Genomic DNA, 115,343 nt, shown 5'->3' with positions numbered 1-115,343 from the left:
AAATCACTTTTATTAGTTAATGTTGCATCTGATACCCAAACATTATTTTCAAAATCATCAACATTTACATCGTTTTCAAAATTAGATTTTGTGCCTTTTACACCAGCTTCAATTTTTATTTTGTCATTAACCTTATTGCTATAATCTAACTTACTAACCCAAGTTTTTATAGGTGTTTTTTTACCACTTCTTAAAAGCTCTGTTCTTTCTAAATTATTGTTTTCATCATAAAAAGAATTTTCGTAGTTGGTAGGATTATCAAATTTATATTTGAGATAATCAATATCGAAACTTAAAAACTTATTTTCTGTAAAATTGTGCTTCACATTATAGTTTATTCCAAAATGCTTGAGGTGGTTTATTTCGTTATTATCTAAAATAACATAAGAAGTTGGTGTTCCATTTTCTGTATCAATACTATTGTTTATGGCATCCATAGACCATCTGTTATCAAAGGCACTAACCAACACACCCATAATGGTTTTATCAGAAGTATTTACATCCAATCCTAATCGTAAATTGTGATTTCGCTGTCTTGGGTCTCTGTCTGTAATTGTGCTTGAGGTCAATAAATCACCATTGTCTTCATATTGTCTGCTGGTTTTAAAGATTTGGTCTCTGTTGTCAATCGAATAACCATAGCTTCCATAGAGGTTGACACTTTTTTTTCTGAAGTTAAAATTTAAATTATTGTTGTTGGTTACACCCTGCCCATAGCCACCAGAAATAGAATATGAGCCATTTAAACCTAAATCGGTACGTTTTTTCAAAACAATATTTATGTATCCTGCATTCCCTTCGGCATCAAAATTAGATGGAGGTGTTGTTATCAATTCTATTGAAGAAATATTATCGGCACTCATCCCTTCCAACATTTGCACTAAAGATGATGCCGGCATGTAACTTATTTTATCATTTATCATAACAACAACACCTTCTTTACCAACTATAGAGATACTGTTACTTTGCCTATTCACATTAACACCTGGAGAACGTTCAAGCACTTCCAAAGCTGTTCCGCCAGCCGAAACTATACTGTTTTCTACATTAATAACCATTCTATCTACTTTTTGCTGATATAAGGGCTTTCTAGCTTCAACAAAAACTTCATTTAGTTGTTCTCCTTCACTTAGCATAAGTGTTTCAACTTTATAGTCTGAATCTAAGTAAAATGAATTGGAGTAAGTTGTTTTATAACCCACATAACTGCTCATAATGAGATAGTTATCACTTGGTATATTTTCAATTTTATAAGTGCCTTTATCTGTAGAAATGGTGCCTTTAATCAAGGTGGAATCACTAGCCTTTATTAATAATACGTTCACGTAAGGGATGCCTTTGCTATTATCGTCTGAAATTAATCCAGTTACTGTGTATTTAGATTGTGAAATTCCTCCTACTGATATCAAAAACACGAAAAATTTAAGAATAAATTTAAAATTCATTTTAATTGAATTTGAAAGTGAATATTTATAAGATCAGTACAGTAAATGTAATTCTAATCTTAATAAGTTGCTAGAATAGCTTTAAGGAAGAAAATGTTAACTAACTCAAATATAGTATATTAATTAATTCAATGGTAATTAAAAACTATTTATTTTACCGCTACCTTTTTGTTTTTTACCTTTAAATCTTAAATGAATAACTAATGAAAAAACTTATCGTATTAATTTGTATATCGACTTTTTTATTAAGTTGCAAGACTCCAGAGGTCATTATAAACAGCAATGGTTCTAGTGCAAGTACTAATTCATATCCATCAAAAGAACAGGTAACACCGTCAACTTCAACTAAAATCGATGCCAATAATCAAGCATCACGATTAAGTATTGAAGGGTCGCTAAACTACTTAGCTTCAGATGCGCTGGAAGGCAGGAAAACTGGTACACCGGGTATTGAAAAAGCTGCCATTTATATTGAAAACGTATTCAAAGAAAATAATGTAAAACCTTATTTTGAAACCTATCGAGATAGCTTTAATATAAAAGATATTGTTGGCTACAACATTGTTGGATGTTTAGAAGGTACCGATCCAAACTTAAAAAACGAATTTGTGATTTTAGGTGCGCATTACGATCATATCGGAACATCTAAGGAAGTAAATGGCGATTCCATTGCCAATGGAGCAAACGATGATGCTTCGGGCACTGTTGCGGTTTTAGAATGGGCAAAATATTTTGCGAAAACCAAAAGTAATAAGCGTAGTGTTTTGTTTACCTTATATGCCGCAGAAGAAATGGGTTTGAAAGGTTCTGAACATCTTGCAGCACGATTAAAATCTGAAAACATAGACTTACATACCATGATTAATTTTGAAATGATAGGTGTGCCTAGAGCTGAAACTGAAATTTTGGCTTATATGACGGGTTACGAAAAATCGAATTTGGCTAAAACTCTAAATGAATATGCGGGTTCAGAAATCATAGGGTTTTTTCCTAAAGCAAAAGAATTTCGTCTCTTTATGCGTTCGGATAATTATCCGTTTTATGAACAATTTAAAGTGCCAGCACATGCTATTTCTACCTTCGATTTTACTAATTTTGAGTATTACCATCATGTAGATGACGAAACCGAAAAAATAGATTTTAATCACATGACCAATTTTATAAATAAAATGATTCCAGCACTAGAAGGTATGATTAATGCACCTTCGAAAGAAATAAAAATGAACAATGAGTAAAAAACACGTTATAATAACAGGCACAAGTAGAGGAATAGGTTTTGAGTTGGTTCAATTATTTGCAAAAGCAGGCTGTAAAGTTTTAGCGCTTTCGCGGAATGAGAAGCCCATTCAAAGTTTAAACTTAGAAAATGTGACTTCGATTTCGTTCGATTTGGGTGATTCTAAAGCATATAAAAAAGTTGAAAATTTTATTAAAGATGAATGGAAACATGTTGATATTTTAATAAATAATGCAGGTACACTTTTAAACAAACCATTTGCTCAAACGTTAATTGAAGATTTTGAGCAAGTGTATAAAACCAACGTTTTTGGGGTTGCCGAATTAACAAGAGTTGTATTGCCTTTCATGAAAAATGAGAGCCATGTGGTAACTATTAGCTCAATGGGAGGTGTTCAAGGCAGTATGAAATTTCCCGGGTTAGCGGCGTATAGCTCAAGTAAAGCTGCGGTAATTACGCTTACTGAATTATGGGCTGAAGAGTACAAAGACACAGGAATTTCCTTTAACGTGTTGGCTTTAGGGGCAGTACAAACCGAAATGCTAGAAGAAGCTTTTCCAGGGTATCAGGCGCCTACAACAGCCTTAGATATGGCTAAATATATTTTTGACTTTTCATTAAATGGCAATACCTATTACAACGGAAAATTGATGCAAGTTTCCAATTCTACGCCATAGTATATGAGTAAATACAAATGCATAATTTTCGATTGCGATGGTGTTTTAGTAGATAGCGAAGCTATTTCTGCTGGCGTATTAGTTGAAATGGGTAACCAATTGGGAGCCAATATGACTTTTGAAAACACCTTGCGAGAATTAAAAGGAACCTCCTATCAATATTGTGCTGAATATATATCTAACCGAATTAAAGTTCCACTTCCTGTTAATTTTGAAACGGATTATCGTATTAATTCATTTGAAGCCTTTCGCCAAAAGCTACAGCCAATAAATGGGGTGAAAGAGGTAGTTGAAAACTTAAAAATGCCTTTCTGTGTTGCCTCTAGCGGACCAGAAAATAAAATACGATTAAACTTAGATGTTACTGGTTTACTGCCATACTTTGAAGACCGTATATTTAGTTGTTTCGCAATTCAGAAATGGAAACCAGAACCCGATATTTTTCTTTGGGCGGCAGAAACAATGGGTTTCAATCCTGAGGAATGTTTGGTTATTGAAGATAGTCTTATTGGAATCAGAGCTGCTAAAGCGGGTGGGTTTGATGTTTACGGATTTGCTGAGCACGATTTTAACAACGAATTACAGACTGAAGCTTCCGTAACGTTTAAGAGAATGTCTGAACTATTAGATATGTTGTGATTTTTTGAAGTCTCTTTTAACTAATGCGGATATGAATTCACTTTAATGTTTTATATCCATAGTTAAAATATATTCTATTTTTTTTCTCACAAAGTCAATTAAATTAATATGGTCTTTTCAATAAATCTAGTATTTTAGCGCTAATGCAAAATCAGCTTCAAGATTATGTGCCTGCCCATGCGCTTCCGTTAGTTTTAAATCTTTTAGAACAGGAGCATGTAATGGTTAAAATTAAGAAAGAACGAAAAACACGCCATGGCGATTATAGGTTTTTATCTAACGGAAAACATCAAATTACTGTAAATTCGAATTTAAATGAATACCGTTTTTTGATTACCTTAATTCATGAAATTGCACATTTTGAAGCCTATAAATTGTACGGAAGATTTATAAAACCACATGGCATCGAATGGAAACGCACGTTTCAGCATTTAATGTTACCGTTTTTAAATCCAGAAATTTTCCCGAATGAGTTGCTGCCTTTATTGGCTAAACATTTTAAAAACCCAAAAGCGTCTAGCGATACAGATGCACCATTGGCCTTAGCTTTAAAGCAATTCGACGAACCCAATAATAAAACATACATTTTCCAAGTACCTTTGGGGCATGCTTTTCTATCAAATAACGGAAAAGTGTTTAAAATGAATAAGAAACGAGTAAAACGCTTTGAGTGTGTTGAAGTTAAAACAGGTAGATTATATTTGTTTAATCCAAACGCTGAAGTGGAACTGATAAATTAATTAGCATGAATAAAAATTATTACGCCATATTAATGGCAGGAGGAGTAGGATCGAGATTTTGGCCTATTAGCACACAAGATTTTCCTAAACAATTTCACGATATGTTAGGAACCGGCGATACCTTAATTCAAAAAACATTTCATCGTTTAGCAGATTTAATTCCAAAGGAAAATATTTTTATTTTAACCAACGAGCGTTACAACGACTTGGTTTTAGAACAACTACCAGAAGTAGAGCAACGTCAAGTGGTTTTAGAACCTGCAATGAGAAATACGGCGCCATGTATTTTATATGCATCATTAAAAATTCAAAAAGAAAACCCGGATGCTGTTATGATAGTAGCTCCCAGCGATCATTGGATTGAAGATGAAAAAACGTTTTCGAAAAATGTGCAACAAGCTTTTGATTATTGCGAAAATAATGATGCGTTAATGACATTAGGCATTCAACCAACATTTCCTAATACAGGATATGGTTACATTGAATTTGATAAGTCTTCCGCGGAAGCGATAAAAACTGTAAATCAATTTAGAGAAAAACCAGATTACGAAACGGCAAAATCATTTATTTCTCAAGGAAATTTCCTTTGGAATGCAGGTATTTTTATGTGGAGCGCTAAAAGTGTCATAAAGGCTTTTCAAAATAATCAACCCGAATTATTTAAATTATTCGAGAGTGGAATTCCTTTGTACAATACCGAATTTGAAAATGAGTTTATTAAGGAGAACTATCCGAATGCTGAAAATGTATCAGTAGATTATGCCATTATGGAAAAATCGGCAAACGTTCATGTAATTGCTGCCGAATTTGATTGGAACGATTTAGGAACTTGGGGTAGTTTGTACGACAAGTTGGATAAAGATGAATCTGGTAATGCCGTTGTGAATGCGAGGACATTAGCTGAAGATGCATCGGGTAATATGATAAGAACAAAAAAGGATAAAATTGTTGTTATTGACGGTCTTCAAGATTATATTGTTGTTGATAAAGAAGAAGTTTTGCTTATCTTTCCTAAATCAAAAGAACAAGATATAAAAATGACACTCCAACAAGTTAAAGATAAATTTGGAGAGCAATATGGTTAAATCATGAGCGAAGAGAGTAAGTTTAATTTTTCGGATGAAGCCCCTAAAGATGAGGCTTTAACAAACGAACAAAACGTTGAGCAATCAAAAGAAAACATAAAAAAAGATGCTCAAGGTCTTATGGCCAGTATCAAAAAGTTTCTTAGTGAACTATTAGATTTTAGAGATGATACTGATAGGGATGCTACTATTCTAGCCATAAAGGGAGACATCCCTTTTAAAGGTGCTACGGCGTGGATATTGGTGTGTTCTATATTTGTGGCTTCCGTTGGATTAAATGCTAACTCTACTGCAGTTGTTATCGGTGCGATGTTAATCTCTCCTCTTATGGGGCCTATCTTAGGTGTAGGACTTTCTATTGCCATAAATGATATTGATACTTTAAAGCGCTCGTTAATAAACTTAGCCACTATGATTGTGTTGAGTTTATTAACTGCTTTCTTGTTTTTTAAATTTTTCCCGCTTAGTGAAGATACCAACGAACTTTTAGGACGTGTAAAACCAGATATTAGGGATGTGCTAATTGCCTTTTTTGGTGGGTTAGCCTTAATAATTGCTAGAACTAAAAAAGGAACTATTGCTTCAGTTATTTTTGGTGTTGCAATTGCCACTGCTTTAATGCCGCCGCTTTGTACGGCAGGATATGGTTTAGCAAAAGCGAACTTCGTTTACTTTGGTGGTGCTATGTATCTCTTTACCATTAATACCATATTTATTGCCTTGGCTACTTTTTTAGTGTTAAAACTACTAAGGTTTCCTATGCTTAAATATGCCAATTCTAAGAAGAGACTCTTTATTTCAAGAATGGCAACCTTGTTGGCTATTGTAGTAATGATTCCTGCAGGTTTTACTTTTATAGATGTTTATAGAGAGAGTAATTTTAAACGTGATGCTGGTTTGTTTGTTGAAAACGAATTAAGCGCTTTACCACATGCAGAATACATTAAAAGTAATGCCATTTATAAATACGGCGGAAATGAGGAAAGTAAAATAGAACTAAATACTTTTGGTTTGGATGAAATTCCAGAATCTTCAATCATGCTATTACAAAGTAGAATGAAAGATTACAGTGCCTTATCTGATAGTAAATTAGTTGTGAATCAAAATAGGTCTAAAAATTTAGATAATTTTAAATATATGGAAGAACTAAGAACTAGAGATTCCTTAGACTTATTATCGCAAACTCAGAAAATAAATTACTTAGAAAATAAGGTGCAGCAGCTTTCAAAATTAGAGCGAAATCATGTGGCTTTAGATGAATTGTTAGCTGAAATAAAAATAAATTACGAAACCATCGAGCAGTTTTCTTATGCGAGTGTTATCAATTCTAATTTTACTAAAATGGACACTTTATCTGTGTTTTCAGTTAAATGGGTAGATTCTTTAGCGAAAGAAGATCAGCGCAAAAAAGATAAAGATAAACTTGAAAAATGGTTGAAATTAAAACTAAGTTTAGATACGCTGGTTGTTCGTAGAATAAATTAATAATATTAGGTCTTTCAGAAATTTATTGATTAACTGGTGTTCTATCTCTCCACCAAGATGCTAACGCAGAACCAGAGATATTCATCCATGGCCCAAAAATAGCTGGGGCCAAACCTACTGTTGAAACTTTTCCTAATTCTAAAGCAATACCCGAAGCTAACCCGCCATTTTGCATTCCAACTTCTAAGGCAATCGTTCTGCAATCATTTTCCTTTAATTTAAATAGCCTGCAACCCCAGTATCCAAAAAAGTAACCTGTAGTATTATGAATAATAGCAGCGGCAACTAACAAAAGACCTATATCTAATAAATTATCTCTGCCCGCGGCAACAATAATAACAATAATTAAAGCAATGGCACCCATTGATATTTTTGGTAATAAAATATCTAACCAAGGAAATTTACCATGAAATAAACGATTAAAAATTAATCCAGCAATTATTGGAATAATCACCATTTTAACTATACTAAGCATCATTTGATAAATATCAATGGGGATAAACTCACCAGCTAAAAGTTCCATGAGTAAGGGGGTTATAAAAGGAGCCAATAATGTAGATATGGCCGTTAAAGTTATTGATAGGGCTAAATTGGCTTTTGCTAAAAACACCATAACATTTGATGCTAAACCGCTTGGTGAACAGCCTATTAAAACAATACCTGCGGCAATTTCGCTTGAAAAACCAAATAATTGCGCAATTGAAAATCCCAAAACAGGCATTATAGTAAACTGACAAATTAATCCTATAAGCACGCCTTTTGGCATTTTTATAACACCTTTAAAATCTTGAATACTCATAGAAGTACCCATGCCAAACATAATAATTTGTAATAATGGAACAATTAAAAGTTTTAACTTAAAATCCCCTATTTGAATAAAGAGTTGTGGGTAAAACATGGCTAAAGCCACGGCTGCAAATATTAAAATGGTGAAAGAAAGACTCTTATAAAGCTGACTGCATCTTGCGGTGATACTCAAAAAAGTTAAAAGTAAAATAATGGGTATGCCTATAAATTGTTTATAGCCAATTAGTAAAAAAATTAGTGTGATTAAAAAACATATTGCAGCAGATATTAAGGAAATTTTAAATGCTTTTATCATAAGAATAATTCTTAACTATTTTACTCGTTTTCCTCTATGTACATTTTACGTACTTTTTTAAACAAATTTGAAGAGTAAACAAAATCGGTAACCGATTCATTATCCGTTTTAAAAATGGTTTCATTGGAGCCTTCCCATGCTTTTAATCCATTTTTTAAGAAGACGATTTTTTCACCTATTTCCATTACCGAATTCATATCATGAGAATTAATTACGGTGGTAATTTGATATTCATCGGTAATCTCTTGAATAAGGTTGTCTATAACAATAGCTGTTTTAGGGTCTAATCCAGAGTTTGGTTCATCGCAAAATAAATACATAGGGTTGTTTACAATAGCGCGAGCAATAGCCACACGTTTTTGCATACCACCAGAGGCTTCACTTGGCATTTTTTTATGAGCATCGTCTAAATTAACACGTTTTAAAACAAAATCAACACGATCTTCCATTTCGCTTTTGCTTTGTTTGGTAAACATCTGCAACGGAAACATTACGTTTTGTGCAATAGTCATGGAATCGAACAATGCACTCCCTTGAAAAACCATACCAATTTTGGCTCTTAAGTTACGTTTTTCATCTTCAGAAAGTAATGAAAATATTTTACCGTCGTAAGATATGGTACCCTCTTCATAATCAAATAGGCCTAATAAGCATTTTAAAAACACCGTTTTTCCCGAACCACTTTGCCCGATAATAAGATTGGTTTTTCCTTTATCAAAAGTGGTGCTAATTCCTTTTAAAATTTCAACATCGCCAAACGATTTATGTAAATTATTAACTTCTATCATTAGCTTAATAACATTTGGGTTAGTAAATAATTTAAAAGAATGATAAGCACACTGGTCCATACAAACGACGTTGTACTAGCCTTACCAACTTCTAGTGCACCACCTTTCATGTAATAACCATGAAACGAAGGAACCGTAGCCAGTATAAACGCAAATACAAAGGTTTTTATAAATGCATAGGTAACATGAAACGAAATAAAATCGGTTTGAATTCCTACTATATAATCTTCGAGTGTGCTAAAACCACCATAGACGCATGCCGCCATACCACCAAGAATGCCTAAAAACATGGCAATTGAAATAACAAATGGGTATAATAATAACGCTATGAATTTTGGAAAAACCAGATAATTAAGCGAGTTTATTCCCATAACCTCTAAGGCATCAATCTGTTCGGTAACGCGCATCGTACCAATACTAGAGGTGATAAACGAACCTACTTTACCAGCCATTATAATAGACATAAATGTAGGAGCAAATTCTAGAACAATAGATTGCCTTGTTGCGAAACCAACAAGGTATTTCGGAATTAAAGGGTTATCAATATTTAATGCCGTTTGAATGGTTACAACGCCTCCCACAAAAAATGATATAAATGCCACAATACCTAACGAGCCAATTATTAAATCATCAACATCTTTAAGTATCAATTGTTTCATTACAGTCCACTTTGTGGGTTTACGAAACATTTCTACAATCATTAGAAAATAAGCGCCTATATTATGGAGGTATGTCATATATATATTTGTAAGTGCTAATGTAAAAAAAACTTAGGGGTATTTAACTTTAATTTTAAATAATGATGCTTTAATATTTGTATTTTTGAGCCAATTAAACTCTTTTTATTGATGAAATATCTTTTCACATTTTTTATTGTTTTTTTTCTATCGTTATCAGTTTTTACCCAGAATGAAAGACCAAAGTTGGTTGTTGGAGTTGTTGTAGACCAAATGCGATATGATTATTTAACTCGTTATTATGATAAATATGGTGATGGTGGATTTAAACGTTTAATTAACGAGGGCTATAATTGTAAAAACAACCATTTTAACTATATACCTACCAAAACGGGTCCGGGACATGCTTCAATATTTACTGGTACTACCCCTAAATACCATGGTATTATTGGTAATGATTGGTTTGATAAAGATCAAAAAAAGAATGTGTATTGTGCCAGAGATAGTAATTTAGAGTCTATAGGCACAGAAAATGAAGCAGGAAAAATGTCTCCACATAGAATGCTTGCATCAACATTTGCAGATGAAAATCGATTGTTTACTCAAATGCGAGGTAAATCTATCGGGATTTCACTAAAGGATAGAGGTGCTGTTTTTCCGGCGGGTCATGCTGCCAATGCTGCTTATTGGTTTGATTTTGAAAACAATGGTTCAGGTAATTGGGTGACTAGTTCATTTTATATGAAGGCGCTTCCTAAATGGGTAACAGATTTTAACGCATCGGATGTGACTGAAAATTATTTTAAAGAATGGAATACTTTGTATGATATAAATACTTATGCAGAGAGTGGAAGTGATTTAAATAATTTCGAACGTATTTTTGAAGGTAAAACTACAGCGACATTTCCTTACGATTTACAAAATCTAAAACGCGATAATGGTAACTTTGAAATAATTGTTGAAAGCCCTTATGGAAATAGTTTAACGACAGATTTTGTAATAAAGGCTATTGATGCTGAAGGTTTAGGAAAAGATGATATAACAGACGTTTTAACAATAAGCTACTCTAGTACAGATAAAGTTGGTCATGATTTTGGTCCAAATTCTATAGAAATTGAAGATACTTATTTGCGCCTTGATTTAGATTTAGAACGCTTACTAAAAGCTCTGGATGACAAAGTTGGTGAGGGTGAATATACCGTGTTTTTAACCGCAGATCATGGAGCATCACATGTACCTAATTATTTAAAGTCAAATCATATTCCTTCAGGGCTTTTTGATGAGAGCAAAATGTTTGATGAAATGAATGCCTTTTTAGAAGAACAATTTAAAGTTTCGGGTTTAATTTTAAGTAGAATTAATAGCCAAATTTTTCTCAATCAAAAGAAAATTATTTCGAATAACTTAGATTTAAAAGAAATAAAAGAAATTTTAGCGCTTGAATTATTAAAGTATAAGCTAATTGATAAAGTATATGTAACCTCTGATATAAATCAGTTTATTGGTTCTCATGGTTATGTTGAAACCCTTTTGGAGAATGGGCATAATCAGAAACGCTCAGGCGACCTCATGTTTGTTTACACCCCCGAAGTTTTTAAAGACACAAAATGGAACAGAACAGGAACCGATCATCATTCAGGATTTATGTATGATACTCATGTGCCATTGTTATTCTTTGGAAAAGGCATTAAAAAAGGTCAAACATTTAAGAAAACAGAAATTACAGATATTGCACCAACCATGTCAGCACTTTTAGGTATAAGTTTTCCAAATGCCGCAATTGGTCAACCTTTAGATTTTGTTTTTGATGAGTAAAAAATCAATCTTTTCATTACTTGCAATTCTAATTGTTTTAGGTGTTTATACATACGAACATTTTCTAAAGGAAGAAGAACAAGTTGAGATTATTACTGAAGGAAAAGCAGTTAAAAATAATACAAACGAATACTTTTTGCCTACATCTACAACAGGGCAAATTGTGCATCATGAAGGTTTCTCCTTATCGTATAGCGAGCCTCACGAACAAGCGGAATGGGTGGCTTACGAATTGAAAAAAGGGCACCTTACTAATACGAATTTTAAACGTCCTTATTTTGAAATTGATAAAGCGGTGAAAACAGGGGCTGCAAGTTGGAGAAACTACAAGAATTCAGGTTTCGATCGCGGGCATCTTTGTCCTGCTGGCGATAGAAAGTATAGCCAGAATGCGCACGACGAAACATTTTTAACAAGTAATATAAGCCCTCAGGTACACGATTTTAATTCTGGTATTTGGAATACTTTAGAACAGAAAGTGCGTTATTGGGCTAGTAAATACGATGGTGTTTTTGTGGTTACTGGTGGTGTTTTAAAAGGACAAATGAAGACCATAGGAAATGAAAAGGTGTCAGTGCCAAATCAATTTTACAAAGTGTTGATTGATAATAATACGGGAAAAACAAAAATGATTGCATTTCTAATGCCACATGAAAATTCCAGTAAACCATTATACGAATTTGTAGTTTCGGTTGATGAAGTTGAAGCTTTAACTGGCATTGACTTTTTTCCAGAGTTAGACGATACTATCGAAAATAAGTTGGAAGCGTCAAGTAGTTACAAAGATTGGAGTTTTAACTAGCCGAATGAGTTTTAAGATGCGGAGCGTTGTTGCAGCATCTATAATTTAAACTTGCCAAGAATCCCTTTCCATCGTAATTTCCTAATAAAGTGTCCTTCTTCTTCCGAAACTAAAAAAGGTAATTTTTCTTTTTTAGCTTTAAAATACCCTGCCATATAATCTTTAAACAAAGAAAAATTTCCTTTTCTGTACGCTAATTTTAATGCAGAAATGCTTGTAATTATAAAACCGTAGCGCATTTTATACATTGCTTCACCTTGCAAATATTTTGAGCCCTTGTTGTAGCTTATTCCGGTTGGTTTTAGGTGTTTTACCTGTAACGATTCATCAGTTAAAATATACCAGTTGTAATATTTTGCCAATAGTTCATCAATGGTATCCCAACCCATGGATGGTTTTAATTTTCCAATTTCCAAAAAACAATCTTTTTTATAAGCTTTTAGGGCACCTCGAATATGGTCTTTTCGGGTAAGATTTTCTAAAACCCATTGATTGTCTTTTTCTATGTAACAAAAGCCAGATACCATACCTAGTCTGTTGTTTTTTTTAAAATGATTTGAAATCACTTCTAAGTAATTAGACGGAAAAATTAAGTCGGCATCAAACTTACAAATCACATCATAATGGTCGTCTAAAGTATCAAACCCTTTATAAAAGGCATTTATTATTTTTGAACCTGGTAAATGCTGATTGGAAGATTTATTGTTAACTAAAGAAATAAAAGAATGTTTTTTAACATAGCTATCAACGATAGATTCAGTATTATCGGTAGAATTGTCATTAACTACAACAATTTGTTTTGGTTTCAAAGTTTGATTAACCAAAGAGTGAATTGTGAGTCCTATAGAATCTGCTTCGTTATGTGCAGGAATGACAATGTAAAAGTCCATGTTGTAAATTTCAATATATAAATATCAAAACCCAATTTTTAAAGCATTAATTTTTAAAACTTGATTTAAATGTTATGCCTTTTCAGCATACACAATATAATATCGAGGAGTGAACCATCTTAAAATTGGTCGGATACCAATTTTTTTTGTTGGGTTTGTCCATTTTTGGCGGTCTATTATTCTCCATCCAGCTTTTTCAAGTAACCAGTCAAATTGCCAATCTTCAAACTCATGATAATGTCTGTCTAGCATATCGGTTTTACTTCTATAAGCCGAAGAAAACCATAATTTAAGAGGTACACTAGCCACCAATTTATTCGATTTTATAGATTTTAAAACTGTAAAAGGGGAAAGCAGGTGTTCAAATATTTCAAATGCAGTAACTACATCGGCGTTAGAGTTTTCAATTGTAGAAGTGTCTAAATCTAAATCTTCACCTTTAGTATTTTCAACGGTATAACCATGATCTAACATGATTTTAGAAAATGGATTAGTAACTCCTAAATCTAAAATTGAAGATGAATTAGTAACGTGTTTTTCTAGAAACTCAATAGTATGTTTGTATCGCTTATTAGGAAAGGTTTTCTCGTACATTCAACATTTATTTTTTATTTCCGTGAAAACAGAATCCTTAAAATCATTAACTACTTATTGCTTGTAAATGATAGCATTTATGTTCATGCCTGCTCCAACACTAGCAAAAATAACGACATCACCTTTATTTATTTCTTGATTGTCAAGTTCACCATTTAAAATCAAATCATATAAAGTAGGAACCGTAGCAACACTTGAGTTTCCTAGTTTTCCGATACTCATGGGCATAATATTTTCTGGCATCTGCATATTATAAAGCTCGTAAAAACGTTTTACAATGGCTTCGTCCATTTTTTCGTTGGCTTGATGAATGAGTATTTTTTTGACATCAGAAATAGATACTCCACTTTTGTCAAGACAAGATTTCATAGCCAAAGGCACATTGGTTAATGCAAATTCATAAATTTTTCTACCATACATCTTTATGTAACGTCGATTGTCAACAGAATTTTGATTGTTTGTTTGACCGAAGAATATAAAATGAGCTTCATCTAATGCAAAAGTTGCCGAATCGTGCGTAATAATGCCACCTTCATCATCAGTAGCTTCAATAATTACTGCCCCAGCACCATCACTATAAATCATAGAATCTCTATCATGTGGATCTAAAATTCGCGATAAAGTTTCAGCACCAATCACCAAACATTTTTTGGCTATCCCAGATTTAATAAAAGCATTGGCTTGTATTACGCCTTCAACCCAACCTGGGCATCCGAAAAGTAAATCGTATCCAACACATTTAGGGTTTTTAATTCTTAGCAAATGTTTTACCCTTGAAGCGATACTTGGAACCGTATCACTTTGTATACTACCAGATCTAACATCACCGTAGTTATGCGCAACAATAATATAATCTAATTCTTCACGATTAATTTTAGCTTTTTCTATGGCTTTCTCAGCTGCAAAAGTAGCAAGATCGGAAGTGTTTAAATGACTTTTAGCATAACGCCGCTCTTCAATTCCAGTTATAGCTTTAAACTTTTTAACAATCACTTCGTTAGGCGCATTAATTGTTGAGCCATCACTATTTAAAAATTCGTGACTGTGAAAATTTTCGTTCTTTTCTATATTGGCTGGTATATAGCTACCAGTACCTGTAATTTTAATATTCATAAATATGAAAATTGCTTATAATTTTGTTCTTATTAGCAAATTAAATTATTTCAAAATAATGACGTTATTATTTTATAAAATTTTACGATGTTCAAGACCTATTTTAGGCTTCGATAAAAGCTTCTATTGGCGTACAAGAGCATATTAAATTTCTATCGCCATAGGCATCATCAACACGTCTTACACTCGGCCAAAATTTATTTTCTCTTACATAGTCTAGTGGAAAAGCAGCTTCTTCTCTAGTATAAGGAAAATCCCAAGTATTGGCAGTAATCATATCAAGCGTATGGGGTGCATTCTTTAAAATATTATTTTCGTCTTCTTTTGTTACACCGTCTATTTCTTTTTTTATTGAAAGCATAGCATCACAAAAACGATCAATTTCATCTTTACTCTCGCTTTCAGTTGGTTCAATCATTAAAGTTCCTGCAACAGGAAATGATACTGTTGGCGCATGAAAACCATAATCCATTAAACGCTTAGCAATATCAGTAACTTCAATGCCATTTGCTTTAAAAGGTCGGCAATCCACAATCATTTCATGAGCTGCACGCCCACGTTCACCAGAGTATAATGTTTCAAAACTACCGTGTAGACGGTGCTTAATATAGTTAGCATTTAATATGGCTATTCTAGTGGATTCTGTTAATCCTTTAGAACCTAACATCTTAATATAACCATACGAAATCAAGCAAGCCAATGCAGAACCATAAGGTGCAGCAGAAATTGCCGTTATGGCTTTTTCGCCTCCCGTTTTAACCAAAGGGTTGCCTGGTAAAAAAGGAACAAGTTGTTTTGCTACACAGATTGGGCCAACTCCAGGACCACCGCCGCCATGAGGAATAGCAAAAGTTTTGTGTAGGTTTAAATGGCATACATCGGCTCCAATATTCCCTGGATTGGTTAATCCTACTTGGGCGTTCATGTTTGCACCATCCATATATACTTGTCCGCCATTATCATGAATAATTTTGGTAATTTCTTTGATTGCAGACTCGTAAACACCATGTGTTGATGGATAGGTAACCATTAAACAAGATAAGTTGTCTTTATGTAATTCGGCTTTTTCCCGTAAATCATCGACGTCTATATTACCTTCTTCAGTCGATTTTGTAACTACTACTTTCATTCCTGCCATAACCGCACTTGCAGGATTTGTTCCGTGTGCAGATGATGGAATTAAGCAAATATTTCTATGGTGGTCTCCACGAGATTCATGGTAGGCTTTTATAACCATAAGTCCAGCAAATTCACCTTGCGCGCCAGAATTTGGTTGCAATGAAGTTGCTGAGAAACCTGTTATTTCAGTGAGTTGGTCTTCCAGTTCTTTTAAAACAGTAAGATAGCCGTGAGCTTGTTTTTTAGGAACAAAAGGATGAATATTTGCCCATTTATAAATACTTAAAGGTAACATTTCGGCAGCTGCATTTAATTTCATCGTACATGATCCCAAAGAAATCATGGAGTGATTTAAGGCTAAATCTTTACGTTCTAATGATTTGATGTAACGCATCAACTCGGTCTCAGAATGGTAAGTATTAAACACAGCATCTGTTAAGAATTCCGACTGCCTTTTTAAATTTTCAGAAATATTATTGGCATGTTCAACTTCAGAAATCACAATCGTTTCTTTGTCTTTAGCTTCAGCAAATACAGAAATTAAATAATTAATATCCCGTATAGAAGTTGTCTCGTTTATTGATATCGTTACAGTTTCTTTATCAGGATAAAATAAATTAACCTTCTTTTGAGTCGCAACTTTTTTTATAGATTTTGCATTTGTTTTTATTTGAAGCGTATCAAAATATGAAGTATTTGTTTGTTGATAACCAAGTTTTTCTAAAGCATTTGCTAACGCTACGGCTTTATTGTGAACTTCACTTGCAATGAATTCTAAACCTTGCGGACCATGATAAACGGCATACATACTGGCCATAACCGCTAACAATACTTGAGCGGTACAAATGTTGGAAGTAGCCTTGTCTCTTTTTATGTGTTGCTCACGGGTTTGTAACGCCATACGTAACGCGCGGTTACCATTGGCGTCTTTAGTTACGCCAATAATACGCCCGGGTATATCACGTTTGTATTGTTCTTTCGTGGCAAAATAAGCTGCGTGCGGGCCACCGTAACCCATTGGGATTCCGAAACGTTGCGTGGTTCCAACAACAACATCTGCTCCAAATGTCCCTGGGCCCTCGAGTTTGACTAAGCTTAAAATATCGGCAGCAACTGCTACTTTAATTCTATTCTTCTCAGCTTGATTAATAAATGATTTGATGTCGGTAATTTGACCATCTTTCCCTGGATATTGAAGTATGGCTCCAAAAAATTCTTCTGAAAAATTAAAGCTTTCTTCTGCGCCTATAACAAGTTCAATGCCTATTGGAATGGCTCTAGTTTGAAGTAATGATAATGTTTGAGGTAAAATATTTTCAGAAACAAAAAACTTATTAATACCCGCTTTTTTCTGATCTCGTTCTCTTACTGCGAATAATAAACTCATGGCCTCGGCAGCAGCAGTACTTTCGTCCAATAATGAGGCGTTAGCAATTTCCATACCTGTGAGTTCAATCACCATAGTTTGGTAATTTAATAAGGCTTCAAGTCTTCCTTGTGCTATTTCTGCTTGGTAAGGTGTGTATGCCGTGTACCAACCTGGATTTTCAAGAATATTTCTTTGAATTACAGCTGGTAAAATGGTAGGATGATAACCTAAACCTATGTAAGTTTTATAGACTTTGTTTTTTTTAGATAATTCATGAATATGTAATAAATACTCATGCTCCGACATCGGTTCATCTAAATCTAAATCTTTTTTCAAACGAATATCATCAGGAATAGTTTCGTAAATAAGTTGGTTTAAAGAGTCTAATCCTAACGTGTTTAACATGAGTTTTTGGTCGTCTATTCTAGGACCTATATGACGCAAAGCGAAAGCATTTGTATTCATTAATGCGGAATTTTATTATATAATTCGCAAAAATACGTAATATTTAATGTGTTTTATTGAGTGAAATGGAAAGTTTTTAACTATTCACAAACGTTATCAACACTTTAGTTACTTTTGTTTTATGACACTCCTTAAACAGATTCTTAATTTTTACATCAATAGCAGTATTCATGTGGCTTTGTCGGTGTTCTCATTGACTTGGATTACCTTGTTGGAACTTGATTTAAATTACAGTGAATCCGTACTATATTTTGTGTTTTATGCTACAATTACAGGGTACAATTTTGTAAAGTATTTTGGGGTTGCCAAATTCAGACACCGAAAGTTGGCTAATTGGCTTAAGTTAATTCAAATTTTATCATTTATTTGCTTTGTATTGATGTGTTTCTATGCGCTTCAATTATTGATCAAAACACATGTTTTTATTGGCTGCTTCACCTTGCTTACTATATTATATGCCATTCCCTTGTATCCTAAACACAAGCAAACATTACGGAATATTTGCGGGTTAAAAGTTTATGTGATTGCTTTGGTTTGGACAGGAGTAACGGTGTTTATCCCAGTAATTAATTCTAATATTGAGGTGAGTATAGATATAGCCATAATCGGGATTCAGCGGTTTTTATACGTTTTAGTATTAATGTTGCCTTTTGAAATTAGAGACTTAAAATTCGATAATTTAAAATTATTCACCATCCCTCAAATACTTGGTGTGAAAAAAACTAAAGCTTTAGGTGTGTTACTTTTATTGATAATTTTCTTGTTGGAATTTTTCAAGGACGAAATAAGCCAAACTTCTATTTTGGTTTTATCAATCACAGCTATAATAACTGGGTTGTTTGTAGTTTTTAGTAAAGTTGAACAGCAGAATTATTACAGTTCGTTTTGGGTAGAAGGATTGCCAATTTTTTGGCTTGTTTTGATACTGATGTTTAGTTAGAAACTTCTCTTATAGCTTTATCAAGATCTTTTTTCATAGCATCTTTGCAGCTCTTTTCTAAACACACAATTTCTGATTTTGCAATGGTTTCAGTAAGTGTAGCATTATTTTTTGAGTATTTTCTACAAGCCCTACAGTAAATTAAATGCAAGCTTAGAATTATTTTTTCCCAAAGGGAAGCATCTTCGTACTGTGTTTTGTCGCAAACATGATTTGCTTCGTCACACTTAATTTTAAATTTAAATTTACTCATAATTAAAACCAATTTTCTTTTAGGCAATCGGCCATAGCAGTACGAGCTCTATGTATAATTACCCAAAGGTTAGACGCTGTAATATTTAATTCATTACATATAACTTCCGTTTCATAACCAAGTATGGTTTTCATTTTAAAAACTTCAGCTTGTTTTGGTGGTAGTTTTTCAAGACAATTATAAATGGCATCACCAAGCTCAGTATTTTGCATCGTGTCTTCAGCCGTTTTATCAAAAGGGTCGGCAACACGTTCTTCCAACCAATCGCCTTCACTTTCCGAATCGCTGTAATTAATTCTAACTTCGGCTTTGCCTTTATTAGAATTTATTTTCCGATAATAATCAATAATTTTTCTTTTTAATATAGAAATTAACCATGTGCGTTCACTGGCTTCTCCTTTGAAGTTTTTCATTGATTTTAAGCCTGCAAAAAAGGTGTCTTGCACTAAATCTTGAGCAATATTACTATCATTTACACGCGATATGGTGTAGTTATAGAGATAATCAGAATAGCGATCAATCCATTGGTTTGGATCTATGACATGGTTAGGCATCTGCAATGCAATTTTTTTGAATTTCAAAAATAAGCTAAAAAAGTGAATATTATCAACATTAGACTAAATCTCTCAAGGCTGTTTCAATAGCTGTTAGTCTAAATATAAAACTATTAATTAGAAACCGTTTTGGGTTTACATTTCTGATTTTTAAAGTATGGTTAATCTATATTGCCAACTTCAAATATGTTAAGCTTTAATCAACCCAGCACGTTTCAATAACGCTTCAGGTTTAGGTTCTTGACCTCTGAAACGTTTATAGAGCGTCATGGGGTTGTCCGTTCCACCTTGGCTTAATACATGTTTTTTAAATTTATTGGCAACGGTTTTGTTGAAAATGCCTTTTTCCTTGAAATATTCAAAAGCATCAGCATCTAGTACTTCTGCCCACTTATAACTGTAATATCCTGATGAATAACCACCTTGAAAAATATGAGAAAATGACGTACTCATACAAGTTTCTTTAGTTTCAGGATATAAAGTTGTTCGTTTAAAAGTTTCTGTTTCAAAAGCTTTTACATCCTTAATCTTTGATGGGTCTTGCCCGTGCCAACTCATATCTAACAATCCAAAGCTCAATTGGCGTAAGATTTGCATCCCTTCATGAAATGTTGCTGATTCTTTGATTTTTTCAACTAATTCCATCGGAATGACTTCTCCCGTTTCATAATGTGTCGCAAACAATTCTAAGGCTTCTTTTTCATAACACCAGTTTTCTAGAATCTGACTTGGTAATTCTACAAAATCCCAATATACGCTCGTTCCTGATAAACTAGGGTAAGTAGTGTTCGCAAGCATGCCATGAAGGGCGTGACCAAATTCATGAAATAAAGTAGTGACCTCATTAAACGTAAGTAAAGACGGTTTCGTTTTTGTGGGCTTGGTAAAATTGCAAACTATTGAAATGTGTGGTCTACTATTTTCACCATCTTTAATGTATTGCGGCTTGTAAGATGTCATCCACGCGCCATTACGTTTTCCTGGTCTTGGAAAAAAATCGGCGTAAAAAAGAGAAATATAATTCCCTTTAGAGTCGGTAACTTTATAGGTTAAAACGTCTTCGTGGTATTTATCAATATCATTGATTTCTTCAAAGTGTAAATCGAAAAGTTTATTAGCAACGGTAAAAGCACCATTGATGACATTTTCTAATTTAAAATATGGCTTTAGCAATTCGTCATCAAGACTAAAAAGTTTTTGCTTTAGTTTTTCAGAATAATAAGAACCATCCCATTTTTCTAAATGATGGATATTATCTAATTTTTTAGCAAAATTTTCAAGTTGTTTAAACTCGCGTTTTGCCGCTGGTTGTGCTTTTTCCAACAAATCATTCGAGAACTTTAATACGGTTTCAGGAGTTTCGGCCATACGTTCTTCAAGTACAAAATGAGCATGTGTTTTATAGCCTAAAAGATTAGCGCGTTCGTGTCTTAGATTAACAATTTGTAACACAATTTTTTGATTGTCTAATGCGTCGTTTTTAAACGATTTACTTCCAGCAGCAAGTGTTATTTTTTTACGCAATTCTCTATTATCGGCATAAGTTACAAAAGGAATGTAGCTTGGGTAGTCAAGTGTAAATAACCAACCGGCTTTATTTTTTGACTCTGCCATTTGTTTCGCTGCTTCTTTAGCCCCTTCAGGAAGTCCAGCTAAATCGGTTTCATCGGTAATTAGCATCTCAAATTTATTGGTCTCAGCTAACACGTTTTCGCCAAATTTTAATTTTAACTGACTTAATTTTTTATCGATTTCTCGAAGTTTCGTCTTTTTGTCTTCAGGAAGATTGGCGCCATTTCTGGAGAAACTTTTATATTTTTTATCTAGCAATGTCTCTTGTTCCGTGGTTAATTTTAAATCTTCTTTTGCCTCGTAAACCGTTTTAACACGCTTGAACAACTCTTCATTTAAAGTAATGTCATTACTAAACTCTGAAAGTAAAGGTGAAGCTTCTTGAGCTATTTTTTGAATTTCTTCATTGGTTTCAGCAGAATTTAAATTGAAAAAGATACTTGAAATTCTATCTAATTGCTCTCCAGAAAACTCTAAAGCTTCAATGGTGTTTTTAAAAGTTGGCTCTTCAGTAGTATTAATTATGGCGTCAATCTCGGCTTTGGCTTCCTTTATACCCAATTTAAAAGCTGGCAAAAAGTCCTTAGTTTTAATTTTCGAAAACGGAGCGGTTTTAAATGGACTATCAAATGGTTTTAAAAGTATATTCATCAAAAAATATTTGTAAAAAGAAATTATTGATTTTTTATAATTTACAAAACTATGAAAAGACGACTACATTTCGTTTAGAAATTTTCTTAATTAACCAAGTGTTTAAGACTACTTGAAACGTTTTGTTTTTAAAGGTGTATCGTCCATTTATCATAAATGCTTAAAAAATAATAGATATCGAGGAAAACAGTGTGCATTTTAAAAAAGATGTTATTTCTTTAAGTCGCTCCAATAGACCAGAATTAATGAAACGATTAAATTTGTTATAATCGTTCAACTCTGTAAAATTTCCATTGGTCTGCGTTAAAAGGTTATCCAACGAAAATTCCATTTTAAGGCTTCTTTGTAATATATGTTTATGCTATAATTTAATTATAACTTTATAATATTATATACGTAATTCTGAATAAAACCATTTTAAAATATAATTATTTGGAATTCCGTGTGGTGAAAATTCATAATGTAATTTAAAGAATATATCAACGTATGATATTGTGAAAAAAAGTAATAAAAAATTATTTATTGACAAGAACGCAATTCATCGTAGGTTTTTACATGTTAAAAAATACACTTCATCGAATATATTTGAATTATAACGAATTAATATTTATTTGTTGATTATTTTTAAGAGAAAATTCCTATCGAAATTATTAAACAACATTTAAAATAAAATATGATTTATAAACCAACCAAATCCCTAACACATGAAAATTTTTACTTTTTTAAAGGGGCTGCTTTTTTTAACAATAACAGGTGCGCTTGCCCAAGCACCAAACAATGGCTTTTATGTTAATAGTATAGAAAAGGATGTTTTTAAAATTCCTGATTCTGATGTTATAAACAAAACGCAAATTAACAATCGAACTTACGAAACCTATTTTTATGCCAACTCTACCGTTGCCAGACAATTCATATTTATGGAAGGTGAAGAAAAACGAGGTGTTTTAGCCTATATTGAAGGTGGTTATATAATAGCAGGTGCCTATTGCGTCGATAACGACTATGCCAATTTATGGACTGGGACTTATTTTAGAAAAGCTATATCTGCTAATACTTGGTATCATATAGCATTGGTTTTTGACAATCTATCAGTTCCAAATCCAACTCCAGCTGTAACAGCCATGGATAATACGAACTTTAAATGGTATTTAGATGGTGTGTTACATGACCAGAAGGCAGGCTTTCAAATTGGAGGTAATGGAGATCATAATAACTTAAATATTGGATTAAAAGACGACAAGTTGCAGATTCCTACAGCTTTAGCCAGTTGGATACCATCAGGTCTTTCGGAATATTCGTTTGGAGAGCAAATAGAAGAAGGTGGTGGAGATGAAAATTATTTTGATGGCTATTTATGGGGTTTTAGAGTTTGGAATAGCGCTCGAACTGCGGCTGAAATAAATGATAATAAATCTAAACTAATTTTACAGTCAGAAAATGCTAATCTATTAGCGGTTCTTGATGGTGATACTGTTACTTATCTGGATAATAATAGCTTACCAGATGTAAGAGATAGCGAAGGCGGACTAACGGTTAAAGAATGGGAAGGAAACACAGATACAAATTGGACAACCGCAACAAACTGGAAAAATGATCTGATACCGGATAATACAAAGCAAGAACCCGTGCTTATTAAAAAAGGAAGCACATACTTTCCTGAAATTAACACGACGGTTGTTGTAGGTGATATTGAACTTGAAGCTGACGGGACCAACCCAGGCGAAATAACAATTCAAGATGGAGGTACATTAGCCATTGCATACGATTTGCTAAATGACGGTATATTAATTGTTGAAGATAATGGCTCCTTAGAAGTAAGAGAAAGTAGTCCAATTTCTGGAGTTGGATCTTTGAATATAAATAGAGATACATCTGATTATCCTTCAGATTTTTATACGATATGGTCAACACCTGTATCTTCTCCAGACTCTCAATTTAGTTCTATATTCACTAATGACGTTATAATTTATGAATACGATGCTTCGCAGAACCCTTCAGCCTACGTTCAACTACCTAAAAGTGCTAATATGGAAGTGGGTAAAGGTTATTTTATTCGGTCAGACCATGATTCGGGAGTAATTACAAGAAGTTTTTCTGGAGTTTTGAATAATGGTAATATCGATATTCCAATTTATTATAATAGTCCAACAGATATGGATAATTTAATAGGCAATCCATATGCCTCAGCAATTGATTGGAGAAAGTTTTATGAAGATAACAGCGATGTTTTAGAGGGTACCATGCACTATTGGGTTCAAAGTTACGCTGGAGTAAATAACTCAGTCAATGATTTTAAAAGTTATAATTATGGTACTGGCCCTTCTGAACCCGGAATTTCAGAATTTATACCTGCTGGATTAGGAGTTTTTGTTAATGCCACTCAAGCGGGTACGGCAACTTTTAGAAACGCTCATAAAGTAGTAGGGAATAACGATCAGTTTTTTAAAAGCAATAACGAAAAAAGCAACAAGGATGATGGTAAATCTTGGATAAAACTCTCAGGTTCTATGGGGTATAGTCCTATTTTAATAGGTTTTATTCCGGGAGCAACCAATGATTACGAAAGCCAATATGATGGTGTTTTTATTAACCATGAGGCGTCTATAAAATTATATAGCCTTATTAATAACAATAAATATGTTATACAAGGACGTTCTGTTTTAAATGAAAATAATGATAATGAAATACCTCTAGGTTTTCAAGTAAACAGTGCTGGAAATTATTCAATTTCAATAATGTTAGAGTATATTGATACTAATTTTGATATAATACTTGAAGATAAATTATTGGGTATAAATTCAGATTTAAGAAACGCAGATTACAATTTTAATGTATCTAGTGCAGTTGAAGATAATAACAGATTTGTACTTCATTTTGTAAGTAAAATGATTTTAAGTACAACTGATTTTGAAGACATTAATTCAATTCGATCATTTTTCGTAAACAATCAATTAATTACAACGACTACAGATAATGAAAACCCTATAACAATTCAATTATGGGATGTTTTAGGGCAACAGATATTGGATACTCCATATAACAATAGTATTCGAACTCAAAATATCAATCCTGGCGTATATATCTTGAAGTATACTTATAATAACACCAATGCAATTATGAAAAAAATAGTAAAAAAATAATAGCAATTTAGGTTGTGTACTTTTGAATTTAATTAAAAATGGAATTGGTTGATAAACCAATTAATTAAATTATTCTGAATGTAGTTGGGTTATTACTCACTTTAAATGATGTAACACGTAATATTGTTATCATTTTTTCAATAAATATGTTAAAAATAAAATTTACTATGTATGCATAGTAAATTTTTATTTATTTTTGCAGCCAATAATACACAGAGTGACTAACTCTTGAGAATTATTTGTTAATAGCTGAAAACCCTGAAGTAATTCGGGGTTTTTTTATTTTAAATCTTTAGCAGATTCGTTGACTTTAATTTTTAAACCTTCTTTATAAGCTATGATTTTGTCTAGCACACATGTATCACTAGAGCCTATAATTTGAGCAGCTAAGATACCCGCGTTTTTGGCACCATTTAAAGCTACAGTAGCAACCGGTACACCACCAGGCATTTGTAAAATAGAGAGTACAGAATCCCATCCATCAATTGAGTTACTGCTTTTTACAGGAACGCCAATTACGGGAAGGGGTGATAAGGAAGCTATCATTCCTGGTAAGTGCGCTGCTCCACCAGCACCTGCTATTACGACAGAAAACCCTCTGGTGTGTGCATGCTTTCCATAATCAAATAATTTCTCTGGGGTACGATGCGCAGAAACAATATCCACTTCAACTTCAATATCAAATCCTTTTAAGATGTCTATGGCATCTTGCATTACTGGTAGGTCGCTTTTGCTTCCCATAATAACTCCTACTTTGCTCATATTTATTCGCTTATAACTTTAATACTTTTCTTAACTTCTTCTGCAACGCGTCGGGCTTCATTTAAATCTTCGTTTACAATGGTTACATGCCCCATTTTTCTAAACGGGCGTGTTTGTTTTTTGCCATAAATATGAGGCGTAACACCTTCCATATTCATAATGTTTTCAATGTTTTTATAAACTACATTGCCGCTGTAGCCTTCTGCGCCAACAAGATTTACCATAACGCCTCCAACCTTACCATCTGTTCTTCCTAATGGTAAATTTAAAATAGCTCTAATATGTTGTTCAAATTGCGAGGTATAGCTAGCTTCAATGGTTTGATGACCAGAATTGTGAGGTCTTGGTGCCACTTCATTAACTAGAATTTGATCGTCTTTAGTTTGAAACATTTCAACTGCTAAAAGGCCAACATGGTTAAAAGCTTTTGAGACTTTTAAAGCAACGGCCTCAGCTTTTTTCGCGACCTCATTAGAAATTCGTGCCGGACAAATAACATACTCAACTTGGTTCGCTTCAGGATGAAACTCCATTTCAACCACCGGATACGTTTTAGTTTCACCAGATACACTTCTTGCTACAATAACAGCCAATTCATTTTTAAATGGGATTAACTCCTCTGCAATACACTCGCCTTTAGGCAAACCTTCTAAATCTGATAAATTTCTAACCACTTTAACACCATTGCCATCATACCCAAATTGTGCTGCCTTCCAAACAAAAGGGAATTCTAATCCACCATTTTCGAGAGAGTCTTCAATTTCAGAAATATAGGCAAAACGCGTAAAATCGGATGTTGGAATATTATGGTCTCTATAAAACAGTTTCTGTTTGGCCTTATTTTGTATGGTTCGTAAGGTTTTGGCCGATGGATATACTTTAACGCCTTCTTTTTCAAGTTTTTCTAGTGCATCAACATTAACATTTTCGATTTCTATGGTTAAAACATCTACTTGTTTTCCAAAATTATAAACCGCATCATAATCCATGAGGTCGCCCAAATGGAATTCATTACTCGCAATTTTACACGGCGCTTCTTCACTCGCGTCCAAAACAGATGTGTAAATATCAAATTTTCTGGTGTTGTAAAGCAGCATTTTACCTAATTGACCACCGCCAAGTATTCCGAGTTTAAATTTTGAAGAAAAATAGTTTGTCATTGTTTTAAAGCTAATAACTTATTTAAGTTAGGCAAAAATACACTTAAATCTTAAAATACTTCCTAAATCGTAAATCAAAAAATGGGTATTACTTAATCTATTGATTATCTTTGCAACTTTAAAATTTAACACCCGTGATAAAGCTACACGATAAATATTTCAAACCTTTTGTTTCTGCTAAAGAAATTGATGATGCCTTACAGCGCTTGGTTGATGAAATTGCTGAAGACGTTGGTGACGAAATACCTGTATTTGTTGGTATTTTAAACGGGTCGTTTATGTTAACTAGCGATTTTGTAAAGAAGTATCCAAAAACCTGCGAGGTCACTTTTATAAAATTAGCGTCTTATGAAGGCGTGAAATCTAGCGAAGATATCCAACGATTAATTGGTCTAACACAAGATTTAACCGGAAGAACAGTAATTATACTGGAAGATATTATTGATACCGGAAACACGTTACACGAGGTTCATAGGATTTTCAGGAACGAAAAAGTAAAATCGTTAAAAATTGCAACACTTTTTTACAAACCTGAAGCCTATAAAAAAGATTTTAAATTACATTATGTAGGTATAGAGATTCCGAATAAATTTATTGTAGGCTATGGTTTAGATTATGATGGATTAGGAAGAAATTTACCAGAAGTATATCAAATAAAAGAAACACAACACATGACAAACTTAGTACTATTTGGCCCTCCAGGAGCAGGAAAAGGAACTCAAGCAGAATTCTTAAAAGAGAAGTATAATTTAGTGCACATTTCAACCGGCGATGTTTTTAGATACAACATTAAAAACGAAACCGCTTTAGGCATGTTGGCCAAGTCATACATGGATAAGGGCGCACTTGTACCAGACCAAGTTACTATAGATATGTTGAATGCAGAGGTAGAAAAAAATGCTGATGCAAAAGGTTTTATTTTTGATGGTTTCCCTAGAACTAATGCGCAGGCTGAAGCTCTAGATAAATTAATGGACAGCAAAGATTCTCAAATTAATGCGATGATTGCTTTAGAAGTTGATGATGAAGTTTTAGTAAAACGTTTACTTGAACGTGGAAAAACAAGCGGTCGTGCAGATGATGCCGACGAAGAAGTCATAAGAAACAGAATTAAAGTTTATTACAACGAAACTGCAATTTTAAAAGACTATTTCACTGCGCAAGAAAAATATTTTGGTGTTGATGGTGTTGGTAGTGTTGAAGAAATTACCAAGCGATTAAGCGCTGTAATAGACAAACTATAAATTCCTGTAAAAAGCAGGAATCTCATACTTGAAAACTATAACTTTAATATTGAAGTTATAGTTTTTGTATTTTTAATAACAATAAATAACTATGACTGAAGGTAACTTTGTAGATTACGTAAAAATGTATGTTTGTTCCGGAAACGGAGGCAAAGGATCTGTGCATTTACATCGTGAAAAGTATATTACAAAAGGCGGTCCAGATGGTGGTGATGGTGGTCGTGGTGGTCATGTTATTGTGCGCGGTAAAGCGAATCTATGGACTTTACTTCACTTAAAATTTAAGCGTCATACCAGAGCGGGACATGGAGAACATGGAAGTAGCGGTAGAAGTTCTGGTGCCGATGGTGAAGATGTATACATCGATGTGCCATTAGGAACTGTAATTCGAGATACCGAAACCAATCAAATACTGTTTGAAATAACCGAAGATGGCGAAGAACGAATATTGGCAGAAGGTGGTAAAGGTGGTTTAGGAAACTGGCACTTTAAGTCCTCAACCAATCAAACACCTCGCTACGCACAACCTGGTATTCCATTGGAAGAAAAGTACGTTACCATGGAGTTAAAAGTACTTGCCGATGTTGGTTTGGTAGGTTTTCCTAATGCTGGAAAATCAACCTTATTATCAGTAATAACTTCGGCAAAACCTAAAATTGCCGATTATGAATTTACAACTCTAAAACCCAATTTAGGCATAGTTAAATATCGCGATTTTCAAACCTTCGTTATGGCAGATATTCCTGGAATTATTGAGGGCGCTGCAGAAGGTAAAGGGCTTGGTCATTATTTTTTACGTCATATAGAACGTAATTCTATTCTCCTGTTTTTAATTCCTGCAGATGCCAAGGATATTAAAAAACAATATGATATTTTGTTAGATGAACTCCGAAGATACAATCCAGAAATGCTTGACAAGGAGCGTATCATCGCCATTTCTAAAAGCGATTTACTAGACGACGAGCTTCAAGCGGAACTTAAAAAGGAACTAGATAACGAGTTGCCAATTCCATATTTGTTCATTTCATCAGTAGCGCAAAAAGGCATTAAAGAACTCAAAGATTTACTCTGGAAAATGTTAAATAATTAGGGCGTTACCGTAAGGGTCGGGCTTTACAATACAATCTTTTTGCTCGTGCCTCACAAAAAGGATTTCCTTTACAATCCCTAACGCAGCTTAAAAACTAAACTTAAACTTTTGGAATAATTTTTGATTAACTTTAACTAAAATTAAAGCCTCATGCGATTTCTAAAAGCTACTATTCTTGCCTTACTCATCGTTTCTTGCGCACCCATTCGTGTAGATTATGATTATGACAAAGCAACCAATTTCAATAACTATAAAACGTATCAATATTACTCGAATTTAGACACGGGTTTAAGCGACTTAGACACCAAGCGCTTATTGAATGTTATCGATGCACAAATGGAAGCCAAGGGCTATTATCTTTCCGAAGACCCAGATTTTTTTATCGATATTAAAAGTTCTGAAATTCAAAATCTGCAAAGACAATCTGTTGGAATTGGAATAGGAGGGACAGGAAGAAATGTTGGTGGCGGTATTTCTGTAGGTTTGCCTATTGGGCAAGCGAACGTAAACCGACAAATAATCATAGATTTTGTAGACGAAAATAAAAAACAACTCTTTTGGCAAGCCATTAGCGAATCTTCATTCAAACCAAACGCAACACCAGAAAAACGCGAAGAACAATTCAATGCTATAGTTGCTAAGATTTTAACTGGTTATCCGCCAGATAAAAAGAATTAATTCTTAACCAATCTTTTACTCGCAATTAAAATATTTCCAGAATAGAAATTAGAAACATAAACACCTTCACTAAAATGACTAATATCAATTGGTGTATTTTCATAATTTGAAATACTTGTAGACTTTACTTTTTTTCCATCCAAACTCATAATTTCAATTTTTAAATTAGAAGAAGAGTTACTTTCCAACGTCACAATTAAAATGTTATTTGTTGGATTCGGATACATGGAAATCGTATAGTTGTTTAGTTCACTTTCAATATCATTTATTCCTAATGATGAATAATTTATAGTCCAGGTTACGGTATGAATATGCACACTTTCATGATTATCTACTCTTAAAAATGGGGTGTTATCATGTATTACAGCTGTTAGCGTATTAGCGCCTTCTACCAAATCGGTTTCAAGTACAGATACTTCATCTACATTACTAGCAAAACTTACTGTATTTAAGGTCCATTCGCTTTCTAAGGTATTTGGAATAGGTTTAATCAAATCTAATTGAAAATCTAATGGAAAGGTTGGTTCATCAACCGTTGTATTATTTGGTGTGTAGGCATCAATGGGTGATATTAAACTATGAATTTTTTCAACAATCCCTTCCTTACATACAGAGCAAAACGGAACGCCTAAATAGCGCATTTTACAGTTTTGGTGAGGTCTGTTCCAAGTTGCTGCGTTTCCTGAAGTGCCATACGGATAAATGCCAACACCACTAGTTCCTATCCAGTTTTTCCATTTAACCAAGCTCGTATTGGTTTCTTGAGTCATATTTATGGCTTCTCCTGCTAAAGCATCTCCAGGATAATACTCATCTTTCAAATCAAAAAGTGAGTGTCCTAACTCATGTATTACAATTTCATCAGCGCTTGTGCCTGTCGATGAGGTTGCATATGGTCCGCCAGCGCCACCATATTCGGAGGTATTCACCAATATAACAGGCTGGTCGTATTCTGGAAAATTATCTGCTAACACATCATAAACGGTTGCAGAATCATAAGTATAAAGTAATCTGTGAATATTTGCTGTATCAAAAGACGTATTAAAATAATTATCTACAAATTTTACGTCAATTACGGGTTCCGTAACGTCTGTTGCAGTTCCTGGATGGTCGGTTCCACTTTCGTTAGAAATCACTTTTATTGCATAGACATTAAAGTATGCTGCGTATTCGGTAAACGGACTTTGGCCAAATAAACTACTAGAGAAATTAGTTGCATCGGTTATAAACTGGTCTAATTCGAAAGCCGTATAGCCATCGCCCATAAAAACAAGATTGATGCGCTTGTCGTTAGCGCCTTCAAGTTTTATTGCTTCAACATCAAATGTTTGTGCAGGAATTTGTAGGGTAATTGCGAGTAATAAAAAGCATAAAACCAATTTCATACTAGTTAATTTTAGTTTTGATAAGGGGCTCGTTTTCAGCAAAGTTACTAATTGTAATGTATTTAGTAGCGTTTTTTAGTTGTAACCTTATAGAAAATTGGGATTTATCTAGGTCTAGTGTTTTTGTTTGAAATTGTTTTGCATCGTCAACATATTCAATGGTTTGCACCAAAGGATTCTTAATTAGAATTTTATTTATGGTTTTTAGCTTGCTATCTAATTCCGAAAAAATAAGATCCCCATCAACCGCATTTCCAATAGGTTCGAAGGCTATATTTTTTAATTTACCATCTACTATTTTCTTATTGATAAACTCAATTTTCCTTTTATTATCAAGAGTTTTTTCAATAACATAATTTAGAAATAAAATTTTTGGTGTGCTTTCTATTTCAGTCTGATTCTCGAAGCTTTGCTTGCTATTCTTGCATCCTAAAAACACAGGTAGTAATACCAATAACAGTATGGTGATTTTATATTTCGTTATATTTTTCAATAATGACAAAGTGTGTAATTTTGTTTATAGTAATGCAGTAATTATTCAACAAGTATTCGTGTACCTTCACTATGACTGCTAAATTCTGGCGCATACATGCTTTGTATTGTTGTGATACCGTTACTCATATTTCCTGCATTATTCACTCGTAAATCGTATTCAAAAACATAAACACCTTTTGGTAAATTGTCAAAAAAGAAATTGGTGGAAGCATCTTTAGTACTTTCATAATACCCTAAACCATCTTGCCATTTGTATGTGCTTAATACATTTACAGGTTCTAAACCTGAGGCGCGCATATCTTTCATATGGATAAATTCCATATTTCTATCGCTTCTCAATTCAATTCTAACCCTAACCAAATCGCCAACCTGAAGTGGTGTTTCTTCGTTAATTTCTGAAATTTCTTCACCAGTATCCGAATTTGTTTTAAGAAATAGTTTCTTCTTTAATTTAAGCGGTGTTTCAGCAGAAGTAATTTGGTCTAGATCTTCAAAATATTGCCAGTATAAACTTCCCCAAGCAATACCCTTTCCAGTTTTAGAAATAGTTACTTCAGCCATATTAGGTTTAATTTCTGAAGCACTCCAAGCTGTTTTATAATATCCTGTTCCGGCCTCAACTTTTACAGCTTCTAATTTTGAAGGCTCTATTTTTTGTCCGCCTAAAACGACATCAACCATATCGGTTACAGACAACCATTCGCTACCTTGAAGTAATAACGCATAAACGGCTTCGGTGGTTGCTTTAGTCGTTTTCCATCTATTAGTTTGTTTGTTTTTAAGCAACCAAATTTTTAAGTTATCAATATCTGTTAGATTCTTAGTTTCGTTATGAATAACATGTCCAGTTTCAGAGAATGCTTCAATTAAAAGAGCTTGTGTTTCAATTGGGGCTTGGTACCAATACCATGAATTTGTGTTGGCTTTCCAGTACATGCCTAGTTCATCAGAAGTTATACTCGTTTCTTTTAGCGATTTTAATATTTTAGAAACCGTTTTTGTTTCGTTATTTCTATATGAAACTAAGGTCATTAATCCTTTAGAATATAACGGTCGCGATAACCAATACTTGTTAATTTGAGTTTGGTAATAATCGCTAATTTTTTCAACTTCTTTCGATTTTTTAATCTCTGGAAAGAAGCTTCGCATATATAAATAATGCAATTGCGTATGGCTTAAATGGTCTTTATCCATATCAACATCATTATTATACTTTCTGATGTTTTTATACGCTTTGATAAATTCATCATCTAAATAATTGATGGCTTTTTGAATAATAGATTCTGCGTTATCATTCTGAAGAACATCGAGCTGTTTCAAGTGTCCAAATCCAGCAATAATGTGTTGGGTAATGTATCGGTTTTCGTAACCACCGTTAAACCACGCCCAAGCACCAGAAGGCATTTGATTTGCTTTTAATTTATTGAGTGCAGACTGTAACTCATTATTCATTTTATTCAAATCGAATAAGAGAGCTATACGCTTTTTTTGTTCAGTTTCACTTTGCGCATCACGTAACCACGGAGTTTCTTGAATTAAAATAGACTTTAATTCTTGGTTCTTTTCTAAGTTAGAAAGTAATGCATCGGTATTTCGCCATTGATTAAAAACCTCTTGAATTCGCGGGTTTGAGTTTGCAATGTGGCTCGCCAAAGCATTGGAGTAATATCTAGAAAAAGTTTGCTCATTACAGTCGTAAGGATATTCCATTAAATAGGGAAGGGCCTGAACTGCATACCACGCCGGATTTGAAGTTATTTCTAAAGTTAACTTATGATTTTTGAGTGTGGTTGAGGTATTTGTTCTCAATTTATCTAAAACGAAAGTTCTAGTTTCGTTGCTTCTAACCCACATAGGTAGCGTTTCGGTAACCAACATACGGTTACTTAAAACAGGTAAAGCATTTTGCTCACCATCACTAAAACTTTCAGATTTTGCTACTATTTTATATTGAATAGCATCCACATTATTTGGAATAGACAAGCGCCACGACACTTGTGTATTTCCTTTAGCGTCAACGGTAAAAGAAGCCTTGTCTTGATTCTCCGAGAGGGAAGTATTGATTAACTTATCTGTAATATCATTTCCTGATATGGCATCTGTTAAAATGAGTTTTGCTAGACCAGAAAGTGTTTTATCAGTAAGGTTTGCAATTTTTGTACTGATGGTTATGTTATCGCCTTCACGTAAAAAACGCGGTGCATTTGGTATTACCATCAATTCTTTTTGCGTGACCGTAGTTAAGGTTTTGGTGGCACATTCTAAATTTTTAGTGTGGGCTAAAAGTTGTAATTTCCATTGTGTTAAAGCCTCAGGTGTTGTAAAACTAAAACTTACATTGCCATCTTTATCCGTTTGTAATTTCGGAAAGAAAAAAGCTGTTTCTTGCAGGTTTTTGCGAATACCAATGTTTTCGAAGCTTTCTTGTTCTAAGTTTTGTTTATCTGTACTTTCCATTTTTGGAGCGAATCCTGTTACTACCACTTCTTCTAAATCGGCATCGTCGCTAACTTTCATGAATGCAACAGATTCTTCAACTTCCATATCATTTTCAACAACTTGAACACCCGCAACTCGACCTTCTAGCGCCCTGGAAACACTCTTATTCCCTCTGATTCTTAAGTCATTGTTGTACCCAAAACTAAACCCAAACCAATTCAATTGGTCGTATGTTTGATGGGAATAATTCGGAATAAAACGGTCTTGATAGACTCTAAAATTTTGTGTACCAAAACTGTTGTTTGCTCGTCTGTTGCTTATGCCATAATAATTAGGCATTTGGACAGGGTTAAAATTCCAAGCATGCGGTTTGAACTGATCTAAGGAAGCATCGTACATACTTGCTAATAACTCAGCACTTACTTTATCACCTTTCGGACCTTTAATTTTGAAGCTCCAAGTTTCATCGATTCCTGGTTGTAATTTATCTCTGAAGGTATTAATTTCAATATCCAGTTCTGTGGAAGGATAAGGCACTGAAATGTTTTCTGACCCTGATAAAAAACTATTAAATGCTGCCAAACTATAATGCACTACAAATCCGCCTAAATCATTTTGTGATACAGGAATAGAAATGGTTTTTTTATTTGCATTTAGCGAAATCACTTCGGTTTTTATAATTTGTTTATCTTTTTCAATGGTAAGGGTAACCTTCACATTTTTAGCTGCAGAACCTACAGTAACTTTTGCCATATCCCCAGCCTGATAAGCGGTTTTGTTAGTGGTTATGGTAAACAGCTGCTTGTCTGCCGGCGTTTCATCTTTATGACTAAACAAGGTGGTTTTTATTTCATCTTTTACCAATTGCCCAAATTTATCTTTACTCTCTAATGTGATGAGATATTGTCCCGATTTCCATTTCTTCAATTTGCCAAGTTCAAGTGTTTTTGAGTCTTTCGTGTTAAACGATTTTTCTAGAACTAGTTTGCCTTTCTCCCAGTTATTAGATAGGTGTTCGTTGGTATAGGCATCATGCGGAAACAATGTCTTAAACTCCTCTTTAGAGAATGTTTGATAATCAGGTGCAGCCCAAGGACGAGCTCTTAAAACGGCATTTGGGGCTTTAAGCTTATATATTTTAATGCTGCCTTTTGATGGTACGAATTCGCCATTTAAGTTTTTTGTATTTATAGTTAAAGCAACATCTTTTTTGGTTTTGTCTATTGGACTCTCGATACTCATGTTCGCAATTAATGCATGATATCCGACATTAACAATGGTAGTTGCGCTTCGTGTTTCACCGTTTAAATCGGTAACATCTGCTGTAATTTCATAATTAAAAACTGGTAAGCTAGTTTTATTAATGCTTTGGTCTGGAATGGCATTGAAAGTGATTTCAAATTCGCCTTTTTCATTGGTGATACTCTCACCATGCGTGATTTCTTGTGGCTCACTATAAAAACTTGGGCGATACCAAAAATACCAACGCGGATACTCTACTTTGCGATGCACACGATACACCACTTTGGCATCAGTAATATTACTCCCTGCATACGCTAGGGCTTGTCCTTTAATGGTAACCGAGTCGTTAACTTTAAAAGTTTCGGTTACTGGGTAAAACTTTGTTTCAAATTTAGGACGCTTGTATTCTTCAACTGAAAAATAATGCTCTGAAAAGAAATCTTCAACATCACCATCAAATTCAATATAATATTCACCATTCAATCCATTATTTGGTAAAATAAATTCACCTGAAACAGATCCGATTTCATTTGTTTTAAATTTAAGCTCTTTAACCTCCTCGTCATTAGTATTAAATAGTGTTACATAAACAGGCTCATTTGCTGCAACCTCTGTTTTACCATTAATAGTTTTCATTGCAATAGCTTTGAAATGAACAGTTTGCCCAGGCCTATAAATACTTCTATCGGTAAACAAGAAGGAATTATAACTATCTTGTTCTTTCGATTGAATATCAGATTGATTGATATAATAATTGCCGAAATAAGCAGTATCGTTGGCACTTTCCACTTTTAACTTGACATTTCTATACCAATTTTTGTCTTTTTCAATTTCAATTTCACCTAACTGATTTGTGGTGTAATTTTTATTTATTGTATTTCTGTTATTTCTAGATTGGTATGAAACTTTAACTTTGGTTTTGACTTTAGGTGTACCATTATTTCTATCAATTATTTGAAATAACTTATGTGCTGAAGCTTCGGTTTCTACCAAGGCCAAATGTGTTACTTGTATATTCGCGAAAGCAAAATTATTTTTATCTTCATCTATAAATGCGGCAATAATATATCGGCCATTGTCCAATTTCGGGATTAAAACCTCAGTAGTGTGCGTTTGGTAATCATTTTCATTTTTTAATTTGCTATACCAAGATTTTGAGGCATTCAAATTTTTTATAAAACGCAGTTGTTCATCTTTTCTGTAAGTATTTATAAATTTCTCAAATTGCTGCTGAGTAATTCGGTATGCATTAAAATTTAGTTCTTTTAAATTCTTATAACGCAGTAATAATCTTCCATCTTGCTGAATCGGTAAAAAATCTTCGGTGGTAATTTGAATAGAAGCATGTTTAATCTGAGACTTTAATATTTCACATTGCTCCGCGCCTTTACTATTCGGAAATTTTGAAATGACAGCGTCACAAAGGATTAGGGCATCTTTAGCTTTCCAGCGAAATTGCTCGTTATTAGCAGCTTGATATTGCGTGCTTTCTTGATAGTAAATAGCAGCAATTTCATAATCGTATAATCCAGAAACCTCATGAGTTTTATTTCGCTCACTTTCTGTTTTTAAGGCGCTCATTAAGAGGGTTTTTTTATCGACGAATGTGGCATGCTGATTGACAAATTTTAAACGTTCAATATTAACATCAGTTAATGCTAAAGGCGACTTATCTTTCAAATGAAATCGAATCAAATCTTGATAGATTTTTAATGCATGTAGTTGTAAAGAAGTGGAGTCTTTTGATTCTATATTTAATATTGAAAATCGTTCGGCAGGAGCCAAAAGATCAGGGTTTTCTACTTCAAATTTATAAGCGGGTTTGATTATTTGAGTTTCGTTGGTTTTGTAAAATTGTAGTGCATTATGATTTAAAAAATCGAATAACGTAGGTCGATAAATTTTCGATCCTTTTTGCTCATGTAACAAAGCACTGTACTTATTTAAAGGCTCTTGTTGAAGCATCAATCCACTCTGTAAAGAGTTTTGGAAATGAATATGTGTTTCATCAAAAAGTGTTTGTAAATCCCAAGTTCTAAAGTCTTCAGTATCTGCTTTCTCCGCGGTCTTAGTTCGGTTATAGAATTGCCATCTGTGTTGGTTAAAATATTGCCAGTACAAATTTGCTAGAATATTTTCAAGAATATTTTTTGTTGGAAAATCACTTTTAGCAATTTTGGTTTTAAAATCGTTGATGATACTCAATTGCGCATCTTCCTCTAAAATCAATGCATACTTACTTTTAAAAAGCATGGTTTTAATGAGCTGCGGATTATTATTATCTATAATTGCCTGTTTCTCAATATTTTCAACAGCTTTCAAAGCAGATTTAGGTAACCCGTCGACTTCAAATTGTTCAACTTTAGTCCATAGATTGGTGTAATTAGAATCTTGACCTTGAGCAATGTTTGAAAAAAGTATAATCATAAATAATAATAGAGGACGCATCATGTGTTTATATTTATTATCAATGTAACTTCAAAAGCCATTCCAAACTATAATAAAAAAGTTAATTATCACGTTGATTGAGTGAAGTTAATCATTTTAATGATAAAATACCCTGAGGTAATAGTGCCATAGCAACAAAATCTTAAGATTTTTATAAAGTAATTTATCACCAATCTAATAAAGTGTATTTTTGTGATTTCGATTTCAAATCTATGAAAAAAATAATTTTGTTTTTATTGCTTCCTGCGCTTGCTTTTTCGCAAGATAAACTTAGTGAGATAACATTGCTTATAAATCAGAAAGCCTATAAAAAAGCCGAAGTTCAATCCATTAATTATTTAAAAACTCACCCAAATAATTTAGTAGCTATAGAGCTTTTAGGTGATGCTTTAGGTTACCAAAAAAAGTGGGATAGTGCTACTGTTCAATATAAAAAGTTAGTAGATACTAAGCCAGAAATCGCAAATTATCAATACAAATATGGAGGTGTTTTAGGTATGAAAGCACTACAAAATAAATTTAAAGCTATTGGTTTAATAGGTGATATAAAAGAAGCCTTCACCAAAGCAGCCGAACTCGATAAAACCCATATTGATGCAAGGTGGGCACTCGTAGAATTGTACATGCAACTCCCAGGTATTTTCGGTGGTAGTAAAAGCAAATCGTTGCAATATGCTCAAGAATTAGAAAATCTATCAAAAGTAGATGGTTACCTTGCTAAAGGCTATGTTTACGAGTACGATGACGAACCAGAACTTGCCGAAAAATATTATAAAATGGCTATTCAAGAAGGTGGGTCGCTTACATGTTTCAACAAGCTAACTCATTTTTATGAAAACGAAAAGCAACCTAAAAAAGCCATTGAAAATCTCGAAGAAACTCATAAAAAACATCATCGCAATGCCCTACATTATCAGATTGGTAAAGTAGCAGCAGAGTACAAAATACAACTGGACAAAGGCGAGCAATGTTTGCAAACCTATCTAAAAAATTATTCGGCACAAGATGGCATTCCAATTGCTTGGGCACATTACCGTTTAGCACAAATTCACGCCCATCAAAAAGACAAGGAAAAGGCCCTAAAACACATTAATATTGCCATTGCAGAACTTCCTAAAATCAAACCGTTTTTGGCTCAAAAATCGAAAATCTTAAATCTTTAGTATTTGGTTGCCTGCCTGCCGGCAGGCAGGTTATCACAAGAGTCGAGCTTTTCATTGCAATCTTTTTGCTTGTGCTCACAAAAAGGATTTTCACTACAATCCCTAACGCAAAACTTCATAACAAATAATTTGGAAATTGTAGTTTGTAGTTTGATATTTGTTTTATGAACGTACATTTTATAGCTATTGGAGGAGCAGCTATGCATAATTTAGCCTTAGCACTGCACAACAAAGGGTATCAAGTAACAGGTAGCGATGATACTATTTTCGAACCCTCAAAATCAAGGCTAGAAGTAAAAGGCCTTTTGCCGGAAACTTTTGGTTGGTTTCCCGAAAAAATTACCAACAATTTGGATGCCATTGTTCTAGGGATGCATGCCAAGGCGGATAATCCAGAGTTGCTAAAAGCTCAAGAATTAGGACTTAAAATATACAGTTATCCTGAGTTCTTGTACGAACAATCCAAGAATAAAACCCGTGTCGTTATTGGCGGAAGCCACGGAAAAACGACTATAACCTCTATGATTTTACACGTGATGCATTATCACGATAGAGATGTTGATTATATGGTTGGTGCGCAATTAGAAGGATTTGATGTGATGGTAAAACTCACTGAAACCAATGATTTCATTGTGCTTGAAGGCGATGAATATTTGAGTTCACCTATAGACAGACGTCCAAAATTTCACTTATACAAACCTAATATAGCCTTATTAAGTGGCATAGCGTGGGATCATATCAATGTATTTCCAACCTACGAAAACTATGTAGAGCAGTTCAGTATTTTTGTTGATAGCATTGTAAAAGGGGGAAGTATTAATTACAATGAAGAAGATCCAGAAGTAAAAAGGGTAGTAGAGGCTAGCGAAAATACCATCAGAAGAATACCTTATACAACTCCAGAATATACTGTGGAAAACGGACAAACGTTATTAGAAACTCCAGAAGGTCCACTGCCAATAGAAGTTTTTGGGAAACATAACTTGAATAATTTGGCTGGAGCTAAATGGATTTGTCAGCATATGGGCATCGATGAAGACGATTTTTACGAAGCCATTGCAACCTTTAAAGGCGCAAGTAAAAGACTAGAAAAAATAGCAGAAGGAAAAACAAGTGTGGCCTACAAAGATTTTGCGCATTCGCCTAGTAAAGTTGAAGCTACAACTCAGGCAGTTAAAGAGCAATATGCAAACAGAACTTTAGTGGCTTGTTTAGAATTGCATACATATAGCAGTTTAAACGCTGAATTTTTAAAAGAGTATAAAGGAGCTCTGGATGCTGCCGATGTTGCTGTTGTGTTTTATTCGCCACACGCCGTCGAGATTAAAAAATTAAAAGAAGTAACGCACGAGCAGATTGCTACAGCTTTTGAACGCGATGATTTAGTGATATATACTAACCCAGATGATTTTAAAAATTTCTTATTCTCCCAAAATTTTGATAATAAAGCGTTGCTTTTAATGAGTTCAGGAAATTACGGTGGTCTGGATTTTGACGAGGTTAAAGGGTTAATAGCATAGGCTTTATAGGTTTTAAAACATCCAAATCTTATTACTTAAATAACAGTATAATGCTGAACAGATTAACATAAAGCTGAATTTTACTTTCATGAAGTCAGATGTTTTTTAAAGAAAGCTATTGTGCGTTCCCAAGCTAAATTGGCAGCTTTTTCATCATAACGAGGCGTTGTATTGTTATGAAATCCATGGTTTACACCTTCATAAAAGTGTGCTTTATACTCCACATTATTAGCTTTCAGAGCCGTTTCATAATCTGGCCAACCGGCATTAACGCGCGTATCTAATTCGGCAAATTGCAGTAACAAAGGTGCTTTTATGTTTGCAGTTTCTTCAGCTGATGGCTGCCCGCCATAAAAAGGTACAGCAGCTTTCAAATTAGGTAATCTCACAGCCATCATATTTGATATCCATCCGCCAAAACAAAAGCCTACAACCCCAATATGACCATTGCAATTTTCATGATAATTCAAATACTCAAAAGCTGCAATAAAATCTTCAAGCATGTCATTTTTGTCTCTTTGGCGCTGTAAAACACGACCTTCATCATCGTTCCCAGGATAACCACCTAGAGGCGTCAAGGCATCAGGAGCTAAAGTTATAAAACCGTCAAGAGCTGCACGTCTTCCAACATCTTCAATATAAGGGTTCAATCCACGATTTTCGTGCACTACCACAATTCCAGGGAGCTTGCCCGTTGTTCCGTCGGGCATCGATATTAAACCTTTTATCGTACCACCACCTTTTGGCGATTTATACTCTATATATTCAGATTTTAAGCGTGTATCATTAGGCTTAACCATCAAGGTGTTTATATAATCGGGGGTTATAAAACTCAATAATGAAGATACGGTAACTCCACCAACCGCATACACAGATAATTTTTCTACAAATTGGCGTCTGTCTATTTTATTATGAGCGTAATAATCGTATAAATCAAAAACCTCTTGACTTATATCTTCTTTTTTAAGTGGTTTCATGATGAAAGTTTTTATTGCTTCTCTAATTTACAATATTTATCTTTAACCAATGCAAGAAAAACCATCGTCATTTTCGATAAAAAACTGGAGTCAAGACGATCAACCACGTGAAAAATTACTCTATAAAGGAAAGGCCGCTTTAAGCGATGCAGAATTGGTTGCAATTTTAATTGGATCAGGCAATAGAGAGGAAAGCGCTGTAGATTTATGTAAGCGCATTTTGGCGAGTTCCAACAATAACTTGAGCCAATTAGGAAAGCTTTCCATTAAACAACTCATGGAATTTAAAGGTATTGGAGAAGCCAAAGCCATAACTATTATTGCTGCTTTAGAACTTGGTAGACGACGTAGGGGTGAAGAAGCACTTGAGAAAAAGAAAATAACCTCAAGCTCAGCAGTTTTTGAACTCATGCAACCTGTTATTGGAGAACTTGAACATGAAGAGTTTTGGATTATTTATGTGAATAATTCCAATAAAGTGATTCAAAAAAGTCAATTAAGTAAAGGTGGTATAACTGGGACTTTAGTAGACGTGCGTTTGGTGTTAAAAACAGCGCTGGAAGTAGGGGCTACGGGTTTAATTTTAACACATAACCATCCATCGGGAACATTAAAACCAAGTGAAGCCGATAAACAAATCACACAAAAATTAAAACAAGCAGCACAAAGTTTGGATATAAAAGTGCTTGACCATTTAATTATCACAGAAAAAGCATACTTTAGTTTTGCAGATGAAACCATACTTTAATGCTTTTAGTTTACACCCATAAAATATCACCGAGATTAAAATATGTTTTTAAGCATATTTGTGCCAGAGTTTTAGGTGTAAAAGTTGGTTTTACAACCAAAATAGAAGAGTTTATAGCGCACGATAGTTTAAAAATGTCTTATACCAAACAGCAGTTAGGTAATGAGTTTTTTATTAAAAGTAATGACATTTTATTCGAACAAGGTTTAAGCGATATTGATATCCATATTCATACTTGGGAAAATACGAAATGCTTTTTTTCTATTGGCGATAAATGCGCTTTGCCTTACGATATTTTTTCGGCATCGTTTTACCTTTTATCAAGATATGAAGAGTATTTACCACATGTAAAGGATGAATACGGTCGTTTTGTGGCAACCGAAAGTATCGCTTACAAAGAAGGGTTTTTACATCAACCCGTTGTAGATATTTGGGCATATAAATTTAGAAAAGCTTTACAGAAACAATTTCCCGATTTTAAATTTCCTGAAAGAACGTATCAACTAAAACCGATTATAGATGTACCGAGTGCTTATACCTATAAACTTAAAGGTATTATGCGAACTTTAGGAGGTACATTTAAAGATTTGTTTAAGTTTAGGTTAAAAAGTTTGTATACTCGATTTGGTGTGTTACTTGGGTTTAGACACGATCCGTACGATACATTTAAATATTTAATAAATAGACAGAAAACTTCGCATTTTAAGTTTCTTTTCTTTTTTTTAATTGGCGATTATTCAACTTACGATAAAGGTATAAACCCTAATAAAAAGAAATTTGTATCACTTATAAAACATGTGAATGATTATAGCCACGTAGGACTCAAAATTTCCTTTTTTGCTTTAGAAGATGACGTATTGCTTAAGAAAGAAAAAGTAAGAATGGAAGAAATTTTAAACACCAATTTAAAAGCTTCAAGACAATCCTTTTCCAAACTAAACCTACCTGAAACCTATAGAAATTTAATAGCTTTAGAAATTAAAGAAGATTATACCATGGGTTATGTTAACCACATTGGTTTTAGGGCAGGGTCGTGTACACCATTTTTATTTTATGATTTGGATTACGAAGTACAAACACCTCTTAAAATTGTACCTTATCATCTTATGGATTATGCGTTGTTAAAACATAAATCGTTACTGGATAAAAAGAAAGTTTTAAACGAAATAATGCATCAAGTAAAACAAGTAAATGGTGAATTTGTGCCGGTGTTTCACAACTATACCTTTAGTGATGATACTAGGTGGGATGGTTTTAAAGAATTGTTTAATTTAGTTTTAAATTCTCCAGATGAAGTTTGAAGGAATCACAGACGTTTTTTTTGATTTAGACCATACTCTATGGGATTTTGATAAGAACTCAGCATTAACGTTTAAGAAAATTTTTAAGATAAATAATGTAAAAGCTGATGTAGACCATTTTTTGACACATTACGAACCTATTAATTTAAAATATTGGAGACTTTACAGAAATAACGAAATTAATAAAACAGACTTACGCTATGAGAGGTTAAGCGAAACATTTAAACTAATAAACTTTAAAGCTGAAGACGAGTTGATTCATAAACTTTCTGAAGATTACATTACACATCTATCTACTTTTAATCATTTATTCGAGAATACCTTTGAAATTTTAGATTATTTAAGTCTTAATTACAACTTACATATTATCACCAATGGTTTTAATGAAGTACAGTATAAAAAAATGAGTCATTCAAAAATTGATCATTATTTTAAAACCATTACCAATTCTGAAATCGCGGGTGTAAAAAAACCAAACCCTGAAATTTTTAATTTTGCTTTGAACCTTGCTAATACTACTGTAAATAAAAGTGTAATGATTGGCGATAGTTATGAAGCCGATATTTTGGGGGCAAAAAATATTGGGATGGACGTGGTGTTTTTCGATTTAAGAAATATGACCGTTGATGCAAATATTAGACAAATAAATAATTTAATACAATTAAAAAACTTCCTGTAAGTTTAGAATAAAAGAAGTCCGATTTTTAATAGTTGGATGGTATATTTACAAAAACATAAATAATTAATTTAAGTATATGAAGACACCGTTTTTATCCATTATAGTTGCCAGCTTTATTACCTTATCTGCATTCTCGCAAATAAGCATCAATAATTATAAATACGTTATTGTTCCTGAAAAATTTGATTTTTTAAAAACACAAGATGAATTTCAACTTAATTCGTTAACTAAGTTTTTATTTAATAAATATGGTTTTGAAGCAGTAATGGAAGGCTCTGAATATCCTGCAGACTTAGCATTAAACCGTTGTTTGGCTTTAGATGCTGATGTTTTAAATGAATCGAATTTATTTAAAACTAAACTTAAAATAGAGCTTAAAGATTGTAATGATAAGCTTGTGCATGAAACTGGCCTAGGAGAAAGTAGAGAGAAAGAATATAAAAAAGCATACAATTTTGCATTGCGCGAAGCCTTTAAAAAATTGGAGCCGTTAAATTATAACTATGTGCCTAATGAAAGTATTACTTCTATAACCACAGCAACACAGTCACCCGCCAAAAAAGAAGTGACTCAAGAAATTGCTGAACTCAAAAAAGAAATTCAAAATTTAAAAAAGGAAAAGCAAGCTGAGGTTACTGCAGTTGAAAAACCAAAGGTTGAAACACCTGAAGTAAAAGTACAAGAACCAAAGCCAGTAAAACAACCAGAAGTTAAAGAAACTTCTGTTATTGAAGGTGTATCAAATGTGCTTTACGCTCAAGAAATTGAAAACGGCTTTCAGTTGGTTGACAGTTCGCCAAAAGTGGTTTACCGCATAAAAAAAACAAACTTAAACGATGTATTTTTAGTAGAAGGTTCTAGTGCTATTATTTATAAAAAAGGTAACGATTGGGTTATTGAGTATTATACTGGAGCCACTTTAGAGCAAGAAGCTTTGAATATTAAATTTTAAGTTTTAAAAGAATTTTAGAATTGCGTTAGGGATAGCAACGGAAAGCCCACAGCGAGGTACGAGCGAGGACTTGCAGTGTATAGCCCGACCCTAGTGGTAACCTGCCTGCCGGCAGGCAGGCGCCCAAAAACTAATAACCGTATTTATCTTTCCAGCGCTGCTTTAAAAACTCCCGATGCGCATTTTCGCGAGCGTTGTTTCCGGGGTCGTATAATTTCTGGTTTTTAATTTCGTCTGGTAAAAACTCTTGGTTGGTAAAGTTGCCTTCGTAATTATGTGCGTACTTGTAATTATCACCATAACCAAGCTCTTTCATGAGTTTTGTGGGGGCGTTTCTAATTTCTAACGGTACACTTAAGTCGCCCGTTTCCTTAACCAATTGTTGCGCATTCCCAATCGCCATATATGCGGCATTGCTTTTGGGAGAGCAGGCTAAATATGTGGCGCACTGACTTAAAATAATGCGCGATTCTGGGTAGCCAATAGTAGCAACTGCTTGAAAAGTGTTGTTAGCTATAACCAGGGCCGTGGGGTTAGCATTTCCTATATCTTCACTTGCGGCAATTAATAGGCGGCGGGCAATAAATTTTACATCTTCGCCACCTTCTATCATTCTAGCCAACCAATATACCGCGCCGTTAGGATCGCTACCACGAATGGATTTAATAAATGCCGAAATGATATCATAGTGTTGCTCTCCGGTTTTGTCGTACCTAACCGTATTGTTTTGGATGTTTTCTAAAACAGTCTCGTCTGTAATAACAACATCATCGGTATCAAAAGCATTTACTAAAAGCTCGAACACATTGAGCAGTTTTCTGGCATCGCCACCAGATAGCCTAAGTAACGCATTGGTTTCCTTAAGTGTAATATTTTTTTTGGAAAGTTGCTCATCGGTTTCAATGGCGCGTTTTAAAAGTGTTTCTAAATCGGTTTTATCAAACGCATTTAAAATATAAACCTGACAACGTGATAAAAGTGCCGAAATTACCTCAAAACTCGGATTTTCGGTAGTCGCACCAATAAGTGTAATCCATCCTTTCTCAACAGCTTGTAGTAGTGAATCTTGCTGAGATTTACTAAACCGGTGTATCTCATCTATAAACAAAATAGGGTTTTTAGTAGTAAACAAACCACCACTTTGTTTAGCCTTATCAATAACCTCCCGAATATCTTTAACGCCAGAATTTATAGCACTTAAGGTGTAAAATGGTCTGCCAGATTCGTTCGCAATAATATTTGCCAATGTGGTTTTACCTGTTCCTGGAGGTCCCCAAAAAATCATCGATGGTATTAAACCCTGTTTAATGTGCTGCGTTAAAGCACCGCCTTTGCCAACCAAGTGTGTTTGGCTAACGTAGTCTTCCAGGGTTTTGGGCCTTAACCGTTCCGCTAAAGGGGCATTGTTGTTCATAGTTACAAAATTACACGAAATAATTCAAGTTTTGGGCGTGCCCCCCGAAGAAAAATCGGGGGTCGGGCTTTCAGCAGTCGCTCCCTCCTGCGTCGGTAGCTTCAACAAATGCTTCAATCCCTCACGCGGGCGTACCTGCCAATTTAGCACAAATTACAAAGTTGGTTAACTATTTGCTACTTTTATGTTAATGAAAAATAAAGATCATTTTAAATTCTCTACAGGTGTTATTGCATACCCCATATTTTTTGTGCTCACTATTTGGTTGGTATTTTGGTTCGAGGTGCGTTTTGGGTACAACTTTAGTAAGTATGGTGTCTTTCCGCAAACGCTTAAGGGTTTAAGAGGTGTTGTGTTGAGTCCGTTTATTCATGGCGACATCAAACACATTTATCACAATACTGTACCGTTATTCGTTTTATCTACAGCATTGTTTTATTTCTACAGGCATATCGCTTGGAAAGTACTTATTTTAGGCATCTTAGTTTCTGGATTTCTTACCTGGTGCATTGGCAGACCGTCTTACCATATTGGGATAAGCGGACTTATTTATGTGCTGGTAAGTTTTACTTTCTTTAAGGGAGTTATCGCAAAACACTATAGACTTATAGCCTTATCATTAGGCGTTATTTTCCTGTATGGCAGTATGATTTGGTATACTATGCCTATAGAAAAAGGTATTTCTTGGGAAGGGCATTTAGCAGGTTTAATAACAGGTTTACTGTTTGCGCTTATCTTCAGAAAAGAAATAGCAAAGCCTAAAAAATACGTTTGGGAACAAGAAAATTATAACGAAGATGATGATCCGTTTTTAAAACACTTCGATGAAAATGGAAATTTTATTGAAACCAAAACACCCGAAATAGAGGCGGAGCAACAACAAGTAAACTATACCTACCGAGAAAACAAAGACTAATTCTATAATCTAAAAAGTCTAAAATAAATTCTAAGCAGTCTAAAAATCTAAGCAAGTCTAATAACCTAAGAAAGCCTCTGTCTCACTACTTCATATAAAAAAGCACCACAAGCTACGGATACATTTAAAGATTCAATATCACCAAGCAAAGGTAGTTTAGCTTTAGCATCTACAACTTTTAAAGTCGATGGATTGATACCTTTACCTTCAGATCCCATAATAATGGCACAAGGTTCAACAAAAGAAACATCGTACAAGGTATCATTCGTTTTTTCGGTGGCAGCAATCACCTTTATGCCAGAAGCTTGCATGTAGAATACAGCATCTTTAATATGGTCTACTTTGCAAATAGGAATTTTAAAAACTGCTCCAGCACTTGTTTTTATCGTGTCGCCATTTACAGGAGCCCCACCTTTCTTTTGGATGATGATTCCATCAACACCAGTACATTCAGCGGTTCTAATAATGGCGCCAAAGTTTCGAACGTCACTTAATTGATCAAGCAATAGAAAAAGCGGTGTTTTCCCAGATTCAATAACATTTAAAACTAAGGTTTCCATGTCATGAAACGCAATCGGTGAAATTTGAGCAACTGCACCTTGGTGGTTTTTATTGGTTAATCTATTTAGTTTTTCAACAGGTACATATGATGAATTAATACTGTTTTTCCTTAAAACAGATTCTAATTCGCCAAATAATTCCCCTTTTAAACCTTTTTGAAGAAATACTTTATCAATTGTCTCGCCAGCATTTACAGCTTCTATAATAGCTCTAATACCGAATATTTGTGTTTGGTTTTCCATTGGTGTAAAGGTATAAAAAAAGAGACTGAACTTTCAGTCTCTTTTTTAAGTTATAGTTGCTCTTTTTTATTTTATTGAACAATCAATTTTTTAGTAATAGCACCTTCGCCAGAATATAATTTAAAGAAATAAATCCCTTTTGAATAATTGCTTAAATCAACTTTAAAAGAATTATCGTTTATATTCATTCTACTCATAATAGATTTACCTGTAATGTCTAAAACATCATAGCGGAAATCAGAGATACTCTTCATTTTGATATTAAATATACCAGAGGATGGGTTAGGGTAAATACTTATGTTATTGCCTAAGAAGTCGAAATCGTTGATTGATAATGCTTCAGCACAGTTAAAAATGACAATTTCATCTAAATACCAACCAATTTTTCCATTACAACCATCACTTCCAAACTCGAATCTTAATTTTAACGTCGAATTAGCAGTAACGCCTATAGCAGATAAGTCGATGGTACTTTGGCCCCATACACTATCAAAAGAACCTGTATCAGATCCAGAGAAGGCTTCTTCACCGCTCATTGGGCTGTCATTGTTCGTATTGTTAAGAGTTAAGTTATACGCATTTTCTGTAAAAGCAGATGCTGGTAAAATAGCCCAAGTAGCACCATTATCTAAACTGAATTTAATGTTACCACCATCATAATTTAGCTCAGTAGAAACATTATGGTTAAATGCTAAACTAAATGTGCCATTCGTATAATTAGGGATTGTAATTGTTGGGCTTTCTAATCGAAGGATACCGTTCTGTAAATCTGTATCACAATCGCCGTTTATTGGATTTGGTGCAAATATACCTTGACCTGCTCTATCTGGTAACGACGTTTCAATGGTCCAATCTCTAGACTCCCAAGTTCCAGCATTTACAGGAATTTGAGATACCGTCCAAGACCCTAATCCACTTTCCCAATCTTCAATGAAAATAGGATTCGATGTTGCAGCGCCACATAATTCAGAAGACGGTGCAAGAATAGTTGCGTAAGGACATCCATTTTCTGTCTTCATTTCAACAGCAATTAAAGCCTTTGTTACTTCTTGACAATCAGCAAGTGTAATGATCTCACCAGAAAGTCCTGCAGGCGTATCTGTTGTAGATAATCCTTGAAGATTAATTCCAACCAAATCAGCACATGCCGCTTCTAATGCGTCAGAAAGAACTTCAAAATCACTCGTTGCAGTTAAATATTCACTTTGTGCACGCCAAAAGATATGTGCAGCCTTTACAAAGCCCAAACTCCCTATGGTTTGACCGTTATAAGTTCCACCGTCCACTAATAAGGCATAAGCATGATTTGGAATCCCTGAATTTGTATGTACCCCACCATTATCATTTTCATCTACGTCGCATGCGTATTGATTATCGCTCATTTTTCCTGGGTCTCCATTTAAATTTGGCGCCCATAAATCTCTAATAGCTCCTCCAAAAGCTGATGCATCTTCACCCATTTTCCAACGTTCATTTATTGTAGAACCGGTACGTACAGTAACATCTTCACCGTCATCATTATATCCATTTAATAAATCTATGGTTTCACCCCAGATATCGGATAAAGACTCATTAATTGCACCGGATTCGTAAGCATATACTAAATTACAAGTATAGTCTGTGTAAGCATGACCCCACTCGTGTGCAACAACATCATCAGAAGCTGTACCGTCGCAATAATTGGCAGAAACACCATTCCAAGTTGCATTCGGGCAGTTTATATTGGGATTATTATTTATGGTCACCATTTGTGCATCTTGCCCATCGTAAGATGTAAACCCAAATGCGTTATTAAAAAAATGATAGGTATGTCCTGCAGCAGCTACTTCAGCCTGTTGCCATACATTTAAAAACCCAGGAAAGGAAAGACCCTCTTGCCATGTTTTATTACTTGTATCGCCTTCATATAATATTCTATCTAGTGCATGAGCAATACCAGTAAATTGCTCTACAAGTTTACCTGAGTGCGCATCTATAAATAGAAATTCTCTAACATCTAAATCGTTACGAACTTCAATGCGATAAACCAAATGTTTTGAGGTCACATTGCCTTCAACTAGCCCTTTTGGAAATACCATTAGTTCGTTAGAAATTATTTTTAAAGGTTCTCCAGAATTATTTAAGTCTTTTACTAATTCTAAAGCTTTTGTATTAGCTAAAGTTTTAGCTAGTCTTGGAGTAACATCTAGTTTAATATCAGATATGATATTACCATTAACAGATGTTATATTGTCATATTTATTAAAATGAAATTTTAAACCTGAATCATAAACCGGAACACCTTTGTAAAACTGTTTTGTTTCGTAATGTTTTAATCCATAATTATCAATTTTGATTTCGCCGTTAGGAGGAAGAGTCTCGTCTAAGTTGGAAATCCCATAAACTGTTTTGTTTTCTAATAAAAAATTATGAGCTTTTTCTTTTACTGTCTTACCAGCTACATACAATTCTTTATTAAGAGGAAATTTTATAAAACCAGGAGCCTCTAAATTTTTATTAAATGTAATAGTGGCTTGTGTTTTACTTTGAAAATCGTTTAAGGCTTTGTTAAGATTTTGGGAATGTGAAAATAGGCTACAGAAAATTAAGCCTATTGAGAAAAGTGTAAATTTTTTCATATTGCAAGTTTTTATCTAAAAATAAGAATAATAATTAGATATCTTATTTTATTAGAAAAAAAAACCACCTCATTCGAGGTGGTTTTTTAATAAATAAGTTTTTTATAACTTAGTAAAAGTTAATACTATCTCTGATGCAGGTGCATCACAGCTATTTCCAGCGTTTGAAGCATCCTGGAAATTAACTATTAAAGTCATATCATCATCGACTGAATAACTTGCATCACTTCCAGATGGTCCTAGGAACATAGCTTCTGCCCCGGCAACACAACCAACACCTGTGTCATACTCAGGTACAGTAGTTAGACCACATGCATCAACAAATTCAAATGTAAAATCAATCGCAAATCCACCAAAAGCAGGTAAATAAGATAAATCTTCAATAGTTCTAGAATTACCGTTTGCTACTAATGTAACAGTTTGGTCATCAAAAGAAGGAACACCAAAAGCATTTGTTCCAGAAACAGTCATACTATAGTCTCCAACATACATATCAGAAGCTGGTACTCCAACTGAATTTGCAAGCCCAACAGACTCAATAGTATAGTTGGTCCCAGATTTGGTTAATTTTGCTATAACAGATGTTTGACAACTTGCGAATGCAGTATTTAATGCATTAGGTACCGTTACAACTCGATTATTAATAACTCCTGGTTGATTAAATGTAAGCGAAATATCTAAAGCAGCATCGTTACCACCAAAGTCTCCAGCTGAATAGAATCCAGCAACTAAATAATATTCACCATCTGGATAAGCTTCTTCAAAAACGAAAGATTCGAAACCAAATGCATTATCCACGGTAAGATAGTTTATGGAAGTTGGAATATTAGCATCTGAAACATAAAGTATTAAATCGCCTATCTCTTCATCATCAATAGCATTACCAAAATTATCGGTAAAATCTTGTGGTGAAGTCCAAGTCATATCAATTGCAATATCACCTTCAGTATAGTTCATAATATTAAAAGATACGACTTGCGAATTTGTTGCAGAAACGTTAGCTTCTTTACCAGTTCCTATTCTAATTACAGCTGTTTCAGTATCTTCTGCCAAGTCATCACCATGAATTGTAATGACATCTGAAACAGATGTACTTCCTGCAGGAATTCTTATATGATGAGGAAAAGATAAATCAGAACCTTCTGAAGCCGTACTGTTAGGAAGTAATTCTAAATATACTTCTACTGCAACGACCTGAGGTTGACTTAGAGATACTGTAAATCCATAATCTGCTTCAGTTTCAATTAGAGATTCGGTTGGACCAAAATCTAAAGAAACCGATAAAGCTGGATTTGATGGACTTACTACACTGTCACCAGTGAGATCGTCTGTGTTTTCACAAGCAATAGCAAAGACGAAAGCACTTAATACTAAAGCTATTTTATATATTTTATTTTTCATGTGTTTGTATTTAATTTAAACTGAATTAGTCTACTTGTTTTTCTAGGCGCTCAAAGAACTCTCTAGTCGCACCTACACCTCTAAAGTACCCTACTGTAAATTCTAAAACGTCTTTACCAGTAACATCGTCAGGAATTGCACGAGACGTAGTTCCGTCACAAGTTAAAACTTCAAATGAACCAGTACCTCCAGTACAAGTCATTACAGGCGAACCATTTAATAACAAGTCACCATCTTCTAAATCTTTATCAAGTACTGTGATAACATTTGTATCATTATCTACAGTAAAGAAGAATTCATTATCATCCCAATAAGCTAAACCTGCATGTCTGTAAATAGTTGCATCAACAGATTCAATTACTCTGTCACCACCAGTCCAGTTTCCTAATAGACTTCCTGAGTTCCAATAAGCACTTGCTACTACTGTGTAAATACCAGCATAACGTGTACCTACAGCAACTTTAGTAACACTAGAGTTGTTGTGAGTTTTTCCTTCGCTTGTTACAGCTTCATATTCTAAAGTCCAGAAATCACCAATATTTAGGCCTCCATCACTATCAGGTAATGGGCTACCGTTTAAAGTTAATCCAGCAATTAGTTCTTCATAAGTAAAGGTTACTGTAAAATTTGCAGTAGTCCCTACAGCTGTGTTCGAAATTGGAATTGTTTTTAGTAATACTCTGTTACTTGAACTTCCGCTCATGTTATCTGTAAAAGTGTTATAAACTTTCACTTCAGTAGTTTGAATATTGGCCTGAAATACGGCTCCTGCTGCTGAATACGTGTTACCACTTCCTACAACATAGCTAATCAAAGGATTACCAACGTCTACTAGACCGCCTAGTGCGGCATTTCCAGTCAATTCATCGTTGTCATCGTCAATACATGAAAATATCATGGTTGAAACGAATAACGTTAAAATTAATTTCTTTAAAGTTTTCATATTATTTTTTTTTTAGTTATTGCCAAAACAATGACGATGTTAATAAATCGCCACCAATACTAGAAGCTGCTGCATCATAATTTTCTTTATTTAATGAAGGCTCTAGTGTTGGGTAATAAAGTCTTGAAGGTATTTCATTTAAAGCAGCTTCTGCTGCAGGTAGAAGTGCAGGAATTTTTGTTCTTCTCCACTCTGTCCATGCTTCAAACCCTTGGCTGAAAAGCGAAATCCATACTTGAGTTGCAATTTTGTCACGACCATCTGATTGTGATGCAAAGTTTAGATTTTCTTGTGCTAAGTATGAAGTTGGATCCATTCCATTCCATTGGAAGTTTGCAGCAATTCCTTTATAATAGTATTCTTTAGCTGCAGCAATTCCTCCAGAAATATAACCTTCGTTTGCAGCTTCTGCCATTAAAAAGTTTAATTGCGAGTAAGACATAATTACTGCAGGTAATTCTGGTCTTAAGTAAAATGCACCTAATCCTGAAATATTGGCGTAAGTATATCCTAAGGCATCATTAGGAAGTGGTGTTTGATTACCAAATCCTGCAGGCTTACCTACGATGTCTCCACTAGCGTTTGGTGATGCATAAACTTCTAATCTAGGGTCTCCTAAACCTTCTAAAATATCAGTTAAAGCAAGACCAATTTTGTATTCTGGTCTGTTACCATCAACTACTGTTTCCCAAATAGGATTCGCATCTGGTGCAACTGATAAATAAGTAATTTCAGCACTATCATCATTACTAGCGAACATGTTTCCGCCATTTACTAATGCTTGTAATTCAGAAGAAACACTTCTAGTTCCTGAAATTCTCATTAAAGCTCTAAACTTTAATGAATTAGCTAATTTTAGCCATTTTGAAGTATCACCTCCGTAATATAAATCTGATGACGCAGTTACAGAACCAGTTCCATTCGATAATAAGGTAGATGCTTGTGTTAACAAATCGATAACACCTTCAAAAACAGTTGCTTCATCATCGTAAGCTGGTTTTAAAATGGCACCATTAATAGCTTCTGTAAATGGAATCGGTCCATAAAGTTCAACTAAAGTTTGATAACCTATAGCTTGCATTACTAAAGCAACACCTTGTAAGTTAGTGTTACCATCAGCTTCAGCTAAATCATACATGGCTTTACCTTCAGACACAGTTAAAGTGAAGATATTATCCCAAAGGGCATCAACTACACCTCTACGTGGAACATATCTTGCTTCATCGTTGTATTGTACTTTAGACCATAACTGAGCCCAACAAGCTCCCATGTCTCCACCACGTTGCATACCATAAGTAGCATTGCTAAATTGTCTTTGTGCATAACCCAATAATAAATCGGCAGGAATTGCCACAGGGTTATTTGGATCTTTATTTAGTTCTTCAAAGTCTCCGTCGCAACCAGTAGCGAAAGAAAAGCTGATAAGAGCAAATAATATAATTTTAAATTTTTTCATAATTTTTTTAGAATTTTAAGTTTATGTTAAAACCAACGGTTCTTGCAGATGGGTATTGACCAAACTCTTGACCTTGTTCTCCGTTTGCACTACTAAATCCTGTTTCAGGATCAATATGTGGCGCTTTCTTATAAAGAAGTGCTAAGTTTCTACCTACAATTGAAAATTTAACTGCTTCAAAAGGTGAATTCTTTAGCATTTTCGAAGGTACGCTATAACCTAAAGTTATTTGTCTTAGTTTAACATAACTAGCATCAAATACTGAACTTGATTCTATACTGTTACTATAAGATGCTTGGTTGAATGATTGTGCGCCTACAACAACGTCGTTAGGAACATATCCTCCGTTTCCATCTTCTCTTACACCATCTCCAACTAAACCTGTTTCACGGCCAACTAAAGTTTCTTCTAAAGTACCAGCAAATCTACCCCATGCGTATGTCATACTGTGCACATCTCCACCAATTTTAGCATCAATAAGCGTTGAAAAGCTTAAGTTTTTATATCTAAGTGAGAAGTTAGCACCTCCTGTCCAGTCTGGCGCGATATCTCCAAGTACTTGTTGTGATTCGTCAATTTTAGGAAGTCCAGCTTCATAAATAACTTGACCATCAGAAGTTCTTTCAAAATCACGACCAACTATTACACCATAAGGTAAACCTGGTCTTGCTTGAAGTGTAACACCCCATTGTCCACCAAGTACATAACTATCTAATTCTCCTAAAGATACAACTTCGTTTTCGTTTTGCGCAAAGTTTAAATCAATATCAAAACTGAAATCTTCAGATTCAATAATTGTACCTCCTAATTGAAGCTCGATACCTTTGTTACTCATGTCGGCAATGTTATCCCAAGATGAAGTAGAACCTGTAGCCGAAGATACTTGAATAGGAACTAATAAATCCTCAGATTGCTGATCGTAGTAAGTAGCACTTAAACGAAGTCTGTTTGAGAATAATTTTGCATCAATACCAAACTCAATTCCAGTTACCGTTTCAGCTTTTAACTCAGGGTTAAATTGCGTGTTAGGAACGAATCCTTGGTTACCAAAACCAGTATTAGTTAATCCAAAAGTAGAAATAATGTTATAAGGAGCTAAAGCACCTGTACTACCTACTTGAGACCAACCACCTCTTAATTTTAAGTAATCTATTTTTGCAGATTGTAAATCAAACATTTCTGATAATAAAATAGAACCAGCTACAGAAGGATAGAAGAATGAGTTGTTTTTAACTGGTAAAATACTAGCCCAATCTTGTCTCGCTGTAAAATCAACAAATATCATTTCTTTGAAAGAAAATTGTCCGTATCCGAACACACTATTAATCTGTTGGTTTCTTTCAAGATTACCTAATACGGCAGTTGCTCCTGTTTGTAAGTTTGAAAGATTATATAAATTCGGTAACTCTAATCCTGGAAGGAATCCAGAAGTAGAATTGTATTGTCTATTCATGTGTTGAAAACCAATACTTGCAGAAAAACCAATATCTTCACTAATAGGTTGATTTGCAGATAAAATAGATGTTGCATTTACCTCTTCAAAACGTCTTTGAATTTCAAAATAACTACCATTTTGAGCATTGTTACTTCCTACGGCTTGTCTTTGAGTTTCAAGTTGGCTGTAAGAGTCAATTCCTAATTTCTGATTAAATGACAACCAGTCAGTTAATTGGTAAGATACATCTACGTTTCCAACGATACGATCTTTTTCTAAAGTATTTCTGTTAGTTTCAAGAACCCAGTATGGATTGTTTTGGAAGTTGTGGTTCCAGTTTAAAGGCGTTCCTGCTGCTGCAGTTCCATCTGGAGCTAAAGGAAAATCTCTCCAGTTTCTTAATTCTTGGAAATCAACTTGTCTTGCAGACCAAATAAATTGTTGGAATGGATTTTCGTTGTTATATCCAGAGATTGGTAAATTGTCACTATCAGTATTAAAATAGTTTAATGACATTCCAACTGTCATGCGATCGCCAATTTCTAAAGATCCACTTAAACCTACAGTAACTTTTTTAAGTTCTGTATTCGGAACCATACCTTTTTCATCTGTATTACCAATAGATAATCTGAAATTATTATTAGTAAATGAAACGTTATTAGAAATATTAACTCCTGTGTCTAAGAAATTTTTAACGTTATCAGGGTAAGATCTCCATGGTAAAGGGATTCCACCGTTTAATTGTGAATTCCATTGGATAAACTCAAGACCAACATCTAAAGGTGGTCCCCAACTCTCATCTACACCATCACCAGATCCACCACTTGCTCCATCAACAAATTCGAAGTAAGTAGGATCACCACCTTGTCCATAAGAATTTTGGTAGCTAGGTAAAAGTAAAGGATTAGAGAATGTTACGTTTGTATTAACAGATACGCCAAATTTTTTCGCGCCATTTCCTCTTTTAGTAGTAATAACAATTACACCATTACCTGCACGTAAACCATATAATGCAGCTGCATTAGGTCCTTTAAGTACAGTAACAGATTCAATGTCGTCTGGATTAATGTCGGCAGCACCATTTGGTAAATCAACTCCACCACCAGAACCAGCGTTACCAAAACTTCTGTTATCGATAGGAACACCATCAACTACGTAAAGCGGCTCGTTGTTACCAGTAATAGAAGAGTTACCCCTAAGTACAATTCTTGATGAAGCACCAACACTACCAGAGGTTCCTGTTACTTGAACACCGGCAATTTTACCACTTAAAGCATTTGATATGTTACTTTCTCTTGCTTCGGTTAAGCCATCACCTTTAATTCCTTGAACAGAATACCCTAAAGCTTTTTCATCTCGCTTTATACCTAAGGCAGTTACTACTACCTCTTCTAATGCTTGGGCATCTTCATTTAAAGTAACGTTAATTGTGTTTGAGGCACCTACTGCAACTTCTTTGGTAGTATATCCCACAAAACTGAATACCAGAGTACTCCCAGTATTGGCTTTTAATGTATACTTACCATCAAAATCTGTTGATGTACCAGAAGTAGTACCTTTTACTAAGACAGTTGCTCCCGGTAACGGTAAACCAGATCCATCTGATACAGTACCTGAAATTGTCTTTTCTTGTGCAAACGTTAGTTGCACAACAAACGCTAGTAATAGCGTTAGAATTCCACTAAACTTTGTTTTCATTTTATAATTATTTGAATTAGTCAATGCCAAAAATCATAAAATAAAGTTAATAAAACAATAAATAATGGTTAAAATTTGATAAAAAGCATCAATTTTTAAGAAAATGATAATTTGACACTAGAAATTAGCAGTTAAACTGATATGTATTTTGGAATTAGACAGTTTAAATCTCGTATTCTCATTTTTGCCGTTTGCATAGTTAAACTTTAATAGTCCTGCTTTTGTAAGAATACCAAACCCAAACCCGTAGCCAAAAAGTTTTTCTTTTGTTTTTAATACTTCATTTTCAAAGTAACCAGCGTCGATAATAGAGTGGATATATAAGGAATTACTAAGTGTGTATCGGTATTCGGTATTTAAAACTCCAAATAAATTGGCAAAAAGACTATTTTCTTCAAAACCTCTAATAGAATTTATACCTCCAAATCTTAATAATTCGTTTTCAAAATAAGATTTAGAATTAAGATGAGATCCGTTGGCTCTTATAAAAATACTATTCGTTTTATTTAAGTCGAATATTTTTAATGCATCTAAGCTATATTGTGATTGGTTTTCTTTTGTTGTGGTTGTTTTTCTTTCTCCAATGCCTACCTCAATATATAAGCTTTCTTTAACAGGGAAAAGTAAAATGCTAGATTGTCGTTTTAAGAATTGATAAGCTATAGTGTAATGTTGTGTTTTGTAATCTGAAATAGCAAAGGATGAATTATCATTTAAAAGGTTGTTTGACTCAGTTGAAACTATACCACTCAAAATTTTATGTTTGGAGTTTATTTGATAATGAAGTCTTAGCGCTTGATTAACGGTAGTGAATGATGAATCTTTTTTAAATATTCTTAATTGTAAATCAATTCCAATAGGAGTGTTAAATAAATAAGGAAGCGTTGCATTCGTTTCAAATGTTTTTTGGTCGTTCTCGTCACTCTTGTAAAGTAATCGGAAAGATTCTCCAAAATTTAAATTATTAGTTAGGATTAAATTCAAATACCCATCAAATTCGAGTTGGTTTGTGTCTTCATTTGTACCAAAACCTAAAAAACCATCAAAATTGTTGCTTTTAGATTTCTCTAGGTACATATATAAGGTTGTGGAATCTTTAGAAAATAATACTTCTGGAGGTCTTACTTCATTAGCGAAATTTAAGTTGTTAAGTTGTTCTGATTTGGTTTTAATTGCTTTTAAATCAAAAACCTGTTTTGGCTTTATTTTTAAAAAGTGCTTTATGTAGGATTTTGGAAACTTATCGTAGCCTCGAATCACAATATTGTTTATAGTTCTTTTGTTGTTTGAAACATCAATGAATAAGTTAGCTTTTAATGTAGTAGCATTTTTAGCTGTAATGCTTGATAAACTAACTTTGGAAAAAGGAAGTCCTTTTTTTGAAATTTCAGAATTAATAAACCGAAGCGCCTTTGCTACTTCATTAAAACTGAGAACAAAGTAATCTTCATTAACTTCTTTTGATAGGGCTTTTAATGTAACTTGGTCAATCTGAACGTTATTGTAGTATATATGAATGGTATCATACCTATTCTTTAAGTTTATTTTCGTGACAAATGTCGAGTCATTTATTCTAGTGATTTTTGATGCCCTGTTTTCGATATAACCTATCTTGAAGAGTTGGTTTTGAATAGAATCAACTTCTAATCTTATAGACTCAAAATCTTTATGTGTTTTTTGGTACTGGAGATTGCTAATTATAACCGTTTCATCTTCAGATTGACCATTAACATTTAGTATTAAATTTTGGCAAAATCCTTCTTGAGAAAAAAAGATATATATAATAAGGACTATTCTTAAAGTTTTTTGCACGTTTTTAAAACTTATTTTGATGTAAATCTAACGGAAAAATATAGGCTAATAATATAGCTTACGATTTTATTTTTCAAATCTCTTAAAAATTAAACGATTAGGGTTTGAAATTTTAATTTTAATTTCTACCTTTGCAGCCCTCTTAAAAGAGGATAATAAAATTTATATATAATATATATGCCAACAATTTCGCAATTAGTAAGAAAAGGAAGAGCCAAAATAACCAAGAAGAGTAAATCGGCTGCTTTAGATTCTTGTCCGCAAAGACGTGGTGTGTGTACTCGTGTTTACACAACAACTCCTAAAAAACCTAACTCAGCAATGCGTAAGGTAGCAAGGGTTCGTTTAACAAACGGAAACGAGGTTAATGCATACATCGGTGGTGAAGGACACAATCTACAAGAGCACTCGATAGTATTGGTTAGAGGTGGAAGGGTAAAAGATTTACCAGGAGTTAGATATCACATTGTACGTGGTGCTTTAGACACAGCAGGTGTTTCAGGTAGAACGCAACGTAGATCTAAGTATGGTGCTAAACGCCCTAAAAAGTAATTAAAACTTTAAGAAGAAGACATGAGAAAAAGAGCAGCAAAAAAGAGACCGCTTTTACCAGATCCACGTTTTAACGACCAGTTAGTAACTCGTTTCGTGAACATGATGATGTGGGACGGAAAGAAGTCTGTGGCCTTTAAAGTATTCTACGATGCAATTGATATTGTAGATTCGAAAAAAACTGACGAAGAAAAAACAGCATTAGAAATCTGGAAAGATGCTTTATCAAATGTGATGCCTCACGTAGAAGTACGTAGCCGTCGTGTTGGTGGTGCAACGTTCCAAATCCCTATGCAAATTCGTCCAGATCGTAAAGTTTCAACAGCGATGAAATGGTTAATTAGCTATTCGCGTAAAAGAAACGAAAAATCTATGGCGTTACGTTTAGCTTCAGAGATTTTAGCAGCAGCTAAAGAAGAAGGAGCAGCGGTTAAGAAAAGAGTAGATACTCACAAAATGGCAGAGGCAAATAAAGCATTCTCTCACTTTAGATTTTAAGAAATGGCAAGAGATTTAAAATTAACAAGAAATATAGGTATTGCTGCGCATATTGATGCAGGAAAAACTACTACAACAGAACGTATTCTTTATTATACGGGAGTTTCTCATAAAATTGGTGAAGTACATGATGGTGCTGCAACAATGGACTGGATGGAGCAAGAGCAAGAAAGAGGTATTACAATTACTTCCGCTGCTACAACTTGCGAATGGAAGTTTCCTATAGAAAATGGTCAGCCTACTGCAGATGCACAAGACTATCATTTTAATATTATCGATACTCCAGGTCACGTTGATTTTACGGTTGAAGTAAACCGTTCTTTACGTGTACTTGATGGTTTAGTATTCTTATTTAGTGCAGTTGATGGTGTTGAGCCACAATCTGAAACGAACTGGAGACTTGCAGATAATTATAAAGTACCACGTATTGGTTTCGTTAATAAAATGGACCGTCAAGGGTCAAACTTCTTAGGGGTTTGTCAACAGGTAAAAGATATGTTGAAATCTAATGCAGTACCAATTGTTTTAAACATTGGTGACGAAATAGATTTTAAAGGAATTATAGATTTAGTTAAGAATAGAGCGATAGTATGGCATGATGAAACTCAAGGGGCTACTTTTGATGTTATTGAAATTCCAGAAGAGCTTAAAGCTGAAGCTAAAAAATATAGAGCATTACTAATTGAGGAAGTAGCAACTTACGATGAAAATCTTTTAGAGAAATTCATGGAAGATGAAGATTCTATAACAGAAGATGAAGTGCACGCTGCACTTAGAGCTGCTGTTATGGATATGGCTATTATTCCAATGATATGTGGTTCTGCTTTCAAAAACAAAGGTGTACAATTCTTATTAGATGCTGTTTGTCGTTACCTACCTTCTCCTTTAGATAGAGAGAATATTATAGGTACGAATCCAGACACAGGTAAAGAAGAAGTTCGTAAGCCAAGTGCTACTGATCCATTTGCGGCATTAGCATTTAAAATTGCTACCGATCCTTTTGTTGGTCGTTTAGCATTCTTTAGAGCGTATTCTGGTCGCTTAGATGCAGGATCTTATATCTTGAACAATCGTTCAGGTAAAAAAGAACGTATTTCTCGTATCTATCAAATGCATTCTAACAAGCAAAATGCTATCGATTTTATTGAAGCAGGAGATATAGGTGCAGCAGTAGGATTTAAAGACATCAAAACTGGTGATACCATGTCTGATGAAAAACATCCAATTGTTTTAGAATCTATGGACTTCCCTGATCCAGTAATCGGTATTGCGGTGGAGCCAAAAACAAAAGCTGATGTAGATAAGTTGGGAATGGCTTTATCAAAATTAGCTGAAGAAGATCCAACATTTACGGCAAGAACAGACGAAGCGTCAGGACAGACTATCATTTCTGGAATGGGTGAGCTTCACTTAGATATAATTGTTGACCGTCTTAAGCGTGAGTTTAAGGTAGAGGTTAACCAAGGTCAGCCACAAGTAGAGTACAAAGAAGCAATTACGCAACGTGCAGAACACAGAGAAGTTTACAAAAAACAATCTGGTGGACGTGGTAAATTTGCTGATATTGTGTTTACATTGGAGCCTGCTGAAGAAGGTAAAACAGGTTTAGAGTTCGTGTCTGAGATTAAAGGTGGAAACGTTCCTAAAGAATTTATCCCTTCAATCGAGAAAGGATTTAGAATGGCTATGGTAAATGGACCATTAGCAGGATACGAAGTTGATGCAATGAAAGTAACGTTAACAGACGGATCTTACCACGATGTGGATTCTGATCAATTATCGTTCGAATTAGCTGCAAAACTTGGATTTAAAAATTCAGCAAAAGCAGCAAAAGCGGTTATCATGGAGCCAATCATGAAGCTTGAAGTTATTACTCCAGAAGAAAATATGGGTGATATTGTAGGTGACTTAAACCGTCGTCGTGGTCAAGTTAGTGATATGGGTGATAGAGCAGGTGCAAAAACTGTAAAAGCTACTGTACCTTTATCAGAGATGTTTGGATATGTTACTACATTAAGAACATTATCTTCAGGTCGTGCAACGTCAACTATGGAATTTTCACATTATGCTGAAACACCTTCAAATATTTCTGAAGAAGTTATTAAAGCAGCTAAAGGTGTTGAAGCTTAAAATTTAAGAAAATGAGTCAGAAAATCAGAATAAAATTAAAATCTTATGATCATAATTTAGTAGACAAGTCTGCTGATAAGATTGTAAAAACAGTAAAAAGTACAGGTGCTGTTGTAACGGGTCCAATTCCATTACCAACAAACAAGAAAATTTTCACTGTATTACGTTCTCCACACGTAAACAAGAAATCAAGAGAGCAGTTTCAATTATCTTCTTATAAAAGATTATTAGATATCTATTCTTCGTCATCAAAAACAATTGATGCCTTGATGAAACTTGAATTACCAAGTGGTGTTGAAGTGGAAATTAAAGTTTAAGTATATAGGCTTTAATTTACATCCCGAAACAAATTCGGGATCTCGTTGAGAGAAATTAAAATGTCCCACCGATGCGGTCGCGGGAAAAACGGATAAATACATTTCAGGGACGAAAGGTATTTTGTCCCTGAAATTTTTTAAATAAGAATGTTGAATTAGGTTTCAACGAAATAGTAATAATTAATAATAAATAAATATGTCTGGGTTAATTGGAAAAAAAATCGGTATGACCAGCATTTTCGACGAAAACGGGAAGAACATTCCTTGTACAGTAATCGAAGCTGGACCATGTATCGTTACCCAAGTCAGAACTAAAGAAGTGGATGGCTATGAGGCTGTTCAACTTGGTTTCGATGACGCGACAGAAAAAAGCGCTACAAAAGCAGACCAAGGTCATGCTAAAAAAGCGGGTACTTCTGTAAAACGCAAAGTTGTTGAATTCAAAGGTTTTGATGAGGAGTACAAATTAGGAGATGCAATTACTGTTGAACATTTCGCTGAAGGTGAATTTGTTGATGTAGCAGGAACATCTAAAGGAAAAGGATTTCAAGGTGTTGTAAAACGTCATGGTTTCGGTGGTGTAGGTCAAGCTACTCACGGTCAGCATAACCGTTTAAGAGCGCCAGGATCTATTGGTGCAGCATCTTATCCTGCAAGAGTTTTCAAAGGAATGAAAATGGCAGGAAGAATGGGTGGAGACACAGTTAAAGTTCAAAATTTAAGAGTTTTAAAAGTAGTTGCTGAAAAGAATCTACTTGTGGTTAAAGGATGTGTTCCTGGTCACAAAAACGCTTATGTAATTATTAGAAAATAATGAAAGTAGCAGTTTTAGATATAAACGGAAAAGACACAGGTAGAAAGGCAGACCTTTCTAACGATGTGTTTGCTATTGAGCCTAATGATCATGCTGTATACTTGGATGTTAAACAATATTTAGCAAACCAACGTCAAGGAACTCACAAATCGAAAGAAAGAGCTGAGATTTCTGGAAGTACACGTAAGATTAAAAAGCAAAAAGGAACTGGTACAGCAAGAGCAGGTAGTATTAAGTCTGGTGTATTTAAAGGTGGTGGCCGTATGTTCGGACCAAGACCAAGAAATTACAGCTTCAAACTTAATAAAAACTTAAAGCGTTTAGCACGTAAATCTGCCTTAAGTATCAAAGCAGGAGAAAAGTCAATAACAGTTCTAGAAGACTTCAATTTTGACTCTGTAAAGACGAAGAATTTTACGGCAGTTTTAAAGGCTTTAGAGCTTGAAAACAAAAAAACGCTGTTTGTGTTGGGTGGGTCAAATAATAACGTATATTTGTCATCGCGCAATTTAAAAAGTTCAGAAGTCATAACTAGCTCAGAATTAAGCACTTACAAGATTTTAAATGCAAATCAAGTAGTGCTGTTAGAAGGAGCGTTAGAAGGAATTGAAACAAACTTAAGTAAATAAGAAACAGATGAGTATCTTAATTAAACCTATAATCACAGAAAAAGCGACTGCCGATAGCGAGTTAAGAAACTGCTATACTTTCGCGGTGAACACAAAGGCGAACAAGGTAGAAATCAAAAAAGCGGTGGAAGCTGCTTATGGTGTTTCTGTTGAAAAAGTTCGTACTATAAATGTCCGTCCAGATCGTAGTACCAAGTTCACAAAAACTGGTATTCAACATGGTAAAACAAATGCTGTTAAAAAGGCAATTGTACAACTGGCGGAAGGTGAAATGATTGATTTATACAGTAACATGTAATTAAAGACTAATGTCAGTAAGAAAATTAAAACCAATCACACCAGGACAGCGATTTAGAGTAGTAAATGGGTATGACGCCATAACTACTGATAAGCCGGAAAAGAGTTTACTCGTTCCGAACAAAAGGTCTGGTGGTAGAAACAGTCAAGGAAAAATGACCATGCGCTATATTGGTGGAGGTCATAAGAAAAAGTATCGTATCATTGATTTTAAAAGAGACAAAGCAGGTATTCCTGGTGAAGTAGCTTCTATTCAATACGATCCAAACAGAACAGCTTTTATCGCATTATTGAATTATCAAGATGGTGAAAAAAGATACATTATTGCGCAAAATGGACTTCAGGTTGGGCAAAATGTAGTATCTGGTAAAGAGGGAATTGCTCCAGAAATTGGAAATGCAATGCCATTAAGTGAAATTCCATTAGGAACTATTATTTCTTGCGTAGAGTTACGTCCAGGACAAGGGGCTGTTATGGCTCGTAGTGCAGGTGCATTTGCTCAATTAATGGCAAGAGATGGTAAGTTTGCAACTATTAAGTTGCCTTCAGGTGAAACAAGATTAATTCTTGCTAACTGTATGGCTACTATAGGTGTTGTATCTAACTCAGATCATCAATTGTTAGTTGGTGGTAAAGCAGGTAGAACAAGATGGTTAGGAAGAAGACCACGTACTAGACCAGTAGTAATGAATCCAGTTGATCACCCAATGGGTGGTGGTGAAGGTAAATCTTCAGGAGGACACCCACGTTCTAGAAACGGTATACCAGCTAAAGGATATAGAACACGTTCTAAATCAAAAGCAAGTAATAAATATATTGTAGAACGTAGAAAGAAATAAGACATGGCAAGATCATTAAAAAAAGGACCTTACGTTCATTATAAATTAGAGAAAAAAGTGGCTGCAAATGTTGAAGCTAACAAAAAATCGGTAATCAAAACTTGGTCAAGAGCAAGTATGATTACTCCAGATTTTGTTGGACAAACAATAGCAGTACACAATGGCCGTCAATTTGTTCCTGTTTATGTAACAGAAAACATGGTAGGTCATAAATTAGGAGAATTTTCACCAACACGTTCATTCCGTGGACATGCCGGTGCTAAAAATAAAGGTAAAAAGTAGTAAGCTATGGGAAGTCGTAAAAAACAAATGGCAGACGCTATTAAGGAAGGGAAAAAGCATGTTGCTTTTGCTAAACTTAATAATTGTCCTACGTCACCGAGAAAAATGCGTTTAGTAGCCGATTTAGTAAGAGGTGAAAAAGTAGAACATGCACTTAATATCTTGAAATTCAATCAAAAAGAAGCTTCAGGTCGTTTAGAGAAATTGTTATTGTCTGCAATTGCAAACTGGCAAGCTAAAAACGAAGAGGCTGATATTGAAGAAGCTGAATTAATCGTTCAAGAAATTAGAGTTGATGGCGGATCTATGTTAAAAAGATTGCGTCCAGCACCACAAGGTCGTGCACACAGAATAAGAAAACGTTCAAACCACGTAACAATCGTAGTTGGAGCTAACAATAACACACAAAGCTAAGATAGAGTATGGGACAAAAAACAAATCCAATCGGGAATCGCTTAGGAATTATCAGAGGATGGGAATCTAACTGGTACGGAGGAAACGATTATGGTGATAAACTTGCCGAAGACGATAAGATTAGAAAATACGTTCATGCGCGTTTATCTAAGGCAAGTGTTAGTAGAGTAATTATCGAAAGAACTTTAAAACTTGTAACCGTTACTATCACTACTGCAAGACCTGGAATTATTATTGGGAAAGGTGGTCAAGAGGTAGACAAGTTAAAAGAAGAGCTTAAGAAGATTACTGGAAAAGAAGTTCAGTTAAATATTTTTGAAATTAAAAGACCTGAACTTGATGCATTTTTAGTAGGATCTAGTATCGCTCGTCAAATTGAAAACAGAATTTCATACAGACGTGCAATTAAGATGGCTATTGCTGCTACAATGCGTATGAATGCTGAAGGAATTAAAATCCAAATTAGTGGACGTTTAAATGGTGCTGAAATGGCACGATCTGAGCACTACAAAGAAGGACGTATTCCTTTATCAACTTTTAGAGCCGATATTGACTATGCTTTAGTTGAGGCACACACTACTTATGGTAGATTGGGTGTTAAAGTATGGATCATGAAAGGTGAAGTATATGGTAAAAGAGAACTTTCTCCGCTTGTTGGATTGTCTAAGAAGGAAGGAAAAGGTGGTGCCAGAGGAGGAAATAAAGGACCTCGTCGTAGAAAGTAATTTTTTATAAAGTAAAGAAAAATGTTACAGCCTAAAAGAACAAAATTTCGTAAACAACAAAAAGGACGTATGAAAGGTCTCTCTGGAAGAGGACATCAACTTTCAAACGGTACTTTTGGAATAAAAGCATTAGACGCTACGTTTATAACTGCACGTCAAATAGAAGCTGCACGTATTGCCGCTACACGTTACATGAAAAGAGAAGGTCAACTTTGGATTAAAATATTTCCAGACAAGCCTATTACAAAGAAGCCTCTTGAAGTACGTATGGGTAAAGGTAAAGGTGCTGTTGAATTATGGGTTGCCGTATGTAGACCAGGTCGTGTTTTATTTGAAGTAGGTGGTGTGCCATTAGACGTTGCAAAAGAAGCATTACGTTTAGCTGCACAAAAGCTGCCAGTAAAAACTAAGTTTATAATCGCTAGAGATTACGAAGCATAATTTATTTGATATTATGAAACAATCAGAAATTAAAGAATTATCTGTAGCTGAGTTACAAGAGAAACTTAGTGAAACAAAAAAGAGTTATTCAGACCTTAAATTGGCTCATGCAATATCTCCTTTAGAAAATCCTATTCAATTACGTTCTATAAGAAGAACCGTAGCGAGAATTGCGACTGAATTAACTAAAAGAGAATTACAATAATTCTGCTGAAAGATGGAAACAAGAAATTTAAGAAAAGAACGTATAGGAGTTGTTACTAGTAACAAGATGCAAAAATCAATAGTTGTTGCAGAGGTTAAAAAAGTAAAACACCCTATGTATGGAAAGTTCGTGTTAAAAACGAAAAAATACGTTGCTCACGACGAAACAAACGATTGTAATATTGGAGATACTGTAAAGATCATGGAAACAAGACCTTTAAGTAAATCTAAATGTTGGAGATTAGTTGAAATTTTAGAAAGAGCTAAATAATTATGGTACAGCAAGAATCAAGATTAAAAGTAGCAGACAATACTGGAGCAAAGGAAGTTTTAACTATCCGTGTTTTAGGTGGTACTAAAAGAAGATACGCCTCTGTTGGAGACAAAATTGTTGTTTCTGTAAAGGACGCAACCCCTAATGGCAACATTAAAAAAGGAGCGGTTTCTACGGCAGTTGTTGTACGTACTAAGAAAGAAGTAAGAAGACCAGATGGATCTTATATAAGATTTGATGATAATGCATGTGTTTTATTAAACCCAACCGGTGAGATGAGAGGTACACGTGTATTTGGTCCTGTTGCTAGAGAGCTTCGTGATAAACAATTCATGAAGATTGTATCATTAGCACCAGAGGTGCTTTAATGCAAAATATTAAGATGGGAAAGCTTAAAATAAAAACTGGAGATACTGTAAAAGTAATAGCTGGAGATCATAAAGGATCTGAAGGTAAAGTACAGAAGGTATTAATAGAAAAGAACAAAGCGATTGTTGAAGGTGTAAACTTGGTTAAGAAACATACGAAACCAAGTGCGCAAAACCCTCAAGGAGGAATCGTAGAAAAAGAAGCAGCTATTCATATTTCTAACTTATCATTGTTAACCTCAAAAGGTGAAACAACTAGAGTTGGTTATAGAATGGAAGGCGATAAAAAAGTAAGATTTTCAGTAAAATCTAATGAAGTAATATAGTTATGGCATATTCACCAAGACTTAAAGAAGAGTATAAAAGCAGAGTAATTGCAGCTCTTACAGACGAATTTGGGTATAAGAATGTAATGCAAGTTCCTAAACTTACTAAGATAGTGATATCTAAAGGTGTTGGAGCTGCAGTTGCAGACAAAAAGTTAATTGACTACGCAGTAGAAGAATTAACGACTATATCTGGACAAAAAGCGATTTCTACATTATCTAAGAAAGATGTTGCTTCTTTTAAATTACGTAAAGGGATGCCAATTGGGGTAAAAGTAACTTTACGTGGCGAAAGAATGTACGAGTTTTTAGATCGATTAGTAACTTCAGCACTTCCACGTGTTAGAGATTTTAATGGAATTAAAGCTACAGGATTTGACGGTAGAGGTAATTACAATTTAGGAATTACAGAACAAATTATCTTTCCAGAGATAAATATTGATAAAGTGAATAAAATTTCTGGTATGGATATCACATTTGTAACTACTGCAGATACTGATAAAGAAGCAAAATCATTATTAACTGAATTAGGATTACCTTTTCAAAAGAATTAAGATATGGCTAAAGAATCAATGAAAGCCCGCGAGGTAAAAAGAGCTAAAACAGTAGCTAAATATGCTGAAAAACGTAAAGCTTTGAAAGAAGCTGGAGACTATGAAGCATTACAAAAGTTGCCAAAAAACGCATCTCCTATACGTCAGCATAATAGATGTAAATTAACAGGAAGACCTAGAGGATATATGAGAACATTTGGTATTTCTCGTGTAACATTTAGAGAAATGGCCAACCAAGGTCTTATTCCTGGAGTTAAAAAAGCAAGTTGGTAATATTATTTAAATAATCAGGTTTAAGGTTCGACATAGGTTCGAAAACCAAGACCACAAAATCAATTCATTATGTACTCAGATCCAATTGCGGATTATTTGACAAGAATTAGAAACGCAGTGCGTGCTAACCACAGAGTGGTAGAGATACCTGCATCTAATCTTAAAAAAGACATAACTAAAATTTTATTCGAACAAGGATATATTTTAAGTTATAAATTTGATGATTCTACTGTACAAGGAACTATTAAAATAGCTCTTAAGTACAATAAAGAAACAAAAGAACCAGTAATTAAGAAGCTTCAAAGAATTAGTACTCCAGGTTTACGTAAGTATGCTGGAGCTAATGAGTTGCCTAGAATTCTTAATGGTCTTGGTATTGCTATTGTCTCTACTTCACATGGAGTAATGACTGGTAAACAAGCCAAAAGAGATAATGTAGGTGGAGAAGTTTTATGTTACGTATACTAATTTAAAGCCAGAAAGAAATGTCAAGAATAGGAAATAATCCAGTAGCCATTCCAGAAGGTGTAACAGTAGACGTTAAAGACGGCGTAGTTACTGTAAAAGGAAAATTAGGAGAGTTAACACAAAACTACGACTCTATCGAGATAAAAGTTGAAGATGGTAGCGTTTGGGTTACACGTTCTTCTGATACTAAAGATCAAAAAGCTAAACACGGTTTATATAGATCTTTAATGCACAATATGATTGAAGGTGTCTCTAAAGGATGGACAAAAGAGTTAGAATTGGTAGGTGTAGGTTATAGAGCATCAAATCAAGGACAAAAATTAGATTTAGCCTTAGGGTTTTCTCATAACATCATTCTTGATATTGCTCCAGAAGTAAAAGTGGAAACGATATCAGAAAAAGGTAAAAATCCTATTGTAAAACTAACATCATTCGATAAACAACTTGTTGGTCAAGTAGCTGCAAAAATCCGCGGATTTAGAAAGCCTGAGCCTTACAAAGGAAAAGGAATCAAGTTTGTTGGTGAAGAAATAAGAAGAAAAGCAGGTAAATCAGCTTAATAATTAAGTTATGGCATTGACAAAGAACGAAAGAAGAATAAGGATAAAAAACAGAATCCGAAAAGTAGTTTCTGGTACAGAAGCTAGACCAAGATTAGCTGTTTATAGAAGTAATAAAGAAATTTATGCTCAAATAGTTGATGATGTAACTGGTAACACTATCAGTGCAGCATCTTCAAGAGATAAAGATATTAGTTCTGCGAAAGCAACTAAATCAGAAGTAGCTAAATTAGTAGGTAAAGCACTTGCTGAAAAAGCTTTAAAGGCAGGTGTAGAAACCATAGCTTTTGATAGAGGTGGATATTTATACCACGGAAGAGTAAAATCACTAGCAGAAGGTGCTAGAGAAGCAGGACTTAAATTCTAAGATATTATGTTTCAAAAATATAAAAGTGCAGAGTTAGTAAAACCAGGTGGATTAGATCTTAAAGATCGTTTAGTTGGTGTACAAAGAGTTACAAAAGTAACTAAAGGTGGTAGAGCATTTGGTTTTTCAGCAATTGTAGTAGTTGGTGATGAAGCTGGTGTTGTAGGTCAAGGCTTAGGAAAATCTAAAGATGTTGCTAGTGCAATTGCAAAAGCTGTTGAAGATGCTAAGAAAAACCTAGTAAGAATTCCTATTATAAAAGGAACGTTACCACACGAGCAAAAAGGTAAATATGGTGGAGCTAGAGTAAATATTATTCCTGCTGCGCCTGGTACAGGTGTAATTGCTGGTGGAGCTGTAAGAACAGTTCTTGAGGCAGTTGGTGTACACGATGTATTATCAAAATCTCAAGGGTCTTCAAATCCTCATAATGTAGTAAAAGCAACATTTGATGCTTTATTACAATTAAGAGATGCGAATACTATTGCTAGAGATAGAGGTATTTCACTTGAACAAGTTTTTAACGCTTAATAAAGACAGAAATGGCAAAGATTAAAGTAAAAAAAGTTAAAAGCGCAATCAATCGTACGCAAAGACAAAAAAGAACTTTAGAAGCTCTAGGTCTTAAAAAGATTGGTCAAGTAAAAGAGCATGAAGCTACACCAAATATACTTGGTATGGTTGCTAAAGTTTCACATTTAGTTTCTGTAGAAGAAGCTTAAAAATATAAACTGAAAAATGGATTTAAGTAATTTAAAACCTGCAGAAGGTTCAGTAAAAACTCAAGGAAAAAGAATAGGTCGTGGACAAGGTTCTGGAAAAGGTGGTACCGCAACTCGTGGTCACAAAGGAGCTAAATCTCGTTCTGGTTATTCTAAGAAATTAGGATTTGAAGGAGGTCAAATGCCACTTCAAAGACGTGTTCCTAAGTTTGGTTTTACTAACATTAACCGTGTTGAGTATCAAGGAATCAATCTAGATACATTACAACAATTGGTTGATGAGAAGAAAATAAAAGATACAGTAGATTTTGAAACATTATTCGCAAACCGTTTAGCTGGAAAAAATGATCTAGTTAAGATTTTAGGTAGAGGTGAATTAAAAGCAAAATTAAAAGTATCTGCTCATAAGTTTACTGCTTCAGCAAAAGCTGCGATTGAAGCTGCAGGAGGAGAAGCTGTAACTATATAAGACTTTTTATAAGTATGAAAATTATAGAATCGATTAAGAATGTTTGGAAAATAGAAGAACTAAGAAACAGAATCATAGTAACTTTGAGTCTGTTATTGGTTTATCGTTTTGGTGCTCAAGTAGTTTTACCTGGTATCGATGCTGCACAACTTGGAGGTTTAGCAGAAAAAACAGACAGTGGTTTGTTAGGTTTGCTTAACGCCTTTACAGGAGGAGCGTTCGCAAATGCCTCGGTTTTTGCTTTAGGGATCATGCCTTACATTTCTGCTTCTATTGTTGTTCAATTAATGGGAATTGCTATTCCTTATTTGCAGAAACTGCAAAAGGAAGGTGCTAGTGGCCAAAAGAAAATCAATCAGATTACACGTTGGTTAACAATCGCTATCTGTTTATTGCAAGCACCAGGATATTTAGCAAGTTTACCAGCATTAGGAATTCCTTCTACGGCATTTTTATTAGGTACAGGGCCATTATTCTATTTCTCATCAGTAACTATTTTAGTAACAGGATGTATTTTCGCAATGTGGTTAGGAGAAAAAATAACTGATAAAGGTATTGGTAATGGTATTTCTCTGTTAATTATGGTTGGTATTATAGCTACTTTACCTCAAGCCTTCTTGCAAAACTCGGCAACGAGATTAGAAGGTGGTGGAAATGGTGGATTAATGATGGTACTTATTGAGCTAGTTATCTGGTTTGTTATCATTTTAGCTTCTATTATGTTAGTAATGGGAGTAAGAAAGATTGCTGTACAATATGCTAGAAGAACGGCGTCAGGCGGTTATGAAAAGAGCGCTATGGCAGGTTCTAGACAATACATTCCATTGAAGTTAAATGCATCTGGAGTAATGCCAATTATATTTGCACAAGCAATCATGTTTGTTCCAAGTTTAATTGGAGGATCATCGTTCTTAAAAGAAACAGCTTTCGGAACATGGTTACAAACTAACTATTCTGATATTTTTGGATTAGTTTATAACATTACATTTGCTTTATTAATTATAGTATTCACTTACTTTTATACGGCAATTACAGTGCCTACCAATAAAATGGCAGACGACTTGAAACGTAGTGGTGGTTTTATTCCAGGTATTCGTCCAGGTTCTGAAACATCAGAATTTTTAGATAAAATAATGTCTCAAATAACCTTACCTGGTTCTATATTTTTAGCACTTATCGCTGTATTTCCGGCGGTAATAGTTAAACTCATGGGTGTACAGCAAGGTTGGGCGTTGTTTTTCGGTGGAACATCACTATTAATTATGGTTGGAGTGGCAATTGATACTATGCAGCAAATTAATTCGTATTTGTTGAATAGACACTATGATGGTTTGATGAAGACTGGTAAAAATAGAAAAGCAGTAGCTTAATTATTATACTATGGCAAAACAAGCAGCAATAGAGCAAGACGGAACGATTATAGAAGCATTATCAAATGCTATGTTTCGTGTTGAGTTAGAAAACGGTCACATTGTGACTGCTCATATCTCTGGTAAAATGCGTATGCATTACATTAAATTATTACCGGGTGATAAAGTAAAATTAGAAATGAGTCCTTACGATTTAACAAAGGCTCGAATAACTTATAGATACTAAAGATTAAGTTGTAAGGTGATGAAGTAATAAGTTAAACAACTTTAAACTTTTAAACTTTAAACTTTTAAACTAGAAAAAGATGAAAGTAAGAGCTTCAGTTAAAAAAAGAAGTGCAGATTGTAAAATCGTGCGTAGAAAAGGTAGACTTTACGTGATAAACAAAAAGAATCCTAGATTTAAACAAAGACAAGGGTAAATTATGGCAAGAATTGCAGGTGTTGACATACCAAAAAACAAAAGAGGAGTAATCTCTTTAACTTATATCTATGGAATAGGTAGAAGTAGAGCAAAAGACATTTTAGCATCAGCTAAAGTAGACGAAAGTATTAAAGTTCAAGACTGGACGGATGACCAAATTGCTGGTATTCGTGAGGCTGTTGGTACTTTTACTATTGAAGGTGAATTACGTTCTGAAACGCAATTAAACATTAAGCGATTAATGGACATTGGATGTTACAGAGGTATTCGTCATAGAGCTGGTCTTCCATTAAGAGGACAACGTACTAAAAACAACTCTAGAACTAGAAAAGGTAGAAGAAAAACTGTTGCTAACAAGAAAAAAGCAACTAAGTAAGAATAATTAGAAATATTTAGTCTTTAGTTATTAGACGTTGGAAGGAATCTGTTTGAAATTACGGTTTAGGATTCTAGCGACTATCACTAAAACTAAGCACTAGAAATTATGGCAAAAACAAGCACAAAAAAACGTAAAGTTATAGTTGATTCCGTTGGAGAAGCGCATGTAACAGCTTCTTTTAACAACATCATTATTTCTCTTACCAATAAAAAAGGAGACGTTATTTCATGGTCTTCTGCAGGTAAGATGGGATTTAGAGGTTCAAAGAAAAACACACCATACGCGGCTCAATTAGCAGCAGAAGATGCATCTTCAGTAGCTCACGAAGCTGGTTTAAGAAAGGTGAAAGTTTATGTAAAAGGACCAGGAAATGGTAGAGAATCTGCTATCCGTTCTATTCATAATGCAGGGATTGAAGTAACAGAAATTATTGATGTTACTCCATTACCACACAATGGATGTCGCCCTCCAAAAAGAAGAAGAGTTTAATAACGTTTTAGCTGACGTTTATTGAATAAAGCAAATAGAAAAATTAATATCATCTGAATGCCAGATGGTATTAATTTTTTGTATAAATTTGCAAACCGAAAAAATAATTAACAAGTATTAACGAGAGATCAACGATTATCGAAGGATAAGATTAAGACCTTAATTCATAATCACTCTCAAAACAAATTTAAAATGGCAAGATATACTGGTCCTAAAACTAAAATAGCTCGTAAATTTGGCGAAGCTATCTTCGGAGACGATAAGTCGTTCGAAAAAAGAAATTACCCTCCAGGTCAACATGGAAATAACAGAAGACGTGGTAAAAAATCTGAATACGCTATTCAACTTCAAGAAAAGCAAAAAGCAAAATATACTTACGGTATATTAGAGCGTCAATTCAGAAACTTGTTTAAAAGCGCAAGGTCTGCTCAAGGTATTACAGGTGAAGTACTTTTACAACTTTGTGAGTCAAGATTAGACAATGTAGTATTTAGAATGGGAATTGCTCCTACTAGAAGTGCTGCAAGACAATTGGTATCTCACAGACACATCACCGTTAATGGCGAGTTGGTAAATATACCTTCTTACCAATTAAAGGCTGGAGATGTTATTGCTGTAAGAGAAAAATCAAAATCACTTGAAGCTATTGAAAGATCACTTTCAAACTCAAGCAACGTTTATGAATGGATAACTTGGAATTCTGATACGAAACAAGGAACTTATGTTTCTGTTCCTGCAAGAATCCAAATTCCAGAGAACATAAATGAACAATTCATAGTCGAATTATACTCTAAATAATAAATTATTAACATTGGTATTTGGCCAAAGGGTTTATAAGTATTTCTTCAAACTTTTAAACCGCGCAACTAAATAACAATTAAAACGAAGAAAAAAATGGCAGTATTTAATTTTCAGAAGCCCGACAAAGTAATCATGATTGATTCTACTGATTTCGAAGGCAAATTCGAATTCAGACCTTTAGAACCAGGTTATGGTCTAACAGTTGGAAATGCACTTAGAAGAGTTTTATTATCTTCTTTAGAAGGTTTTGCAATTACTTCAGTTAGAATAGAAGGTGTAGATCATGAGTTTTCAGCAATAGCTGGTGTGGTGGAAGATGTAACAGAAATTATCTTAAACTTAAAGCAAGTTCGTTTCAAAAGACAAATTGAAGATATCGATAATGAATCAATATCTATTTCAATTTCAGGTCAAGAAAGAATTACTGCTGGAGATATACAAAAATTTATTTCAGGATTTCAAGTATTGAATACAGAATTAGTTATCTGTAATTTAGATCCTAAAGTGAATTTAAATATGGAAATCACTATTGAAAAAGGTAGAGGATATGTTCCTGCAGAAGAAAACAAAAAAGCTTCTGCGCCAGTTGGAACTATTTTTACTGATTCAATTTATACACCTATAAAAAACGTAAAGTATAGTATCGAGAACTATCGTGTTGAACAAAAAACAGATTACGAAAAATTAGTTTTTGAAATCATTACTGATGGGTCAATTACGCCACAAGATGCTTTAACTGAAGGTGCTAAAACGTTAATTCACCACTTCATGTTATTCTCTGATGAGCGTATAACTTTAGAAGCTGATGAAATTGCACAAACTGAAACATATGATGAAGAATCATTACATATGAGACAGTTGCTTAAAACGAAGTTAATCGATATGGATTTATCTGTTCGTGCCCTTAATTGTTTAAAAGCTGCAGAAGTTGATACCTTAGGAGATTTGGTATCTTTCAATAAAAATGATTTAATGAAATTCAGAAACTTTGGTAAGAAGTCTTTAACCGAGCTTGAAGAGCTTGTGAATGTTAAAGGACTAAACTTCGGAATGGATTTAAGTAAATATAAATTAGATAAAGATTAATTAATCATATTTTGCTCCTCGGATAACGAGTTTGGTAGCAAGATGATAAAACAAACGTCATGAGACACGGAAAAAAAGTAAACCACTTAGGTAGACAAACAGCTCACAGAAAAGCAATGTTAGCAAATATGGCTTGTTCATTAATTGAGCACAAGCGTATTAATACAACTGTTGCAAAAGCAAAAGCTTTAAAACAATTTGTAGAGCCAATGATTACAAAATCTAAACAAGACACAACACATAACAGACGTCTTGTTATGTCTAAATTAAGACAAAAGGATGCTGTTGCAGAATTGTTTAGAGATGTTGCGGCTAAAGTGGCAGACAGACCAGGAGGATATACTAGAATTATAAAACTAGGTAATCGTTTAGGTGATAACGCTGATATGGCAATGATAGAATTAGTTGATTACAACGAAATCTATAATGCAGGAAAAGCTACTAAGAAAACAACTAGAAGAAGTAGACGTGGAGGTTCAAAACCAGCTCCTGCTCCAGTTGAAACAAAAGCATCAAACGAAGAAGAATAAATGTGTTTTAAACATTTAAATATAAAAAGGATAAACTGTAATAGTTTATCCTTTTTTTTTGTAAAATCTTAAAAAAAAGTTAAATACTATATGAATAAATTGTTAGTGATATTAGTTGTATGTCTGGGGCTAAAAGGAATGTCGCAGTCTTCTTATGATAATAATGGAAGAATAGATAATATTGGGGTTAATGATTTTGGAAATGGCATGTGGGTGAAATCTGTATCCCAAAAAGTGGATTTAAAAGGGTCTCCTTATCTCTATGATTCTTGGTTTAATAATGGTAAAATCTATTTAAGCAATAGGGTTTTAAGCATTATGTCTATGAATTATAATATGCAACTTGAGCGATTTGAAGCTAAAATTTCAGAAGACTCTGTTTTTGCAATTGATCCTCAGGGCATAAAGAAGGTTGTGATACGTGATAAAGAGTTTATACGAAGACTCGATCCTGAGTTTCAGAGAAATTCCTACTTCCAAAAAATAGCAACAATAAACGGAAAAGTACTTTTAGAAAAGCATACGGTTGAATTAAAAGAAGGACAAATAAACCCTATGACGATGCAAAAATTGCAAAAAGATGCACTAATAAAAAAAGAGGTGTATTACATTGCAAACAGCAAGGGGGAGGATCTTAAAAGCTTTAAAGTTAATAAAAGATCAATCTTATCATTAATCAATAAAAACAAATTAGATCGTGTTAAGACATTTGCAAAGCAACATAAACTCAAATTTAAAAAAGCTGAAGACGTCAAGGCAATTATCGAGTATTCCAAAACATTATAATTATTTCTTATATTTATAGGACTTAATAAATATAAACATGAAAAATTTAGTTATCGGTATCTTTCTTTTGAGCGTTACTTTGGTCTTTGCACAAAGAGATGATTCTACTAGAATTACGAATGATTATTCTGGATTAAATTCAAATTCAATTGGGGCATGGATAAGCAATCCTATTGATGATGGCGTTGATGGATCTATGTATCTTTATGATAATTGGAAATCATATGCTATTATCTCGACACAGAATGATAAAAAATTAATTATCAACGACTTAAATTACGACACAAAAAACAATAAATTTTGTGTAAAAGTATCTAATGATTCGGTTTATGTTTTTGATAATGCCAGTATAAAGGAAGTTAGATTAAATAATAAAACTTTTAAAGAGTATAGTTTGCAAGGGAAAAGGACTTTTTTAGAAGTGATTGCGTTTAACGAAGATCTCGAAATATTAAAATGGCATACTAAAATAGTTAAGAAAGGCAATTTAAATCCTTTGACACAAGTGAAAGAAAAAGACCGCTATGTAAATAAAGAAATACTTTATTCTAAAAAAGGAAATGTAATTAAAGAGTTAAAGCTCAATAAAAAGGCATTTAGTAATTTGTTTAGTAAAGATGCTAAAATGGTTCTTAATTTTATAAAAGACAATAATATTAATATTAAGGACGAAAAACGATTACAAACAATTTTAAATTTTCAAAACTCATTATAATGTTAATAAGCATTTAATATATAAAGGATAAACTATTTTAGTTTATCCTTTTTTTTATGCAATTTTGCAAAACTTTTCAAAAGAAATATGAAATATCAAAAAAGACAAAAAGCTATCGTTCTTCTAGCAGATGGCACAATTTTTTACGGTAAAGCAGTGGGAAATAAACAAGGAACTTCATTTGGTGAAGTTTGTTTTAACACTGGAATGACAGGTTATCAAGAAATTTTCACAGACCCTTCTTATTTTGGACAGCTAATGGTAGCTACCAATGCCCATATCGGGAATTATGGTACAAATGTAGATGAAGTAGAATCTGATTCTATAAAGATTGCAGGTTTAATAGTGAAAAATTTTAGTTACGAATATTCTAGAGATGCAGCAGATTCATCATTAGAAGATTTTCTTGACAAGAATAACCTCTTAGCTATTTCAGATGTTGATACAAGAGCATTGGTAAGTTATATAAGAGACCATGGCGCTATGAATGCAGTAATTTCTACTGAAGTAGATAACATTGAAGGCTTAAAAAAGCAATTAGCAGAAGTGCCTAATATGGAAGGACTGGAATTAGCTTCTAAAGTGTCTACAAAAGAACCTTATTATTTTGGAAATGAAAACGCAACTTATAAAGTAGCAGCTTTAGATATTGGTATAAAAAAGAATATACTTAGAAATATAGCTGAAAGAGATGCTTACATAAAAGTTTTTCCATATGATTCGAAGTTTGAAGATTTGGAAGCGTTTAAGCCAGATGGGTATTTCTTATCAAATGGACCAGGAGATCCAGAACCTTTATTAGAAGCTCAAGAGGTGGCTAAAGAGATTATAAAAAGAGATTTACCTTTATTTGGTATCTGTTTGGGTCATCAAGTTATTGCGCGCGCCAATGGCGTATCAACCTATAAAATGCATAATGGCCATAGAGGTATTAATCATCCTGTAAAAAATTTAATAACTGGTAAAGGTGAAATTACTTCTCAAAACCATGGTTTTGCGGTGAATAGAGAAGAGGCAGAGCAAAATCCAGATTTGGAAATCACGCATTTACATTTAAACGATAACACAGTGGCTGGCTTAGCCATGAAGAACAAAAATGTATTTTCAGTGCAATATCACCCTGAAGCTAGTCCAGGACCTCATGATTCGTCATATCTTTTTGATCAATTTATAAGCAATTTAAAGAAATAAAAGAATTTAAAAAGTCTAAATTATTCAGTCGAATAATTTAGACTTTTTAACTAAAACGTTATAGACGATATTTTTTCAATTTCTAATCAAACATATTAAAAAAAACAAGATTTAACCGTAAATTTGAAGTAATAAAAGATTAAAAACAAACCAATTATGAGTATAATTATAAATATCCACGCTAGACAGATTCTAGATTCAAGAGGAAATCCAACAGTAGAAGTAGACGTAGTAACTGAAAATAACATATTAGGTAGAGCTGCTGTGCCATCAGGAGCATCAACTGGTGAGCATGAAGCTGTTGAATTACGTGATGGCGGAAATACTTATATGGGTAAAGGTGTTTTGAAAGCTGTTGAAAATGTAAACACTATAATTGTAGAAGAATTAATAGGAGTTTCAGTTTTTGAACAAAACCTGATTGATAAAATTATGATAGATTTAGATGGGACTCCAAATAAATCTAAATTAGGTGCAAACGCTATTTTAGGTGTTTCATTAGCTGTAGCAAAAGCTGCTGCTAACGAGCTTAATATGCCATTATATCGATACGTTGGTGGGGTTTCTGCTAACACGCTACCTGTCCCTATGATGAATATCATTAATGGTGGATCGCATAGTGATGCTCCAATAGCATTCCAGGAGTTTATGATTATGCCGGTAAAAGCAAAAACTTTTACACATGCCATGCAAATGGGAACTGAAATTTTTCATAACCTAAAAAAGGTACTACACGATAGAGACTTAAGTACAGCTGTTGGTGATGAAGGTGGTTTTGCTCCTAACTTAGCTGGAGGAACAGAAGATGCTTTAGATACAATTGCTAAAGCTGTTGAAAATGCAGGTTATAAATTTGGCGACGAAATTAAAATTGCTCTAGACTGTGCTTCTGCTGAATTTTTTGTAAACGGTAAATATGATTACAAGAAATTTGAAGGCGATTCAGGAGTAGTAAGAACATCTAAAGAACAAGCTGAGTATTTAGCTGAATTAGCTTCTAAATACCCAATTATTTCAATAGAAGATGGTATGGATGAAAATGATTGGGAAGGTTGGAGTTATTTAACCGAACTTATTGGAGATAAAGTACAATTAGTAGGTGATGATTTATTTGTAACTAATGTTGAGCGTTTATCTAGAGGAATTGAAAATGGAATTGCCAATTCAATCCTTATTAAAGTAAACCAAATTGGATCTTTAACTGAAACTATTGCTGCAGTAAATATGGCTAAAAATGCTGGTTATACTTCTGTAATGTCGCACCGTTCTGGCGAAACAGAAGATAATACAATTGCTGATTTAGCTGTTGCTTTAAACTGCGGACAAATTAAAACTGGTTCTGCTTCACGTAGTGATCGTATGGCTAAATACAATCAATTACTTAGAATTGAAGAGGAGTTAGGTGAAGTTGCATACTTTCCACAAGAGAATGCATTTAAAATAAAATAAATAGCATTATATTTTTTATACTAAAAGCGATTATTTTTAAATAATCGCTTTTTTATTTAGTGTCAATTTTAATATTTCTTAAATCAACGAAAACGATTGAGATAATCTAATAAAATAATTAGATATTTTGTACTTTAGCATTCCGCATAAAAATTAAATTCACTAAATAAGAATATGGCAAATACGGCTAAAATTGAAATTGAAGGAAAAAATTACGAATTCCCACTAGTTAAAGGAACAGAAAATGAAGTTGCAATAGATATTTCTAAACTTAGAGCAACAACCAAAGGTGTTATTACTATTGATCCTGGTTATAAAAATACAGGGTCTTGTGAAAGTGCAATTACATTTTTAGATGGTGAAAAAGGAATTTTAAGATATCGTGGATATAACATTGAAGATTTAGCCGATAAAGTTGACTTTTTAGAAGTTGCTTACTTATTAATTTTTGGTGAATTACCAACAAAAGAGCAGAATGATAAATTTCATGATGATATAAAGGCTGAATCGGCTGTTGATGAAGATGTCAAAAAGATATTAGATGCCTTCCCGAAGGCTGCACATCCTATGGGAGTTATCTCATCATTAACAAGTGCCCTTACCGCATTTAATCCGTCATCTGTAGACGTTTCTTCAGAAGCTGAAATGTACAAATCGGTAGTAAGAATTCTTGGTAAAATGCCAGTTTTAGTGGCATGGACCATGCGAAAGAAACAAGGACAACCTTTGGATTATGGAGATAACACGCTAGGTTATGTTGAAAATCTATTAAAGATGATGTTTTCTAGACCAAACAGTTGCTATGTTCAAAACCCGGTTTTAGTTAACGCTCTAGATAAGTTATTAATCTTGCATGCAGACCATGAACAAAACTGTTCAACATCTACAGTAAGAATTGTTGGATCTTCACATGCTGGTTTATTTGCATCGCTTTCAGCTGGAATTTCTGCATTATGGGGTCCATTACATGGTGGAGCTAACCAAGCAGTAATAGAAATGTTAGAAGCTATTCAGGCTGATGGAGGTGATACTAAAAAATATATGGAAAAAGCAAAGGATAAAAATGATCCTTTTAGACTAATGGGCTTCGGACATCGTGTTTACAAGAATTTTGATCCTCGTGCTAGAATTATAAAGAAAGCTGCAGATCAGGTTTTACACGATTTAGGAATAGAAGACCCTATACTCGACATTGCTAAAGGACTTGAAAAAGAAGCTTTAGAGGATAAATATTTTGTGGATAGAAAACTATATCCGAATGTAGATTTTTATTCTGGAATAATTTATAGAGCTATGGGTATACCAACAGAAATGTTCACGGTAATGTTTGCCATAGGACGATTGCCAGGTTGGATTGCACAATGGAGAGAAATGCGCCTTAAAAAAGAACCAATCGGAAGACCAAGACAAATTTACGTAGGAGCAACTCAGAGAGCATTCGTTCCTGTTGAAGATCGAAAATAATTTTCATATTTTTAAAATATTCTTAAGCTTCATGATAAATTCATGAAGCTTTTCTTTTTTTTATCTAATTTTATAAGAATAACTTAATTTGTCTATTATTATTCTTAGTTTTGAAGTTGAAATTTAAATGCCTTTTTAATCCGAAAAAGTATGCTAAAACTAAATGTTCAAAACGAAATATCAAGATTACGAGCAGTGGTTTTAGGAACGGCATTAAGTAATGGGCCAATTCCTAAAATTGAAGATTGCTATGATCCTAAAAGTATAGAACATATAAAAGCAGGAACATATCCAACAGAGGCAGATATGATTAAAGAGTTGGATGCCGTTGATGAGGTATTTAAAAAATACGGAGTAAAAGTATTTAGACCTGAGGTAATACAAGACTGCAATCAAATTTTTGCTAGAGATATTGCTTTTGTAATTGATGATATTTTAATTGAGGCTAATATACTACCTCATAGAGAAGAAGAAGTTGAAGCCATTGATTATATATGGAATCAAGTTGCAGAGAATAAGCGAATTATATTACCAGAAAACTGTCATGTTGAAGGAGGTGATGTCATGCCTTGGTACGATCATATCTTTATAGGAACATATTCTGGTAACGATTATTCAGATTTGATTACAGCTCGTACTAATATACACGCTGTTAAGGCTATACAAGATATATTTCCACATAAGAAAGTAAAGTCTTTTGAGCTTAGGAAATCTAACACAGATCCAAAAGAAAATGCGCTACACTTAGATTGTTGCTTTAACCCATTAGGAAAGGGTAAAGCTATTATTCATAAAAACGGATTTCTTATTGAAGATGAGTATCAATGGTTGGTTGATTTTTTTGGAAAAGAAAATATTTTTGAAATTACAAAAGATGAAATGTATCAAATGTGCAGCAATGTATTTTCGATTTCTGAAGATGTAATTATTTCAGAACGAAACTTTACAAGATTAAATAGTTGGCTAAGAAAACAAGGCTTTACTGTTGAAGAAGTACCTTATGCCGAAATAGGAAAACAAGAAGGATTATTACGATGCACTACAATGCCATTAATTAGAGATTAAAAGGAATGCAACAAACTACAAATACCATCTTGATGGTTCGTCCTGTAAATTTTAGGATGAATGAACAAACTGCTGTAAATAATTATTATCAGAAAGATATTGATGATGTATTGCCCGATACTATCAATACCAAAGCACAAAAAGAGTTTGATGCTTTTGTTGAAAAACTTAGAGCCATAGGCGTGAAGGTAATTGTGGTTAAAGATAGAATGGAAACTGATACACCAGATTCTATTTTTCCAAATAATTGGGTATCATTTCATGAAAATGGCGACGTTGGATTATATCCTATGTTTGCTGAAAATCGAAGAAAAGAACGTCGCGAAGATATTCTTGAAACCATTGAAAAAGAAGGTTTCTTAATTAACAATATTATTGATTACACAAGCGCAGAAGAAGAACAAGTGTTTCTGGAAGGAACTGGAAGTATTATTCTTGATAGAGTCAATAGAAAGGCTTATTGTGCTTTATCACCACGTGCAGACGAAGACCTGTTTATAGAATTTTGCGAAGATTTTGAATATTCTCCTGTAATTTTTACGTCATACCAAACTGTAGATGGTGCGCGTAAACCAATTTATCATACCAATGTTATGATGTGCATTGCTGAAACCTTTGCAGTTATTTGTTTAAGTAGTATAGATGATAAGAAAGAGAGAAAAAATGTTATTAAGCATTTAAAAGAAGATGGGAAAGAGGTTATTGATATTACAGAAACGCAACTCAATAATTTTGCTGGCAATATGCTTCAAGTTAAAGGAGATAATGACGTGAGATATCTAATTATGAGTCAAGCTGCCTATGATTCATTAACAAAAGCTCAAATTAAGCAAATAGAAAAGCATTGTAATATACTTTCTAGCTCTTTGGAAACTATAGAAACTTGCGGTGGTGGAAGTGCGCGTTGTATGATGGCAGAAGTGTTTTTGCCTAAATCTAAAAATAAAGTCTAACTATTTGGTCTTGATTTAGGAAGCTGAACGTAAAATGTGCTTCCCACGCCTTGGGTGCTTTCAACCCAAATTTTACCATGATTTAGTTCTACAAGTTCTTTACAAATAGAAAGTCCTAATCCTGTTCCTTTTTCGTTGTCAGTACCCATTGTGGTGAAAGAACTATTGTTAAAAAGTCTATTTATGTTTTCTTTAGAAATGCCAATTCCTGTATCAGCAATACTTACAATACAACTACCATTGCTAATATGGTTTGAAATTGTAATGGTATCGCCACTCTTACAGAATTTTAGTGCGTTTGCAAGCAGGTTTTGAACTACAATTTCAAACATACTTCTATCAGCATATGCAAAATCGCGTAAAGAATGGTCTACTAAAGAAATTCCTTTATTTTCCATACGCTGTTCAATCAACTTAATTTTACTTTCAAAAACCTCTTGTATATCAAATAAACTCGGTTTGGGCTCTAGCGATTGCATTTGAGATTTAGACCAATTAAGTAAGTTGAAAAGTAGCAGTGAGGCGTTATTAGCGTTCTCACTTAATTCTGGGATTAAATTATCAAATTCTTCTCTTGAGAGAGAACCATCCTTTAATAAATCTATAAAGCCATTTATTGACGATAACGAATCTTTTAAATCGTGAGAAACAATAGAAAACAATTTGTCTTTTACATTATTTACATTTTCTAGATGCTTTGTTTGCTCTTGAAAGGCTTCGTTCTGTAGTTGAATTTTTATATTTTTTTCCTCTAAATCCTGGGTGTACTTAATATTGCTGTTTCGTTTTAAATACACTAAAACTAGTAAAGCAGAAACCACTAAAAGCGCTGCGACCAGTGCGTAAAGTATTAGTTTGTATTTATCTAATTTTTTGTCAAGCACTGCCTTTTCAGTAGGCGTGATTTTGCTAACCGTAGATCGAACTTCAGATTGGTTTACGAGATTGGTATTTGTTTCTGTATTAACAGGAGTTTGATTAATAATTTGTTGCGCCTGTTTAATTTCAGAATTTTTAAGCTTATTATTTAATTCATAATATTCACGTTGCCAAACGAAAGCTCTGTCAAAACGTTTACGAGTAGAATCTAAAGTTTTCATTAACTTATAATGCCTTAAAAGCTCCGTTTTATTATTTAAGCTTTTTGCAATGTCGCCGGCATCAACAAGTTGTTTTTCTGCGATATTTAATCTGCCTTGTCTTAAATTTAAATCTCCTAAATTATTCAAGGCTAGTAATAATCCAGTTTTATTTTTTGTTCTAGTATTTATATTATAACCTTGTACTAAATACCTTGTAGCTCTATCATAATCATTAAATTTTAAGTATTCACCTCCCAATTTAGGATATACTTGCCCGCGAACAGAGTCGTTATTTGATTCGCCACTTTCCAACACTTTTTCATAATATTCGATTGCTTTTCTATGTTCTTTTTTATTAGAATATAGTTCTGCTAATTTACTATGAGATTCAATAATGCCTTTGGTGTCATTTAATTTCAATTGTACATTTAAAGCCTTTAAATAAAATTCAATAGCTTTTTCAGATAAATTAAGGTTATAATAGGCTTTTGCTAAATTACTGTAGGCAAGATTTAAATCTGTTATAAGATTTCTTTTTTCAAGTTCTTCAATAGCCTTTAAGGAGAATTGTAAACCTTTATTATAATTTCCTCGTTTAATTTCTATTAAACCAATACTGTTATTAACTTTGGCTATACTTAGCGTGTCGTGAAGTATGCTAAATAGTCCTTTCGATTTATTGTAACCGCTAACAGCATTTATATAGTCTCCCTTTTGGGCGTAAATTAGCGATTTGTAAAAGGTGATTTCTGCAATACCTTTTTTGTAGTCTAGCTCGTTTGAAAGTTTTTCACTTTTAATAATATATTCTAATGCTCTTTCGTAGTCATTTGCATGATAAAGCGCCTTAATAAGTTTTATTGAGGTTTCAATTTTTAATGAGTCTTGTTCTTGGAAAGCTAATTCTATTGCAAGCTTATCTATGTCCTCGGTTTGAGATAAACCAATAGAAACAGTCAACATAAACAATAAAATAATTATTCTCCTCATTATAACATTTAAATCACAACTATGAATAAAGTAATATTTAGGGGTCTTAAATTTTGAGGGAAAATAAGATTACTTTATTTAGTAATAATTATTGTTAACATTAATTCTTAACTCAAATATTTGAGATAATAGCATTACCACGCAAAAGTTGAAAAAAGGATATTTAAAATCTAATTTCTGCGTTTTAATACCAATAAATTAGTTGAATGACTACAAAAAAAAATAGACTAAAATCGACGAATAGATTAACGGTAAAAATCATAGAAAAACGACACTTCTGTCGATGAAATGCAAAGTATTTTATTATTAGTAATATTTTTGAATAGTCTGTACGAAATTCATTATAATTAATACAAAAGCAGGTAGTGTGCTTAATTATATTATGATATGAATAATATAAACACAAAAAAATTTGGTTTACTAAAAATGGATTAAATGAAGATCATCAATAAAAATTAAGCATCAAACGAATAATAAAACAAAGTAGTTTTTCATGAGCTCTAATATAATCTTTTAAGTGTAAAAACGATTTTAAACTTGATTTAAAGTTCTATCTTTGCAGCCTTAAAAAAGAGTAAAATGAGCCTTCAAGACACTTTATCAAATGGCGTTAAACAAGCCGTGGATTCTAACTTTAATGTGAGTTTAGATACTGTTGAATTTCAAGCAACAAGAAAAGAATTTGCGGGAGATATTACAGTTGTTATTTTTCCGATGCTTCGCCTTATAAAGGGCAATCCGGTTCAAATAGGAGAAACTATAGGTCATTTTTTAGTGGATAATATTTCTGAGGTAAAGGCATTCAACGTGGTAAAAGGCTTTTTAAATGTTGAAATTAGCGATGCGTATTATCTTGACTTTTTCAATAATATAAAACAAGAAAATACATTTGGTTTTATTTCGCCAAAGGCAGAAGAAAAGGCTATTATGGTAGAGTATTCTTCACCTAATACCAATAAACCTTTGCATTTAGGACATATTCGTAATAATCTTTTAGGATATAGTGTTGCGGAAATTTTAAAGGCATCAGGGAAGAAAGTTTATAAAACTCAAATTATAAACGACCGAGGGATTCATATTTGTAAAAGTATGTTGGCTTGGAAACGTTTTGGAAATGGAGAAACTCCAGAAAGCACGGGCTTAAAAGGTGATAAGTTAGTAGGGAATTATTATGTAAAATTTGATAAAGAATACAAGAAAGAAATACAGGAATTAATGTCCCAAGGACTTTCTGAATCCGATGCTAAAAAACAGGCGCCAATTTTGATTGAAGCTCAAGACATGTTATTAAAATGGGAAGCTGGAGATGAAGAAACTGTTGCGTTATGGAGGAAAATGAACGGATGGGTTTACGCTGGTTTCGATGAAACATATAAAAATTTAGGAGTTGATTTTGATACCTTGTACTACGAGAGTAATACTTATTTATTAGGCAAAGAGTTTGTTGCTGAAGGCTTAGCTTCTGGTGTTTTTCATAAAGAAGAAGACGGATCTGTTTGGTGTGATTTAACCGAAGACGGACTTGATAAAAAAATAGTACAACGTGCCGATGGAACTGCTGTTTACATGACACAAGATATTGGTACAGCTATTCAAAGAATTAAAGATTTTCCTGATGTAGGAGGAATGGTTTATACCGTTGGGAATGAGCAAGATTATCATTTTCAGGTACTGTTTTTAATACTAAAAAAGTTAGGCTTTGAGTGGGCTAAAAACTTATATCACTTAAGCTATGGTATGGTAGATTTGCCAAGTGGAAAAATGAAAAGTAGAGAAGGTACAGTAGTTGATGCCGACGATTTAATTAATGATATGGCAACCACAGCTGAAGAAATTTCAGAAGAGCTAGGTAAACTCGATGGCTACTCCAAAGAAGAAAAAAAAGAATTGTATAAAACCATTGGTTTAGGTGCTTTAAAGTACTATATTTTAAAAGTTGACCCTAAAAAACGAATTTTATTTGACCCTAAAGAATCCATAGATTTTCAAGGAAATACGGGGCCTTTTATTCAGTATACCTATGCCAGAATTCAATCGATTTTGCGAAAAGGCGACCTAGATAATGCAATTTCATGGAACTCAGTTGAAATGACGCTTCATCCAAAAGAAAAAGAACTTATAAAACAGATTCAATTATTTCCTGAAGTGGTGCAAAACGCTGCTGAGAACCATAGTCCAGCGTTAATTGCGAATTATACTTATGATTTGGTTAAGGAATTCAATTCTTTTTACCAAAATGTATCCATTTTAGGAGCCGATAATGAAACTGAAAAGACATTTAGAGTGCAACTATCAAATGTAGTTGCAAACACTATAAAAAATAGTTTTGGATTGTTAGGTATTCAGGTTCCTGAACGCATGTAGTTTTGAAGTTGTTTTTATATATAATTTAAATTTAAAACTGAAGACGAAAACTCACATTTGGCGTAATCCCTAAAGACTTGTTTTCAACGGTATTGATGTTATTGTCTTTATCTAAAGTGTAATAGGTGTTAATGATATTATTTTTATTTAAAACATTCCAAATGGAAGCCCCTACAGTTGCACGCGAAGTTTTAGTAAAATCGAAAGCATAGGTAGCAGAACAATCAACTCTTAAATAATCTTCTAAATTGCTGCTATTTGGGGAGGCATAAACTATTTCATTATTAGTCGAGTTGTTATTAGAAATAGGCTCTGTATTAGGAATGCCGGTGTGCCAATTTAGTCCTGCGGCAAACTTAAAATCTTGGTTGGTATAGGTGCCTGCTAAAGTTAAAGCATGGGTTATGTCGGCATTATTTGGAAATTTTTTGCCTTCATTTAAGTTGTCAAACATATAGTTATTGGTACTGTATGAATACGAAATCCAACTGCTTACAACATCACTAAATTGTTTGTTTAAAAGCAAGTCTATACCTTTAATTTCATAACTTCCAATGCTATTCACAAACTGATATTGGTTTTGAAACCCTTGACTCCTAGTAGTAATGCCGCTTACTTTTTTGAGATAAGCTTCGATACTTATTAAAAATTCGTTTTTGTTAAAATGAACACCTGCAGATAGTTGCTTGCTTTTTAAAATAGGAATAGGATGTATAATTTGGTTATCTGTTTCTATTACCGATTTATGGTTGTTTGAGAGTACCCAACGGCGTTTTTCAATGCCTAAAAAATCGTTTTGTAAATCTATAATTTGTGTTGTAGTTTGACTCTTAAATTCCCCTAAAACTTCAAATCTTAAATAATTTAAAAAGCGTTGTGAGAAGCTTAATCTAGGTTCAGCAAAAATCATATCAAATTTATTAATGTAATTTAATCGTCCGCCAATGGTTAGTTTGGTTCTTGCGTTTTTGGATAGATATCCAGTTTCCCCGTAAACGGCATGACTTCTTATGACTTCTCTGACAAAACTCCTAAATCTAGGATTATTAACATCTTCTAAATTACTAATACCCACTTCTGTAAATTGGTAGCCACTATTTATTTTTAATTGATTATTTGCTTTATAATTAACATCAACTTTCGCAGAACCATCATAAACTTCATTCTCTTGAATTAAGCGTTGGTTGTTTATAACATCAAAATTTGTGGCATCCAAATCGTAATTAGAAACATAAACTTGTGCAGTTGTAGATAATTTACTGTTCCAATCTCTTTTGTAAGTTAAACCAAGTGCTAAATTTTGCTGTGTGAGTTTACTGTTAAGGGCTTCATCTCTATCATTTACCGTTGATTGCTCATCATAATTTAAGCGATTATTTACATTTAAAAAATGAAGTCTAATCTTGTCTTTTTTGCTAATATCGTACAAGAATTTAGCAGCGATATCATAGAAATAAAAGGATTCATTTTGCGTAATAGAATTCGTTTCGCTTTTAGATTTTTCAAAATCAGAATCTTGAAAAATACGCTTAAAATATTGGTCGTAGGTTGCTGTATTAATTAAATCTGTTATTGAACGTCGAGTTGATAATTGCAGCTCCGTATTCGATGAAAGAGGTGCTTTAATATACCCATCGGCATTAATTAAATTAAAGCCAATGCCCGCATGAAATTTGTTGTCGATTTCATCTGGTAAATGCATGTCTATGATACTAGAAATACCATCCCCATATTTTGCACTGGTTCCGTTTTTATAAACATTAACCTGTTTGGTTGTATATGGATTGAATGCCGAAATTAATCCGAAAAAATGGCCAGATTGATACATTTTTATACCATCCCAAAGCAATAAATTCTGGTCGTGTGTGCCACCACGCACGTTTATGTTTGAAACCGTTTCATCTGCACTTAATACTCCAGGAATGGCTTGTATGGTTTGCAAAACATCTGGCTCAATTAGTCCTGGTAAAATTCCAAATTTTTCTGGTTTAATAGTTAAAGAACCGTCGTTTAGTTTAACAATACCAGAAGTTAAATACTTCGTTACAACAACTTCGTCAAGGTTTTGAGTGATAAATTGAGGTTTATCATTTTTTCTAACCTTAATAACAACAAATTTGTTATCCAATAATTCAAAGTCTAGGGGTGTTGTTTGATTTAGAAACTCCAACATTTCTGCGATCGTAAAATCTTTATCGGGGGTAGTTACTAAGATTTCATTAACAGTGTCATCAACGTAAGAAAAACTAATGTCATAAATTTCAGAAAGTGTTTTTAAAACAACTGTAAGCGGTTGCTTTTCTTTTTGAATAATTTGTGCTTTTAAAGAGGCAACATTCAAAAAAAATACAGATATAATAATAGAAAAAATACAGTTTCTATTCACCTTTTAGTGTAATCGTATTATTTGATTTGCTATACGTTGCATGTAAAGGTAAGGTAATTGATTTTAAAGCCAAATCTATATTATCATGGGCAAAACTACCTGTAAACAACTGTGTAGAATCAATTCCAATTAAAGTAATATTAACATTATATTGTCTTTCAAATTCTGCAATCACCGTTTTGTAAGGCAGGCTTCTAAACGTACTAGCGTTATTTAACCACGAAGGCATGATGCGGTTTTCTTTTTCTTTAGCAATTGTTTTCCCATCAATAATTAAAAAACTGTCTCCAGGTTTTAATTTTGTTTCAATAGCATTATGGGTAACCCCAACTAGTCCTTCGTAGCAAATAACCTCAAAATAATTGTCCCGTTGTTTTACATTAAATTGAGTACCATAAACCGTTACGGTTCCTGATGCTGTTTTTACCTTAAAACTTGATCCTTTTGCAACTTTAAAAAAGGCTTCTCCATGAAGTTCTACTTCGCGTTCATGTTTCCAATCTTTTTTATTGAATGCTAAATAGGATTTAGCGTTGAGGGAAACGCTTGATGCGTCTGGTAATTTTATTGTTGTTTTTTGTGCGTATTCTGTTGTTATTTTAGTATCTAAAGAAGTGGCGAAATAGTATAAACTAAAACATACAGCAAGTATAGCCGCAACACGCATCAACGGTTTAAACCAATGTGTTGACGTTTGCTTTTTAGTTTTTATAGAAGATAATACATGTTCTAATTCTGTAGAAGTATTGTAATTATCTGCTTTAAACCCTTGCAAGCTGTTGTTTAACTTAACCAAATCATCATAGTCTTCAAGGTTTTTAAAGGCCTTAAATTCCTGATCATTTAGGTTGTTATCTAACCATTTCGATATGAGTTCTTCTCTGTTCATGATTTCTTATTCAATTATATAACAGCTAACTTTTATTTTTTCCTACCCTATGTCTAATTTTTTTTTTTGTAGTGTTTGAATCTGAGACTTTACAACTCCTTAATATCTTTCCTCAATTTCGTCAAAGCACCATAAATACGTTTTTCAACCGCCTTAGTCGAAATATCTAAAATTTCAGCTATTTCTTTAAATCGTTTGCCTTCAACACGGTTCATCATAAAAGCTTCACGTTGCGCATCTGTTAAGTTTGAAAGTGCTCTCTGTAATTTGTCGTTATATTCAGATTCCTGCATTAAAAATTCAGGATTCTCGTTTGTTGATGTTTTTGGTTTGGTTTGTTGATGCTTTAAAACCACCTTTTGGTGGGCAGCTTCATTCAACATTAAATTATTAGCAGTAGTAAACACAAAACTCTTTGCTTTTTCTGGTGTCACTTTGGCGCAATTTTCCCATAGCTTTATAAATGCTTCTTGTACTTTATCTTTCGGATTCAATAAATCACCATACTTATAGTATAAAAAGTTATGCAAATCTTTAGCGTATTTATTAAAGATGGAAGAAAATAAGTGTTCTTCACAAATATTTTCATGTAGTTGTTTGCCCATTTATAGTATTGGTTAATGCCACTAAAATAGGGCTTTTTGCAATTTAGTACTGTTAGCTAAGAAAATATTTTTCAAAATTTTTTCAAAAGGAGGGTAGGAATTTTTAAAGTTATCCTGTTTTATATTCAAAATGCTATGTATAACCCAAAATCACTTATCATGAAAACTAATTTAAAGACTTTATTACTAATTCCTTTTTTTGCTCTTTTATTATTCACATCTTGTCAAGATGAAGTTATCGATATAACTCCAGCTGAAGATAGTGAAGCCCTAACTGCCGAATCTGAGCTTACCAGCTTAATGTTTTCCACTTCTATCATGGACGGATCTGCTGATAATATTATCGATAATGCCAGCTGTACGTCTGTTAAATTGCCTATTACCGTTATTGTTAACGGTTTAGAGATTTATATTGACTCTAGAGAAGACTTCGCAGTTATCGAAGCTATCTTTAAAGAATTTGACGATGATGAAGATGATCTAGAAATAGTATTCCCTATTACTATTATTCTATCGAATCATGAAGAAATTGTTATCGAAAATCGCGATGCTTTGGAAGAATTAATTGAAGATTGTAGAGGCGAAAACGAAGATGATGATGATATAGAATGTATCGATTTTCATTACCCAATTTCATTTTCAGTATTCAATACAGACTTTCAAATTATTGATGTTGTAACTATTGAAAACGACCGTCAGTTATACCGTTTTTTAAAGCGTGTTAAAAATGCCGAAGTTATTGCAAGTCTTAATTTCCCAATAACTTTAGAGTATGCCGATGGTACAACCGTGCAGGTTAATAACAACCAAGAATTAGCCAGAACAATTAAAGAGGCTAAAGACGCTTGCGATGAAGATGATGATAACGACTATGGCGACGACGATTTTACTAAAGAACGATTAGATAAATATTTAGTAGCATGTCCGTGGGTAGTTTACGAATTTAAAAGAAATGATGTCAATCTATCAGACCAATACAACCAATACGCACTAAACTTTAAAGAAGATGGTGTTGTTGTAATGCGCGCTAGAAATGGTGATATGTTAACAGGTACTTGGACCACAAGAGTTACAAATAGAGGAGCCCTTTTAAAATTAGAATTTGAAACATTAGCAGATTTCACTTTAGAATGGATTGTTTACGATATTGAAGATGGCAAAATTAAAATCTATGAAGTTGGAGGAAATCGTATTATCCTAAAAAGAAATTGTGATATAATTTTCGACATCACAAAAGAGCGTATCGAAAACTTTTTACAAGAATGTTTATGGAGAATTGCCCGATTACATGTTAATGGAACAGATAACGAAAAAGATTATATCGGTACACCACTTAAGTTTTACGAAAACAATGTAGTTAAGCTACGTGTAAACGGCGAGTTAGTGGTTGGAACTTACGAAATAGGTGTTCGTAGTGCAGGTTTTACACTTCAAATAACCCTTGAAGGGAGACCAGATTTAAAATTAGAATGGTTAATTACGTTCTTAGAAAATGATTTAATTAAACTAGAGAATGTCAACAATCAAATGATTTTAAAGAGACATTGTCCTGATTCTGACGACGACTTAACTTATGTAGATGCCGTATTAGTTAACGGACTATGGGAAGTTGCGCTTTACGAAGACGCCAGCGGAAATTTAACAGATTACTATTACATGTACACTCTAGATTTCAGAGAAACTGGTAGAATAGTAGTAACAGATCCTAATAACGGTATAAGCAATGGTTCATGGTTAGCATACAGAAACGATGGTTTAAAACTAGGTATGTATTTCGGAAACAACGAACCATTCGGAACATTAAACCACCGTTGGTCAGTAAAAGAAATCACTCCAGAAAGAATTGAATTAAAAGATTTCAGTGCTAATGGCGAAGTAGAACGCGTCCTAGTGCTAGAAAAGAAATAAACCCACATGTTTGGTTAAAAGCAAAACTTAATTTTCGGTTGGTTAGGTTAATTAATAGAATTTGCTTTTACAAAGGCTGTCATCCCCAAATGGCAGCCTTTTTTTATTTGGGCGCCTGCCTGCCGGTAGGCAGGTTACCACAAGGGTCGGGCTTTCCGCTACAAGTTTTGGCTCGATGCGCACCTCACCAAAAGCTATTCACTACAATCCCTAACGCGGGCTCGTTTGAAGTTTACAGCAAGCAGTTTTCAGATACAGGTATATTTGCCATATTTAATAAAAATAGAATTTAGAGCTTCAATAATCAGCTAGTAAATAGTAATGTCCTAAATCAATTTTTTAAAAAATTGAATTTTGAAATGCAGAATATAAAAATCAAATTGTTAAAAATTTTTGAAACCTTGGAAAAAATTTAGATTTTATTTTTGGTTTTCTTTTGACGCCACAAAAGAAAAATTCCTCATTTCAATATGATCTTTTGGTTCGTTTTGCATCAAGGCAAAATGAAAATAATAAACAAAATATCTATTTTAAAAATATTCTAGTTTAATTAAATCCAAAAATACTTATCTAATAAAAACTGGGTTCATTAAATGTCAGGCTTTTAAGGAATATAACTTCAAAGTAAAACCTCATTTCAAACCTATAAAAACAAAATATTTAGTTATTTTTGCATCTTTAAAACGCAATCATACAAGGCTTACTGCAACTAGCAAATGGCCTTCAGAATATTTAAAGACTATGTTCAATAATTTAAGTGATAAATTAGATAAAGCCTTACACGTACTTAAAGGCCACGGAAGCATTACAGAAGTTAACGTTGCCGAAACCCTAAAAGAAGTAAGACGTGCGCTTTTAGATGCCGATGTTAACTTTAAAATTGCTAAAGATTTTACCAATAAGGTAAAAGAAAAAGCACTGGGTCAAAACGTGTTAACTACGTTGCAACCTGGGCAATTAATGGTTAAAATCGTTAAAGACGAGTTAACCCAACTTATGGGTGGCGATGCCGAAGGATTAAACCTATCTGGCACGCCTAGCGTTATACTCATGTCTGGCTTGCAAGGTTCTGGTAAAACCACATTTTCTGGTAAACTAGCCAATTATCTAAAAAATAAAAAAACAAAGAAACCTTTATTAGTAGCTTGTGATGTGTATCGTCCTGCAGCAATCGATCAATTACATGTTGTTGGAGAACAAATAGGGGTAGAGGTATTTAGCGATAAAGGCAATAACAATCCTGTTGCCATTTCTCAAGCCGCAATTGCGCATGCTAAAGCCAACGGATTTAATGTGGTTATAATAGATACCGCAGGTCGTTTAGCAGTAGATGAAGCAATGATGACCGAAATATCTAATATCCATAAAGCCGTCAACCCTCAAGAAACCTTATTTGTTGTAGATTCTATGACGGGGCAAGATGCTGTAAATACGGCAAAAGCCTTTAACGATGTCCTTAATTTTGACGGGGTTATCCTAACCAAATTAGATGGTGATACTCGTGGTGGAGCTGCTATTTCCATTAAATCTGTAGTTAATAAACCCATAAAATTTATTGGTACAGGTGAGAAAATGGAAGCGATTGATGTGTTCTATCCTGCACGTATGGCCGATCGTATTTTGGGTATGGGAGACGTTGTTTCCTTAGTAGAACGTGCTCAAGAACAATTTGATGAAGAAGAAGCGCGTAAGATTCAAAAGAAAATAGCCAAAAACCAATTTGGGTTTGATGATTTCTTAAAACAAATTCAGCAAATCAAAAAAATGGGAAACATGAAAGACCTTATGGGTATGATTCCTGGTGCTGGTAAAATGTTAAAAGATGTAGATATAGACGACGATGCTTTTAAAGGAATTGAAGCCATAATCCACTCCATGACTCCAAAAGAAAGAAGCAACCCAAGTATTATTAATTCTAGCAGAAAACAAAGGATAGGTAAAGGGTCGGGTACATCTGTACAACAGGTAAATCAGTTGCTAAAGCAGTTCAACCAAATGAGCAAAATGATGAAAATGATGCAAGGTGGTGGCGGTAAAAAGATGATGCAAATGATGAAGAATATGCGATAATCTTTAAAAAATAATAATTAAATAAAGTTCAATTTTGCTAGAAGCCAAAGGCCAATAGCCAATAGCCATAAAATGATAATCTTAGACGGTAAAAAAGTAAGCAACGATATTAAAGAAGAAATCGCTGAACATGTAAAATCAATGATTTCAAAAGGCGATAAAGTTCCACATCTCGCGGCAATTCTTGTAGGATCAGACGGGGCAAGTATGACCTATGTAAACGCCAAAGTAAAAGCTTGTCAGCGCATCGGTTTTAACTCCACGCTTATAGAATTACCAGAATACACCTCAGAAGAAGAATTACTTCAAAAAATACATGATTTAAATACCAATAATGATATCGATGGGTTTATAGTTCAGTTACCATTACCAAAACAAATTGATGAGCAAAAGGTTTTAATGGCAATAGATCCAAATAAAGATGTAGATGGGTTTCATCCTGTAAATGTTGGAAGAATGGCATTAGATTTACCAACCTTTTTACCAGCAACGCCTTATGGCATTATGGAGCTACTTGAAAGATATCAAATTGAAACTTCAGGAAAAAATGTGGTGGTTTTAGGGCGTAGCCATATTGTAGGTCGTCCAATGAGCATCCTTATGAGCCAGAAACGAAAAGCAGGAGATGCTACCGTAACTGTGGTTCATAGTCGTTCTAAAAATCTAGAAGCTATTACTAAAGAAGCAGATATTATTGTGGCAGCCATTGGTATTTCAGAATTCCTAACTGGCGATATGGTAAAAGAAGATGTTGTTATTATTGATGTTGGTATTACGCGAGTTCCTGATGCTACTAAAAAGAACGGTTACAGACTTGCTGGAGATGTGCATTTTGAAAGTGTAAGCCAAAAAGCGAGCTACATTACGCCGGTTCCTGGTGGTGTTGGCCCGATGACTATAGCTATGCTACTTAAAAACACATTACTGGCAAGAGAAAGACACAATCAATAGATATTATTTTATTTAATTAAATTGCATTATGAGTTTTATAACTTATAATGCATTTTTTTTGTTTAATAGGGTAGTTATTGGAAGCAAACAGCATATGTTACCAATAGTATTTGCGGTTCTTTTTGCAGTTCTTTTTATTAAATACGCTAAACGCAATTTGAACCAAAAACAGCAAAATAGAGCTATACACATTTTCGCATGTGTTATTAGTTTGGTTGTTGTTGGTTTTCACATGCACAAAATAAGCCTTGGTAGTTATAATATAACAACCGATTTACCCTTGTATTTATGCAGTTTGTTAGGTTTAGTAATTCCTGTTTTTACATATTACAGGAAATACTGGATGTACGAAGTTTTGCTTTTTTGGATTATAGGTGGCACATTGCAAGCCGTTTTAACTCCAGACATCGCATTAGGATTTCCTAGTTTTGATTATTTCAGATATTGGGTAGTTCATCTAGGACTTTTAATTGTAATTTTTTACGTGACTTATGTTTTAAACATGCAGCCGAAATTAAAGAGTGTATTTAAATCGTTTTTTGCATTACAAATTTATGTGATAATAATGATTGCGGTAAATTATATGCTCGACGCCAATTATTTTTACCTAAATGAAAAGCCTCAGTCGGCTTCATTGCTAGATTATTTTGGAGGGTGGCCTTGGTATATTCTCGTGGGTCAAATTATAATAATACCCTTGTTTTTATTAATCTATTTGCCTTTTTACTTGGTAAAAAATAATCAAAATAAGAACTGATGTTTTATTTGGCAAACAACTGATTCATATCCTTAAAAGCTTTAAACTCCAATGCATTTCCTGAAGGGTCATAAAAAAACATTGTGGCTTGTTCACCAACTAAACCTTCAAACCTAGTATAAGGCTCGATTATAAATTCAATATTCTTGCTTTTTAAATCTTCCGCGAAAGCATGAAAAATATCCCAAGATAAAACTACGCCAAAGTGTGGAACAGGAACCTCTTTACCATCTACAGGATTGGTATGTAAATCTGCTTTGCTTTCTTTAGGTTTGTAGTGAATTACCAGTTGATGCCCAAAGAAATTAAAGTCTACCCAATGGTCGCTACTTCGCCCTTCTTCACAACCTAAAACATCTCTGTAAAACGTTCTACATGTATTTAAATTATAAACAGGAATGGCTAGGTGAAAAGGAGAAACGGCTTCTTTCATTTTATCGTTAAATTTTAAAATAAAGATAAGATTATAAAATGTTTACTTCTTTTTTCTGGTACAATTTATTTTCCAAGTCGGAAATACGACGCTTTCGGATTTATCAACCCATTCTCCAATCCATTTATAACCGGATTCACTCATGTCGTAAAAAGTTAATCTAAAAAAACCTTCCATTCCATTTGGAGCTTTTTGTTCTCGATACAAAACAATTTTATCCTCTTTTTTGTTGCCTTCCCAAGTTGGTAATGTTGTTGACGGTGTTTTTGAAGAAAACCAATGCACATACCACCGACTACTATCGGCAACAAACTGACGAATACTACCTGAATGTCCACCATCTGCTTTCAAGGTTTCATCTTGTACTGCAGTGCCATTCAATATATATTTCCAACGCCAAATCATGTCTATTTCTTCGCTCCAGCTTCCATCTTGATTTCTTGTACTCGATTTGCAATCGCATTCGCCAATCATAGCACTAAAATCTGTTATTTGTTGAGGCGCTTCAGGATTTGGTCTTCCAAAAGGATAGTCCTTAGATGGTTCATATTCATACTGTGCAAAGGCCGAAAATGATAAGAAAAACAGGAGTAAAGTAGAAATTCGCATAATTAACTTTTTTTAAAGTTAATTAAGAAGGTGTTATTTATTAAAGGATTTGTGAATAAATTAACAGGATACTTAGCGCTTAGTTTTGTTGTTTTTTAAGTAAGTTTTTGTTGAATCTTCTAATAATTTATTCAGTTCTTTGAATTCTTCTTTAGTCAATTCACGGTATTCGCCAATTGGTGTATCCAACTTAATATTCATTATTCTAACGCGTTTTAAGGTTTGCACATCGTAGTTTAAATAGTCGCACATGCGTCTAATTTGACGGTTCAAACCTTGGGTTAAAATAATTCTGAATGAATATGTGCTCAATTTATCAACCTTACATTTTTTGGTCGTCTTATTTAAATCGGCAAGTGGAATTCCACCAGACATACGTTCAATAAATGTTTGTGATATGGGCTTATCTACAGTAACAATATATTCTTTTTCGTGGTTGTTACTAGCTCTTAGAATTTTGTTTACGATATCGCCATCATCTGTTAAAAGTATTAAGCCTTCACTCGGTTTATCTAGCCTGCCAATAGGAAAAATTCGTTTCGGATAATTAATAAAATCTATAATATTGTCTTTTTCAACACTGGTATCTGTAGTGCAAACAATACCAACAGGTTTGTTAAACGCCAAATAAACAAAAGTGTTTTTGGTGTTTTTTATGACTTCACCATCAACAGCAACAACATCATCTGGAGTAATTTTAGTTCCCATTTCTGGTACAACGCCATTAATGGTTACTCGTCCAGCATCTATGAGCTTATCGGCTTCTCTTCGAGAGCAATACCCAACTTCACTTAAAAATTTGTTGATTCGTTTTAATTCTTCTGCCATGGCTCAAAAATACAATAAACTTATGCGTTTAAAAATTCTAAAATGTAATTATATATGGTTTCATTTTTAAGTCCGTGGCCATAACCTTTGGTTGTAATTAATTTTGAATTTGAATAGTGTTTTTCAAAATCTAATGCATCCCTGTAAGGTATAATTTTATCTTTTTTATCATGAATGATTAATCCTTCTGCGGCAATTTCTTCTGAAAATTTTGCAGCTGAATAATATTCGGGTAAATGATTGTATTTTTTAAGTACATATTGATTCATGGCATTTATCACGCTTTCATTATATCCCATCATGTTTGAATACCTTTTAAAAACACCAAGGAAGTTTGAAGGCGCACCAAGTAGAATCATTTTTTTTATGGAAGATATCTGATATTTATGCTGAAAAAATACGGTTGCCATTCCTCCCACGGAATGCCCAATAACACAATGCGGTTGGAATTTCTCTGCAACTAAATGAATACATTCAGAGTAGAGTAATGCATTAAATAATTTGCCAGAAGAATTACCATGCGCAGGCGCATCAATAGCAACCACATTATAGCCTGATTCCCTTAAAATATGAATTAGATCTTCCCATCTGGAGGTGTTGCTTTCCCATCCGTGTGCAAGCAAAATGGTTTCGTTATTACCCTCCCAATGATAGGTAGCAATTTTAATACCTTCGAATTCTAAAACATCTCTTATAGCCGATTTTAAAAATGCAGCATTTAGTCCTTTCAATCGGCCTTTTTGGGGCGAGGAGAAAAAATGAATGGCAATTTTGGCGGCTAAGTTTGATGAAAAAAAGCTTATTAGGTTTAATACCGAACCAATAGTTTTTAATAGTGTTTGGTTCATATTAATCTTCTCTATTTACTAAATCCATAGAAAAAGCAGGAAGACAAATAGCGATATACTCGCAGACTTCAGTAAATGGGTTGGAATATTGTACACGTGTATTTTTTTCAATTTTAATAGATTGTCCTGCTTCTAAAACCACAGTTTCGCCTTCTATTATAAATTGCTTTCTTCCTCTGATTATAAAAGTATATTCGTCAAATTCTGGTGTTTGAAAAGGCTCACTCCATCCTGCTGGAGCTTTCATATGCGCGATGCTAATTTGAGAATCACCGTTAGTGGTATTTCCAAAATGCTCTTTTATTATTTTGCCATCTGTTGTAGGTACAACAAAAGGGTTATTTTGAATGGTAAATTTTTTATGAGACATAAATTCGTGTTATGTAATCGTATTTAGTGTTCATCTTTTAAAGGTTTTTTCTTTATCATACCACCTTTTAGATCTTTTACAACACCCATTATTATAAAGGCATTTTTATCTATTTTGTCAATTTCTGTTTGAAGTTTAGCTAATTCCAAACGCGTAATTACCGTATAGATAATATCTTTCTCGTAACTTTCACCGCTACTACCATAACCACCTCTTCCTGCATAAATAGTACAAGCGCGTCGTAATTTTTTTGTGAGTGTTAATCTTAATTCTTCGTGTTTCTCTGAAATTATGGTAACCCCTACGTATTCTTCAACGCCGTCAACCACAAAATCAACTGTTCTACCAGCAACGAGGTATGTTAAAATAGCATAAAGCGCAATTTCAATTGAAAGAATATAGGCACCCACCGAAAAAATCAAGATATTTATAATTAATAAAACATCGCCAATGGTAAGAGATAATTTTCGAGCTAAATAAATGGCTAAAACCTCGGTTCCATCGATAACACTGCCACCTCGCATAGACATTCCAATACCCAAACCTAAAAAGAAACCACCAAAAACAGCAATAAGTAATTTGTCTTCAGTAATTATTGGGTAGTTTACAAAATGAACTACTATAGCCAGAAACGCAATAGCAACAATACTTTTAATAGCAAACTTTTTTCCAATTGTTTTTGAAGCTAAAAATATAAACGGTAAGTTAACTAGTATTAGTAAAATCCCTAATTGAATTGAGGTTGTATTTTCTAAAAGTAGCGAAATACCAGTAGCGCCGCCATCTATAAATTTATTAGGTAGTAAAAAGCCTTTTAAACCAAACCCTGCTGAAAACACCCCAATAATTATAAAAATATACTCCTTTATGGCATGTGCAATTTCAACTTGAAGGTTTCTAACTAATGGCACTATTTGCTTTTTGCTAATAGGCTTATTAGTTTGCTTTTTTTCAAGCTGCTTTCTTGCAATGTCGATTAATATTTTTGAAAATAATGGATTCAAATTATTCTGGTATTAGTTATTCCAATTAACAAAAAAGTATTTCACTTTAGCGTCATCTGGAATGTGTGTGGGTTCAAATTTTAAGTTCATATCAAATCTTAGATTCGCTGGAAGTTCTTTTTTATCTATAGTAAAATTCGAATTAATCTCATCTACTGCAATAACTATAGAGTTGATGAGGTTGCTAATTCTAGATATTTTATAGTTGCTGTTAATATCTTTAAAAGTACTAATTACGCTAATATTTTTATTTGTTTTAAAACGATCGTCAAGTATACGAACACTACCAATAGTTGAGGTAGAGTCTAAAGCTTGTTTTGGTGTTAGGGTTAATAACTTTTCACCTCCTTTTTCAAATATTTCTATGTTATTGATATTGCCTGTAAACTCATCGCCACTAATAAATTTAACGATCGAGTCGTTCACGTAGATATTTTTTAATTCTTTTACTTGCGTTGAATCTGTTAGCAAGCCTAAGTGCTGCTTACCAATTTCAAAAGGATTCTGCTCTTTTTTGCAACTTGAAAAGAGAACAGAAATTAATATAATGCTTAATAAAAATTTGTTCATTGATTGAGTTATATTCAAGATTAGGGTATTCAACAGGTAGCTTTAGCACTATTAGTTGAACGAATGAAATTAAAAATTTTAGAGCCAATGTTAAGGCTATTTCTTCATGACTTTAGTTAAAATACCAAACACACTGCGAATAAATGTGGCACTTGTTAAGACTTTAACAACAGGATTCATGGCAGTACTACGACGACGTGTAGAAGTTTTAGCTTTGGCCTTAGACTCAGCTTTTTTAAGAGCTTCTTTCTCTTTACGAGCTTTCTCTTTAGCTTCATCAGCTTCAGCCTGTTTGATTTTTTCATTCAGCATTTCGTAAGCACTATCCCTATCAATGGTTTCGTTGTATTTCTTCACCATTTTAGAATTCGAGAGTAAGGTGTTTAATTCAGCATCGGTTAAAACATCCATTCTACTCATTGGAGCGCGCATCATGGTTGCTGCAAGAGGTGTTGGGCGTCCTTTTTCATCTAAGGCAGAAACCAACGCTTCACCAATTCCTAAAGAGGTTAAAACTTCTGCTGTATCATAATACTCAGAGTCAGGATAATTTTGCGCTGTTAATTTTATGGCTTTTCTATCTTTTGCTGTAAATGCTCTTAAAGCATGTTGTATTTTTAAACCGAGTTGCCCTAAAACTGCTTCAGGAACATCTGTTGGGTTTTGAGTAACAAAATATAAGCCAACACCTTTACTTCTTATCAGTTTAACGATACTTTCAATTTGGTTTAATAGTGCTTTCGAGGCTTCATTAAAAATTAAGTGTGCTTCATCTATAAACAGAATAAGTTCTGGACGATCACTGTCTCCTTGCTCAGGAAATGTAGAATAAATTTCAGCCAATAAACTTAACATGAACGTTGAAAATAGTTTCGGGCGATCTTGAATATCAGTAAGTCTCAAGATATTGATGTAACCACGTCCGTCATCATCAACTCTAAGTAAGTCTTGTGTATCGAAAGAGGTTTCTCCAAAAAACAAATCGGCCCCTTGTTGTTCTAATTCAACTACTTTTCTAAGTATCGCACCAGTTGAAGCTGTTGAAATTCTTCCGTATGCTTCGCTAAACTCTGCTTTTCCTTCTTGAGTAGCAAATTGTAAAATCTTTTTAAAATCTTTTAAATCTAAAAGCGGTAATTTGTTATCATCACAATATTGAAAAATAACAGCAACAACACCAGATTGTGCTTCAGATAAATCTAAAATCCTAGAAAGTAATACTGGACCAAATTCACTTACAGTTGCTCTTAATCGAACGCCATCTTGTTCAGAAAGGGTTAAAATCTCAACTGGAAACGGTTTAGCTTCAAAAGGAAGTCCTATCTTTTCATGGCGCTCATCAATTTTAGGGTGCCCAGGACTTGGTTGAGCTAAACCACTCAAATCTCCTTTGATATCCATTAATAATACTGGAATACCTTTATCGCTTAAATTTTCAGCTAAAACTTGTAAAGATTTTGTCTTTCCAGTACCAGTAGCACCAGCAATTAAACCATGTCTGTTCATGGTTTTTAAAGGAATCTTTACATGTGCTCCGGTAACAGTTTCACCATCTAACATGGCGGCACCAACAGGAATATAATCGCCTTTTGTTGTATTGCCTTCAGTAATGTATTTAAAAAAAGTTTCCTTCCTATCCATGTATTCTAATTTTGCCTAAAAATACACGAAAAATGAACAAGAAAAAAATATCTGAGAGTTGTAAGAAGAAATATTAAATTTTCTCAATGTAGATGTTCGAAGAACCTGCAGAACGTAAAGTAACTGTCCCTGCACTTGCAGTTCTTACATGCGCAACCGAAATTACATCATTAGCATTTAATTCAAAAACCTCCGTTATGTGTAATGAACTTTCTCGATGACCATTGTTATTTCTTATATATCCTGTTGAAGCATAGGTGCCTCTTTGTATGCCATTTATTTCAATCCAAATTTCAGGGCTTAGTCTTGCAGTTGTAGTAGCTGTAATTAATGACATGTTTACAGATACTCTGTAACGACCAGTTGTATTTACGGTAATGGTGTTTAAAGCTACATTGGCATTGTAAAGTGCAGTATTATCATTCCATTCTAAGGTGCTAACAATTGGAGCGTTACCTGCTGCATTACTATTAATGTTTTGTGCAGTATCTCCGGCATTATTACTGTATTTTACACATGGATTTCTTGAAGTTTTTATCCAATCAGGAGTTGCCGTATTTCCATTATTGAACTGAAACTCAGCCAAATCTGTATTATAAAATAACAAGCCATTTGCAGGATTAACTATGGCATTTCTTTGGGCTGTCGTGAGTCTTGGCAATAAAACGCCTTGACTATTCGATTCAATATCTAAAATGGAGGAGTTGTCTGGGGTGGTAGTACCAATTCCGACTTGAGTATAGCCATATTGCATGCATAAAAGCATAAGTATGGAACATACTATATTTTTCATTATTGAGAGAGTTTTGAGCAATTTACTTCAGTAAACTTGGGCTAATTTAAAAAAAATTAAATAAAAACAATTAAATAGCAATACTATTAACATTTAAAGGGGAATACATATCTTTGCACACTTATGAATTTAGAGATACAAGAATTAGTTAATAAAGGCGAAATGCTCCCACTTATGGAGGAGTTTTATACCATTCAAGGTGAAGGGTATTTTAAAGGAACTGCTGCCTATTTTGTGCGTATTGGTGGTTGCGATGTTGGCTGCCATTGGTGTGATGTTAAAGAAAGCTGGAATGCTAATTTACATCCGCCTACCGAAACTGATAAAATTGTAGCAAATGCCAAAAAATATAGTGATACCATTGTGGTAACTGGAGGCGAGCCTTTAACCTGGGATATGACGCTATTAACCACAAAATTAAAAGCAGAAGGATTGCAAACGCATATTGAAACTTCAGGAGCTTATAAGTTAACTGGAGTGTGGGATTGGATTTGCTTATCTCCAAAAAAAATGAAGCTTCCAACAGAAGAGGTATATGCTGAAGCAGATGAACTTAAAATGATAATCTATAATAAAGACGATTTTCGTTTTGCTGAAGAGCAAGCTGCAAAGGTCAATAAAGATTGTATTTTGTACCTACAACCCGAGTGGAGCAAGCGCGATAAAGTAGTGCCCGAAATAGTAGATTATGTGATGAAAAACCCAAAGTGGAAAGTGTCACTACAAACACATAAATATTTAAATATTCCGTAAAAAAAATGCCTTGAATTTCAAGGCATTTTTTTTGTAAATAATTTTTGAGACTATCTTTTTAGGAAACTATTTTAAGTCCCATAAAAAATCTCAACAAATCTATGTTATTGACTCACAGGAACAGCAACCCTCGTAGTTCCCCAAGCTAAATACATGTTGCCATCATGAAATCCAATTGAAAATGCTTCAACCAATTCGCCTTGACTCACAGGAGCTTTTACTCGTAACACGTCATTACTTTCATTATAATTGTAGGCGCCCCAAACATCCAAATCTTTATTCAAAATAACAGTCCATTCAGTTTCACCAGGAATTGTAAATAACGAATAAGTTCCTGCTTCAACAGGCTTTCCTCCAAATTTAGAGTCGTTGTAAAATGTAATTTCGCTCGCCTCATTAGCGCCCGTTCTCCAAACTTTACCGTTAGGAGCAAGTTTGCTTAATTCGCGCCCTTTAAGCTGTGGTCTGCTATAAATCACCTTTACCATAGGCGGTGCATTACGGTCGGTTTTGTAATAGGTAATATCTAGAGGGCTCTTGTCTAATTTTGCAAATTTTTGTGCGTTTATCTGGGTTGCAAAAAGCAAAGTAAAGGCACAAATTAAAGTGGATAATAGAGTTGATTTTTTCATATCTGAAATTTTAAGGTTTTCTAAGTTTTAAAGTTAGCCCGAAATTGTCTTAAAGTTTTTATAAATCTCGTGGGTTAATGTTAAAGTTTGGGCGCCTGCCTGCCGGTAGGCAGGTTACCACAAGGGTCGGGCTTTCCGCTATATCTTTTTTTGCCATATATGGCAGCAAAAAAAGGATGCCGCTGCAATCCCTAACGCAAACCAGCGTTAAGCTATATCTTTCGGGTGTCAATGAATTAAACCAAAACATTCTCTAAGTTAGAATCTACGCAGAAAATACCAGAGATTCGTGATTCATAGACTATGCTAATCATGTCGGCAGTAGTCATATCTGCATCAACACTAAAAATATTAACATCGGCGTTTCGGTATTTTTTAACGTTGTCTAAAAGGTTCCCGTTTTTAACGCTAATAGTCGTTTTGTTAGGGAATCTAATCATGGTTTTAATGTCTTCAATATCTGTTTCAGAAAATTGAGTGTTTTGAGTGTCATCAACAATAATCACATCAATTTCACCTTTCCAATTCTTACAAATTAAAAGCGATAAAAGGGTTGACAAATCATTATTTCCAATATTAAAAGTTTCTCTCCAATTGGTTGGTATGTTCGTTAACCAGAGGTTTATGTTTTTTTCAATAGCTAAACTTGCTGTAGAAAACGGAATGTATAAAATCATTCCAAAATTGTTTTTTTTAACATCTGTAATGAGCTTGTCGTAAAAATCTAAATCGGCATTACCAGTGTCTACACTTGCAAAAATTACATTAGGCTTAAAAAAAGCGGCGTTAAGCGATTGCATGCTAATATTTATGGTGGTATTAAGCTCTCGGTTTTCAACAAATGCATACGACACCGAAATGCCACTTTCCTTATATTTTTGAGATGCATTTATTAAAAACTCCTCAATAGTTTTCTGTTCTTCTGGATTTTCATGAAACAAGGCTAGTATTTTTATAGAACCATTCGGGTGAATAATGGAATGAATCAATTTGTATGAGCTTCTTATCTCCTTAGGCATACTCATAGGTATTAAAAGATCAGGACGCCATGATCTGACTTCTTTCTGTGGACTCAGATTACTCGATTTTTTTGTGGCCCACTCAGCAAGTGCTGTAAAAAGACCACTTCTGGAATCACCAGCTTCCGATTTTAATTTCAAATTAACCAAATAGAAGTAAAACAGAAATATTAAAATAAGCGAGGTTAACGCAACAATCACGTTTATCACAAACATAATGGCAATAGACCCAAAAGCACCAATTGCAGGAACAATTAAGGGTACTTTTAACGTTGGCCTGTAACTTGGTAAATTCAACGATTGTTCAACAAGTACCACAATATTAACCATAGCATAGGTAATCATAAAAAACATGGTTAATATGGGCGCAATGGTATTTAAATCTCGTAAAGAAATACCAATAAATACAATAACTGCCGTTATTAACATCGAATTTATGGGTTCACCTTTTTTTGATGTTTTTGCAAGCTCTTTACTCTTTGGTAAAATACCTTTTTCAGCTAAAGCAAGCATGATTCTAGGCGCACCAATAAAAGAACCTAAAGCTGAGGATAATGTAGCACCTAATAATCCTGCAAGTACAATGGGGCTATAAAGTGCTTTGTCTATAAACAAATTATAGTTTGAAACCATTTCATCTGGAGTTGCTAGAAGTGAGGCTACAAAAATTAAACTGATATAAATAAGGGTGGTTAATATCACTGCCGAAATCGTACCTTTTGGAATACTTTTTCGCGGACTAGTTAAATCTCCAGACATATTAGCACCAGCCATAACTCCTGTAACTGCGGGAAAAAACACAGCAAAAACAACCCAAAATGAGGTGCCGCCAAAATTATTTTCTATAGACCCTGGATACTTCCCGAATAATTCAAAGTCGTAGTTTAAATCCGTGACGAAAAGCGCGCCGAAAATAGAAATTAACGACAACACTATAATACCAAGTATAACGTATTGAATTTTAAAAGCAAAACTCGTACTTATAAACGCAATGGTCATAACCACAGAGAAAATAAGGATATCCAAAATTAAAGGATTAAAATAAGGCAAAATGGATACCAATCCTTCCCGGAACCCAAAAACATACATGGCCACAGCTAAAGCTTGTGCGATATAAAACGGAATACCAATGGCACCTCCAATTTCTAAACCTAAAGATTTTGAAATAATACTAAAAGCGCCACCTGCACCAATTCGAACATTAGTAGTGATAGAAGATAAACTTAATGCAGTACTTAAGGTAATGGCAACCGAAATTAATAATATGGCCAACGCCCCAACAATACCAGCATTACCAACAACCCAAGGTTGGCGAATGTACATGATTACACCAAGTATGGTTAAAGTGGTTGGTGTAAAAACCCCAGCAAGTGTTCCAAAAGTTTTCTTACTCATGTCCTGTTAATTTAGTGCCAACAACTCATTCACGATACAATTGAAGCTCGTGCAAAAGGTGATTTCTATGGTTTTGAGGCAATAGAACTAAGATAGTAAAAAAGGAAAGACCTTTATGGTTACGCGCACAACATTGTGTTATAATTTTTTTAGTGCTAGAACCATTTTTTATTTTTAAAAAATAGTAACATGATTACTGCAATAACAATCATTAAACCCCACATTATAAAATAACTATACTTATAACTAAGTTCCGGAACGTATTCAAAATTAGTTCCGTAAATCCCTGCAATAAATGTGAGTGGAATAAAAATGACTGAAAAAACTGTTAGAAACTTCATGATATCGTTAAGCTTGCTACTTATGGTCGTGTGATAAATATTCAATTGGTCGGATAGAATTTCGCGATAATCATCTGAGGCATCGTTGGCTTGACTAATATTATCTTCAAGCTCTTTGTAATGCACATGGGTGCTTTCGCCAATATAGTCTGAATCTAATTTAGCTAACGAGAATATCATCTCTTTGGCAGGCTTTATACTTTTGCGCAAAAAGTTCAACTCGCGCTTATAATTATTAATTTCATTAATTATTTTTTGATTCGGATTTAGTAGCAAGGTTTCTTCTAAAGTTTCGATTTTTTCTCCCAAAAGACTAATAACATAAAGGTAATTATCAACCACAATATCAAGTAGGGCAAAAGTTAAATAATCAGTCCCGCCATTACGTATTCTCTTTTTTTGTTTTCTGATGCGCTCTCTAACAGGTTCAAAAACATCACCTTTTCGCTCTTGAAAAGAAATTAGTACTGATTTGGTAAGAATTAAACTTAGGTTCTCAACAATGGTTTTGTTCGAATTATCATCGTTTTGAAGCATTTTTATGGTTATTAAAGTGCAGTTGTCATATTCAATAACTCGGGGTCGTGCCTCAGTGTTTAGAACTTCAGCCATCACTAAAGTGTCAAGATTAAATGCTGAGGTAATTTCCTCCATAATAGAGGTATTGTGTAATCCATCAACATTTATCCAAGTAACCGTATTTTTGTGCTGAAACTCACTTATCTCTTTAACTGTCTTAACATAATCTTCTGTTAGATTTGTTGAATCAAAATCTATAATTCGAAGTAAAACTTGATCAATTTTTTTTTGACCTCTAAAGATTAATTCATCTGGTGGAAGCCCAATGTGTTGCTTGTTTTTTTTGATAAATCTTGTCATTTTTAATATTTTTTATGTCGGATAGATTTTTTTCTTTTCGCTGAGGTTTTGATTATGGGTCTTTTAAGGTGGTTGTAACAACCTTACCGGAGTTTACCGTAAACGCAGATGCATTTAATAATTATAAACCTAGCTACATATGGAGCTCTTAGTTTATCTTAACGTGTATAATTTGAATCTTTAAGATTATACATTATTCTATAAATTTTCCATTTTCTACCTTCTTTTTTAAGAATATTTGTGAATTCCGATACAGACTGAATTGTATCTCGTGCAATCCCATTTTCTATAGTACACCAAGTAAGTTTTGAGAGACCTTGATAGTATGCCATATCACCTGAACTTTCAACGTCTTCGTTTTTTACTTCATATTGGATAATTGGGTACTTAATGTCAGATTTTGGAAACCAAAACTCACTAACATTATTTTTAGTGATTATTGGTTTGCCTGTTTTTCCAGGTAGAAAAAGAATAATATCATCACTCAATTTGTTTAAAACTGAAGCTGAATCTCCATTTTTCCAGGCCTGTCTGTATTCTTGCATCATATTACGGATTTCATCAAGATTACTTGTTTCTTTTTTATTCGTGTTTTCGCAAGAACTAAATATTATAAGTATTATGAATAAAAAATATGGAGTGAGATTGTTTAATGCTGTTATATTCATTTTTTCGGTATTACTTTTGATGTTAATGTAGTAACCTTGCAACAACCTTTGGTTAAGCACTAATTTAGCAAAAACAAATCAAATAAAAAATCTACGTGGATTTTCGGAAGTAGGCGAGAACATGCCATTACTTATTGCCATTGTTGGCAACAGTTTTATTTTAATATTAATTCTTCTTTCAAGGTAAAATGCTTAGCAGTTTTATCATATCTCGCTAAAACGCGTTTTGCATTATCTGGAATATATGCCATTTCATATTTTTCACCCGCAAACATTTTTACCGAATCCAACGAATCAAATTGTAGGATAAGAAAAAACTCCATTTCATCATTCTTTTCCATTGTCGAAATACTAACTTTCTCCAAACCTTCCACACCCTTTCTTTTCACTTCTGGAAACACCTCATTGATAAGCATACTTTCATAAAGAGGTGCGTTTTCTAGTGAAGTCCATCCTTTCCAGGTTCTGATGATTTTATTCTTTCTATTCATTTGGTCTTAATTGTTGTAACACGTTTTTATCCGTTGCAACTTAATGGGGCAGCTTTATCTTTTAAAACGATATTAATAATTTTATTTTTATCGCTATCCGAAATATCAATTTCTTTTTCAATTATTTTAAAGCCAACAAAGGAAAATATAACCACTATTTTTTTCTCTTTTTTGTGAAGTTTAGTTAAGTCAATTTTATAATTGCCATTTTCATCTACAACAGTTCCGATTCTAGTATTTTTAATTATGATGTTAACGCCTTTTAAAGGGTTGTTTAGGCTGTCCTTTACAATACCGGAAACGAAGACAGAATTCGATTTCTCAATTTGTGCAAAAACACTATTTGATAACAATAATGTTAGTATGATTATATAAAAGTACTTGTTCATTTTTCAAATGTGTTATAACTGTCTTGTGTATGGTTTGTTGCGTGGTTTAAGCACCTAATTTAGTAAACAAAAACGAACACGAGAAAATTCCATAGGAATTTTCCAAGTAAGTAACGACCAAAGCAATTAGTTATGCACTTTGTTAGGCATAGATTTTCTATACCTTCTGCTTGTTTTTGGTAAAAGGAATAATCATTGGCACTTCTTTTTGGTAAGTTTCATATTTTTCTCCAATAAATTTACGAAGGTCTTTTTCCTCTAAATATTTTACAGCTATAAAAATGTAAATGGTAGTTACTAGGGCAAATAGTAAATGCCCAACTGTCATAGTAGGTGTTGCCCAAAAGGCAATTATAAAACCTAGCATAATGGGATGTCTAACAATTTTATATAAATAGTTGGTTTGAAATTTTGGGTTAGCAGTTTGTTTGTTTTTTAGATTATCAAATATTTGAGCTAATCCAAAAAGCTCAAAATGATTAATCATAAATGTTGATAGAAGCACAATAAGCCAACCTAGAAAAAATATTCCAGTTATAACACTAGAAAGAATTGTGTTCTCGGTTTCCCAAACTATGGTTGTTATTGGTTGCCATTGCCAATAGATTAAAATTAGAGCTAAACTAGATAGAAGAATATAAGTGCTACGTTCCATAGCTTGACTAAAAATGGAATTAAACGATTCTTTAAATTTTGGCCTCGCCATTATACTATGTTGTAAAGCAAATACGCTTAATAAAATTACATTAATAAATATGGAAGAAAGCAAGGTTGTTTCTGTACCAGAGTCTATTGATTTTGGAACAATGATATTACCTACAAATCCAATAGCGTAAAGGAATACAACAAGAAAAATAATATACGCTAACGCTCCATAAATTAAAATAACTACTTTTTTCATTTCATTTAGTTTTTTGTTACGAAACAAAATTCTGCTAAAAAAAAGGTTTTTGACTTGCTTAAAAATCCAAAAAGTGTGTTCTAAAGTTCAAAATGTTATATCGAATCATTAATCGCTTCTATTTAAGGACCTAAATTGTTTGGGTGGCAATTTGAATTTTTCTTTAAAGGATTTAATAAAGTGAGAGTTATTTTTAAATCCACATTCATAACCAACTTCATTAGCTGTTAGATTTGTGCCTAATAATAAGATTTTAGAGTGCTCTAATCTTTTATTGATCAACCACCTATTTGGAGTAGCGTTAAAACATTCTTTAAATTCGCGTTTAAAAGAAGATAAACTTTTGCCACAAAGTTTAGCAAAATCAGCTATTTTTAAATCATATTGAAAATTTTCAGTCATAATATTTTCAATATTCGTTTTAGTGTTTTGCGATATTGAATTGAAGAATAATAGTACCTCTGCATTATTTGAATTAAGCACTATATTAAAAAGTAGTTCTTTAAATTTAATTTCTACTAGCTCTTTAGGAATTTCATCTCCTTGCTGCAAATAGTGGAATATACTTTCTATTAATGTTTTAAACACATCATTAGTAGAAATGTCAAAAATTTGATGATGCTCTTTTTTATGATTGAATTCTCTTTTAAAAGTTGGATTCTCTGAAATAAATTTTTTGATGAATTTATCATTGATGAAGAACAGCATTACACAATACTCACTTTCTAAATATTGTCTTGTGGTATAAACTCCTTTTCTAATGAATAACGTGTCTCCTTTGGTAAGCTTATATGTTTTATTCGCTGTAATCCAATCTTTTTTACCACTTATTACATAAGTTATTAAATGATTCTCAATCCACAATTGATACTCTTCAATATTGAGAGGACATTTATATTCTACAAATAAGAAATCATCACCAACAAGCTTGTTGAATTTTGGATGATTTTTAAAGTATTCGTATGCATTAATCACTATGTTCTTTTCAGGTTTTTAAATTATGCCAAACGTGTTTTAAAGCAACCCGTATTATCAATCTCCTCTTGACAAGTTCAGATATGGTTGCATTTTTAATAAAAAGTGCCTTGTAAATATAGTTAATATTTCCCACAAAAAAATCCCAACAGTTGGCTGCTGGGATTTTTAATTTGAATTGTAAAATATTTTACTTTCGCATGATTTTCACATTCATTTCCTCCACTTTTTTATCTGATAAAAGCGAAGGCGCACCAAATAATAAATCGTCGCTAGTTCCTGTTTTCGGGAATGCCATAACATCTCTAATGGATGCTTTTTTCTCTAAAATCATCATTAAACGGTCTACACCCCAAGCTATACCTCCGTGCGGTGGTGCGCCATAATGAAACGCTTTGTACATGGTGCCAACACTCTTCATCATCTCTTCTTTGTTGTACCCCATATTTTTGTAGGTGGCCTCTAAAATTTCTGGTTTGTGCGCACGTACAGAACCACCCCCAATTTCATAACCGTTTAATATCAAATCGTATTGTTGGGCGATGATAGAACCAATTTCGTCTTCTTTACCATTCATGTGTTTTTCAATGTCGTATATGGCTGGCATAGAGAACGGGTTATGGGTAAAGGTCCAGCGACCATCATC

The 115,343-nt window shown here is 33.7% G+C and carries 112 protein-coding genes and 1 pseudogene (2 of these 113 running past the window's edge); 66 read left to right on the top strand and 47 right to left on the bottom strand.

Translation table 11 applies throughout. From position 1 onward, the window contains the following. A protein-coding gene (locus BUA46_RS02115; RefSeq protein WP_019386218.1) for an outer membrane beta-barrel family protein crosses the window boundary here: on the bottom strand, nt 1–1,445 show its 5' portion. Its footprint begins 973 nt before the window's first position; 1,445 of the gene's 2,418 nt are visible here — the first part of the coding sequence; the start codon lies at nt 1,443–1,445; its stop codon lies beyond the left edge, outside the window. 203 nt (nt 1,446–1,648) lie between these two features. Between BUA46_RS02115 and BUA46_RS02110 the strand changes: the two genes are divergently transcribed. The 6 genes from BUA46_RS02110 (at nt 1,649) to BUA46_RS02085 (ending at nt 7,308) form a co-directional block, all read left to right on the top strand. After that, a complete protein-coding gene (locus BUA46_RS02110) occupies nt 1,649–2,680 on the top strand; it encodes a M28 family metallopeptidase (protein ID WP_019386219.1) in 1,032 nt (343 codons plus the stop codon). After that, entirely contained in the window at nt 2,673–3,359 is a 687-nt protein-coding gene (locus BUA46_RS02105; RefSeq protein WP_019386220.1) for an SDR family NAD(P)-dependent oxidoreductase, read from the top strand. The genes BUA46_RS02110 and BUA46_RS02105 overlap by 8 nt, the downstream gene beginning before the upstream one ends. 3 nt (nt 3,360–3,362) lie before the next feature. After that, nucleotides 3,363–3,998, top strand: coding sequence for an HAD family hydrolase (locus BUA46_RS02100; protein ID WP_019386221.1), 636 nt, complete (start codon nt 3,363–3,365; stop codon nt 3,996–3,998). A gap of 143 nt (nt 3,999–4,141) precedes the next feature. Continuing rightward, a complete protein-coding gene (locus tag BUA46_RS02095; protein WP_019386222.1) occupies nt 4,142–4,738 on the top strand; it encodes a SprT-like domain-containing protein in 597 nt (198 codons plus the stop codon). Nucleotides 4,739–4,743: 5 nt separating this feature from the next. Then, nucleotides 4,744–5,823 carry a mannose-1-phosphate guanylyltransferase gene (locus BUA46_RS02090; RefSeq protein WP_026009899.1) on the top strand — a complete coding sequence of 360 codons (1,080 nt, stop codon included), beginning with the start codon at nt 4,744–4,746 and terminating at the stop codon, nt 5,821–5,823. 3 nt (nt 5,824–5,826) lie between these two features. Next, entirely contained in the window at nt 5,827–7,308 is a 1,482-nt protein-coding gene (locus BUA46_RS02085; protein WP_019386224.1) for a DUF389 domain-containing protein, read from the top strand. Nucleotides 7,309–7,330: 22 nt separating this feature from the next. Here BUA46_RS02085 and BUA46_RS02080 read toward each other — a convergent pair whose 3' ends face one another. The 3 genes from BUA46_RS02080 to BUA46_RS02070 all read right to left on the bottom strand — a co-directional run bounded on the left by BUA46_RS02080 (nt 7,331) and on the right by BUA46_RS02070 (nt 9,935). Continuing rightward, complete coding sequence (locus BUA46_RS02080; RefSeq protein ID WP_237714649.1) at nt 7,331–8,287, bottom strand: bile acid:sodium symporter family protein; 957 nt, start codon at nt 8,285–8,287, stop codon at nt 7,331–7,333. A gap of 143 nt (nt 8,288–8,430) precedes the next feature. Next, nucleotides 8,431–9,198 (bottom strand): ABC transporter ATP-binding protein, encoded by a 768-nt coding sequence (locus BUA46_RS02075; RefSeq protein WP_019386226.1) that lies wholly within the window; start codon nt 9,196–9,198, stop codon nt 8,431–8,433. Beyond that, nucleotides 9,198–9,935: an MlaE family ABC transporter permease gene (locus BUA46_RS02070; protein ID WP_019386227.1), complete on the bottom strand. Its 738-nt coding sequence runs from the start codon at nt 9,933–9,935 to the stop codon at nt 9,198–9,200. The genes BUA46_RS02075 and BUA46_RS02070 overlap by 1 nt, the downstream gene beginning before the upstream one ends. A gap of 111 nt (nt 9,936–10,046) precedes the next feature. On the opposite strand from BUA46_RS02070, the gene pafA reads away from it, so the two are divergent. Continuing rightward, nucleotides 10,047–11,690: an alkaline phosphatase PafA gene (gene pafA, locus BUA46_RS02065; protein ID WP_019386228.1), complete on the top strand. Its 1,644-nt coding sequence runs from the start codon at nt 10,047–10,049 to the stop codon at nt 11,688–11,690. Further along, nucleotides 11,683–12,492 (top strand): DNA/RNA non-specific endonuclease, encoded by an 810-nt coding sequence (locus BUA46_RS02060; RefSeq protein ID WP_019386229.1) that lies wholly within the window; start codon nt 11,683–11,685, stop codon nt 12,490–12,492. The genes pafA and BUA46_RS02060 overlap by 8 nt, the downstream gene beginning before the upstream one ends. A gap of 38 nt (nt 12,493–12,530) precedes the next feature. Here the strand turns inward: BUA46_RS02060 and BUA46_RS02055 are convergent, their stop codons facing one another. The 4 genes from BUA46_RS02055 to gcvP all read right to left on the bottom strand — a co-directional run bounded on the left by BUA46_RS02055 (nt 12,531) and on the right by gcvP (nt 18,042). After that, nucleotides 12,531–13,382, bottom strand: coding sequence for a glycosyltransferase family 2 protein (locus BUA46_RS02055; RefSeq protein WP_019386230.1), 852 nt, complete (start codon nt 13,380–13,382; stop codon nt 12,531–12,533). A 72-nt stretch (nt 13,383–13,454) separates the two neighbouring features. Next, nucleotides 13,455–13,976 (bottom strand): class I SAM-dependent methyltransferase, encoded by a 522-nt coding sequence (locus tag BUA46_RS02050; protein WP_019386231.1) that lies wholly within the window; start codon nt 13,974–13,976, stop codon nt 13,455–13,457. A 54-nt stretch (nt 13,977–14,030) separates the two neighbouring features. After that, the gene (locus tag BUA46_RS02045) at nt 14,031–15,089 is read right to left on the bottom strand and encodes a 3-oxoacyl-ACP synthase III family protein (protein ID WP_019386232.1); all 1,059 of its coding nucleotides are present in this window, start codon (nt 15,087–15,089) and stop codon (nt 14,031–14,033) included. A gap of 103 nt (nt 15,090–15,192) precedes the next feature. Beyond that, nucleotides 15,193–18,042 carry an aminomethyl-transferring glycine dehydrogenase gene (gene gcvP / locus BUA46_RS02040; RefSeq protein ID WP_019386233.1) on the bottom strand — a complete coding sequence of 950 codons (2,850 nt, stop codon included), beginning with the start codon at nt 18,040–18,042 and terminating at the stop codon, nt 15,193–15,195. 121 nt (nt 18,043–18,163) lie between these two features. Between gcvP and BUA46_RS02035 the strand changes: the two genes are divergently transcribed. Beyond that, a complete protein-coding gene (locus BUA46_RS02035) occupies nt 18,164–18,982 on the top strand; it encodes a UbiA prenyltransferase family protein (RefSeq protein ID WP_026009901.1) in 819 nt (272 codons plus the stop codon). Here the strand turns inward: BUA46_RS02035 and BUA46_RS02030 are convergent. The 3 genes from BUA46_RS02030 to BUA46_RS02020 all read right to left on the bottom strand — a co-directional run bounded on the left by BUA46_RS02030 (nt 18,975) and on the right by BUA46_RS02020 (nt 22,012). Continuing rightward, nucleotides 18,975–19,235, bottom strand: a complete 261-nt coding sequence (locus tag BUA46_RS02030) for a hypothetical protein (RefSeq protein ID WP_035105948.1) — start codon at nt 19,233–19,235, stop codon at nt 18,975–18,977. The genes BUA46_RS02035 and BUA46_RS02030 overlap by 8 nt on opposite strands. 2 nt (nt 19,236–19,237) lie before the next feature. Then, entirely contained in the window at nt 19,238–19,789 is a 552-nt protein-coding gene (locus tag BUA46_RS02025) for a sigma-70 family RNA polymerase sigma factor (RefSeq protein WP_019386236.1), read from the bottom strand. 189 nt (nt 19,790–19,978) lie between these two features. Then, a complete protein-coding gene (locus BUA46_RS02020) occupies nt 19,979–22,012 on the bottom strand; it encodes a M3 family metallopeptidase (RefSeq protein WP_019386237.1) in 2,034 nt (677 codons plus the stop codon). 122 nt (nt 22,013–22,134) lie between these two features. Between BUA46_RS02020 and BUA46_RS15205 the strand changes: the two are divergent. Further along, a pseudogene (locus tag BUA46_RS15205) lies at nt 22,135–22,281 on the top strand (DNA-binding response regulator); the annotation flags it as partial. 435 nt (nt 22,282–22,716) lie between these two features. Next, the gene (locus BUA46_RS02010; protein ID WP_019386238.1) at nt 22,717–25,152 is read left to right on the top strand and encodes a T9SS type A sorting domain-containing protein; all 2,436 of its coding nucleotides are present in this window, start codon (nt 22,717–22,719) and stop codon (nt 25,150–25,152) included. 279 nt (nt 25,153–25,431) lie between these two features. Here the strand turns inward: BUA46_RS02010 and purE are convergent, their stop codons facing one another. Continuing rightward, nucleotides 25,432–25,914 (bottom strand): 5-(carboxyamino)imidazole ribonucleotide mutase, encoded by a 483-nt coding sequence (purE, locus tag BUA46_RS02005; RefSeq protein WP_019386239.1) that lies wholly within the window; start codon nt 25,912–25,914, stop codon nt 25,432–25,434. A gap of 2 nt (nt 25,915–25,916) precedes the next feature. After that, nucleotides 25,917–27,074 carry a 5-(carboxyamino)imidazole ribonucleotide synthase gene (locus BUA46_RS02000; protein WP_019386240.1) on the bottom strand — a complete coding sequence of 386 codons (1,158 nt, stop codon included), beginning with the start codon at nt 27,072–27,074 and terminating at the stop codon, nt 25,917–25,919. A gap of 134 nt (nt 27,075–27,208) precedes the next feature. Between BUA46_RS02000 and BUA46_RS01995 the strand changes: the two genes are divergently transcribed. From BUA46_RS01995 to BUA46_RS01985, 3 genes are all read left to right on the top strand, one after another. Next, nucleotides 27,209–28,318, top strand: coding sequence for an adenylate kinase (locus tag BUA46_RS01995; protein ID WP_019386241.1), 1,110 nt, complete (start codon nt 27,209–27,211; stop codon nt 28,316–28,318). A gap of 91 nt (nt 28,319–28,409) precedes the next feature. Continuing rightward, complete coding sequence (gene obgE / locus BUA46_RS01990) at nt 28,410–29,408, top strand: GTPase ObgE (RefSeq protein ID WP_019386242.1); 999 nt, start codon at nt 28,410–28,412, stop codon at nt 29,406–29,408. 150 nt (nt 29,409–29,558) lie between these two features. Then, the gene (locus BUA46_RS01985) at nt 29,559–30,086 is read left to right on the top strand and encodes a DUF4136 domain-containing protein (RefSeq protein WP_019386243.1); all 528 of its coding nucleotides are present in this window, start codon (nt 29,559–29,561) and stop codon (nt 30,084–30,086) included. Here BUA46_RS01985 and BUA46_RS01980 read toward each other — a convergent pair. The 3 genes from BUA46_RS01980 to BUA46_RS01970 are packed head-to-tail and all read right to left on the bottom strand — an operon-like array spanning nt 30,083 to nt 38,098. After that, nucleotides 30,083–31,471, bottom strand: coding sequence for a T9SS type A sorting domain-containing protein (locus tag BUA46_RS01980; RefSeq protein WP_019386244.1), 1,389 nt, complete (start codon nt 31,469–31,471; stop codon nt 30,083–30,085). The genes BUA46_RS01985 and BUA46_RS01980 overlap by 4 nt on opposite strands. A 1-nt stretch (nt 31,472) precedes the next feature. Further along, the gene (locus tag BUA46_RS01975; RefSeq protein WP_019386245.1) at nt 31,473–31,964 is read right to left on the bottom strand and encodes a hypothetical protein; all 492 of its coding nucleotides are present in this window, start codon (nt 31,962–31,964) and stop codon (nt 31,473–31,475) included. Nucleotides 31,965–32,005: 41 nt separating this feature from the next. After that, the gene (locus BUA46_RS01970; RefSeq protein ID WP_019386246.1) at nt 32,006–38,098 is read right to left on the bottom strand and encodes an alpha-2-macroglobulin family protein; all 6,093 of its coding nucleotides are present in this window, start codon (nt 38,096–38,098) and stop codon (nt 32,006–32,008) included. 209 nt (nt 38,099–38,307) lie between these two features. On the opposite strand from BUA46_RS01970, the gene BUA46_RS01965 reads away from it, so the two are divergent. Both BUA46_RS01965 and BUA46_RS01960 read left to right on the top strand, forming a co-directional pair. Beyond that, complete coding sequence (locus BUA46_RS01965) at nt 38,308–39,258, top strand: tetratricopeptide repeat protein (RefSeq protein ID WP_019386247.1); 951 nt, start codon at nt 38,308–38,310, stop codon at nt 39,256–39,258. Nucleotides 39,259–39,422: 164 nt separating this feature from the next. Further along, nucleotides 39,423–40,778, top strand: a complete 1,356-nt coding sequence (locus BUA46_RS01960; protein ID WP_019386248.1) for a UDP-N-acetylmuramate--L-alanine ligase — start codon at nt 39,423–39,425, stop codon at nt 40,776–40,778. 86 nt (nt 40,779–40,864) lie between these two features. Here BUA46_RS01960 and BUA46_RS01955 read toward each other — a convergent pair whose 3' ends face one another. Next, nucleotides 40,865–41,755 carry a dienelactone hydrolase family protein gene (locus tag BUA46_RS01955; RefSeq protein WP_019386249.1) on the bottom strand — a complete coding sequence of 297 codons (891 nt, stop codon included), beginning with the start codon at nt 41,753–41,755 and terminating at the stop codon, nt 40,865–40,867. A 49-nt stretch (nt 41,756–41,804) separates the two neighbouring features. Here BUA46_RS01955 and radC point away from each other — a divergent pair, with 49 nt between their 5' ends. The 4 genes from radC (at nt 41,805) to BUA46_RS01935 (ending at nt 45,435) form a co-directional block, all read left to right on the top strand. Next, nucleotides 41,805–42,503 carry a RadC family protein gene (gene radC / locus BUA46_RS01950; protein WP_019386250.1) on the top strand — a complete coding sequence of 233 codons (699 nt, stop codon included), beginning with the start codon at nt 41,805–41,807 and terminating at the stop codon, nt 42,501–42,503. After that, the gene (locus BUA46_RS01945; protein ID WP_019386251.1) at nt 42,503–43,804 is read left to right on the top strand and encodes a polysaccharide deacetylase family protein; all 1,302 of its coding nucleotides are present in this window, start codon (nt 42,503–42,505) and stop codon (nt 43,802–43,804) included. The genes radC and BUA46_RS01945 overlap by 1 nt, the downstream gene beginning before the upstream one ends. Continuing rightward, complete coding sequence (locus BUA46_RS01940) at nt 43,794–44,483, top strand: YjjG family noncanonical pyrimidine nucleotidase (protein WP_019386252.1); 690 nt, start codon at nt 43,794–43,796, stop codon at nt 44,481–44,483. The genes BUA46_RS01945 and BUA46_RS01940 overlap by 11 nt, the downstream gene beginning before the upstream one ends. Nucleotides 44,484–44,559: 76 nt before the next feature. Continuing rightward, on the top strand, nt 44,560–45,435 hold the full coding sequence (locus BUA46_RS01935; RefSeq protein ID WP_019386253.1) for a hypothetical protein: 876 nt from the start codon (nt 44,560–44,562) through the stop codon (nt 45,433–45,435). Between the two features lie 130 nt (nt 45,436–45,565). Here the strand turns inward: BUA46_RS01935 and BUA46_RS01930 are convergent, their stop codons facing one another. Beyond that, a complete protein-coding gene (locus BUA46_RS01930; protein WP_019386254.1) occupies nt 45,566–46,849 on the bottom strand; it encodes a replication-associated recombination protein A in 1,284 nt (427 codons plus the stop codon). Between the two features lie 190 nt (nt 46,850–47,039). Between BUA46_RS01930 and BUA46_RS01925 the strand changes: the two genes are divergently transcribed. Further along, nucleotides 47,040–47,765, top strand: coding sequence for a rhomboid family intramembrane serine protease (locus tag BUA46_RS01925; protein WP_019386255.1), 726 nt, complete (start codon nt 47,040–47,042; stop codon nt 47,763–47,765). Nucleotides 47,766–47,830: 65 nt separating this feature from the next. Here the strand turns inward: BUA46_RS01925 and rlmB are convergent, their stop codons facing one another. The 7 genes from rlmB to BUA46_RS01890 all read right to left on the bottom strand — a co-directional run bounded on the left by rlmB (nt 47,831) and on the right by BUA46_RS01890 (nt 59,931). Further along, a complete protein-coding gene (gene rlmB, locus BUA46_RS01920; protein ID WP_019386256.1) occupies nt 47,831–48,568 on the bottom strand; it encodes a 23S rRNA (guanosine(2251)-2'-O)-methyltransferase RlmB in 738 nt (245 codons plus the stop codon). Nucleotides 48,569–48,639: 71 nt separating this feature from the next. Then, nucleotides 48,640–51,186, bottom strand: coding sequence for a M4 family metallopeptidase (locus BUA46_RS01915; protein ID WP_019386257.1), 2,547 nt, complete (start codon nt 51,184–51,186; stop codon nt 48,640–48,642). Nucleotides 51,187–51,288: 102 nt separating this feature from the next. Then, nucleotides 51,289–52,587, bottom strand: a complete 1,299-nt coding sequence (locus BUA46_RS01910) for a hypothetical protein (protein ID WP_019386258.1) — start codon at nt 52,585–52,587, stop codon at nt 51,289–51,291. Nucleotides 52,588–52,612: 25 nt separating this feature from the next. Next, a complete protein-coding gene (locus BUA46_RS01905) occupies nt 52,613–53,530 on the bottom strand; it encodes a hypothetical protein (RefSeq protein WP_019386259.1) in 918 nt (305 codons plus the stop codon). A gap of 16 nt (nt 53,531–53,546) precedes the next feature. Beyond that, a complete protein-coding gene (locus BUA46_RS01900) occupies nt 53,547–54,986 on the bottom strand; it encodes a SusD/RagB family nutrient-binding outer membrane lipoprotein (protein ID WP_019386260.1) in 1,440 nt (479 codons plus the stop codon). A 7-nt stretch (nt 54,987–54,993) separates the two neighbouring features. Beyond that, nucleotides 54,994–58,119 (bottom strand): SusC/RagA family TonB-linked outer membrane protein, encoded by a 3,126-nt coding sequence (locus BUA46_RS01895; RefSeq protein ID WP_019386261.1) that lies wholly within the window; start codon nt 58,117–58,119, stop codon nt 54,994–54,996. 117 nt (nt 58,120–58,236) lie between these two features. After that, nucleotides 58,237–59,931, bottom strand: coding sequence for a POTRA domain-containing protein (locus BUA46_RS01890; protein ID WP_019386262.1), 1,695 nt, complete (start codon nt 59,929–59,931; stop codon nt 58,237–58,239). Nucleotides 59,932–60,108: 177 nt separating this feature from the next. Here BUA46_RS01890 and rpsL point away from each other — a divergent pair, with 177 nt between their 5' ends. From rpsL to ctlX, 39 genes are all read left to right on the top strand, one after another. Then, nucleotides 60,109–60,483, top strand: coding sequence for a 30S ribosomal protein S12 (gene rpsL / locus BUA46_RS01885; RefSeq protein WP_019386263.1), 375 nt, complete (start codon nt 60,109–60,111; stop codon nt 60,481–60,483). Between the two features lie 21 nt (nt 60,484–60,504). Continuing rightward, nucleotides 60,505–60,981: a 30S ribosomal protein S7 gene (gene rpsG, locus BUA46_RS01880; RefSeq protein ID WP_019386264.1), complete on the top strand. Its 477-nt coding sequence runs from the start codon at nt 60,505–60,507 to the stop codon at nt 60,979–60,981. 3 nt (nt 60,982–60,984) lie between these two features. Further along, complete coding sequence (gene fusA, locus BUA46_RS01875) at nt 60,985–63,111, top strand: elongation factor G (protein WP_019386265.1); 2,127 nt, start codon at nt 60,985–60,987, stop codon at nt 63,109–63,111. An 11-nt stretch (nt 63,112–63,122) separates the two neighbouring features. Further along, nucleotides 63,123–63,428, top strand: a complete 306-nt coding sequence (rpsJ, locus tag BUA46_RS01870) for a 30S ribosomal protein S10 (RefSeq protein ID WP_019386266.1) — start codon at nt 63,123–63,125, stop codon at nt 63,426–63,428. A 196-nt stretch (nt 63,429–63,624) separates the two neighbouring features. Next, nucleotides 63,625–64,242, top strand: a complete 618-nt coding sequence (rplC, locus tag BUA46_RS01865) for a 50S ribosomal protein L3 (protein ID WP_019386267.1) — start codon at nt 63,625–63,627, stop codon at nt 64,240–64,242. Next, nucleotides 64,242–64,871, top strand: coding sequence for a 50S ribosomal protein L4 (rplD, locus tag BUA46_RS01860; protein ID WP_019386268.1), 630 nt, complete (start codon nt 64,242–64,244; stop codon nt 64,869–64,871). Before rplC ends, rplD begins: the two co-directional genes overlap by 1 nt. Nucleotides 64,872–64,878: 7 nt before the next feature. Beyond that, complete coding sequence (gene rplW, locus BUA46_RS01855) at nt 64,879–65,169, top strand: 50S ribosomal protein L23 (RefSeq protein WP_019386269.1); 291 nt, start codon at nt 64,879–64,881, stop codon at nt 65,167–65,169. A 10-nt stretch (nt 65,170–65,179) separates the two neighbouring features. Then, nucleotides 65,180–66,007: a 50S ribosomal protein L2 gene (rplB, locus tag BUA46_RS01850; protein ID WP_019386270.1), complete on the top strand. Its 828-nt coding sequence runs from the start codon at nt 65,180–65,182 to the stop codon at nt 66,005–66,007. 3 nt (nt 66,008–66,010) lie between these two features. Next, nucleotides 66,011–66,289: a 30S ribosomal protein S19 gene (gene rpsS / locus BUA46_RS01845; protein ID WP_019386271.1), complete on the top strand. Its 279-nt coding sequence runs from the start codon at nt 66,011–66,013 to the stop codon at nt 66,287–66,289. Nucleotides 66,290–66,295: 6 nt separating this feature from the next. Next, nucleotides 66,296–66,703 (top strand): 50S ribosomal protein L22, encoded by a 408-nt coding sequence (rplV, locus tag BUA46_RS01840; RefSeq protein WP_019386272.1) that lies wholly within the window; start codon nt 66,296–66,298, stop codon nt 66,701–66,703. 8 nt (nt 66,704–66,711) lie between these two features. Further along, a complete protein-coding gene (rpsC, locus tag BUA46_RS01835) occupies nt 66,712–67,428 on the top strand; it encodes a 30S ribosomal protein S3 (RefSeq protein WP_019386273.1) in 717 nt (238 codons plus the stop codon). Between the two features lie 21 nt (nt 67,429–67,449). Then, on the top strand, nt 67,450–67,869 hold the full coding sequence (gene rplP, locus BUA46_RS01830) for a 50S ribosomal protein L16 (RefSeq protein WP_019386274.1): 420 nt from the start codon (nt 67,450–67,452) through the stop codon (nt 67,867–67,869). A gap of 13 nt (nt 67,870–67,882) precedes the next feature. Then, nucleotides 67,883–68,074: a 50S ribosomal protein L29 gene (gene rpmC / locus BUA46_RS01825; RefSeq protein WP_019386275.1), complete on the top strand. Its 192-nt coding sequence runs from the start codon at nt 67,883–67,885 to the stop codon at nt 68,072–68,074. Between the two features lie 12 nt (nt 68,075–68,086). Further along, nucleotides 68,087–68,344 carry a 30S ribosomal protein S17 gene (gene rpsQ / locus BUA46_RS01820; protein ID WP_019386276.1) on the top strand — a complete coding sequence of 86 codons (258 nt, stop codon included), beginning with the start codon at nt 68,087–68,089 and terminating at the stop codon, nt 68,342–68,344. Between the two features lie 2 nt (nt 68,345–68,346). Beyond that, nucleotides 68,347–68,715, top strand: coding sequence for a 50S ribosomal protein L14 (gene rplN / locus BUA46_RS01815; RefSeq protein ID WP_019386277.1), 369 nt, complete (start codon nt 68,347–68,349; stop codon nt 68,713–68,715). 14 nt (nt 68,716–68,729) lie between these two features. After that, nucleotides 68,730–69,041 (top strand): 50S ribosomal protein L24, encoded by a 312-nt coding sequence (rplX, locus tag BUA46_RS01810; RefSeq protein WP_026009903.1) that lies wholly within the window; start codon nt 68,730–68,732, stop codon nt 69,039–69,041. Nucleotides 69,042–69,043: 2 nt separating this feature from the next. Continuing rightward, the gene (rplE, locus tag BUA46_RS01805) at nt 69,044–69,595 is read left to right on the top strand and encodes a 50S ribosomal protein L5 (protein ID WP_019386279.1); all 552 of its coding nucleotides are present in this window, start codon (nt 69,044–69,046) and stop codon (nt 69,593–69,595) included. Nucleotides 69,596–69,598: 3 nt separating this feature from the next. Then, on the top strand, nt 69,599–69,868 hold the full coding sequence (gene rpsN / locus BUA46_RS01800; protein WP_019386280.1) for a 30S ribosomal protein S14: 270 nt from the start codon (nt 69,599–69,601) through the stop codon (nt 69,866–69,868). Nucleotides 69,869–69,937: 69 nt separating this feature from the next. Beyond that, on the top strand, nt 69,938–70,336 hold the full coding sequence (rpsH, locus tag BUA46_RS01795; RefSeq protein WP_019386281.1) for a 30S ribosomal protein S8: 399 nt from the start codon (nt 69,938–69,940) through the stop codon (nt 70,334–70,336). Nucleotides 70,337–70,353: 17 nt separating this feature from the next. Continuing rightward, a complete protein-coding gene (gene rplF, locus BUA46_RS01790; protein ID WP_019386282.1) occupies nt 70,354–70,896 on the top strand; it encodes a 50S ribosomal protein L6 in 543 nt (180 codons plus the stop codon). A 10-nt stretch (nt 70,897–70,906) separates the two neighbouring features. Next, nucleotides 70,907–71,263: a 50S ribosomal protein L18 gene (gene rplR / locus BUA46_RS01785; RefSeq protein WP_019386283.1), complete on the top strand. Its 357-nt coding sequence runs from the start codon at nt 70,907–70,909 to the stop codon at nt 71,261–71,263. A gap of 6 nt (nt 71,264–71,269) precedes the next feature. Continuing rightward, nucleotides 71,270–71,794 (top strand): 30S ribosomal protein S5, encoded by a 525-nt coding sequence (gene rpsE, locus BUA46_RS01780; RefSeq protein ID WP_019386284.1) that lies wholly within the window; start codon nt 71,270–71,272, stop codon nt 71,792–71,794. An 11-nt stretch (nt 71,795–71,805) separates the two neighbouring features. Beyond that, a complete protein-coding gene (gene rpmD / locus BUA46_RS01775; protein ID WP_019386285.1) occupies nt 71,806–71,985 on the top strand; it encodes a 50S ribosomal protein L30 in 180 nt (59 codons plus the stop codon). Nucleotides 71,986–72,001: 16 nt separating this feature from the next. After that, a complete protein-coding gene (gene rplO / locus BUA46_RS01770) occupies nt 72,002–72,454 on the top strand; it encodes a 50S ribosomal protein L15 (RefSeq protein WP_019386286.1) in 453 nt (150 codons plus the stop codon). A 14-nt stretch (nt 72,455–72,468) separates the two neighbouring features. Beyond that, nucleotides 72,469–73,824 carry a preprotein translocase subunit SecY gene (gene secY / locus BUA46_RS01765; protein ID WP_019386287.1) on the top strand — a complete coding sequence of 452 codons (1,356 nt, stop codon included), beginning with the start codon at nt 72,469–72,471 and terminating at the stop codon, nt 73,822–73,824. 10 nt (nt 73,825–73,834) lie between these two features. Then, the gene (gene infA, locus BUA46_RS01760) at nt 73,835–74,050 is read left to right on the top strand and encodes a translation initiation factor IF-1 (RefSeq protein WP_007094967.1); all 216 of its coding nucleotides are present in this window, start codon (nt 73,835–73,837) and stop codon (nt 74,048–74,050) included. Nucleotides 74,051–74,129: 79 nt separating this feature from the next. Continuing rightward, nucleotides 74,130–74,246: a type B 50S ribosomal protein L36 gene (gene ykgO / locus BUA46_RS01755; RefSeq protein ID WP_013305171.1), complete on the top strand. Its 117-nt coding sequence runs from the start codon at nt 74,130–74,132 to the stop codon at nt 74,244–74,246. A 3-nt stretch (nt 74,247–74,249) separates the two neighbouring features. Next, the gene (rpsM, locus tag BUA46_RS01750; protein ID WP_019386288.1) at nt 74,250–74,624 is read left to right on the top strand and encodes a 30S ribosomal protein S13; all 375 of its coding nucleotides are present in this window, start codon (nt 74,250–74,252) and stop codon (nt 74,622–74,624) included. Between the two features lie 108 nt (nt 74,625–74,732). Then, a complete protein-coding gene (gene rpsK, locus BUA46_RS01745; protein WP_019386289.1) occupies nt 74,733–75,116 on the top strand; it encodes a 30S ribosomal protein S11 in 384 nt (127 codons plus the stop codon). Nucleotides 75,117–75,308: 192 nt separating this feature from the next. Further along, nucleotides 75,309–75,914, top strand: a complete 606-nt coding sequence (gene rpsD / locus BUA46_RS01740; protein ID WP_019386290.1) for a 30S ribosomal protein S4 — start codon at nt 75,309–75,311, stop codon at nt 75,912–75,914. Nucleotides 75,915–76,010: 96 nt separating this feature from the next. Beyond that, nucleotides 76,011–77,003 carry a DNA-directed RNA polymerase subunit alpha gene (locus BUA46_RS01735; protein WP_026009904.1) on the top strand — a complete coding sequence of 331 codons (993 nt, stop codon included), beginning with the start codon at nt 76,011–76,013 and terminating at the stop codon, nt 77,001–77,003. Between the two features lie 59 nt (nt 77,004–77,062). Continuing rightward, entirely contained in the window at nt 77,063–77,533 is a 471-nt protein-coding gene (gene rplQ, locus BUA46_RS01730; RefSeq protein ID WP_019386292.1) for a 50S ribosomal protein L17, read from the top strand. Between the two features lie 90 nt (nt 77,534–77,623). Beyond that, nucleotides 77,624–78,319 (top strand): hypothetical protein, encoded by a 696-nt coding sequence (locus BUA46_RS01725; protein WP_019386293.1) that lies wholly within the window; start codon nt 77,624–77,626, stop codon nt 78,317–78,319. A gap of 37 nt (nt 78,320–78,356) precedes the next feature. Next, a complete protein-coding gene (locus BUA46_RS01720) occupies nt 78,357–79,034 on the top strand; it encodes a hypothetical protein (RefSeq protein WP_019386294.1) in 678 nt (225 codons plus the stop codon). Nucleotides 79,035–79,121: 87 nt separating this feature from the next. Next, nucleotides 79,122–80,225 (top strand): glutamine-hydrolyzing carbamoyl-phosphate synthase small subunit, encoded by a 1,104-nt coding sequence (carA, locus tag BUA46_RS01715; protein WP_019386295.1) that lies wholly within the window; start codon nt 79,122–79,124, stop codon nt 80,223–80,225. 156 nt (nt 80,226–80,381) lie between these two features. Next, nucleotides 80,382–81,674, top strand: coding sequence for a phosphopyruvate hydratase (gene eno, locus BUA46_RS01710; protein ID WP_019386296.1), 1,293 nt, complete (start codon nt 80,382–80,384; stop codon nt 81,672–81,674). A gap of 174 nt (nt 81,675–81,848) precedes the next feature. Then, entirely contained in the window at nt 81,849–83,138 is a 1,290-nt protein-coding gene (locus tag BUA46_RS01705; RefSeq protein WP_019386297.1) for a citrate synthase, read from the top strand. Between the two features lie 150 nt (nt 83,139–83,288). Next, nucleotides 83,289–84,203 (top strand): dimethylarginine dimethylaminohydrolase family protein, encoded by a 915-nt coding sequence (locus BUA46_RS01700; protein WP_019386298.1) that lies wholly within the window; start codon nt 83,289–83,291, stop codon nt 84,201–84,203. 5 nt (nt 84,204–84,208) lie between these two features. Next, nucleotides 84,209–85,156: a citrulline utilization hydrolase CtlX gene (gene ctlX, locus BUA46_RS01695; RefSeq protein WP_026009905.1), complete on the top strand. Its 948-nt coding sequence runs from the start codon at nt 84,209–84,211 to the stop codon at nt 85,154–85,156. On the opposite strand, the gene BUA46_RS01690 is transcribed toward ctlX, so the two are convergent. Beyond that, nucleotides 85,153–87,228, bottom strand: coding sequence for a tetratricopeptide repeat-containing sensor histidine kinase (locus BUA46_RS01690; protein WP_035105897.1), 2,076 nt, complete (start codon nt 87,226–87,228; stop codon nt 85,153–85,155). The genes ctlX and BUA46_RS01690 overlap by 4 nt on opposite strands. A gap of 579 nt (nt 87,229–87,807) precedes the next feature. On the opposite strand from BUA46_RS01690, the gene argS reads away from it, so the two are divergent. After that, a complete protein-coding gene (argS, locus tag BUA46_RS01685) occupies nt 87,808–89,592 on the top strand; it encodes an arginine--tRNA ligase (protein ID WP_019386301.1) in 1,785 nt (594 codons plus the stop codon). 31 nt (nt 89,593–89,623) lie between these two features. Here argS and BUA46_RS01680 read toward each other — a convergent pair whose 3' ends face one another. The 3 genes from BUA46_RS01680 to BUA46_RS01670 all read right to left on the bottom strand — a co-directional run bounded on the left by BUA46_RS01680 (nt 89,624) and on the right by BUA46_RS01670 (nt 93,472). Then, complete coding sequence (locus tag BUA46_RS01680; protein WP_019386302.1) at nt 89,624–91,933, bottom strand: TonB-dependent receptor plug domain-containing protein; 2,310 nt, start codon at nt 91,931–91,933, stop codon at nt 89,624–89,626. A 37-nt stretch (nt 91,934–91,970) separates the two neighbouring features. Beyond that, entirely contained in the window at nt 91,971–92,867 is an 897-nt protein-coding gene (locus tag BUA46_RS01675; protein ID WP_019386303.1) for a FecR family protein, read from the bottom strand. 89 nt (nt 92,868–92,956) lie between these two features. Beyond that, on the bottom strand, nt 92,957–93,472 hold the full coding sequence (locus BUA46_RS01670; RefSeq protein ID WP_019386304.1) for an RNA polymerase sigma factor: 516 nt from the start codon (nt 93,470–93,472) through the stop codon (nt 92,957–92,959). Nucleotides 93,473–93,631: 159 nt separating this feature from the next. Here BUA46_RS01670 and BUA46_RS01665 point away from each other — a divergent pair, with 159 nt between their 5' ends. The 4 genes from BUA46_RS01665 (at nt 93,632) to BUA46_RS01645 (ending at nt 99,158) form a co-directional block, all read left to right on the top strand. Beyond that, on the top strand, nt 93,632–95,380 hold the full coding sequence (locus tag BUA46_RS01665) for a hypothetical protein (protein ID WP_026009908.1): 1,749 nt from the start codon (nt 93,632–93,634) through the stop codon (nt 95,378–95,380). 741 nt (nt 95,381–96,121) lie between these two features. Then, nucleotides 96,122–97,450: a signal recognition particle protein gene (gene ffh / locus BUA46_RS01655; RefSeq protein WP_019386307.1), complete on the top strand. Its 1,329-nt coding sequence runs from the start codon at nt 96,122–96,124 to the stop codon at nt 97,448–97,450. 72 nt (nt 97,451–97,522) lie between these two features. Next, nucleotides 97,523–98,401 carry a bifunctional methylenetetrahydrofolate dehydrogenase/methenyltetrahydrofolate cyclohydrolase FolD gene (gene folD, locus BUA46_RS01650; protein WP_019386308.1) on the top strand — a complete coding sequence of 293 codons (879 nt, stop codon included), beginning with the start codon at nt 97,523–97,525 and terminating at the stop codon, nt 98,399–98,401. 28 nt (nt 98,402–98,429) lie between these two features. Further along, nucleotides 98,430–99,158 (top strand): YwaF family protein, encoded by a 729-nt coding sequence (locus BUA46_RS01645; protein ID WP_019386309.1) that lies wholly within the window; start codon nt 98,430–98,432, stop codon nt 99,156–99,158. 4 nt (nt 99,159–99,162) lie between these two features. On the opposite strand, the gene BUA46_RS01640 is transcribed toward BUA46_RS01645, so the two are convergent. From BUA46_RS01640 to BUA46_RS01600, 9 genes are all read right to left on the bottom strand, one after another. Continuing rightward, nucleotides 99,163–99,591, bottom strand: a complete 429-nt coding sequence (locus BUA46_RS01640; RefSeq protein ID WP_019386310.1) for a VOC family protein — start codon at nt 99,589–99,591, stop codon at nt 99,163–99,165. A 42-nt stretch (nt 99,592–99,633) separates the two neighbouring features. Then, nucleotides 99,634–100,200: a hypothetical protein gene (locus BUA46_RS01635; RefSeq protein WP_019386311.1), complete on the bottom strand. Its 567-nt coding sequence runs from the start codon at nt 100,198–100,200 to the stop codon at nt 99,634–99,636. A 72-nt stretch (nt 100,201–100,272) separates the two neighbouring features. Then, a complete protein-coding gene (gene rluF / locus BUA46_RS01630; protein WP_019386312.1) occupies nt 100,273–101,028 on the bottom strand; it encodes a 23S rRNA pseudouridine(2604) synthase RluF in 756 nt (251 codons plus the stop codon). 20 nt (nt 101,029–101,048) lie between these two features. Beyond that, complete coding sequence (locus BUA46_RS01625; protein WP_019386313.1) at nt 101,049–101,876, bottom strand: alpha/beta hydrolase; 828 nt, start codon at nt 101,874–101,876, stop codon at nt 101,049–101,051. A gap of 1 nt (nt 101,877) precedes the next feature. Beyond that, complete coding sequence (locus BUA46_RS01620) at nt 101,878–102,246, bottom strand: cupin domain-containing protein (RefSeq protein WP_019386314.1); 369 nt, start codon at nt 102,244–102,246, stop codon at nt 101,878–101,880. A 23-nt stretch (nt 102,247–102,269) separates the two neighbouring features. Continuing rightward, nucleotides 102,270–103,250, bottom strand: a complete 981-nt coding sequence (locus tag BUA46_RS01615) for a YitT family protein (RefSeq protein WP_019386315.1) — start codon at nt 103,248–103,250, stop codon at nt 102,270–102,272. Between the two features lie 12 nt (nt 103,251–103,262). After that, nucleotides 103,263–103,820, bottom strand: coding sequence for a hypothetical protein (locus tag BUA46_RS01610; protein WP_019386316.1), 558 nt, complete (start codon nt 103,818–103,820; stop codon nt 103,263–103,265). A 96-nt stretch (nt 103,821–103,916) separates the two neighbouring features. After that, a complete protein-coding gene (locus tag BUA46_RS01605; RefSeq protein ID WP_019386317.1) occupies nt 103,917–105,461 on the bottom strand; it encodes a helicase HerA-like domain-containing protein in 1,545 nt (514 codons plus the stop codon). A 73-nt stretch (nt 105,462–105,534) separates the two neighbouring features. Then, a complete protein-coding gene (locus BUA46_RS01600) occupies nt 105,535–106,254 on the bottom strand; it encodes a phage tail-like protein (RefSeq protein WP_143148047.1) in 720 nt (239 codons plus the stop codon). Between the two features lie 123 nt (nt 106,255–106,377). Here BUA46_RS01600 and BUA46_RS01595 point away from each other — a divergent pair, with 123 nt between their 5' ends. After that, complete coding sequence (locus BUA46_RS01595) at nt 106,378–107,007, top strand: 7-carboxy-7-deazaguanine synthase QueE (RefSeq protein ID WP_019386319.1); 630 nt, start codon at nt 106,378–106,380, stop codon at nt 107,005–107,007. 104 nt (nt 107,008–107,111) lie between these two features. Here the strand turns inward: BUA46_RS01595 and BUA46_RS01590 are convergent, their stop codons facing one another. The 9 genes from BUA46_RS01590 to gatB/aspS form a co-directional block, all read right to left on the bottom strand. Beyond that, complete coding sequence (locus BUA46_RS01590) at nt 107,112–107,639, bottom strand: DUF2911 domain-containing protein (protein ID WP_019386320.1); 528 nt, start codon at nt 107,637–107,639, stop codon at nt 107,112–107,114. Nucleotides 107,640–107,875: 236 nt separating this feature from the next. After that, on the bottom strand, nt 107,876–110,053 hold the full coding sequence (locus BUA46_RS01585) for an amino acid permease (protein ID WP_019386321.1): 2,178 nt from the start codon (nt 110,051–110,053) through the stop codon (nt 107,876–107,878). Nucleotides 110,054–110,208: 155 nt separating this feature from the next. Beyond that, nucleotides 110,209–111,273 carry a magnesium/cobalt transporter CorA gene (gene corA / locus BUA46_RS01580; RefSeq protein ID WP_019386322.1) on the bottom strand — a complete coding sequence of 355 codons (1,065 nt, stop codon included), beginning with the start codon at nt 111,271–111,273 and terminating at the stop codon, nt 110,209–110,211. 158 nt (nt 111,274–111,431) lie between these two features. Further along, nucleotides 111,432–111,941 (bottom strand): YybH family protein, encoded by a 510-nt coding sequence (locus tag BUA46_RS01575; RefSeq protein ID WP_143148046.1) that lies wholly within the window; start codon nt 111,939–111,941, stop codon nt 111,432–111,434. 155 nt (nt 111,942–112,096) lie between these two features. Continuing rightward, entirely contained in the window at nt 112,097–112,432 is a 336-nt protein-coding gene (locus BUA46_RS01570) for a hypothetical protein (RefSeq protein WP_019386324.1), read from the bottom strand. 26 nt (nt 112,433–112,458) lie between these two features. Then, complete coding sequence (locus BUA46_RS01565; protein ID WP_019386325.1) at nt 112,459–112,821, bottom strand: carboxypeptidase-like regulatory domain-containing protein; 363 nt, start codon at nt 112,819–112,821, stop codon at nt 112,459–112,461. A gap of 157 nt (nt 112,822–112,978) precedes the next feature. After that, nucleotides 112,979–113,722 (bottom strand): methanethiol S-methyltransferase, encoded by a 744-nt coding sequence (mddA, locus tag BUA46_RS01560; protein ID WP_019386326.1) that lies wholly within the window; start codon nt 113,720–113,722, stop codon nt 112,979–112,981. Between the two features lie 108 nt (nt 113,723–113,830). Continuing rightward, the gene (locus BUA46_RS01555) at nt 113,831–114,697 is read right to left on the bottom strand and encodes an AraC family transcriptional regulator (protein ID WP_019386327.1); all 867 of its coding nucleotides are present in this window, start codon (nt 114,695–114,697) and stop codon (nt 113,831–113,833) included. A 190-nt stretch (nt 114,698–114,887) separates the two neighbouring features. Next, nucleotides 114,888–115,343: the end of a bifunctional amidotransferase subunit GatB/aspartate--tRNA ligase AspS gene (gatB/aspS, locus tag BUA46_RS01550; protein WP_019386328.1), read on the bottom strand. Its footprint extends 2,883 nt past the window's final position; only the last 456 of its 3,339 coding nucleotides appear in the window; its start codon lies beyond the right edge, outside the window — the gene reads right to left on this strand; the stop codon is at nt 114,888–114,890.

Origin of the sequence: Algibacter luteus (assembly GCF_900141715.1) — a bacterium.
In the GTDB taxonomy this organism is placed as follows: domain Bacteria; phylum Bacteroidota; class Bacteroidia; order Flavobacteriales; family Flavobacteriaceae; genus Arenitalea; species Arenitalea lutea.
This window is presented reverse-complemented; position numbering and strand designations above follow the sequence as displayed.

Excerpts from the sequence above, each read along its gene's own strand:
- BUA46_RS02110 (WP_019386219.1), top strand. The coding sequence starts at position 1,649 with ATGAAAAAACTTATCGTATTAATTTGTATATCGACTTTTTTATTAAGT.
- BUA46_RS02105 (WP_019386220.1), top strand. The coding sequence starts at position 2,673 with ATGAGTAAAAAACACGTTATAATAACAGGCACAAGTAGAGGAATAGGT.
- BUA46_RS02100 (WP_019386221.1), top strand. The coding sequence starts at position 3,363 with ATGAGTAAATACAAATGCATAATTTTCGATTGCGATGGTGTTTTAGTA.
- BUA46_RS02095 (WP_019386222.1), top strand. The coding sequence starts at position 4,142 with ATGCAAAATCAGCTTCAAGATTATGTGCCTGCCCATGCGCTTCCGTTA.
- BUA46_RS02090 (WP_026009899.1), top strand. The coding sequence starts at position 4,744 with ATGAATAAAAATTATTACGCCATATTAATGGCAGGAGGAGTAGGATCG.
- BUA46_RS02085 (WP_019386224.1), top strand. The coding sequence starts at position 5,827 with ATGAGCGAAGAGAGTAAGTTTAATTTTTCGGATGAAGCCCCTAAAGAT.
- BUA46_RS02075 (WP_019386226.1), bottom strand. The coding sequence starts at position 9,198 with ATGATAGAAGTTAATAATTTACATAAATCGTTTGGCGATGTTGAAATT.
- BUA46_RS02070 (WP_019386227.1), bottom strand. The coding sequence starts at position 9,935 with ATGACATACCTCCATAATATAGGCGCTTATTTTCTAATGATTGTAGAA.
- pafA (WP_019386228.1), top strand. The coding sequence starts at position 10,047 with ATGAAATATCTTTTCACATTTTTTATTGTTTTTTTTCTATCGTTATCA.
- BUA46_RS02060 (WP_019386229.1), top strand. The coding sequence starts at position 11,683 with ATGAGTAAAAAATCAATCTTTTCATTACTTGCAATTCTAATTGTTTTA.
- BUA46_RS02055 (WP_019386230.1), bottom strand. The coding sequence starts at position 13,382 with ATGGACTTTTACATTGTCATTCCTGCACATAACGAAGCAGATTCTATA.
- BUA46_RS02050 (WP_019386231.1), bottom strand. The coding sequence starts at position 13,976 with ATGTACGAGAAAACCTTTCCTAATAAGCGATACAAACATACTATTGAG.
- BUA46_RS02045 (WP_019386232.1), bottom strand. The coding sequence starts at position 15,089 with ATGAATATTAAAATTACAGGTACTGGTAGCTATATACCAGCCAATATA.
- gcvP (WP_019386233.1), bottom strand. The coding sequence starts at position 18,042 with ATGAATACAAATGCTTTCGCTTTGCGTCATATAGGTCCTAGAATAGAC.
- BUA46_RS02035 (WP_026009901.1), top strand. The coding sequence starts at position 18,164 with ATGACACTCCTTAAACAGATTCTTAATTTTTACATCAATAGCAGTATT.
- BUA46_RS02030 (WP_035105948.1), bottom strand. The coding sequence starts at position 19,235 with ATGAGTAAATTTAAATTTAAAATTAAGTGTGACGAAGCAAATCATGTT.
- BUA46_RS02025 (WP_019386236.1), bottom strand. The coding sequence starts at position 19,789 with ATGCCTAACCATGTCATAGATCCAAACCAATGGATTGATCGCTATTCT.
- BUA46_RS02020 (WP_019386237.1), bottom strand. The coding sequence starts at position 22,012 with ATGAATATACTTTTAAAACCATTTGATAGTCCATTTAAAACCGCTCCG.
- BUA46_RS02010 (WP_019386238.1), top strand. The coding sequence starts at position 22,717 with ATGAAAATTTTTACTTTTTTAAAGGGGCTGCTTTTTTTAACAATAACA.
- purE (WP_019386239.1), bottom strand. The coding sequence starts at position 25,914 with ATGAGCAAAGTAGGAGTTATTATGGGAAGCAAAAGCGACCTACCAGTA.
- BUA46_RS02000 (WP_019386240.1), bottom strand. The coding sequence starts at position 27,074 with ATGACAAACTATTTTTCTTCAAAATTTAAACTCGGAATACTTGGCGGT.
- obgE (WP_019386242.1), top strand. The coding sequence starts at position 28,410 with ATGACTGAAGGTAACTTTGTAGATTACGTAAAAATGTATGTTTGTTCC.
- BUA46_RS01985 (WP_019386243.1), top strand. The coding sequence starts at position 29,559 with ATGCGATTTCTAAAAGCTACTATTCTTGCCTTACTCATCGTTTCTTGC.
- BUA46_RS01980 (WP_019386244.1), bottom strand. The coding sequence starts at position 31,471 with ATGAAATTGGTTTTATGCTTTTTATTACTCGCAATTACCCTACAAATT.
- BUA46_RS01970 (WP_019386246.1), bottom strand. The coding sequence starts at position 38,098 with ATGATGCGTCCTCTATTATTATTTATGATTATACTTTTTTCAAACATT.
- BUA46_RS01965 (WP_019386247.1), top strand. The coding sequence starts at position 38,308 with ATGAAAAAAATAATTTTGTTTTTATTGCTTCCTGCGCTTGCTTTTTCG.
- BUA46_RS01960 (WP_019386248.1), top strand. The coding sequence starts at position 39,423 with ATGAACGTACATTTTATAGCTATTGGAGGAGCAGCTATGCATAATTTA.
- BUA46_RS01955 (WP_019386249.1), bottom strand. The coding sequence starts at position 41,755 with ATGAAACCACTTAAAAAAGAAGATATAAGTCAAGAGGTTTTTGATTTA.
- radC (WP_019386250.1), top strand. The coding sequence starts at position 41,805 with ATGCAAGAAAAACCATCGTCATTTTCGATAAAAAACTGGAGTCAAGAC.
- BUA46_RS01945 (WP_019386251.1), top strand. The coding sequence starts at position 42,503 with ATGCTTTTAGTTTACACCCATAAAATATCACCGAGATTAAAATATGTT.
- BUA46_RS01940 (WP_019386252.1), top strand. The coding sequence starts at position 43,794 with ATGAAGTTTGAAGGAATCACAGACGTTTTTTTTGATTTAGACCATACT.
- BUA46_RS01935 (WP_019386253.1), top strand. The coding sequence starts at position 44,560 with ATGAAGACACCGTTTTTATCCATTATAGTTGCCAGCTTTATTACCTTA.
- BUA46_RS01930 (WP_019386254.1), bottom strand. The coding sequence starts at position 46,849 with ATGAACAACAATGCCCCTTTAGCGGAACGGTTAAGGCCCAAAACCCTG.
- BUA46_RS01925 (WP_019386255.1), top strand. The coding sequence starts at position 47,040 with ATGAAAAATAAAGATCATTTTAAATTCTCTACAGGTGTTATTGCATAC.
- rlmB (WP_019386256.1), bottom strand. The coding sequence starts at position 48,568 with ATGGAAAACCAAACACAAATATTCGGTATTAGAGCTATTATAGAAGCT.
- BUA46_RS01915 (WP_019386257.1), bottom strand. The coding sequence starts at position 51,186 with ATGAAAAAATTTACACTTTTCTCAATAGGCTTAATTTTCTGTAGCCTA.
- BUA46_RS01910 (WP_019386258.1), bottom strand. The coding sequence starts at position 52,587 with ATGAAAAATAAAATATATAAAATAGCTTTAGTATTAAGTGCTTTCGTC.
- BUA46_RS01905 (WP_019386259.1), bottom strand. The coding sequence starts at position 53,530 with ATGAAAACTTTAAAGAAATTAATTTTAACGTTATTCGTTTCAACCATG.
- BUA46_RS01900 (WP_019386260.1), bottom strand. The coding sequence starts at position 54,986 with ATGAAAAAATTTAAAATTATATTATTTGCTCTTATCAGCTTTTCTTTC.
- BUA46_RS01895 (WP_019386261.1), bottom strand. The coding sequence starts at position 58,119 with ATGAAAACAAAGTTTAGTGGAATTCTAACGCTATTACTAGCGTTTGTT.
- rpsL (WP_019386263.1), top strand. The coding sequence starts at position 60,109 with ATGCCAACAATTTCGCAATTAGTAAGAAAAGGAAGAGCCAAAATAACC.
- rpsG (WP_019386264.1), top strand. The coding sequence starts at position 60,505 with ATGAGAAAAAGAGCAGCAAAAAAGAGACCGCTTTTACCAGATCCACGT.
- fusA (WP_019386265.1), top strand. The coding sequence starts at position 60,985 with ATGGCAAGAGATTTAAAATTAACAAGAAATATAGGTATTGCTGCGCAT.
- rpsJ (WP_019386266.1), top strand. The coding sequence starts at position 63,123 with ATGAGTCAGAAAATCAGAATAAAATTAAAATCTTATGATCATAATTTA.
- rplC (WP_019386267.1), top strand. The coding sequence starts at position 63,625 with ATGTCTGGGTTAATTGGAAAAAAAATCGGTATGACCAGCATTTTCGAC.
- rplD (WP_019386268.1), top strand. The coding sequence starts at position 64,242 with ATGAAAGTAGCAGTTTTAGATATAAACGGAAAAGACACAGGTAGAAAG.
- rplW (WP_019386269.1), top strand. The coding sequence starts at position 64,879 with ATGAGTATCTTAATTAAACCTATAATCACAGAAAAAGCGACTGCCGAT.
- rplB (WP_019386270.1), top strand. The coding sequence starts at position 65,180 with ATGTCAGTAAGAAAATTAAAACCAATCACACCAGGACAGCGATTTAGA.
- rpsS (WP_019386271.1), top strand. The coding sequence starts at position 66,011 with ATGGCAAGATCATTAAAAAAAGGACCTTACGTTCATTATAAATTAGAG.
- rplV (WP_019386272.1), top strand. The coding sequence starts at position 66,296 with ATGGGAAGTCGTAAAAAACAAATGGCAGACGCTATTAAGGAAGGGAAA.
- rpsC (WP_019386273.1), top strand. The coding sequence starts at position 66,712 with ATGGGACAAAAAACAAATCCAATCGGGAATCGCTTAGGAATTATCAGA.
- rplP (WP_019386274.1), top strand. The coding sequence starts at position 67,450 with ATGTTACAGCCTAAAAGAACAAAATTTCGTAAACAACAAAAAGGACGT.
- rpmC (WP_019386275.1), top strand. The coding sequence starts at position 67,883 with ATGAAACAATCAGAAATTAAAGAATTATCTGTAGCTGAGTTACAAGAG.
- rpsQ (WP_019386276.1), top strand. The coding sequence starts at position 68,087 with ATGGAAACAAGAAATTTAAGAAAAGAACGTATAGGAGTTGTTACTAGT.
- rplN (WP_019386277.1), top strand. The coding sequence starts at position 68,347 with ATGGTACAGCAAGAATCAAGATTAAAAGTAGCAGACAATACTGGAGCA.
- rplX (WP_026009903.1), top strand. The coding sequence starts at position 68,730 with ATGGGAAAGCTTAAAATAAAAACTGGAGATACTGTAAAAGTAATAGCT.
- rplE (WP_019386279.1), top strand. The coding sequence starts at position 69,044 with ATGGCATATTCACCAAGACTTAAAGAAGAGTATAAAAGCAGAGTAATT.
- rpsN (WP_019386280.1), top strand. The coding sequence starts at position 69,599 with ATGGCTAAAGAATCAATGAAAGCCCGCGAGGTAAAAAGAGCTAAAACA.
- rpsH (WP_019386281.1), top strand. The coding sequence starts at position 69,938 with ATGTACTCAGATCCAATTGCGGATTATTTGACAAGAATTAGAAACGCA.
- rplF (WP_019386282.1), top strand. The coding sequence starts at position 70,354 with ATGTCAAGAATAGGAAATAATCCAGTAGCCATTCCAGAAGGTGTAACA.
- rplR (WP_019386283.1), top strand. The coding sequence starts at position 70,907 with ATGGCATTGACAAAGAACGAAAGAAGAATAAGGATAAAAAACAGAATC.
- rpsE (WP_019386284.1), top strand. The coding sequence starts at position 71,270 with ATGTTTCAAAAATATAAAAGTGCAGAGTTAGTAAAACCAGGTGGATTA.
- rpmD (WP_019386285.1), top strand. The coding sequence starts at position 71,806 with ATGGCAAAGATTAAAGTAAAAAAAGTTAAAAGCGCAATCAATCGTACG.
- rplO (WP_019386286.1), top strand. The coding sequence starts at position 72,002 with ATGGATTTAAGTAATTTAAAACCTGCAGAAGGTTCAGTAAAAACTCAA.
- secY (WP_019386287.1), top strand. The coding sequence starts at position 72,469 with ATGAAAATTATAGAATCGATTAAGAATGTTTGGAAAATAGAAGAACTA.
- infA (WP_007094967.1), top strand. The coding sequence starts at position 73,835 with ATGGCAAAACAAGCAGCAATAGAGCAAGACGGAACGATTATAGAAGCA.
- ykgO (WP_013305171.1), top strand. The coding sequence starts at position 74,130 with ATGAAAGTAAGAGCTTCAGTTAAAAAAAGAAGTGCAGATTGTAAAATC.
- rpsM (WP_019386288.1), top strand. The coding sequence starts at position 74,250 with ATGGCAAGAATTGCAGGTGTTGACATACCAAAAAACAAAAGAGGAGTA.
- rpsK (WP_019386289.1), top strand. The coding sequence starts at position 74,733 with ATGGCAAAAACAAGCACAAAAAAACGTAAAGTTATAGTTGATTCCGTT.
- rpsD (WP_019386290.1), top strand. The coding sequence starts at position 75,309 with ATGGCAAGATATACTGGTCCTAAAACTAAAATAGCTCGTAAATTTGGC.
- BUA46_RS01735 (WP_026009904.1), top strand. The coding sequence starts at position 76,011 with ATGGCAGTATTTAATTTTCAGAAGCCCGACAAAGTAATCATGATTGAT.
- rplQ (WP_019386292.1), top strand. The coding sequence starts at position 77,063 with ATGAGACACGGAAAAAAAGTAAACCACTTAGGTAGACAAACAGCTCAC.
- BUA46_RS01725 (WP_019386293.1), top strand. The coding sequence starts at position 77,624 with ATGAATAAATTGTTAGTGATATTAGTTGTATGTCTGGGGCTAAAAGGA.
- BUA46_RS01720 (WP_019386294.1), top strand. The coding sequence starts at position 78,357 with ATGAAAAATTTAGTTATCGGTATCTTTCTTTTGAGCGTTACTTTGGTC.
- carA (WP_019386295.1), top strand. The coding sequence starts at position 79,122 with ATGAAATATCAAAAAAGACAAAAAGCTATCGTTCTTCTAGCAGATGGC.
- eno (WP_019386296.1), top strand. The coding sequence starts at position 80,382 with ATGAGTATAATTATAAATATCCACGCTAGACAGATTCTAGATTCAAGA.
- BUA46_RS01705 (WP_019386297.1), top strand. The coding sequence starts at position 81,849 with ATGGCAAATACGGCTAAAATTGAAATTGAAGGAAAAAATTACGAATTC.
- BUA46_RS01700 (WP_019386298.1), top strand. The coding sequence starts at position 83,289 with ATGCTAAAACTAAATGTTCAAAACGAAATATCAAGATTACGAGCAGTG.
- ctlX (WP_026009905.1), top strand. The coding sequence starts at position 84,209 with ATGCAACAAACTACAAATACCATCTTGATGGTTCGTCCTGTAAATTTT.
- BUA46_RS01690 (WP_035105897.1), bottom strand. The coding sequence starts at position 87,228 with ATGAGGAGAATAATTATTTTATTGTTTATGTTGACTGTTTCTATTGGT.
- argS (WP_019386301.1), top strand. The coding sequence starts at position 87,808 with ATGAGCCTTCAAGACACTTTATCAAATGGCGTTAAACAAGCCGTGGAT.
- BUA46_RS01675 (WP_019386303.1), bottom strand. The coding sequence starts at position 92,867 with ATGAACAGAGAAGAACTCATATCGAAATGGTTAGATAACAACCTAAAT.
- BUA46_RS01670 (WP_019386304.1), bottom strand. The coding sequence starts at position 93,472 with ATGGGCAAACAACTACATGAAAATATTTGTGAAGAACACTTATTTTCT.
- BUA46_RS01665 (WP_026009908.1), top strand. The coding sequence starts at position 93,632 with ATGAAAACTAATTTAAAGACTTTATTACTAATTCCTTTTTTTGCTCTT.
- ffh (WP_019386307.1), top strand. The coding sequence starts at position 96,122 with ATGTTCAATAATTTAAGTGATAAATTAGATAAAGCCTTACACGTACTT.
- folD (WP_019386308.1), top strand. The coding sequence starts at position 97,523 with ATGATAATCTTAGACGGTAAAAAAGTAAGCAACGATATTAAAGAAGAA.
- BUA46_RS01645 (WP_019386309.1), top strand. The coding sequence starts at position 98,430 with ATGAGTTTTATAACTTATAATGCATTTTTTTTGTTTAATAGGGTAGTT.
- BUA46_RS01640 (WP_019386310.1), bottom strand. The coding sequence starts at position 99,591 with ATGAAAGAAGCCGTTTCTCCTTTTCACCTAGCCATTCCTGTTTATAAT.
- BUA46_RS01635 (WP_019386311.1), bottom strand. The coding sequence starts at position 100,200 with ATGCGAATTTCTACTTTACTCCTGTTTTTCTTATCATTTTCGGCCTTT.
- rluF (WP_019386312.1), bottom strand. The coding sequence starts at position 101,028 with ATGGCAGAAGAATTAAAACGAATCAACAAATTTTTAAGTGAAGTTGGG.
- BUA46_RS01625 (WP_019386313.1), bottom strand. The coding sequence starts at position 101,876 with ATGAACCAAACACTATTAAAAACTATTGGTTCGGTATTAAACCTAATA.
- BUA46_RS01620 (WP_019386314.1), bottom strand. The coding sequence starts at position 102,246 with ATGTCTCATAAAAAATTTACCATTCAAAATAACCCTTTTGTTGTACCT.
- BUA46_RS01610 (WP_019386316.1), bottom strand. The coding sequence starts at position 103,820 with ATGAACAAATTTTTATTAAGCATTATATTAATTTCTGTTCTCTTTTCA.
- BUA46_RS01605 (WP_019386317.1), bottom strand. The coding sequence starts at position 105,461 with ATGGATAGGAAGGAAACTTTTTTTAAATACATTACTGAAGGCAATACA.
- BUA46_RS01600 (WP_143148047.1), bottom strand. The coding sequence starts at position 106,254 with ATGAAAAATATAGTATGTTCCATACTTATGCTTTTATGCATGCAATAT.
- BUA46_RS01595 (WP_019386319.1), top strand. The coding sequence starts at position 106,378 with ATGAATTTAGAGATACAAGAATTAGTTAATAAAGGCGAAATGCTCCCA.
- BUA46_RS01590 (WP_019386320.1), bottom strand. The coding sequence starts at position 107,639 with ATGAAAAAATCAACTCTATTATCCACTTTAATTTGTGCCTTTACTTTG.
- BUA46_RS01585 (WP_019386321.1), bottom strand. The coding sequence starts at position 110,053 with ATGAGTAAGAAAACTTTTGGAACACTTGCTGGGGTTTTTACACCAACC.
- corA (WP_019386322.1), bottom strand. The coding sequence starts at position 111,273 with ATGACAAGATTTATCAAAAAAAACAAGCAACACATTGGGCTTCCACCA.
- BUA46_RS01575 (WP_143148046.1), bottom strand. The coding sequence starts at position 111,941 with ATGAATATAACAGCATTAAACAATCTCACTCCATATTTTTTATTCATA.
- BUA46_RS01570 (WP_019386324.1), bottom strand. The coding sequence starts at position 112,432 with ATGAATAGAAAGAATAAAATCATCAGAACCTGGAAAGGATGGACTTCA.
- BUA46_RS01565 (WP_019386325.1), bottom strand. The coding sequence starts at position 112,821 with ATGAACAAGTACTTTTATATAATCATACTAACATTATTGTTATCAAAT.
- mddA (WP_019386326.1), bottom strand. The coding sequence starts at position 113,722 with ATGAAAAAAGTAGTTATTTTAATTTATGGAGCGTTAGCGTATATTATT.